101 protein-coding genes and 1 pseudogene (1 of these 102 running past the window's edge) are annotated in these 115,343 nt (G+C 67.1%); 41 read left to right on the forward strand and 61 right to left on the reverse strand.

The annotated features are described in order from the left end of the window. The first annotated feature begins 306 nt into the window (after positions 1-306). Both BMW87_RS15125 and BMW87_RS35095 read left to right on the forward strand, forming a co-directional pair. Positions 307-816: a DUF1993 domain-containing protein gene (locus BMW87_RS15125; protein ID WP_093058073.1), complete on the forward strand. Its 510-nt coding sequence runs from the start codon at positions 307-309 to the stop codon at positions 814-816. Between the two features lie 54 nt (positions 817-870). After that, positions 871-1,044: pseudogene (locus tag BMW87_RS35095) on the forward strand (hypothetical protein); the annotation flags it as partial. A gap of 57 nt (positions 1,045-1,101) precedes the next feature. Here the strand turns inward: BMW87_RS35095 and BMW87_RS15130 are convergent. Both BMW87_RS15130 and BMW87_RS15135 read right to left on the reverse strand, forming a co-directional pair. Continuing rightward, positions 1,102-1,665: a hypothetical protein gene (locus BMW87_RS15130; protein ID WP_093058072.1), complete on the reverse strand. Its 564-nt coding sequence runs from the start codon at positions 1,663-1,665 to the stop codon at positions 1,102-1,104. 230 nt (positions 1,666-1,895) lie between these two features. Then, positions 1,896-3,056 (reverse strand): IS30 family transposase, encoded by a 1,161-nt coding sequence (locus tag BMW87_RS15135; protein WP_093077193.1) that lies wholly within the window; start codon positions 3,054-3,056, stop codon positions 1,896-1,898. A 566-nt stretch (positions 3,057-3,622) separates the two neighbouring features. Here BMW87_RS15135 and BMW87_RS35480 point away from each other — a divergent pair. Continuing rightward, the gene (locus BMW87_RS35480; protein ID WP_256216779.1) at positions 3,623-4,093 is read left to right on the forward strand and encodes a toll/interleukin-1 receptor domain-containing protein; all 471 of its coding nucleotides are present in this window, start codon (positions 3,623-3,625) and stop codon (positions 4,091-4,093) included. A gap of 481 nt (positions 4,094-4,574) precedes the next feature. Further along, positions 4,575-6,416 carry a hypothetical protein gene (locus BMW87_RS15145; protein WP_177192779.1) on the forward strand — a complete coding sequence of 614 codons (1,842 nt, stop codon included), beginning with the start codon at positions 4,575-4,577 and terminating at the stop codon, positions 6,414-6,416. 147 nt (positions 6,417-6,563) lie between these two features. Here the strand turns inward: BMW87_RS15145 and BMW87_RS15150 are convergent, their stop codons facing one another. The 13 genes from BMW87_RS15150 to BMW87_RS15210 all read right to left on the reverse strand — a co-directional run bounded on the left by BMW87_RS15150 (position 6,564) and on the right by BMW87_RS15210 (position 23,126). Next, on the reverse strand, positions 6,564-6,812 hold the full coding sequence (locus BMW87_RS15150) for a hypothetical protein (protein ID WP_093077197.1): 249 nt from the start codon (positions 6,810-6,812) through the stop codon (positions 6,564-6,566). 346 nt (positions 6,813-7,158) lie between these two features. Next, entirely contained in the window at positions 7,159-7,800 is a 642-nt protein-coding gene (locus BMW87_RS15155) for a response regulator transcription factor (RefSeq protein WP_093077199.1), read from the reverse strand. Continuing rightward, positions 7,797-9,188, reverse strand: coding sequence for a cache domain-containing protein (locus BMW87_RS15160; RefSeq protein ID WP_093077200.1), 1,392 nt, complete (start codon positions 9,186-9,188; stop codon positions 7,797-7,799). The genes BMW87_RS15155 and BMW87_RS15160 overlap by 4 nt, the downstream gene beginning before the upstream one ends. 59 nt (positions 9,189-9,247) lie before the next feature. Next, positions 9,248-10,234 (reverse strand): hypothetical protein, encoded by a 987-nt coding sequence (locus BMW87_RS15165; RefSeq protein ID WP_093077202.1) that lies wholly within the window; start codon positions 10,232-10,234, stop codon positions 9,248-9,250. 44 nt (positions 10,235-10,278) lie between these two features. Next, the gene (locus tag BMW87_RS15170) at positions 10,279-11,508 is read right to left on the reverse strand and encodes an MFS transporter (protein WP_093077203.1); all 1,230 of its coding nucleotides are present in this window, start codon (positions 11,506-11,508) and stop codon (positions 10,279-10,281) included. Between the two features lie 99 nt (positions 11,509-11,607). Beyond that, positions 11,608-12,534: a VTT domain-containing protein gene (locus BMW87_RS15175; protein WP_256216780.1), complete on the reverse strand. Its 927-nt coding sequence runs from the start codon at positions 12,532-12,534 to the stop codon at positions 11,608-11,610. Positions 12,535-12,662: 128 nt separating this feature from the next. Further along, positions 12,663-14,060 carry a heavy metal sensor histidine kinase gene (locus BMW87_RS15180; protein ID WP_093077206.1) on the reverse strand — a complete coding sequence of 466 codons (1,398 nt, stop codon included), beginning with the start codon at positions 14,058-14,060 and terminating at the stop codon, positions 12,663-12,665. Then, on the reverse strand, positions 14,057-14,779 hold the full coding sequence (locus BMW87_RS15185) for a heavy metal response regulator transcription factor (protein ID WP_093077208.1): 723 nt from the start codon (positions 14,777-14,779) through the stop codon (positions 14,057-14,059). The genes BMW87_RS15180 and BMW87_RS15185 overlap by 4 nt, the downstream gene beginning before the upstream one ends. Positions 14,780-14,830: 51 nt before the next feature. Further along, positions 14,831-18,001 carry an efflux RND transporter permease subunit gene (locus BMW87_RS15190; protein ID WP_093077209.1) on the reverse strand — a complete coding sequence of 1,057 codons (3,171 nt, stop codon included), beginning with the start codon at positions 17,999-18,001 and terminating at the stop codon, positions 14,831-14,833. Then, the gene (locus BMW87_RS15195; RefSeq protein WP_093077211.1) at positions 17,998-19,224 is read right to left on the reverse strand and encodes an efflux RND transporter periplasmic adaptor subunit; all 1,227 of its coding nucleotides are present in this window, start codon (positions 19,222-19,224) and stop codon (positions 17,998-18,000) included. Before BMW87_RS15195 ends, BMW87_RS15190 begins: the two co-directional genes overlap by 4 nt. A 4-nt stretch (positions 19,225-19,228) precedes the next feature. Beyond that, positions 19,229-20,713: an efflux transporter outer membrane subunit gene (locus BMW87_RS15200; RefSeq protein ID WP_093077213.1), complete on the reverse strand. Its 1,485-nt coding sequence runs from the start codon at positions 20,711-20,713 to the stop codon at positions 19,229-19,231. A gap of 72 nt (positions 20,714-20,785) precedes the next feature. Beyond that, a complete protein-coding gene (locus BMW87_RS15205; protein ID WP_093077214.1) occupies positions 20,786-21,796 on the reverse strand; it encodes an aldo/keto reductase in 1,011 nt (336 codons plus the stop codon). Positions 21,797-21,881: 85 nt separating this feature from the next. Then, positions 21,882-23,126, reverse strand: coding sequence for a YVTN family beta-propeller repeat protein (locus BMW87_RS15210; RefSeq protein WP_093077216.1), 1,245 nt, complete (start codon positions 23,124-23,126; stop codon positions 21,882-21,884). A gap of 166 nt (positions 23,127-23,292) precedes the next feature. Here BMW87_RS15210 and BMW87_RS15215 point away from each other — a divergent pair, with 166 nt between their 5' ends. Further along, entirely contained in the window at positions 23,293-23,865 is a 573-nt protein-coding gene (locus tag BMW87_RS15215) for a sigma-70 family RNA polymerase sigma factor (protein WP_093077598.1), read from the forward strand. Further along, on the forward strand, positions 23,852-24,532 hold the full coding sequence (locus tag BMW87_RS15220) for an anti-sigma factor family protein (protein WP_093077217.1): 681 nt from the start codon (positions 23,852-23,854) through the stop codon (positions 24,530-24,532). Before BMW87_RS15215 ends, BMW87_RS15220 begins: the two co-directional genes overlap by 14 nt. Here BMW87_RS15220 and BMW87_RS15225 read toward each other — a convergent pair. The 9 genes from BMW87_RS15225 to BMW87_RS15265 all read right to left on the reverse strand — a co-directional run bounded on the left by BMW87_RS15225 (position 24,522) and on the right by BMW87_RS15265 (position 34,010). After that, positions 24,522-25,769: an MFS transporter gene (locus BMW87_RS15225; protein ID WP_093077219.1), complete on the reverse strand. Its 1,248-nt coding sequence runs from the start codon at positions 25,767-25,769 to the stop codon at positions 24,522-24,524. The two genes, BMW87_RS15220 and BMW87_RS15225, sit on opposite strands and share 11 nt — an antisense overlap. A gap of 132 nt (positions 25,770-25,901) precedes the next feature. After that, positions 25,902-26,594 (reverse strand): urea ABC transporter ATP-binding subunit UrtE, encoded by a 693-nt coding sequence (urtE, locus tag BMW87_RS15230; RefSeq protein WP_093077220.1) that lies wholly within the window; start codon positions 26,592-26,594, stop codon positions 25,902-25,904. Positions 26,595-26,606: 12 nt separating this feature from the next. Continuing rightward, complete coding sequence (urtD, locus tag BMW87_RS15235; protein WP_093058619.1) at positions 26,607-27,485, reverse strand: urea ABC transporter ATP-binding protein UrtD; 879 nt, start codon at positions 27,483-27,485, stop codon at positions 26,607-26,609. Continuing rightward, positions 27,482-28,702 (reverse strand): urea ABC transporter permease subunit UrtC, encoded by a 1,221-nt coding sequence (urtC, locus tag BMW87_RS15240; RefSeq protein ID WP_093077222.1) that lies wholly within the window; start codon positions 28,700-28,702, stop codon positions 27,482-27,484. Before urtC ends, urtD begins: the two co-directional genes overlap by 4 nt. Continuing rightward, positions 28,699-30,246, reverse strand: a complete 1,548-nt coding sequence (gene urtB, locus BMW87_RS15245; RefSeq protein ID WP_093077223.1) for an urea ABC transporter permease subunit UrtB — start codon at positions 30,244-30,246, stop codon at positions 28,699-28,701. The genes urtC and urtB overlap by 4 nt, the downstream gene beginning before the upstream one ends. A gap of 92 nt (positions 30,247-30,338) precedes the next feature. Further along, on the reverse strand, positions 30,339-31,607 hold the full coding sequence (gene urtA / locus BMW87_RS15250) for an urea ABC transporter substrate-binding protein (RefSeq protein WP_093058616.1): 1,269 nt from the start codon (positions 31,605-31,607) through the stop codon (positions 30,339-30,341). Positions 31,608-31,724: 117 nt separating this feature from the next. After that, entirely contained in the window at positions 31,725-32,051 is a 327-nt protein-coding gene (locus BMW87_RS15255) for a nucleotide pyrophosphohydrolase (RefSeq protein ID WP_093077225.1), read from the reverse strand. Positions 32,052-32,095: 44 nt separating this feature from the next. Continuing rightward, on the reverse strand, positions 32,096-33,559 hold the full coding sequence (locus BMW87_RS15260) for an MFS transporter (RefSeq protein WP_093077226.1): 1,464 nt from the start codon (positions 33,557-33,559) through the stop codon (positions 32,096-32,098). Positions 33,560-33,623: 64 nt separating this feature from the next. Continuing rightward, on the reverse strand, positions 33,624-34,010 hold the full coding sequence (locus tag BMW87_RS15265) for a nuclear transport factor 2 family protein (RefSeq protein ID WP_093077228.1): 387 nt from the start codon (positions 34,008-34,010) through the stop codon (positions 33,624-33,626). Between the two features lie 124 nt (positions 34,011-34,134). Between BMW87_RS15265 and BMW87_RS15270 the strand changes: the two genes are divergently transcribed. Beyond that, positions 34,135-35,064 carry an AraC family transcriptional regulator gene (locus BMW87_RS15270; RefSeq protein WP_093058612.1) on the forward strand — a complete coding sequence of 310 codons (930 nt, stop codon included), beginning with the start codon at positions 34,135-34,137 and terminating at the stop codon, positions 35,062-35,064. A 12-nt stretch (positions 35,065-35,076) separates the two neighbouring features. On the opposite strand, the gene BMW87_RS15275 is transcribed toward BMW87_RS15270, so the two are convergent. Both BMW87_RS15275 and ppk2 read right to left on the reverse strand, forming a co-directional pair. After that, complete coding sequence (locus BMW87_RS15275) at positions 35,077-36,120, reverse strand: extracellular catalytic domain type 1 short-chain-length polyhydroxyalkanoate depolymerase (protein ID WP_093077229.1); 1,044 nt, start codon at positions 36,118-36,120, stop codon at positions 35,077-35,079. A 77-nt stretch (positions 36,121-36,197) separates the two neighbouring features. Next, a complete protein-coding gene (ppk2, locus tag BMW87_RS15280; protein WP_093077231.1) occupies positions 36,198-37,124 on the reverse strand; it encodes a polyphosphate kinase 2 in 927 nt (308 codons plus the stop codon). Between the two features lie 146 nt (positions 37,125-37,270). Here ppk2 and BMW87_RS15285 point away from each other — a divergent pair, with 146 nt between their 5' ends. The 8 genes from BMW87_RS15285 to BMW87_RS15320 all read left to right on the forward strand — a co-directional run bounded on the left by BMW87_RS15285 (position 37,271) and on the right by BMW87_RS15320 (position 45,284). After that, entirely contained in the window at positions 37,271-38,902 is a 1,632-nt protein-coding gene (locus BMW87_RS15285; RefSeq protein WP_093077232.1) for an inorganic phosphate transporter, read from the forward strand. A gap of 9 nt (positions 38,903-38,911) precedes the next feature. After that, the gene (locus tag BMW87_RS15290; RefSeq protein ID WP_093077234.1) at positions 38,912-39,964 is read left to right on the forward strand and encodes a transporter; all 1,053 of its coding nucleotides are present in this window, start codon (positions 38,912-38,914) and stop codon (positions 39,962-39,964) included. Between the two features lie 97 nt (positions 39,965-40,061). Then, positions 40,062-40,919, forward strand: coding sequence for a 3',5'-nucleoside bisphosphate phosphatase (locus BMW87_RS15295; RefSeq protein ID WP_093058607.1), 858 nt, complete (start codon positions 40,062-40,064; stop codon positions 40,917-40,919). Further along, positions 40,916-41,893 carry a DMT family transporter gene (locus BMW87_RS15300; protein ID WP_093077235.1) on the forward strand — a complete coding sequence of 326 codons (978 nt, stop codon included), beginning with the start codon at positions 40,916-40,918 and terminating at the stop codon, positions 41,891-41,893. Before BMW87_RS15295 ends, BMW87_RS15300 begins: the two co-directional genes overlap by 4 nt. A gap of 15 nt (positions 41,894-41,908) precedes the next feature. Next, positions 41,909-42,544, forward strand: a complete 636-nt coding sequence (locus BMW87_RS15305; protein ID WP_093077237.1) for an L-threonylcarbamoyladenylate synthase — start codon at positions 41,909-41,911, stop codon at positions 42,542-42,544. 41 nt (positions 42,545-42,585) lie between these two features. After that, on the forward strand, positions 42,586-43,257 hold the full coding sequence (locus BMW87_RS15310; RefSeq protein WP_093077238.1) for a site-2 protease family protein: 672 nt from the start codon (positions 42,586-42,588) through the stop codon (positions 43,255-43,257). An 18-nt stretch (positions 43,258-43,275) separates the two neighbouring features. Then, positions 43,276-44,607, forward strand: coding sequence for a tryptophan--tRNA ligase (locus tag BMW87_RS15315; protein WP_093077240.1), 1,332 nt, complete (start codon positions 43,276-43,278; stop codon positions 44,605-44,607). A 74-nt stretch (positions 44,608-44,681) separates the two neighbouring features. Further along, complete coding sequence (locus BMW87_RS15320; RefSeq protein WP_093058637.1) at positions 44,682-45,284, forward strand: LuxR C-terminal-related transcriptional regulator; 603 nt, start codon at positions 44,682-44,684, stop codon at positions 45,282-45,284. A 147-nt stretch (positions 45,285-45,431) separates the two neighbouring features. Here BMW87_RS15320 and BMW87_RS15325 read toward each other — a convergent pair whose 3' ends face one another. Beyond that, the gene (locus BMW87_RS15325; RefSeq protein ID WP_256216781.1) at positions 45,432-46,823 is read right to left on the reverse strand and encodes a surface-behavior sensor histidine kinase ShkS; all 1,392 of its coding nucleotides are present in this window, start codon (positions 46,821-46,823) and stop codon (positions 45,432-45,434) included. A 125-nt stretch (positions 46,824-46,948) separates the two neighbouring features. On the opposite strand from BMW87_RS15325, the gene BMW87_RS15330 reads away from it, so the two are divergent. From BMW87_RS15330 to BMW87_RS15340, 3 genes are all read left to right on the forward strand, one after another. Then, positions 46,949-47,347, forward strand: a complete 399-nt coding sequence (locus BMW87_RS15330) for a VOC family protein (RefSeq protein ID WP_093077241.1) — start codon at positions 46,949-46,951, stop codon at positions 47,345-47,347. Next, positions 47,341-47,742 carry a phage holin family protein gene (locus tag BMW87_RS15335; protein ID WP_093058600.1) on the forward strand — a complete coding sequence of 134 codons (402 nt, stop codon included), beginning with the start codon at positions 47,341-47,343 and terminating at the stop codon, positions 47,740-47,742. Before BMW87_RS15330 ends, BMW87_RS15335 begins: the two co-directional genes overlap by 7 nt. A 117-nt stretch (positions 47,743-47,859) precedes the next feature. After that, the gene (locus BMW87_RS15340) at positions 47,860-48,804 is read left to right on the forward strand and encodes an alkaline phosphatase D family protein (RefSeq protein ID WP_093077243.1); all 945 of its coding nucleotides are present in this window, start codon (positions 47,860-47,862) and stop codon (positions 48,802-48,804) included. Positions 48,805-48,840: 36 nt separating this feature from the next. On the opposite strand, the gene BMW87_RS15345 is transcribed toward BMW87_RS15340, so the two are convergent. The 4 genes from BMW87_RS15345 to BMW87_RS15360 are packed head-to-tail and all read right to left on the reverse strand — an operon-like array spanning position 48,841 to position 53,516. Continuing rightward, positions 48,841-49,956 carry an ABC transporter substrate-binding protein gene (locus BMW87_RS15345; RefSeq protein ID WP_093077244.1) on the reverse strand — a complete coding sequence of 372 codons (1,116 nt, stop codon included), beginning with the start codon at positions 49,954-49,956 and terminating at the stop codon, positions 48,841-48,843. 28 nt (positions 49,957-49,984) lie between these two features. After that, a complete protein-coding gene (locus BMW87_RS15350; RefSeq protein ID WP_093058597.1) occupies positions 49,985-51,073 on the reverse strand; it encodes an ABC transporter permease in 1,089 nt (362 codons plus the stop codon). Then, a complete protein-coding gene (locus BMW87_RS15355; RefSeq protein ID WP_093058596.1) occupies positions 51,070-52,596 on the reverse strand; it encodes a sugar ABC transporter ATP-binding protein in 1,527 nt (508 codons plus the stop codon). Before BMW87_RS15355 ends, BMW87_RS15350 begins: the two co-directional genes overlap by 4 nt. Continuing rightward, positions 52,593-53,516 carry an SMP-30/gluconolactonase/LRE family protein gene (locus BMW87_RS15360; RefSeq protein ID WP_093077246.1) on the reverse strand — a complete coding sequence of 308 codons (924 nt, stop codon included), beginning with the start codon at positions 53,514-53,516 and terminating at the stop codon, positions 52,593-52,595. The genes BMW87_RS15355 and BMW87_RS15360 overlap by 4 nt, the downstream gene beginning before the upstream one ends. A gap of 278 nt (positions 53,517-53,794) precedes the next feature. Between BMW87_RS15360 and BMW87_RS15365 the strand changes: the two genes are divergently transcribed. Then, complete coding sequence (locus BMW87_RS15365; RefSeq protein ID WP_093077247.1) at positions 53,795-54,805, forward strand: LacI family DNA-binding transcriptional regulator; 1,011 nt, start codon at positions 53,795-53,797, stop codon at positions 54,803-54,805. Between the two features lie 19 nt (positions 54,806-54,824). On the opposite strand, the gene BMW87_RS15370 is transcribed toward BMW87_RS15365, so the two are convergent. From BMW87_RS15370 to BMW87_RS15380, 3 genes are read right to left on the reverse strand one after another with little or no spacing between them, the layout of a single operon-like run. Then, positions 54,825-55,109, reverse strand: a complete 285-nt coding sequence (locus tag BMW87_RS15370) for a hypothetical protein (protein ID WP_143042651.1) — start codon at positions 55,107-55,109, stop codon at positions 54,825-54,827. Positions 55,110-55,140: 31 nt separating this feature from the next. Then, positions 55,141-59,415 carry an OmpA family protein gene (locus BMW87_RS15375; protein ID WP_093077249.1) on the reverse strand — a complete coding sequence of 1,425 codons (4,275 nt, stop codon included), beginning with the start codon at positions 59,413-59,415 and terminating at the stop codon, positions 55,141-55,143. Further along, on the reverse strand, positions 59,412-67,463 hold the full coding sequence (locus BMW87_RS15380; protein ID WP_093077251.1) for an SdrD B-like domain-containing protein: 8,052 nt from the start codon (positions 67,461-67,463) through the stop codon (positions 59,412-59,414). Before BMW87_RS15380 ends, BMW87_RS15375 begins: the two co-directional genes overlap by 4 nt. A gap of 224 nt (positions 67,464-67,687) precedes the next feature. Between BMW87_RS15380 and BMW87_RS15385 the strand changes: the two genes are divergently transcribed. Both BMW87_RS15385 and BMW87_RS15390 read left to right on the forward strand, forming a co-directional pair. Next, the gene (locus BMW87_RS15385) at positions 67,688-68,542 is read left to right on the forward strand and encodes a response regulator transcription factor (RefSeq protein WP_093077252.1); all 855 of its coding nucleotides are present in this window, start codon (positions 67,688-67,690) and stop codon (positions 68,540-68,542) included. Between the two features lie 18 nt (positions 68,543-68,560). After that, the gene (locus BMW87_RS15390; protein WP_093077254.1) at positions 68,561-70,888 is read left to right on the forward strand and encodes a sensor histidine kinase; all 2,328 of its coding nucleotides are present in this window, start codon (positions 68,561-68,563) and stop codon (positions 70,886-70,888) included. Between the two features lie 26 nt (positions 70,889-70,914). Here the strand turns inward: BMW87_RS15390 and BMW87_RS15395 are convergent, their stop codons facing one another. Together BMW87_RS15395 and BMW87_RS15400 are read right to left on the reverse strand one after the other, a co-directional pair. Next, positions 70,915-71,988, reverse strand: a complete 1,074-nt coding sequence (locus tag BMW87_RS15395; RefSeq protein ID WP_093058588.1) for an L-idonate 5-dehydrogenase — start codon at positions 71,986-71,988, stop codon at positions 70,915-70,917. 19 nt (positions 71,989-72,007) lie between these two features. After that, positions 72,008-72,961 carry a 2-hydroxyacid dehydrogenase gene (locus BMW87_RS15400; RefSeq protein WP_093077255.1) on the reverse strand — a complete coding sequence of 318 codons (954 nt, stop codon included), beginning with the start codon at positions 72,959-72,961 and terminating at the stop codon, positions 72,008-72,010. A 133-nt stretch (positions 72,962-73,094) separates the two neighbouring features. Between BMW87_RS15400 and BMW87_RS15405 the strand changes: the two genes are divergently transcribed. From BMW87_RS15405 to BMW87_RS15420, 4 genes are read left to right on the forward strand one after another with little or no spacing between them, the layout of a single operon-like run. Continuing rightward, positions 73,095-73,874 (forward strand): SDR family oxidoreductase, encoded by a 780-nt coding sequence (locus tag BMW87_RS15405; protein ID WP_177192792.1) that lies wholly within the window; start codon positions 73,095-73,097, stop codon positions 73,872-73,874. A gap of 4 nt (positions 73,875-73,878) precedes the next feature. After that, a complete protein-coding gene (locus tag BMW87_RS15410; protein WP_256216783.1) occupies positions 73,879-74,436 on the forward strand; it encodes a gluconokinase in 558 nt (185 codons plus the stop codon). Then, positions 74,433-75,332 (forward strand): NAD(P)-dependent oxidoreductase, encoded by a 900-nt coding sequence (locus BMW87_RS15415; protein WP_093077260.1) that lies wholly within the window; start codon positions 74,433-74,435, stop codon positions 75,330-75,332. The genes BMW87_RS15410 and BMW87_RS15415 overlap by 4 nt, the downstream gene beginning before the upstream one ends. Before the next feature lie 47 nt (positions 75,333-75,379). Further along, the gene (locus BMW87_RS15420) at positions 75,380-75,718 is read left to right on the forward strand and encodes a putative antibiotic biosynthesis monooxygenase (RefSeq protein ID WP_093058583.1); all 339 of its coding nucleotides are present in this window, start codon (positions 75,380-75,382) and stop codon (positions 75,716-75,718) included. Here the strand turns inward: BMW87_RS15420 and BMW87_RS15425 are convergent. Next, positions 75,684-77,633 carry a glycoside hydrolase family 15 protein gene (locus BMW87_RS15425; protein WP_093077262.1) on the reverse strand — a complete coding sequence of 650 codons (1,950 nt, stop codon included), beginning with the start codon at positions 77,631-77,633 and terminating at the stop codon, positions 75,684-75,686. The two genes, BMW87_RS15420 and BMW87_RS15425, sit on opposite strands and share 35 nt — an antisense overlap. A gap of 265 nt (positions 77,634-77,898) precedes the next feature. Between BMW87_RS15425 and BMW87_RS15430 the strand changes: the two genes are divergently transcribed. Then, positions 77,899-78,555, forward strand: coding sequence for a hypothetical protein (locus BMW87_RS15430; RefSeq protein WP_093077263.1), 657 nt, complete (start codon positions 77,899-77,901; stop codon positions 78,553-78,555). A 30-nt stretch (positions 78,556-78,585) separates the two neighbouring features. On the opposite strand, the gene BMW87_RS15435 is transcribed toward BMW87_RS15430, so the two are convergent. From BMW87_RS15435 to fliE, 24 genes are all read right to left on the reverse strand, one after another. Next, positions 78,586-79,320 carry an RNA polymerase sigma factor FliA gene (locus tag BMW87_RS15435; RefSeq protein WP_093058580.1) on the reverse strand — a complete coding sequence of 245 codons (735 nt, stop codon included), beginning with the start codon at positions 79,318-79,320 and terminating at the stop codon, positions 78,586-78,588. Positions 79,321-79,354: 34 nt separating this feature from the next. Continuing rightward, positions 79,355-80,161: a MinD/ParA family ATP-binding protein gene (locus tag BMW87_RS15440; protein WP_093077265.1), complete on the reverse strand. Its 807-nt coding sequence runs from the start codon at positions 80,159-80,161 to the stop codon at positions 79,355-79,357. A gap of 10 nt (positions 80,162-80,171) precedes the next feature. Further along, the gene (gene flhF, locus BMW87_RS15445; protein WP_093077266.1) at positions 80,172-82,607 is read right to left on the reverse strand and encodes a flagellar biosynthesis GTPase FlhF; all 2,436 of its coding nucleotides are present in this window, start codon (positions 82,605-82,607) and stop codon (positions 80,172-80,174) included. Beyond that, complete coding sequence (gene flhA / locus BMW87_RS15450) at positions 82,604-84,703, reverse strand: flagellar biosynthesis protein FlhA (RefSeq protein ID WP_093077268.1); 2,100 nt, start codon at positions 84,701-84,703, stop codon at positions 82,604-82,606. Before flhA ends, flhF begins: the two co-directional genes overlap by 4 nt. After that, positions 84,700-85,842 (reverse strand): flagellar biosynthesis protein FlhB, encoded by a 1,143-nt coding sequence (gene flhB / locus BMW87_RS15455; RefSeq protein WP_093077269.1) that lies wholly within the window; start codon positions 85,840-85,842, stop codon positions 84,700-84,702. Before flhB ends, flhA begins: the two co-directional genes overlap by 4 nt. A 143-nt stretch (positions 85,843-85,985) precedes the next feature. Beyond that, entirely contained in the window at positions 85,986-86,627 is a 642-nt protein-coding gene (cheZ, locus tag BMW87_RS15460; RefSeq protein WP_093058575.1) for a protein phosphatase CheZ, read from the reverse strand. 1 nt (position 86,628) lies between these two features. After that, positions 86,629-87,024, reverse strand: coding sequence for a chemotaxis response regulator CheY (cheY, locus tag BMW87_RS15465; RefSeq protein ID WP_172839779.1), 396 nt, complete (start codon positions 87,022-87,024; stop codon positions 86,629-86,631). Between the two features lie 31 nt (positions 87,025-87,055). Beyond that, positions 87,056-88,081 carry a protein-glutamate methylesterase/protein-glutamine glutaminase gene (locus BMW87_RS15470; RefSeq protein WP_371127412.1) on the reverse strand — a complete coding sequence of 342 codons (1,026 nt, stop codon included), beginning with the start codon at positions 88,079-88,081 and terminating at the stop codon, positions 87,056-87,058. 56 nt (positions 88,082-88,137) lie between these two features. Further along, positions 88,138-88,776, reverse strand: coding sequence for a chemoreceptor glutamine deamidase CheD (gene cheD, locus BMW87_RS15475; RefSeq protein WP_093077271.1), 639 nt, complete (start codon positions 88,774-88,776; stop codon positions 88,138-88,140). Further along, a complete protein-coding gene (locus BMW87_RS15480; RefSeq protein ID WP_371127411.1) occupies positions 88,773-89,612 on the reverse strand; it encodes a CheR family methyltransferase in 840 nt (279 codons plus the stop codon). The genes cheD and BMW87_RS15480 overlap by 4 nt, the downstream gene beginning before the upstream one ends. A gap of 94 nt (positions 89,613-89,706) precedes the next feature. Further along, positions 89,707-91,026 (reverse strand): EAL and HDOD domain-containing protein, encoded by a 1,320-nt coding sequence (locus BMW87_RS15485; protein WP_093077272.1) that lies wholly within the window; start codon positions 91,024-91,026, stop codon positions 89,707-89,709. Between the two features lie 29 nt (positions 91,027-91,055). Then, complete coding sequence (gene cheA, locus BMW87_RS15490; protein WP_093077274.1) at positions 91,056-93,119, reverse strand: chemotaxis protein CheA; 2,064 nt, start codon at positions 93,117-93,119, stop codon at positions 91,056-91,058. Positions 93,120-93,144: 25 nt separating this feature from the next. Beyond that, entirely contained in the window at positions 93,145-94,023 is an 879-nt protein-coding gene (gene motB, locus BMW87_RS15495; protein ID WP_093077275.1) for a flagellar motor protein MotB, read from the reverse strand. 13 nt (positions 94,024-94,036) lie between these two features. Next, the gene (gene motA / locus BMW87_RS15500) at positions 94,037-94,897 is read right to left on the reverse strand and encodes a flagellar motor stator protein MotA (RefSeq protein WP_093058568.1); all 861 of its coding nucleotides are present in this window, start codon (positions 94,895-94,897) and stop codon (positions 94,037-94,039) included. 78 nt (positions 94,898-94,975) lie between these two features. Then, on the reverse strand, positions 94,976-95,563 hold the full coding sequence (gene flhC, locus BMW87_RS15505) for a flagellar transcriptional regulator FlhC (RefSeq protein ID WP_093058567.1): 588 nt from the start codon (positions 95,561-95,563) through the stop codon (positions 94,976-94,978). Beyond that, a complete protein-coding gene (gene flhD, locus BMW87_RS15510) occupies positions 95,560-95,952 on the reverse strand; it encodes a flagellar transcriptional regulator FlhD (RefSeq protein WP_371127410.1) in 393 nt (130 codons plus the stop codon). Before flhD ends, flhC begins: the two co-directional genes overlap by 4 nt. A gap of 304 nt (positions 95,953-96,256) precedes the next feature. Next, on the reverse strand, positions 96,257-96,532 hold the full coding sequence (locus tag BMW87_RS15515; RefSeq protein ID WP_093077277.1) for an EscU/YscU/HrcU family type III secretion system export apparatus switch protein: 276 nt from the start codon (positions 96,530-96,532) through the stop codon (positions 96,257-96,259). After that, entirely contained in the window at positions 96,529-97,824 is a 1,296-nt protein-coding gene (locus BMW87_RS15520; RefSeq protein ID WP_093077278.1) for a flagellar hook-length control protein FliK, read from the reverse strand. Before BMW87_RS15520 ends, BMW87_RS15515 begins: the two co-directional genes overlap by 4 nt. Positions 97,825-97,858: 34 nt before the next feature. Next, positions 97,859-98,191, reverse strand: coding sequence for a flagellar protein FliT (locus BMW87_RS15525; protein WP_256216787.1), 333 nt, complete (start codon positions 98,189-98,191; stop codon positions 97,859-97,861). A 30-nt stretch (positions 98,192-98,221) separates the two neighbouring features. After that, on the reverse strand, positions 98,222-98,641 hold the full coding sequence (fliS, locus tag BMW87_RS15530) for a flagellar export chaperone FliS (protein ID WP_093058563.1): 420 nt from the start codon (positions 98,639-98,641) through the stop codon (positions 98,222-98,224). 19 nt (positions 98,642-98,660) lie between these two features. After that, positions 98,661-100,103 (reverse strand): flagellar filament capping protein FliD, encoded by a 1,443-nt coding sequence (gene fliD, locus BMW87_RS15535; protein WP_093058562.1) that lies wholly within the window; start codon positions 100,101-100,103, stop codon positions 98,661-98,663. Between the two features lie 55 nt (positions 100,104-100,158). Further along, positions 100,159-100,521, reverse strand: a complete 363-nt coding sequence (locus tag BMW87_RS15540; protein WP_093058561.1) for a flagellar protein FlaG — start codon at positions 100,519-100,521, stop codon at positions 100,159-100,161. A gap of 171 nt (positions 100,522-100,692) precedes the next feature. Continuing rightward, a complete protein-coding gene (locus tag BMW87_RS15545) occupies positions 100,693-102,351 on the reverse strand; it encodes a FliC/FljB family flagellin (RefSeq protein WP_093058560.1) in 1,659 nt (552 codons plus the stop codon). Between the two features lie 178 nt (positions 102,352-102,529). Then, complete coding sequence (gene fliE / locus BMW87_RS15550; protein WP_093077280.1) at positions 102,530-102,853, reverse strand: flagellar hook-basal body complex protein FliE; 324 nt, start codon at positions 102,851-102,853, stop codon at positions 102,530-102,532. A gap of 285 nt (positions 102,854-103,138) precedes the next feature. Between fliE and fliF the strand changes: the two genes are divergently transcribed. From fliF to BMW87_RS15625, 15 genes are all read left to right on the forward strand, one after another. Continuing rightward, positions 103,139-104,875 (forward strand): flagellar basal-body MS-ring/collar protein FliF, encoded by a 1,737-nt coding sequence (fliF, locus tag BMW87_RS15555; RefSeq protein WP_093077281.1) that lies wholly within the window; start codon positions 103,139-103,141, stop codon positions 104,873-104,875. Beyond that, a complete protein-coding gene (gene fliG / locus BMW87_RS15560) occupies positions 104,868-105,866 on the forward strand; it encodes a flagellar motor switch protein FliG (RefSeq protein WP_093058557.1) in 999 nt (332 codons plus the stop codon). The genes fliF and fliG overlap by 8 nt, the downstream gene beginning before the upstream one ends. After that, positions 105,853-106,641, forward strand: a complete 789-nt coding sequence (fliH, locus tag BMW87_RS15565; RefSeq protein ID WP_093077283.1) for a flagellar assembly protein FliH — start codon at positions 105,853-105,855, stop codon at positions 106,639-106,641. The genes fliG and fliH overlap by 14 nt, the downstream gene beginning before the upstream one ends. A 5-nt stretch (positions 106,642-106,646) precedes the next feature. Continuing rightward, positions 106,647-108,110, forward strand: a complete 1,464-nt coding sequence (fliI, locus tag BMW87_RS15570; protein ID WP_093058555.1) for a flagellar protein export ATPase FliI — start codon at positions 106,647-106,649, stop codon at positions 108,108-108,110. Then, complete coding sequence (gene fliJ, locus BMW87_RS15575) at positions 108,107-108,562, forward strand: flagellar export protein FliJ (RefSeq protein WP_093058554.1); 456 nt, start codon at positions 108,107-108,109, stop codon at positions 108,560-108,562. The genes fliI and fliJ overlap by 4 nt, the downstream gene beginning before the upstream one ends. Positions 108,563-108,604: 42 nt before the next feature. Beyond that, a complete protein-coding gene (locus BMW87_RS15580) occupies positions 108,605-110,029 on the forward strand; it encodes a flagellar hook-length control protein FliK (protein ID WP_177192780.1) in 1,425 nt (474 codons plus the stop codon). Positions 110,030-110,180: 151 nt separating this feature from the next. Further along, on the forward strand, positions 110,181-110,693 hold the full coding sequence (fliL, locus tag BMW87_RS15585) for a flagellar basal body-associated protein FliL (RefSeq protein WP_093077286.1): 513 nt from the start codon (positions 110,181-110,183) through the stop codon (positions 110,691-110,693). A gap of 27 nt (positions 110,694-110,720) precedes the next feature. Then, on the forward strand, positions 110,721-111,722 hold the full coding sequence (gene fliM / locus BMW87_RS15590; RefSeq protein ID WP_093058551.1) for a flagellar motor switch protein FliM: 1,002 nt from the start codon (positions 110,721-110,723) through the stop codon (positions 111,720-111,722). Further along, positions 111,715-112,167: a flagellar motor switch protein FliN gene (gene fliN / locus BMW87_RS15595; protein ID WP_093077287.1), complete on the forward strand. Its 453-nt coding sequence runs from the start codon at positions 111,715-111,717 to the stop codon at positions 112,165-112,167. Before fliM ends, fliN begins: the two co-directional genes overlap by 8 nt. Further along, on the forward strand, positions 112,164-112,580 hold the full coding sequence (fliO, locus tag BMW87_RS15600) for a flagellar biosynthetic protein FliO (RefSeq protein WP_093077289.1): 417 nt from the start codon (positions 112,164-112,166) through the stop codon (positions 112,578-112,580). Before fliN ends, fliO begins: the two co-directional genes overlap by 4 nt. Then, positions 112,577-113,338 (forward strand): flagellar type III secretion system pore protein FliP, encoded by a 762-nt coding sequence (gene fliP / locus BMW87_RS15605; RefSeq protein ID WP_093077291.1) that lies wholly within the window; start codon positions 112,577-112,579, stop codon positions 113,336-113,338. The genes fliO and fliP overlap by 4 nt, the downstream gene beginning before the upstream one ends. Positions 113,339-113,348: 10 nt before the next feature. Then, positions 113,349-113,618, forward strand: coding sequence for a flagellar biosynthesis protein FliQ (gene fliQ, locus BMW87_RS15610; RefSeq protein WP_093058547.1), 270 nt, complete (start codon positions 113,349-113,351; stop codon positions 113,616-113,618). 28 nt (positions 113,619-113,646) lie between these two features. Next, entirely contained in the window at positions 113,647-114,432 is a 786-nt protein-coding gene (fliR, locus tag BMW87_RS15615; RefSeq protein WP_177192793.1) for a flagellar biosynthetic protein FliR, read from the forward strand. Positions 114,433-114,528: 96 nt separating this feature from the next. Further along, a complete protein-coding gene (locus BMW87_RS15620) occupies positions 114,529-115,212 on the forward strand; it encodes a GntR family transcriptional regulator (RefSeq protein WP_093077292.1) in 684 nt (227 codons plus the stop codon). A 77-nt stretch (positions 115,213-115,289) separates the two neighbouring features. Next, positions 115,290-115,343 carry the start of a transporter substrate-binding domain-containing protein gene (locus BMW87_RS15625; RefSeq protein ID WP_093077294.1) on the forward strand. Its footprint extends 738 nt past the window's final position, so the window shows 54 of its 792 coding nt (coding positions 1-54); its start codon is at positions 115,290-115,292; its stop codon lies off the right edge, out of view.

The following is a 115,343-nucleotide window of genomic DNA, read 5'->3' on the forward strand; positions in this document are numbered from 1 at the left end:
GGGGCGTAGACGCGACCAATCCGAAACTTCCATCAGGTTGCGAGCTGTATCCGCGTCGCGCGACCTTCTTGCGCGTTATCACACGGCCTCCAGCGATCGCGGTCTGTCGTGCGTCTGCAATTGACGTCCGCTTCTTGCCAGTGAACTGCCCTTCAACGCGGCTGCTCCGACTACCAGCGGGAAGAAAAGCTAGCCACAAAAGCCGGGGCGATTCAGTTCGCCCTGTGCTGTTAGCCTTACATGGTCGGCAGGGCCCCTGCCACGCCAACTCCGGCCATCGTGCCCAATTTTTGAAGTGAACTCACCATGACTAGCCCGCTGTACAACGCCTCCGTTCCCGTCATGCAGCAGATGCTGCGCGCCCTGTCCGACGTGCTCAAGAAGGCCGAAGACCAGGCGACGCAAAGAAATATCGATCCAAATGCGCTGCTGCAGGCGCGGCTGTTCCCTGACATGTTTCCGCTGGTACGTCAGGTACAGATCGCCGCAGACTTCTCCAAGGGCATTGCCTCCCGCCTGGCTGGTGCCGAGGTGCCGTCCTGGCCCGACACCGAGGTCAGCTTCGCCGACCTGCAAGCGTTGATCGCCAAAGCTTTGGCCCATATCGGCTCCTTCAAGCCTGAGCAATTTGATTCCAGCGAAAGCCGCGAGATCGTATTGCGCCCCGGCACCCCCAAGGAAAAGAAGCTGACCGCAAGCGCATATCTTTTGCACTATGGACTGCCGCAGTTTTTCTTCCACGTGACCACCACCTATGCCATCTTGCGTCACAACGGTATGGAGATCGGCAAGCGCGACTACATGGGTGCCTACTGACCCAAGACAGACAGGCGTTCGGCCACTCTGGCCACTGCCGCTCGAAGTGCAAACGTGCACGGCAACCCCAATGTGTTGACGCGCGACATCGGCACCTCATCACTGGCGCAGGGTTGCGTGGGGCAATTCACCACGGTGCAGGTCGAGCGCTACGATGTCGTGCTGCCACCGATTCGCGCCTTTGAGCCACCAATGACGGTCCTCCGAGGGGCCTTCATCACCCGATGAAGGCCCCTTGAAGGCGCCGCCCTAGAGCCTGGGCCTGCCGGCACTCGAACGCGGTGTTCAACGGCCAGCGTACGGCAGCGACGAGTGATGCACGACGATGCGCAGCTTGCCGGCACCGTCCTTCACGAAAGTCCAGGTCTTGTCGACCGTGGTGACCTTGCCGTCCGGGTCAGTGAACAGCACGTTACCCAGCGTGCTGGCCACGTCGCCGTGGATGAGTACGGCAGTGTTGGCAATCTCGCATTTAGTCCAGCCCTTCAGGGCGAAGCCGGTGTCGTTGGGAAAGGCAGGGTTGCCGCCCACGAAGTACGCCAGCGCGCCGTCGCGAGCGGTGCGGAAGGTCTGCGGCGATGTCGTGAGCGTCGGCTTGAACAGCACTGCGCCCAGTTGGTAGGCGTAAGCGCTGTCGATGACCTTCTCGGCCAGCGCCCTGGCGGCCGGCTGCCCTCCGCTGGAATTCGCAGCGCTGATGTCGACCAGCGCCTTGCACCAGGCCTGCTGGGCCCCCAGGACTTCCGCTTCCGTGATGCTCCGGTCGACGACTTTCTCCTTGGCGGCGGCCGTCAAGATTGCCCCTGCGATCAGGAGGCTGGCGATGGCGCTGGGAATGAATTTTTTCATTTGGATCTCCAATTGAAGTAGTTGGATACCGGAGCGGCCGGGTGGGTCGAGCCGAGACCCAAAGTGCATCAATACGACATGCACAAGGCATGATGCGCCGGCTGATTTGCTCTGAGTAAAAGATGCAAATGAAATGAATGGTTGTGCATTCGCGAGATAGCCAGGCGTGCAGGCCGGTCTCGCAACAGTCTGAAGCGGGCGCACACGAAGGACGGCTATGCAGGGCGGATTCAACCGGTCGATGCAACACATTCGCTGAACATCTCAGCGGGTGTCTGGAAACCGAGCGTCTTGCGCGGCCTCTCGTTCAATTGTCTCGCGATCGCGTTGAGCTGGCGCTGTGAGAAGCCTGCGAGGCTCACGCCCTTGGGCATGTACTGCCTAAGCAAGCCATTGGTGTTCTCGTTGCTTCCGCGTTGCCATGGGCTTTGCGGATCGCAGAAGTAGACCCGGATGTCGGTGGCCATCGTGAATTTCTTGTGCGCGTGCATCTCCGTGCCTCGATCCCAAGTCAGTGACTTGTAGAGCTCCTGCGGCAGTTTGCGGGCGTTCTTGATGAGTGCATTGACGACCGTCTGCGAGTCCTTTCCATCCAGCTTCACCAACATCACGTATCGCGTTTGACGTTCAACCAATGTCGCGATCTGGCTGTTGCCACTGCCAAAGACCAGGTCGCCCTCCCAGTGACCAGGCACTGCTCGGTCTTCAACGCAGGCGGGCCGCTCACTGATCGAAACAGCATCGACGATCTTCCCGTGAATTGCCGTCTTCTGCGTGTAGTGGCGTGACCGGCGCATTCCACGGGTGCGCCGCAGGTGCTCCAACAACTCTTTCTTCAAGGCGCCACGCGCTTGAATGAACAGACTGCGGTAGATGGTCTCGTGTGACACGTGGTGGCTCTCGTCGCACGGATAAGTATGCCGGAGCCAACCTGCGATCTGTTCCGGCGACCAAAGCACGCGCAGCTTGTCCATCACGATGCGAGCCAATGTGCGGTTCTCACTCAGCTTGCAACGCTTGGGACGTCGCGCTCGATCCCAAGTCGCTTCATCGGCCAGGCTGGCACGGTAGCCATCGCTACCACCGTTGCGCTTGATCTCTCGACTGATCGTCGATGGTGCTCGCCCCAGTCGCGCTGCAGTGGATCGAATCGACTCGCCTGCCATCATCGCCCGCGAGATCTCCTCGCGCTCGGCCAACGTCAATGCAGTCGATGCGCGCGATCGCTGAGGCGGCCGGAATCCGCCCGTTTCCGCAAGTATTCGATGGATCGACGTGTGAGGCCGATCGAAGAGTTTGCCGATCTCATGCAACGTCCAGCCTTGCTTCCAGCGCTCCCACATCAGTGCCTTCTGACTGCCTGAATAGTAGATTCTTGGTCGCCGCTTCATCTGCAACACTCCTTCCGCCTATGCGGTGGTTAGTGTGTTGCATCGACCGGTTGAATCCGCCAGCGGTAGCGGTCGCTCGGCTCGATAGATGCGAATGACCGCAAGCTGCCGCTCTGAGGCCACTCCCAGCGAGGCTGGATCTTGTACCTTTAGCTCCGCTTATCGCGTGCACGAATCGCGGCTCCACAAAATGAGCGGCACGAGAGGCGCCGGAACTGTCCGCGCATTTTTACAGAGAGATCTAGTGCAGATTCCCCAAAACATGTGATTCCAGGACAGCGGTCGCCAGCGCTAACATCACTCACATGTCTAGATGCACAGCACCAGTCGAGGGCCATCGCTCAGCGAGCGCTGCAGCGGCTTGCCCTGCATGCCGTGGCCGGTATGGCCGCTCCAGCGGCTACAGCAGCTACGGTTCGTACTCGTCCCCGTCCTACTCGTCGTCGGGCAGCAGCGGGGGAGGCTATAGCAGCGGCGGTGGAGGTAGCAGGTCCAGCGGCGGAGCAAAGCCACGTTGGTCGCGAGCCGGTTCGTCCGTCTCGTACACGCCTGCCCAAGTACAGTCGTTGACGCCAGTCCGTAATGCCGTTGAGACGAAAGCAGCGGAGCAGCCTGACCTTCGCGACGTCTTCCTGTGCCATGCGTGGGACGACCGACAGGGCGCCGCCAAGCAGCTGCACGATTTGCTCGAGGCGGCGGGTGTCAAAGTCTGGTTCAGTGAGAAGGACCTTGGCCTAGGCGTGCCGATGATGCGCGCCATTGACAAGGGCTTGGCGGCCTCGCGCATCGGGCTCGTCCTAGTGACCCCTGCGCTCCTGGCCCGCCTCCCTAAAGAGAGCGTCGCCGACAAAGAGCTTTCGGCCCTCCTTGCGGGTAACCGGCTCGTCCCCATCGTGCACAACACGACGTATGAGGCTCTCCGCAATCTCAGTCCCTTGCTTGCCTCTCGAAGCGGCCTAGACACTGCAGAAGACTCAATGGCAGTAATTGCCACCAAAATTGCCGAGCTGGTCGCCGTTGAACCGGTCGCGAGCTAAATACGGCTGGTTTCAACCGCCTGTGGCCCCCTCAACTTGAAGCTGGGTCACACGATCCGTCGGCCCATCGGCCCATCGGCCCATCGGCCCATCGGCCCATCGGGGTCGAGTCTGGGCATGGCGGCGCCTATGCTAATGGGCCGGCGGTGCTACTAGCGCAGGTAGCATCCCTGTGTACTTAGCCGACCTGGGCAATGCTGTGACCCTGCCGAGAAACCTAACTGTTGAACTGCCATTGGCAGATCGTTTCGCCGAGCTCTATCGAGAGGCCGGGCGGTACCCGCTAGCGGCAGTGCCCCACCACCGCTACCAATGGCTTTTTGGGATAGTTCGATCGATCTTGGTGCCGCACACGATGCCAACTGGGCCAGACGACGACGGCCTCCAGGGTTGGCCGAGAGCGTCAGTGTTGCGGCGTGACTTGCTGACGCAGCTAGTCTTCGCGGAAGTACTGCGCACTGAGGATACGGCTCCGCTGCGCTTGGCTGCACCGCTGCTCTTCGATGCGCTGCGAGACACCCGCCACTTCGTAGATGCGTTGGTCCCGATGGAAGAGGGGCAGGTGCCTTGGATCGAGGCGATTCGGTATATCCGGGCCTATGAAACGCAGACGTCACCGCACTGGTCCCCACGGCACGTCAGCAGAGCGAACGCCGCTAGGTTTTTCGCGAACAAGGGCATCCCAATCCAAGTTAGCGGAACGGAAATAGGAACGCCGGACGTCCAGGGGAGCCGAAGCATCGCTCAGACCGTACGTGTGCCTTTTGGTCGCCTCGGCTCCCTGGCGATGGAGTTTCTGCAGCAGACGTTCGAGCGACGCTACGATCCTGTGCGGAAGCATGTCAATCTCCACCCCGAGCTCTCAATGATGAGCGAGAGGATCGAGCCGTCGATCCCGCTCGGCTATCTATATCGCATAGCGCTCCAACACCTTCACGTGCCGCCTGCGCGCATGGGGCGAAAGCAATTGCTCGATAGCGCGCTCACCGCGTCTCGCCACTTGGGCGCCCTGGTCGACGCGGAGCCGTGGTCAGCCTTCGAATCTCTGGGTGACCACTATCCCGCCGACGTCATCCGTTCGCTTGGACGGGTCGTACTCTATGACCAAGTTTTCGCGTTGCCTCAGATGCGTCAGCCAGTGGTCGAGGCATTGCTTCGCGACGTGGTCGTGCCGGTAGCAGACCAACTCCCTGGCGGGCCAGTTTGGAGACCGGACCATATCCTGGCCTTGTTATTGGTGCTGCGAGGCATGGCAGAAAACCCCTGCCAAGGCACCGTTGTGCAACGCAGTGAGGTCGAAGCGCGACTCGCCGCGCGGCTGTTCGACCGACACGCGGCAGAGATGCTGGTGCATACCTTTTCCCTGGACCGACCTTGTCGGAACTACTACTCGCCAGGCCATGGCAGCGACGCCGAGGCCTTGGAAGCGGCGCTAGTCCAGCTCGACGGCAGCAGGCTGTGGATTCCTCCGGCGGCTTTCCTGGGGGCCGCGTTCTACCAGCGGGCCTTTCGCCTACTGGCCAACGGCAGGTCCAACTTCAACACCGAAGTCGGCAGGAGGTTCGAACTGCACATGGCGGAGCGCCTCGCGCAGCGAGGCATTCTGTGCCTGTGGGGTGTTATGAAGCGCGGCCGCCAAGTCACCGGCGACGTAGACCTTGCTATCGAGACAGACCGCCACATCGTGCTGTTCGAGATGAAGGCCAAAGCCTTGCGCACCGAGTCAAGGGCGAATGACACAGCCACCTTTTTCATCGACATCGCTGAAACACTGGTGCATGGTGTGACGCAGCTCTCGAAATGTGAACTACGCCTCCTTCAGGAAGACTCGATAACGCTTCCCAACGGCGTCCTTGAGTTGCGCGGGCGCGAAGTGCTCAAAGTGGTCCTTACCATCGCGGATTTCGGTGGTCTCCACGACACGATGACGATGCGTCGCGGGCTTGAGGCACTAGCGGGCGTGGAGATTGCCCTGACGAATGCATCAAGTTCCAGTCAAACGCGTCGTGTTGGAGCAGGCAATCGGGACCTCGTTGGCCTACGGTCGGTTCTGTCAAAACTGGTCGCGGTTGCCCACAATCCGTACCGCGAACACCCCTACGACAATATCTTTTTTCACAACCTTGGCTTCATCGAAGAACTGCTACAGCATTCCGCCACGGGCGAGGAGTTGGTCGAGAATCTACGATCCGTCAGCCGCATCAACTTCTCGACTCGCAACCCGGGGTTCGAATTTGAGCAACTGCGCAGGATCCGTGCCCAGGCCACCGCAGAGCAGCAGCTAAGTACGATGCCGACTTATCCGGTATCACCGACGGTGTAGCCGGGCATCCTGGCAGCAGTCATTCATCGCTGAAGGGGTGACTGGCCGCTTCCAGCACCAGCGGTCGTTCGCGAACCAAACTCGAGAGACCGCAACCAGTCTGAAGCAGCCCTGGACACCCTGCAAAGCATCTAGCACCGAGCCCCGTCACCCACCCCCACTCTCCTGAAACAACTCCACCGCCTCCCGCGCCAAATCAGAAGCAATCCAAAGCAGATTCTCCCGATGCGCCTCTCCCGCGTCCTGGAACCATCCGTCCCCTGCGCCGTAGAAGCACCACAGCAGTGAGTTCAACTGCTCCAGCTTGTTCTCAAGAAGATCGGACGGATCCCGTGTCGTGGCGGTCGCGTCCGCAGATGCCGGCCTCGCAGGCCCGGCCATAATTCGTTCAGCCATTTGGTGTGCTCTCTTTCCAAAGTTAATGCACGTCACTTGGTTAGACGGTCAAGGTGTTCGCGCACCTTGGCCGTCGCCTTTTGTGCCTCACGTTCGCATCGATGCATGTCGCACCAATGGCCCGCCGTGAAGCGAAGCGGTTCATTCATTCATCCGGTTGTTGGTGTTGGTTGTGTATGCCGCCTTCCTCACCCACATAGCGGGTCGTTCAATCACAGGGGCATTCACTGTAGAGAAAACCAGCCCGGCGCAGGAAGAAACTTCTGCCGAGAATTTCTCGAATAGCTCAGGTATTCGCCGTGCCGCAGCGCCAATACACAAAGCTCTGACAGTCAGTCGCTGAAGCTCACGAGCGCTGCCCGAACTCCCGCGCATGCTCCACCGCGTACTTGATGAGTTCCGCCTGCCCCTCGATGCCCAGCCGCCGCTTGATGCTCTGCCGGTGCGCCTCCACCGTGCGCACGCTCAGCCCCAGGTCGCGGGCAATCTGTTTGCTCGACTCCCCTCGCCCCAGCGCCGAAAGAATCTCGCTCTCGCGCGGCGTTAGCAGGGGCCGGGGCTCCTGCGTGCGAAACAGCTTCTTCGACACGGCCGGGCTCAGGAATGTGCCGCCGCCCGACACGGCCTCGATGGCCGCGACTATCTCCGCCGCGGGCGCGTCTTTCAGCACGTAGCCGCGCGCGCCCACCTGCAGGGCCTTCTGCACGTACTCGGGGTTGTCGTACATGCTGAGCATCACGATGTGCGTCGCGGGCTGGCGTTGCAGCAGCAGGGCCGCGAGCTCGATGCCGTTCATATCCTTCATGCCGACGTCCATCAGCATCAGGTCGGGCTGCACGCTGTCTACCTGCGCCAGCGCTTCAGCCGCGCTGCCGGCTTCGCCGACGATCTCCAGGTTGGGCATGGAGCCGAGCCGGGCGCGCAGGCCATCTCGCACCAGCGGATGGTCGTCGACAAGAAAAAGCCTGATGGTCTTCGTCGTCGTCATGTTATGGATGCGGGCGCTTCTTCGGCTGCCCTCGCGCTGCGGGTCGGCACTTCGGCCTCGATGGATGTGCGCCCGGCGTTGCTGCACATGATGAGCCGCCCGCCAATGGCTTCCATGCGCTCGCGCATGTTGCGCAGGCCAATGCCGCGCCGGGGGTCGAGCTGCACGGCCTGTATGTCAAAGCCGGTTCCGTCGTCGCTCACTTCGAGCCGCACGCCTTCTTCTTCGTCGAAGTGCAGCGCAATGTTCACGTGCTGTGCATTCGCGTGCTTGCGCACGTTGGTCAGCGCCTCTTGCGTCAGGCGGAAGAGCGCGGTCTTCACTTCGGGCTGCAGCTCGAAAGATTCGCCGCCCATCATCATCGATGCGTCGACGCCGCCCTCTTCCCTGAACTCGTCGACCAGCCGTTCCAGCGCGGCGGGCAGGCCCAGGGTGTCGAGCAAGGCGGGGCGCAGCCGGTGCGATATGCGGCGCACTTCAATCAGCGAATCGTTGAGCCGCTGCAGCGCCTTGGCCAGCGCGGGCGGCGTGGGCTGCCGCTGGCGGTCGAGCGATTCGACGGCCGATTCGATCAGCAGCTTGGCCGACACCAGCGTCTGGCTGGTGCCGTCGTGCAACTCGCGCGCGAGGTGGCCGCGCTCTTCTTCCTGCGACTGCACCACGCGCCGCGCGAGCAGGCGCAGCTTGGCTTCTGCGGTGCGGTGCTCGCTAAGGTTCAGCAGCAGGCCGGCGGCGCTGACCACGCCGAGGCACAGCGCGGCAATGCCGGCTATCCACAGCAGGGTGGCGGTAACGTTGGCGTTCATCTGCCGGTCGAGGGTGTCCATGGTCGACTGGATGTCGTCGAGGTACAGGCCGGTGCCTACCATCCAGTTCCAGCGCGGCATGGCGGTCACGTAGCCGAGCTTGGGCGCCATCTGCGCGCTCGACGGCTTGCGCCATTCGTATTCGATGTAGCCGCCGCCGTTTTCTTTCGCGCCCTTTATCAGCTCCTGAATGGTGTAGCGGCCGCGCGAGTCGCGCAGCTCCCACAGGTTCTGGCCGACCAGCTCGGGCTGGCGCGAGTGCATGAGGGAGTTGCCCTCCAGGTCGTACACGAAGAAGTAGCCGTCGTCGCCGTAGTTGAGCGAGGCCAGGCGGCGCAGGGCCTCGTTGCGGGTGGCTTCGTCGTCCTGGCCCGATTCGTACAGCGGCAGCAGGTTGCTCACGGCCAGTTCGACATAGCTGCGCAGCTCGCTACGGCGCTGGTCCATGTAGCTACGCTCGATGAGGGCTCGCTCGCGCTGGGCGAGGTCATGCTCCTGGTGGCGCACCGCGAGGGCCACCAGCACCAGTGCGATGAGCAAAGGTGCAACGGCCAGCGCAACGATCTTGGTGCGGAGATTCATCGGGTGGCAAGGCTACCACTGAGCACTTTCGCCCTGGCTCCCCCGTGGGGCCCGGGCGTTCAGCCTTGCGGGTTCATCGCAGGCAGCAAGCCTCGATCGCTCAAGGCGTCCAGCAACGCCTCCTGATCGGCTCCGCCTTCCAGTATCAGATCGAGCCTCTTTCCAGACTCCGGGCGAACGGTCAGGAAAGTGAATTCGTAGCCGATACCGCTCGCACGGCGACGGCTGACGCGCGCTCGCAGCAGGTCGAATTGCCAAGCACCGTCGATGCTGCGCAGCCGCGTGCCGTCGAGTTCGAAGGCTCGCACTCGCGAATGCGAAAAGGTGCTGATCTGCGAGACAGGAATGGCCCAGACCAGCCACGCGATCAGTGGCATGAGCACGCAGAGGCCCACCATGGTTTTCATGAATCCTGCATCTGACACGTTGAGGAGCAACGCGATGCCTGCGGCGCCAGCCAACGCATACCCCGCCCAGATCCAGGCGAGAAAGCATCGCCAGCAAAAAACCATGGCGCGGCTTTGCAGAGTGCCCGTGCGCGTTGCCTTGACGCTGCTTCTCAGCGCGAGATAGTGGTTGATGACCGGCGCCAGTTCATCGACAGGTGCCGTCAGCATCAGCTTCTTGAATGGCCGTGTGTGAACGATCAGATAGTTGTCGCTGTCGGGAATCCCTTCGAGGGTCAGCACGTCGATCCAATCGACATGGCCAAGCCCTTGCACGGAGAAACCGCCTTCGCCGACGTCGACGTGGGTGCATTCGTTGAACGGCTTTGCCCGGCCTTTGGCCGATTGCAGCCAATGCGTCTCGACCCAGATCCATGCACGCACGACGAACACCAGGCCCACCAGCCACAGCGCGATGAACGCAAGCATGATCACCATGCCAAGCGCGATGTACCACCCCTTCGCATCCGGGTCGATAGCCCACGACGCCGCACCGACGATCAATACGGAGTACGCCGTGCAGAGCAGCAAGATGGGCCAGATACCGCTCGCGTCGGTTTGGGTTACCTGAATGGACCGCGAAAAAATCGGCGAGCTCATTGAATGCAACGCAAAGCGAACGAGTCTACGGTCGTTTGCGTCTGCTACCTGCCGACGGGCACGGCCGAAGGTTGCTGGCGGAACTCGGTCGCGTAGTAGAGCAGCGCCAGCAGCGCATAGCCGCCGCCCAGCAGGCACAGGCCGCTCCATCCGTGGAAGGCATACACCGCCGCTGCAATGCCCGAGGCCACTGCCGCGCAGATGAAGATGAAGGTCATGAACAGCCCGTTGAGCCGGCCGCGCAACTCCGGCGCCAGCATGAACAGGCTGCGGAAGTTGAGCACCTGGCACAGCTGCACCGCCCCGTCGAGCAGGATGCCCGCCGCGACCAGCCCGGCCAGCGAGTGGTAGTGCATGGCGATTGCGCCGAGCACGAAGGAAAGCAGTGCGACGACGATGGCGGCTCCTGTGGCGGGCCGCGTCAGCCCCTTGTCGGCCAGCCGGCCCGCCAGCGGTGCCATCAGCGCGCCGGCAGCACCGGCCAGCGCGAACAGCGCAATGCCGCGCTGCCCCATGCCGAACTCATGCACCAGCGCCAGCGGCACGGCCGTCCAGAAGGCCTGGAAGCCGGAGAACATCATTCCCTGGTAGAAGCCGCGCCGGCGCAGCAGCGGTGTGTTCCACACGATGCCGGGCAGCGAGGCCATGGTGCGCGCGTAGCCCACCGAGGCATGCGGCTGCCGCTGCGGCAGCACGCGCCACAGCACGGCGATGAGGGTGGCCATCAGAACGGCCGACAACCAGAACACCGCGCGCCAGCCTAGCGCCGAAGCCACCACGCTGGCAAAGGGCCGCGCCAGCATGATCCCGCCCAGCAGCCCGGCCATGATGTTGCCGACCACCTTGCCGCGCGTGGCCTCCGGCGCGAGGTGCGAGGCGAAGGGCAACAGCACCTGCGCCGCGACCGCGCATGTGCCAACCACGAAGGAGGCAGCCAGGAAGGTAACGGCCGAGTCCGAGAGCGCAATGCCCACCAGCCCGATAACCGCGCCGAACAGCGCACCGACGATGAGCCTGCGGTTCTCGACCACGTCGGCCAGCGGCACCAGCAGCAGCAGGCCGGCGCCGTAGCCGAGCTGGGTAAGCGTCATGATCAGGCCGGCCAGCCCGGCGTGCAGCTGCAGCGTGTCGGAGATGGGGCCGATCAGCGGCTGGGCGTAGTAGATGTTGGCCACGCACAGGCCGCAGGCGATGGCGAAGACCAGCGTGAGCGCGGGCGTGAGGCCTGTTGCGGTCGAAGCGGCCGGAGAGGCTGTGGGAGCGGAAGAAGACACGAGGAGTCCCGGTTGCCAGTTGCGAAGGGGGGTGGGCTTAGGGGTTAACCCGAAGCCCGGGCACCTTAGCACGCAGGGCCGATTTCTGCAGGCGCGAGGTCAGTCCACGCTGGTGGGCCGGCCCGAGGCCACCCATGCGTCGAGCCCACCGGTCAGCGGCAGGGCCCGCCGCGCACCGCGCGCCAGCAGCACGCGTGCAGCCTGCGCGGCCGACACCTCGTTGGGGCAGTTGCAGTACAGCACCACGACGCGCCCGGATGCATGCGACAGGTCGAGGCTGCGCTGCTGCAGCGCCTTGAGCGTGTACGCCTCTGCACCCGGAATGCGGCGCGGGTCGACCTGCATGCCGGCCTGGCCGCGCACGTCGATCACCAGCGGTGGCTCTTCCCCGTTCAGCAAGTCGTGCAGCTCTTCCACCGAGATGCGCGGCATGCCCGTGAGCCGCATGAAGGCGCGCCGGCGCCAGTAGCGCACCGCGAGGATCACCAGCAGCAGCACGCCCAGCGCAGCAGTGGCGATGCCGCCGGCCTGCGCCATGACGGCCAGCACTTCCTGGATCTGGTTGCGGAACACCCAGCCCAGCCCGAGGAAGAGGCCCGTCCAGACCAGCGCTGCGCCAACGTCGAAGCCGATGAAGCGCCGCACCGACATGCCCAGCGCCCCCGCCATGGGCGGCGCCACCACCGACACGCCCGGCACGAACTTGGCGGCCACGAGCGACATGCCGCCCCAGTCGGTAATGAGCGATTCGCCGCGCCGCACGCAGGTGTCGGGCGACAGCGAGATGCGGCACAGCAGGCGCATGAAGCGGTAGCCGAAGCGCCGTCCGGCATAGAACCACGCACCATCGCCCAGCAGGTTGGCGACGACCGCGGCCGCCACCACGCCAGGCACCGAGACGTCGCCCGCCGCGAGCAGTGCGCCCGTCACCACCAGCACCGCGGCCGCCGGCACCGGCAGCCCGAGGCGTGCGGCAAAACTGGCGGCAAACACCACCAGGATCGCGTTCTGCACGAGCAGGGACATCAGCTGCGCCATGGCTGCCCTTGTCCGGATGCTGGATGAATTTGCGGTGGTTGCGTGCGGTTCATGCGAACCGCGATTCTCGGGCATGGCCCAAGAACGTACTGGGCACAGGCCATTGGTGGGCGGCTTCAGCCAGCGAGTTTTTCAGGGGGGCGCGCCACGCTGAAACCAAAGGTGTTCAGGCCGCCTTCGCTCGATGCGCTCACCTGGCCCCCGTGCATGCTCGCCACCGCCTTCACGATGGCCAGCCCCAGCCCGTGGCCGTGATGCTCGCCGCCGTCGTTGCGTGCGGCATCGACGCGGTAGAACCGGTCGAACAGGTGCTGCAGATGCTGCTCGTCGATGGGTGCGCCCGGGTTCGACACGGTGATCCACGTCGAGGCGGCTTCTTCGCGCAGCGTCACGGCAATCTGCGCCCCCGGCTTCGAATGCTCTATGGCGTTCTGCAGCAGGTTCGACATGGCGCGGCGGAACAGCGCGCTTTCCAGCCGCGCCTCGGCCAGCACGTCGCCCTCGATGGCGACCTGCGTGCGCGTCTCGTCGAGCACGAACTCGAAGAACTCGATGGTCTTGCGCACTTCCTGCGCCACGGGCGTGAGCACCAGCCCGGTCGCCACTTCGCCGCGGTCGGCGCGCGCGAGGAACAGCATGTCGTTGACGATGGAGCGTACGCGCTCCAGGTCTTCGAGGTTGGCCTGCAGCACCTCCTGGAACTCGCCCGCGCTGCGCTGGCGCGACAGTGCCACCTGCGTGCTGCCGATGAGGTTGGCCAGCGGCGTGCGCAGTTCGTGCGCCACGTCGGCGTTGAACGATTCGAGCTGTCCGTAGGCCTCTTCGAGCCGGTTCAGCGCACCGTTGAAGGCCTCGGCCAGCGCCGAGAGTTCGACCGGCAAGGCCCCCGACTGAAGTCGCTGCGACAAGGTCTTGGGCCGCAACGCCTGCGCCTCGGCCGAAAGCCGCTCCAGCGGCCGCAACCCCACGCGCGCGATCCAGTAGCCGGCAATGGCCACCACCAGCGCCGACCCCAGCCCGAGCGCGGCCAGCGCGGTCAGAAAGGTCTGGCGCGTGCGCGCATAAGGCTCGGTGTTACGCCCGACGATCAGCCGTACGGCCGGCCGCTGCGCATGGGGCTCGATGTGCACGGACAGCGTGCGAAACGGCCTCTCCTGCCCCGGCAGCACGACGCTGCTGGTGTGGCCGTTGGCCTCGCGCGTGAGGCCGTCGATTTCGGCCAAGCCCTTGCCGTACTGGAAGCGCGGATCGTCGCTGAGCACCCAGAAGCGCACGCTGCCGTCCTCCGGCGTGAGCGCATCCATGCGCGCCTGCACGCGGGTCCAGCGCTCGGGGGTGTCGATGGCCTTGATCCAGAACTGCAGGCTCTTGAGCGTGGTGTCGAGCTCTTCGTACTGGTGCCGGTCCAGCTCGCGAATCAGCACCCTGTGCAGCGCGAAGCCGGTCAGCGCAAAGGTCGCGAGCGCCGCCGCGGCGAACATGATGACCAGCCGCGCGGTGATCGAGCGCTTCACGGTGCGGCGCCCTCCCCCTCGGCGGTGTTGCTGTCGCCGTCGCGCACTTCCATCACGTAGCCCATGCCGCGGATGGTATGCAGCAGCTTCGGGCTGAAGGGCACGTCGATCTTGTCGCGCAGCCGCTTGATGGCCACCTCGACCACGTTGGTGTTGCTGTCGAAATTCATGTCCCACACCAGCTCGGCGATGGCGGTCTTCGACAAAATTTCGCCCTGGCGCCTTGCCAGCACGGCGAGCAGCGCAAACTCCTTGGCTGTGAGGTCGATGCGCGTGTTGCCGCCGCCACTGCCACGAAAAGCCTTGCGCGCCAGCAGGTCGATCTGCAGGTCGGCAATGCGCAGCTGCATCGGCTCCTGCTTGCGCCCGCGCCGGTTCAGCGCCTGCAGCCGCGCCAGCAGCTCGAGAAACGAAAAGGGCTTGACGAGGTAGTCGTCCGCGCCTTCGTGCAGGCCCTTGATGCGGTCTTCCACGCTGTCGCGCGCGGTGAGCATGATGACCGGCGTCTGCTTGACGGCACGCAGCGCGCGCAGCACCGAGAAGCCGTCCTGCCCGGGCAGCATCACGTCGAGCACGATCACGTCGTAGTCGTGCGTGAGCGCCAGGTGCTGGCCGTCGATGCCGTTGTGCGCCATGTCGACGGCGCAGCCCTGCTCGGTCAACCCCTTGGAGAGGTAGTCCGCGGTTCTCAGCTCGTCTTCGACTATCAGGATCTTCATGGCGTTTTTGTCTCTGTCTCCGTCCCCGTCCGTAGTGTCAGCCGGCGCTCATCAGTGCGCCTCGGCCGGCACCGGGGCCTTGCCTTCCTTCGCTGCCTTGCGGGCCTTGCGCGCTTCCTTGCGATTCATGTACCAGTAGTGGGCACGGTCGAGGTACAGGTAGACCACCGGCGTGGTAAACAGGGTGAGTGCCTGCGAGAGTATCAGCCCGCCGACCATCGCGTAGCCCAGCGGCCGGCGCAGCTCCGAGCCCGAGCCGTGGCCCAACATCAGCGGCAGGCCCGAGAGCAGCGCGCACATGGTGGTCATCATGATCGGGCGGAAGCGCAGCAGGCAGGCCTGGTAGATGGCGTCGTGCGGCGACATGCCCTGCTCGCGCTCGGCCTTGAGCGCGAAGTCGATCATCATGATGCCGTTCTTCTTCACGATGCCGATCAGCAGGATGATGCCGATCAGCGCGATCACGCTCAGGTCGTAGCCGCCCGCCATCAATATCAGCAGGGCTCCCACGCCGGCCGAGGGCAGCGTCGACAGAATCGTCAGCGGGTGGATGTAGCTCTCATACAGCAGGCCCAGCACGATGTACACCGCCACCAGCGCCGCCGCAATCAGGTAGGGCTGCGAGGCGAGCGAATCCTGGAAGGCCTGCGCCGTGCCCTGGAACGAACCAGTGAGCGACTGCGGCAGGCCCATCTCGGCCTGCGCCTTGTTGATGGCGTTCACCGCGTCGCCCAGCGCATGGCCCGGCGCGAGGTTGAACGAGATGGTCACCGCCGGGAACTGGCCCTGGTGGCTGATCGACAGGTAGGCCGTCTTGCTGGTGTCCACCTTCACGAAGGTCGACAGCGGCACCTGCTGGCCGGTGAGCGGCGAGTTGAGGTACAGCTTGCTGAAGAGCGACGGGTCTTGCTGCAGCTCGGGCGTTACCTCCAACACCACGTGGTAGCTGTTGAGCTGCGTGAAGTACTGCGCCACCTGGCGCTGGCCGATGGCGTCGTACAGCGTGGCGTCGATGGTGGCGGGAGAAATGCCGAAGCTCGACGCGCGGTCGCGGTCGATGGTGAGCACGGCGGACGCCGCGGCGTTCTGCTGGTCAGAGGCCAGGTCGGTGATTTCGGGCAGCTGCTTGAAGCGCGCGAGCAACTGGGGTGCCCAGGTGTTGAGCTCGTCGAGGTTGGCGTCGGTCACCGTGTACTGGTACTGCGTGCGCGAGGCGCGTCCGCCCACGCGAATATCTTGCCCGGCCTGCAGGAACAGGTTCACGCCCTGCACCTTGGCGAGCTGTGGGCGCAGGCGCGTGATGATCTCGTCGGCGGTGGCGGTGCGGCCTTCGTCCTTGGGCTTCAGGCTGATGAAGAAGTTGCCGGTGTTGTAGGTGGACGAACTGCCGTTCATGCCGAAGCCGGTCACGTCAGGGTCCTTGCGCACCACGTCGGCCAGCTCGAGCATGCGGGCGTTCATCGACGCGAAGGATGCGTCTTGAGCCGACTCGGCAAAGCCCGAGATGAAGCCGGTGTCCTGCTGCGGGAAGAAGCCCTTCGGGATGATCGCAAACAGCACGCCGGTAGCAGCCACCGTGGCAATGAACACCATCAGCGTGATGAACTGGTGGTCGAGCACCACATGCAGCCCGCGCTTGTAGCCGTTGAGCATGGCGTCGAAGCCGCGCTCGAACAGCTGGTACAGGCGCCCGTGCTTGTTGCCGTGCTCGTTCTTCAGGAAGCGCGAGCACAGCATGGGCGTGAGCGTGAGCGAGATCACCACGCTCACCACGATGGTGAGCGTGACCGTTACCGCAAACTCGCGGAAGAGGCGCCCAACGATGCCGCCCATGAGCAGCAGCGGAATGAACACCGCCACCAGCGACACCGAGATCGAGATGATGGTGAAGCCGATTTCGCTCGCGCCCTTGTAGGCGGCCTCGACGGCCGACATGCCCTCTTCGACGTAGCGGTAGATGTTCTCGAGCATCACGATGGCGTCGTCCACCACGAAGCCGACCGCGATGGTCAGCGCCATGAGCGAGAGGTTGTCGAGGCTGTAGCCCAGCAGGTACATCACCGCCACCGTGCCCAGCAGCGCGAGCGGCACGGTCACGCTGGGAATGAGCGTGGCGGGCACATTGCGCAGGAACACGAAGATCACGGCCACCACGAGTGCGATGGTCAGCAGCAGCGTGAACTCCACGTCTTTCACCGAGGCGCGAATGGTCTGCGTGCGGTCGATGATGGCGTTGACGTCCACCGTCGGCGGAATCGACGCCTTCAGCCGCGGCAGCGCGGCGTTGATGCGGTCTACCGTTTCGATGACGTTGGCGCCGGGCTGCTTGGTGATGGCGAGCACGATGGAGCGGCCGTTCCGCACGTTGCTGCCTTCGGGCGCGGCGGCGCCTGCGTAGGCCCAGCCGGCGATCTTGGCGTTCTCGGGGCCATCGACCGCCACGCCCAGGTCGCGCACGCGAATGGGCGCGCCGTTGCGGTAGGCCAGCACCACGTCGTTCCACGGTTGGGCCTTCAGCAACTGGTCGTTGGTGTAGACGGTGAAGCTCTGGTTAGGCCCGTCGATGGTGCCCTTGGGCGCGTTGACGGTGGCCGAGGCAAGCACGGTGCGCACGTCTTCCAGGCTCAGGCCCAGCGCTGCGAGCTTGGCGGGGTCGACCTGGATGCGCACGGCCGGCTTCTGCACGCCGCCGATGTTGACCAGGCCCACGCCGGAGATCTGCGAGATCTGCTGCGCGAGGATGTTGTCGGCGTAGTCGTTCACCTCGGTGAGCGGCAGCGTCTTCGACTGCACCGAGAGAATCAGGATGGGCGCGTCGGCCGGGTTCACCTTGCGGAAGGTGGGCGGGCTCGGCAGGTTGGCGGGCAGCTGGCCGGTTGATGCGTTGATGGCGGCCTGCACGTCGAGCGCGGCGGCGTCGATGCTGCGGTCGAGGTCGAACTGCAGCGTGATCTGCGTGGAGCCCAGGCCGCTGGTGGACGTCATCTGCGACAGCCCCGCGATCAGCGAGAACTGCCGCTCCAGCGGCTGAGCGACGTTGGAGGCCATGGTTTCCGGGCTCGCGCCCGGCAGGTTGGCCGAAACCTGGATGGTCGGAAAGTCGACCTGCGGCAGCGGCGCCACCGGCAGCAGCGGAAACACCGCCGCGCCGACCAGCAGGATGGCCAGCGCCAGCAGCGTGGTGCCGATGGGGCGCTTGATGAATGCGGCAGAGATGCTCAATTGCTGCTCCCGCTGGCGGCCTTCTTGCCATCTTTGCCATCTGCATTCTTGGCGGCGGGCGGCGGCTCGACGATGGTGGCGCCGGGCTTGAGCTTGTACTGGCCGTCGACCACCACGCGCTGGCCGGCCGTCAGGCCCTTGTCGACAACTGCCGTGCCGTCGGCGATCTGCACCACGTGCACGGGCACGTTCTCGGCCTTGTTCTCTGCATCGACGGCCCAGACGTAGGTGTTGTCCTGTCCGCGCTGGATGGCGGCGGCGGGCACGGTGAGCGAATCGGGCCGGCGGTCGAGCTGCAGCCGCACGTTGACGTACTGGCCGGGCCACAGCGTGTGCTGCGGGTTGGCGAAGCTGCCCTTGAGCTGCACCGTGCCGCTGGTGGTGTCGATCTGGTTGTTCAGCAGGATCAGCTTGCCGGTGCCCAGCATCTGCGCGCCGCTGCGGTCAAAGGCCACCACCGAGAGCGGCTGCGCGCTTTGCTGCTGCACGCGGTTGATGTCCTGCACCGCGTCTTCGGGCAGCGTGAACTGCACGGCGATGGGGTCGATCTGGTTGATGACGACGAGGCCGCTGGTGTCGGTCGCGTGAACGATGTTGCCCGGGTCCACCAGCCGCGCGCCGACGCGGCCGTTCATGGGCGAGGAGATGCGCGTGAAGCTCAGTTGCACCTCGGCGAATTGCACCTGCGCGGCGTCGTTCTGCACGGTGGCTTCGAGCTGGTTAACCAGGGCCTTCTGCGTATCGACCTGCTGCTGCGTGGCGGCGTCTTGCGAGAGCAGCGTGGTGTAGCGCTTGAGGTCGGCGCGCGCATTGACGAGCGTGGCCTGGTCCTTCGCCTTGGTGGCCTGCGCCTGCGCGAGCTGGGCTTGCAGCGTGCGCGGGTCGAGCTGCGCGAGCAGCTGGCCGGCCTTCACGTCCTGCCCTTCGACGAAGCCGACCTTGTCGAGCTGGCCATCGATGCGCGCCTTGACGGTAACGGTGGCCATCGAGGCGACGGTGCCGATGCCCGAGCGATAGACCTGCACGGTCTGCGGCGTGACGCGTGCGGTGGTCACCTGCACCGGCGGAGTCTTGGGCGCATCGGGCTTGGCTGCGTTGGCCGCGTGGTGGGTGAGCGCCCAGGCGCCGCCGCCCAGCACGACCACGAGCGTGGCGGCCGCGAGCCAGGTGGAGCGGCGTTGGAACAGGGGGTGCGTTGTGGTGGTGTCTGCGGTCGTCGTCATGGCGTCAATTTCCGGAAGTCTTTTGTGCGGCATCGGCGGCGTTCCAGCCGCCGCCCGTGGCCGCGATCAGCGAGACGCTGGCTGCCAGCTGGCGGCCGAGCACCTGCGCGGCCGTGCGCTGGTTGGTGAGCGAGAGCGTCTGCGCCGTCACCACACTGAGGTAGGTGGCGGTGCCGGCGCGGTACTGGCTCAGGGCCAGGCGCTCGGCGAGTTGCGCGGCGCGCACGGCATCGGCCTGCAGGGCGGATTCGTTCTCGAGCACGCGCAGGGTGGCGAGGTTGTCTTCCACCTGCTGGAAGCCGCCGAGCACGGTCTGCTTGTATTGCGCGACCGAGGCGTCGTAGGTGGCCACGGCCTGGTCGGTGTGCGCCTTGCGCAAGCCGCCGTCGAACACGGTCTGCGCCAGCGCCGCGCCGAGCGACCACACGCGGCTGGGCGTGTTGAACAGCGTGCCCAGCGTGGCCGCGCTGAAGCCGCCGCTGGCGCTGAGCACGATCTGCGGGAAGTACGCGGCCTTGGCCACGCCGATGTTGGCGTTCGCTGCCTGCACGCGGCGCTCGGCGCCGGCGATGTCGGGGCGGCGTTCGAGCAGCTCCGAAGGCAGGCCCGTTGGCGTGACCGGGAGCTGCACGCGCAGCGCGGTGGCCGAAGAAAGCGTTTCGGCCGTGGGCGGCTGCGACGACGATTCGAGCGCCGGCAGCGAGAACGACGCGGGCGCCTGCCCCGTCAGCACCGCGATGGCGTGTTCGAGCAGGGCGCGCTGGGCGTCGAGGTCCACGGCCTGTGCCTGCGCCGTCTTGAGCTGGCTTTCTGCCAGCGCCACGTCGGAGCGCAGCACGGTGCCGGCCGCGTACTGGTGCTGCGTGAGCTCGAGCGCCTTGGCGTAGGCGGTGGTGGTGCTGGCGTACAGGTCGCGTTGCAGGTCGATCACGCGGATCTGCAAATAGTCTTGCGCGAGCGTGGTCTGGATGCTGAGCCGCGCGCCGGCGAGGTCGTCGGCGCTGGCCTGCTCGCTCGCGCTGCCGGCCTCGACCGAGCGGCGCACCGCGCCCCAGATGTCGGGCTCCCAGCTGGCGGCGAAGCCGAGGGTGTCGGTGGTGCCTAGCTTGACGGTGCCGGTGCTGTTGCTTTGTGCACGGGTGGCACCGGCGTTGATGCCGACGGTCGGGAAGAAGTTGGCGCGCGCTGCCGCGGTGATGGCCTGCGCCTCGCGGTACTGCGCCTCGGCGACGCGGATGTTCTGGTTGGCCGCGTTGGCCTGCACGATCAGCGCGCTGAGTGTGCTGTCGCCGTAGGCGTCCCACCAGGGGTGGCTGGCGTCGATGGTCTGCGGGGCAGCGGTTTTCCAGGGGCCGCCGGTTTCCTTGTAGGCGACCGGCACGTCCATCTGCGGGCGGACGTAGTCGGGGCCGACAGCGCAGCCTGCGAGGACCAAAACGGCCAGCGCGAGGGCCGCGCGCGAGAGAGGAGGTACGTCGGAAAGAACCATGATGAGGGCACTCTAGGCACCCTCATCAAACCCCTCGCTGTCGACTAACTGACAGTTCTGACAGTTTCAGCGTCAGCGCGGGGCATCGCCCTTGCGGTACTCGGCGGTCAGCTCGTCGAGCTTCTGCTTCAGCGCCGGATCGAGCTTGTATTCGGCGGCGGCCAGCGTCGCGTCGAGCTGGTCGGGCCGGCTCGCGCCGAGCAGCGGCGCGGTGATCAGCGGATTCGCCATCACCCACGCCACGGCCAGCGTTGCCAGCGGCACGCCCGCCTCGTCGGCCAGCTTGTGCAGTTGCGTCACGGTGTTGAAGCTGCGCTCGTTCCAGTAGCGGTCCTGGTACATGTTGCCCGCGGTGCCGAGCGTGAAGCGGGTGTTTTCCTCGGGCTTGGCACCGGGCTTGTACTTGCCGGTCAGCAGGCCACCCGCCAGGGGGTTGTAGGGAATCACGCCCAGCCCCTCTTCGCCAACCAGCGGCAGCAGCTCGCGCTCGATCTCGCGGAACAGCAGGCTGTAGCGCGGCTGCACCGACACATAGCGCGTGAGCTTGTGCAGCTCGGCCTTGCCCAGCGCGCGCGCCAGGCGGTAGGCCAGGAAGTTCGACACGCCGATGTAGCGTGCGCGCCCCGACTTCACGATGATGTCGAGCGCCTCCAGGCTTTCTTCGAGCGGCGTCTCGCGGTCGTCGCTGTGCAGCTGGTACAGGTCGACGTGGTCGGTCTGCAGCCGCTTGAGCGAGGCGTCGATGGCGTCCAGCAGGTGCTTGCGCGACGCGCCCTGGTCCCAGCTGTTGGGGCCGACCTTGCCGACCGCCTTGGTGGCGACGACGAAACGGCGGCGGCCCGTGGGGCCCTGCTTCTGCAGCCAGCGGCCGATGATCTCTTCGGTACGGCCGGTGGTTTCGACGGTGCCGCCGAGCGGGTACACGTCGGCGGTGTCGAGGAAGTTGATGCCGCCTTCGGCAGCCTTGTCGAGGATCTGGTGCGACACCGTCTCGTCGGTCTGCAGGCCGAAGGTCATGGTGCCGAGGGCAAGGCGGGACACGGTAAGGCCGGTGCGGCCGAGCCGCGTGGTGGGAATGCTCATGGGGGTTGGCTCCTTGGAAGCGAAGGGGCCGTGCACATGCCTGGCCCGCTCAACCATCATAGGCACCGCATCGCCTGCGCGCAGCTCAGGGGGAAATGACCGTCACGCGCGCCGTCATGTAAGGGTGCACCGAGCACACGTAGTCGTAGGTGCCCGGCTTGTCGAAGGTGCGGGCGAAGGTCTTGCCGGGCAGCAGCAGGTCGATGCCGGTGCCGCCGTCCTTGAAGACAACGCCGTGCGGCGCGCCGTCGTCGTTCTGCCAGCTCACGCGCTGACCGGCCTTGACCGTGATCTGCGCGGGCTCGAAGGCGAAGTTGCGGATAGTCACGTGGCTGGAGCTACCGGCATGCGCGGCTTCGGCGGCCACGACGCGCTGCACCGCGACCTTGCGCGGCGCGTTGCCCACCGCCACCGTGTGCACCGGCCCCCCCGCAAGATCGACCACGCTGACGTCATTCGAGCCTTCGTTGCTCACCCACAGCTTCTTGCCGTCCGCCGACAGGTCGAGCCAATGCGGCTGCTTGCCCACGCCGATGCTGCGCACCGCCGCACGCGTGGCCGGGTCGAACAGCATGACTTCGCCCGGGCCCTGCACCACCACCACCCCGCTGGCCATGCCCGCGAAGTGCTGTGCGATGTGCGGCGACACGCCCGTGGGCACCGGCGCGCTCCACTGGTTGGTGGCAGGGTCGAGCACCTGCACTGCAGGCACGCCAGCCAGCGTGAGGTACAGCGCCTTGCCGTCGTGGCCGAACTCCAGGTCGCGCGGCGGCTTGTCGAGCGGGATCTCGGTGACCACGCTGCGGGTGGCCATGTCGATCACGACCAGCGCGAAATGGCCGGGCTCCTGCGACGCAACGTAGGCCTGACGCCCGTCGGGTCGGATGGCGATGGTGTGCGGCTTGGGCACCGGCACGGTGGCGCTCACGCCGTGGGCCGTGGTGTCGACGAAGGCCACGCGGTCGTCGCCGTTGACGGCCACCAGCAGCCACTTGCCGTCCGCCGTCATGGCCAGGCCCTGCGGGCCTTTGCCGACGTCGATGTTGCGCGCGACGTGGTCGGTGGCGGCATCGATCTCGCTCACAGTCGAAGCACTGGAGCCGCTGACGAACACACTGCGCCCGCCCGGCGCGACGATGATGCCGTCCGGCCCGGCCGCCACCGGCACGGTGGCGACGACGCGCTCGGTGCCGGTGTCGATCACGCTGACGGTGCTGTCCTTGAAGTTGCCGACGTAGGCCTTGGGCCCGGCGGCCAAGGCGGGGGCGGCCGAGGCGGCCAGGGCCGAGAGCAGTACGAGGATGCGTGCGAAACCGGGAATGGCGAGCATGGTGAAGACCTCCTGGGGAATTGAACGGAAGCAAGCAGAATCCGCACAGGGCATGACGCATGGCGTGCCCTGCTTATTCCACGCGGGTCGGTAAAAAAAGATGGAGAAGATGGAATAAGGCGCCAGGCCACTCCGTCATGCAGGAAGAAGGAGCCCATTGAGCCTGTTGACGACCGATCGCACACGCCAGTTCGAAGCCGCAGCGTTGCCGCATCTCGATGCGGCGTGGAATCTTGCGCGCTGGTTGTTGCGCGACGACCAGCTGGCCGACGATGCGGTGCAGGAGGCGTACCTGCGTGCGTTCCGTTTTTTCGACGGGCTGCGCGGCGAGAGCGCGCGGCCTTGGCTTCTGGGCATCGTGCGCAATGCCTGCTACGACTGGATGCGGCAGAACCGGCAGTTGGCCGACCAGGTCGAGTTCGACGAACTGCGCGACAGCGAGGCGGCTGATGGTCACTCTTCAGCGCAGGCCGGCGATCCGGCCCGGCAATGGGAGCAGCGTGCACAGGGCGAGCGCATCAATGCCGCCATCGACGCGCTGCCGCCGGTGTACCGCGAAGTGATCGTGCTGCGCGAGCTCGAAGAGATGCGCTACGAGGACATCGCGCGCATTGCCGGCGTGCCGCTGGGCACGGTGATGTCGCGGCTGTCGCGCGCGCGGGCCTTGCTGCGCGACAGCCTGCGCGACGAACGGCCCGCTGGCGACGCTGGAGGAAAGATCCACCATGTCAATGTCTGAAGAAGAACTGGGAACGCTGATCCGGCGTCACGCCGTGCGGCACACGCCGCCGGATGGGCTGGCCGAGCGCATCGGGCAGGCGGTGCGCGCCGAGGCAGTGACCGCACCCACGCCGGTGCAGCAGCCTCGTCGCGGCTTGTGGCAAGGCCTGGCGTGGTTCGGCACGGGCGCGGCGACGGCATGGGGCCTTGCGCTGATGCTGCTCGCGACGCCGGTGCCGCCGCAGGACGCGCTCGCCGAAGCCGTCACCGCAAACCACGTGCGCTCGCTGATGGCCTCGCACCTGGCCGACGTGGCCTCGTCCGACCAGCACACGGTGAAGCCGTGGTTCGCCGGCAAGCTCGACTTTTCACCGCCGGTGATCGACCTGGCTGCGGAAGGCTTTTCGTTGACTGGCGGGCGGCTCGACTACCTCGATGGGCGCACAGTTGCTGCGCTGGTCTATCGCTCAGGGCCGCATGTGATCAATGTGTTCGTCTGGCCGGCGGCCGATGCGAAGGCACAGGGCCCGGTGTTCTCCACGCGCCAGGGCTACCAGCTGGCGCGATGGGCCCAGGGCGGCATGCAGGCGTGGGCGGTGTCGGACCTGAACGCAGCGGAGCTTCGCCGCTTCGCCACGCTGCTGCGCGAACGCGGCGCGCCCGAGGGCACGGCCCTCAGCAAGTAACCGTTTCGGGCCGGCGCGCTTCGGCACGCGCGCTCGCAATCGCCCAACCGAACACGCCCATGCCCGCCAGCGCCAGCAAGGCACCGACCCAGCCGGTCGAGGTCCAGCCCAGGCCCGCGGCAATGGCCACGCCGCCGAGCCACGCGCCGAGCGCGTTGGCCATGTTGAAGGCCGAGTGGTTGAGCGCGGCGGCGAGCGTCTGCGCATCGCCGGCCACGTCCATCAGGCGGATCTGCAGCGCCGGGCCGATGGCCACGGTGGTGCCGATGAGGAACACGTTGAACGCCGCGGTAAAGACGTTGTGCGCCGCGAAGGTGAACATCGCGAGCACCAGCGCCGCATAGACCAGCAGGCCGCCGATGGTGCGCATGAGCGACTTGTCGGCCAGGCGCGAGCCCACGAGGTTGCCGGTGACCATGCCCAGGCCGAACAGCGCCAGCACGAAGGGCACGCCGCCCAGCGGCATGCCAGCCACTTCGATGAGCGTGGGCTTGATGTAGCTGAACACCGAGAACATGCCGCCGAAGCCGATGGCGCCGATGCCGAGCGTGAACCACACCTGCTTGCGCTTGAGCGCGCCGAGTTCGCGCCACGGGCTGGCGCCTGCGGGCGCCGCGAGGTCGGGGATGTCGCGGCGCAGCAGCGCGATGGCTACCAGCGCGATCACGCCGACGAACACGAAGGCGGCGCGCCAACCGAAGATCTGGCCCAGCCAGGCGGCGATGGGCACGCCGACCAGCGTGGCGCCGGTGAGCCCCAGCATGACGAGCCCCACGGCCCGCGCGCGGCGCCCCGGTGGCGCGAGCGTGGCGGCCACGAGCGCGGCCACGCCGAAGTAGGTGCCGTGCGGCAGGCCGGTGGCAAAGCGCAGCAGGTTCAGCAGCAAATAGTTGGGGGCCGCGGCGCTGGCGAAGTTGCCGGCCGCGAACACGGCCATGAGCGCGATCAGCAGCGCGCGGCGGCGCCAGCCTGCGGCGAGCACCGCGAGCACGGGCGCGCCGATGACCACGCCGAGCGCGTAGGCGCTGATGACGTGGCCTGCCTGCGGGATGCTGACGTCGATGTCCTTCGCCACTTCGGGCAACAGGCCCATGATGACGAATTCGCCGGTGCCGATGGCAAAGCCGCCGACGCCAAGTGCGAGCACCGCGCGCAGGAAGTTGACGGGCGCGGCGGGAGAGGAAGAAACGGAAATATCGGTGTCCGCGCTGTCCAGCGCGGGTGGGGAGGCGTTCAAGGCCAGGCTCCTGGGAAGGTGCCCGGCGGCCGCGGGCAGAAGCCGGATTTTAGGGTAAACCCTGAATTTCTGCCGATACGCAGTTGCCCAAGGCCTTGTACTGGCAGGGCTTCGAAGCCCTGCCCAAGGGGTTCAGATGGCGACGAGCTGGCGCACGCCCTGCGCCTCCATGTCCTTGCCAAGGCCGCGGGCAATGACTTCGCCCCGCTCCATCACGAGGTAGTCGTCGGCCAGTTCCTGGGCGAAGTCGTAGTACTGCTCGCACAGCACGATGGCCATGTCGCCGCGGTCGGCCAGCATGCGGATGACGCGGCCGATGTCCTTGATGATGCTGGGCTGGATGCCTTCGGTAGGCTCGTCGAGGATCAGCAGCTTGGGCTTGGGCGCGAGGGCCCGGGCGATCGCAAGCTGCTGCTGCTGCCCGCCGGAGAGGTCGCCGCCTCTTCTGCTGATCATCTGCTTGAGCACGGGGAACAGGTCGAACAGCTCCGACGGAATGGGCGTGCTGCCGCTCTTGTAGGCCAGGCCCATGCGCAGGTTTTCCTCGACCGTGAGCCGCGCAAAGATCTCGCGGCCCTGCGGGACGAAGCCGATGCCGGCTCTTGCCCTGTCGTAAGGCGTGGCCTTGTGGATGGGCCTGCCTTCGAGTTCGATGCTGCCGCTCTTGATGGGCACCAGGCCCATGAGCGACTTCAGCAGCGTGGTCTTGCCTACGCCGTTGCGGCCCAGCAATACCGTGACCTTGCCGAGCGTTGCCTCGAAGCTCACGTCCCGGAGGATGTGGGAGCCGCCGTAGTACTGGTGGATGTTCTTGACTGTCAGCATGGGTTCAGTTCCTCAGCGGCCCAGATAGACCTCGATCACCCGCTCGTCGGCCTGCACTTCGTCCAGCGTGCCTTGCGCCAGCACGGAGCCGTCGCACAGCACGGTGACGATCTCGGAGATGGTGCGGATGAAGCTCATGTCGTGCTCCACCACCATCAGCGAATGCTTGCCCTTGAGGGTGAGGAACAGCTCGGCGGTGCGCGCCGTCTCTTCATCGGTCATGCCTGCGACGGGCTCGTCGAGCAGCAGCAGCTTCGGGTCCTGCATCAGCAGCATGCCGATTTCGAGCCACTGCTTCTGGCCGTGGCTCAGGTTGCCGGCCAGGCGCGACACGCTGTCGGCGAGGTGGATGGTTTCCAGCACCTCGGCCAGGCGGTCGCTTTGTGCCGAGTCGAGCCTGAAGAGCATCGAGGCACGCACGCCCTTGTTGGTCTTCAGCGCGAGCTCGAGGTTCTCGAACACGGTCAGGTGCTCGAACACTGTCGGCTTCTGGAACTTGCGGCCGATGCCCAATTGCGCGATGTCCGCTTCGCGGTGGCGCAGCAGGTCGATGGTGCTGCCGAAGAACACGGTGCCCGAATCGGGCCGCGTCTTGCCGGTGATGATGTCCATCATCGTGGTCTTGCCCGCGCCGTTGGGGCCGATGATGCAGCGCAGCTCGCCTGGCGCGATGTCGAGCGACAGCTTGTTGATGGCCTTGAAGCCGTCGAAGCTCACGCTGACGTCTTCGAGGTAGAGGATGCGGCCATGCGTGACGTCGACTTCGCCCGGCGTGACATGGCGGCCGAAATCTGCGGCGCGGCCGCCCGATTCGGTGCTGCCGCTCGCGTAGTGAATGCCGCTGGCGCGTGCCGCGCGCTCGGCGCCGGCTTCCATCAGGTCGGGCGTCATGCGCGTGCTCCCTTCGCGTCCACGGGCAGCGAGGCCAGCGCATCGGGCTCGACGCCCTGCTCCGCCGCAACCGAGCGCCGTGCAGCATCCTGCACGGGCTCGGGCGACACCGGCTTCTTCTCCCTCGACACCCACTTGCGCACCAACCCCACGATGCCGTTCGGCAGGAACAGCGTGACAGCAATGAACAAGGCACCCAGGAAGTACAGCCAGTACTCGGGGTAGGCCACGGTGAGCCAGCTCTTCGCGCCGTTGACGATGAAGGCGCCGATGATGGGGCCGATCAGCGTCGCGCGTCCGCCCACGGCGGCCCAGATGGCGATCTCGATGGAGTTGGCCGCGCTCATCTCGCCCGGGTTGATGATGCCGACCTGCGGCACGTACAGCGCGCCGGCCACGCCGCACATGATGGCGGAGATGACCCAGATCGTGAGCTTGTACGGCAGCGGGTTGTAGCCCGAGAACATCACGCGCGTTTCGGCGTCGCGAATGGCCTGCAGCACGCGGCCGAACTTGCTGCCGATGAGCCACTTTGCGAACAGGAAGAAGCCCAGCAGCGTGGCGCCGGTGAGCGCGAACAGCGTCATTCGCATTTCCTGCGTGGCAATCGGAATATTCAGGATGCGCTTGAAGTCGGTGAAGCCGTTGTTGCCGCCGAAGCCCGTCTCGTTGCGGAAGAACAGCAGCATGGCCGCGAATGTCATGGCCTGCGTGATGATCGAGAAGTACACGCCCTTGATGCGCGAGCGGAAGGCGAAGAAGCCGAACACGAAGGCGATGAGGCCCGGCACCGCGACGATCAAAATCAGCGTGGCGATGAAGCTGTCGCTGAAGGTCCAGTGCCAGGGCAGCGTCTTCCAGTCGAGGAACACCATGAAGTCGGGCAGGTCGCTCTTGTAATTGCCGTCGCGGCCGATCTGGCGCATGAGGTACATGCCCATCATGTAGCCGCCGAGCGCGAAGAACAGGCCATGGCCCAGCGAGAGGATGCCGGTGTAGCCCCAGATCAGGTCCATGGCCAGCGCGCAGATGGCGTAGCACATGATCTTGCCGACCAGCGCCACCGCGTAGTCGCTCATGTGCAGCGGGCTGTCGACCGGCACCCAGATGTTGAGCACCGGTGCCACCGCGCACACCACGATCAGCGCGACGAAGAAGGCCGTCCAGCCCTTGCCGCTCAGCAGCGGCCCCTTGGTTGGAAGTACGACCTTGCTCATGCCTCAGCGCTCCGGCCTTTCATAGCGAAGATGCCTTGCGGCCGCTTCTGGATGAAGATGATGATGAAGACAAGCACCGCGATCTTCGCGAGCACCGCGCCCGCCCAGCCTTCGATGAACTTGTTGAGAATGCCCAGCCCCAGCGCCGCATACACGGTGCCCGCAAGCTGGCCGACGCCGCCCATCACGACCACCATGAAGCTGTCGACGATGTAGCTCTGGCCCAGGTCGGGGCCGACGTTGCCGATCTGGCTCAGCGCACAGCCGGCAAGGCCCGCGATGCCGGAGCCGAGCGCGAAGGCGTAGGTGTCGATGCGCGCGGTGTTCACACCCATGCACGAGGCGATCGGACGGTTCTGCGTAACGCCGCGCACGAAGAGGCCCAGGCGCGTCTTGCCGATGAGCCAGCCCATCGCAAGCAATACCAGAGCGGCGAAGATGATGATGCAGATGCGGTTCCACGGCAGCGTGACGTTGCTCAGCATGGTGAAGCCGCCGCTCATCCAGCCGGGGTTTTCGACGCCGACGTTCTGCGCACCGAACAGCGTGCGCACGAGCTGCTGCAGCATCAGGCTGATGCCCCAGGTGGCGAGCAGCGTTTCGAGAGGTCGGCCGTAGAGGAAACGGATCACGCCGCGCTCCAACACCGCGCCCACGAGCGCCGACGCGAGGAACGAGACCGGAATGGCCGCGACCAGGTACAAGCCGAAGGCCGCCTCGGGCACGTACTTCTGGAAGATGCCCTGCATCACGTAGGTGGCGTAGGCGCCGATCATCATCAGCTCGCCGTGCGCCATGTTGATCACGCCCATCAGCCCGTAGGTGATGGCCAGGCCGAGCGCGGCCAGCAGCAGCACCGAGCCCAGGCTGATGCCGCTGAACACGGCGTTGATGCGGTCTCCCCAGACCAGCGCGCCGTCGATGCTGGCAATGGAAGCGACGATGGCGGCCTTGACGTCCGCCTCGGTTTCGTCGGCCAGGCGCTGGTTGAGCAGCAGCTTGGTGTCGGGGTTGCGGTTGTTGCCGAGCTCCTTGGCGGCGATGAGGCGCTTGGCCTTGTCGGCGCTGGTGAGCATGCTGGCGGCGCGCACCAGTTCGAGCTGCGCCTTGATCTTCGGATTGGTCTCGGCGGCCAGCGCCTTCTCGACCATGGGCACGCGCGATTCGTCGGGCTCCTTGAAGAGCGCCTGCGCGGCTTCGGCGCGCACCGCGTCGTCCTTGCTCGTGAGCTTGAGCGCGGCCTGAGCGGCATCGAGCGCGCCGCGCATGAGGTTGTTGTTGACGACGTCTTCGGCGGTGTCGGGCACCTTCAGCTCGGCGCCGGTGACGGGGTCGTAGCCCTTGTCGTCCTTCATCACGAAGACCTTGTCTTCGGTGTACTTGACCGCGTCGTCGGACATGGCCTGGATGAAGGCGGTGGTCTTGTCGTCGGCCGTGAGCACGGCCTTGTTGAGCGCGGCGATGCGGGCTTCGGATTCGCCGGAGGCGATGGCCCGGGCTTCGTCGGCGGTCAGCGCGTGGGCGGCCGATGCCATGAGCAGCATGGCGGCGAGTGCGCAGTGAAGGGTTCGTCGAAGCATCATGAGAATGGAAGTTGGGTTGGCTCCCTCCCCCCACTGGGGAGGGAGAAACACACTTACATCGACTTGCCAGCCGGATAGTCAGGCTTCTTGTCGTTGCCTTCGATGTACGGGCTCCACGGCTTGGCCTTCACAGGACCCGGCGTCTTCCACACCACGTTGAACTGGCCATCGGCCTTGATTTCGCCGATGAACACGCTCTTGTGCAGGTGGTGGTTCTTCTCGTCCATCTTCGACACGATGCCCGAGGGAGCCGTGAAGGTCTGGCCGGCCATGGCTGCGATCACCTTGTCGGTGTCGGTCGACTTGGCCTTCTCGACCGCCTGCTTCCACATGTGGATGCCGATCCAGGTGGCTTCCATCGGGTCGTTGGTGAGCGGCTTGTCCTTGTGGCCGGCGATGTTCTTGGCCTTGGCGTAGTCGCTCCACTGCTTGATGAACGCCGTGTTGGTCGGATTCTTGATCGACATGAAGTAGTTCCATGCGGCCAGGTGACCGACCAACGGCTTGGTGTCCACGCCGCGCAGCTCTTCTTCGCCCACCGAGAAGGCAACCACGGGCACGTCCTTGGCCTTCAGGCCGGCGTTGCCGAGTTCCTTGTAGAAGGGCACGTTGGAGTCGCCGTTGATGGTCGACACCACTGCAGTCTTGCCGCCGGCCGAGAACTTCTTGATGTCGGCAACGATGGTCTGGTAGTCGCTGTGGCCGAAGGGGGTGTACTTCTCGTCGATGTCGGTGTCCTTCACGCCCTTGCTCTTGAGGTAGGCGCGCAGGATCTTGTTGGTGGTGCGGGGGTACACGTAGTCGGTGCCCAGCAGCACCCAGCGCTTGGCGCCGCCACCTTCCTTGCTCATCAGGTAGTCGACGGCCGGAATGGCTTGCTGGTTGGGCGCGGCGCCCGTGTAGAACACGTTCTTCGAGAGCTCTTCACCCTCGTATTGCACCGGGTAGAACAGCAGGCCGTTCATTTCCTCGACCACCGGCAGCACCGACTTGCGCGACACCGAGGTCCAGCAGCCGAAGATCACCGAGACCTTGTCCTGGCCGAGCAACTGCTTGGTCTTTTCAGCGAACAGGGGCCAGTTGGAGGCCGGGTCGACCACCACGGGCTCGAGCTGCTTGCCCAGCACGCCGCCCTTCTTGTTGATGTCGTCGATGGCCATCAGCACCGTGTCTTTCAACACGGTTTCAGAGATGGCCATCGTGCCCGACAGCGAGTGCAGCACGCCGACCTTGATGGTGTCGGCAGCGAAAGCGGGCGCAGCAGAAATGCTGGCCAGCGCGACGGCGGCGGTGAGCGCCTTGAGTGTGAAACGACGTTGCATGTGGACTCCTGCTCCGGGTTGGTTGAACCTTGTCGCCAGCGCTTTGCTGGCGTGGGAGGGAGTCTGCGGAATGCACCAGGAAGGGGAAATACGCCGGGTGGCGTACACGGAAGGTATTCAGGCGGGTGGTGATGGCGCGGGGTACTTCTGCGCGTTGACCAGCATCTTGCTTCTAGCCGCCTCGATCACGTCGATGCCAAGCTTGTCGGCGAGCTGCAGCAGATAGAGAAAGACATCGGCGATCTCGGTGCCGATCTCGGCGCGCTTGTCTGCCGGCAGAGAGCGGCTCTGCGCTTCGGTGAGCCACTGGAAGTGTTCGAGCAGTTCGGCGGCTTCGACCGAGAGGGCCGAAGCGAGGTTCTTGGGGGAGTGGAACTGCTCCCAGTTGCGGGCTTGTGCGAAGTCGCGCAGCGCCTGAATCAGTTGTTGCAGATCGGTGACCATGTCGCTCCTGTTGTGCGGTCAGGAGTTTGGCACGCCCCCACAGCTCAGGTCTGTCGGCTTCCGCGCCAATGCAGCACAGCCACCACCAGGGCCGACACCATCAGGTACAGCAGCGCCACACCGAACGCCCCCGAATAGCCGGCCATGTCCGTCGCCTCGCCCAGCCGCCCGTAGAAGAGGATGCCGATCAACGCCACCCCCAGCGCATTGCTCGCCTGCTGCACCATCGACAGCACGCCCGAGGCCACGCCCGCATGTTGCGGCGGCAGCCCTGCCAGCACGGTGGACACCAGCGGCGCCATCACCATGCCGAGCCCCGCGCCCTGCAACAGCAGCAGCGGCACCATCCACGCCACGACGTGCGAATGCCCCGCCCAGCCGGCCACATTGACGAACTGCAATGCGTGCCCTGCAGCAAGCACCAGTGCACCGAGCGCGATGGGCGGCTTGCCTCCGAAGCGCCGCGCGAGGCGCGCACCCGCCATTGACGTCGCGAAGAAGCCGACCGCCAGCGAAGTGAAGACGACGCCCGAGGTGAGCGCATCGAGCGCCAGGCCTTGCTGCAGGTACAGCGCGAGCACAAAGTACAGCGAGGCATTGCCCACATAGAAGGCCAGCGTGGTGAGCAGGCCCGTGACGAAGCGACCGTTGGCCAGCAGCGCCGGTGCCACGAGCGGCGCACCGCCGCGTGCAGCGAGCCGGCGCTGTTGATATGCAAAGGCTGCGAGCAGCGGCAGCGCCGCCGCAAGGCACACCCAGCTCCACAGTGGCCAGCCCTGTTCGCGGCCTTCCACCAGCGGCAGCACCACGGCCACCGAACCCGCGGCCACCAGCAGCATGCCGAGGAGGTCGAGCTTGCTGCTGCCGTTGTTCGCCAGCGGCGGAATGACGCGCGGTGCAAGCATCAGCGCCAGCAGGCCGATCGGCACGTTGATGAGGAAGCAACTGCGCCAGCCCAGACCAGCCACATCGGCATGGATCAGCAAGCCGCCGACGAGCTGCCCGAGCGTGGCTCCCAGCCCCAGCGTGAGCCCATAGGCCGCGAAGGCACGCGCCCGGTCTTCGCCGGTGTATGCAAGGCCGATCATCGCCAGCACCTGCGGCTGCAGCAGCGCGCCGGCCAGCCCCTGCAGCACGCGCGCCGCCACCAGCAGTTCGGCGTTTGGCGCAAAGCCGCAGGCGGCTGACGCCAGCGTGAACAACAGCAGGCCCAGCATGAACATGCGGCGGCGACCGAACAGGTCGCCGAGCCGGCCGCCGGTGATCAGGCCCGCTGCGGTGGCCAGGCCGTAGCCGGCCACCACCAGTTGCAAGGTGCCCGCGCTCGCCAGCAGCTCGCGCTGCATCGACGGCAGCGCGACGTTGACGATGAAGAAGTCCAGCACCACCAGGAAGGTGCCGCTGAGCATGACCCACAAGCCCAGCCGCCCGGGCTTCGTCGCGCCCGTGCTCTGGCTTCCTGTGGAAGAAAGCGATGCTGCCGAAGCAGCGATGTTTGACTGCGTCATGATGGGCTCGAGTGTTGGGAGGAAGCGATACGGCGGCAATGACCCCGGAGGTCATCGCCGGGATTCAGACAGCGGGCGTCGGCAGGATGAACTGGTAGTCCGTGGCGATGCGGCCGTCCTCGGCCAGCACCAGTAACTCCAGCCCGACTGCGGCCACCGGGCCCCCGGCAGCCGGGATCATGTGCCAATGGAACATCACCGCGTCGTGCAGGAACTGGGCATCGCCTGCGGAGATGAAGCGGAAGCCGGCGTCACGCACGTTCTTCTCGTGCGAGCCGGTAACGCGCTGCTGCAGCGCCTCGTAGCCCTTGGCCTTCAGCGTACGCACGTAGTGCTCGCCGTCGGGCACCCAGAGGCCGGCGATGGCGGCGCGGCGCGCGTCGGCGTCGGGTTCGTTCCAGACGGCGACGTAGCGGTCGGCGAGCTCGGCAAATTCTGTTCTGGCGTTCATGTTCTGCTCCTGTTGTTTCTGTGTCTGGGAAGAGTGAGGCTGCAGTTTCTGCCTCCGCCGGTGGACAGTGAATGCCTAGGAAGCCGACAATCTTGTCCATTCGTCCACCGCCACAGGAGTCTTCATGGATCCGCTCGACGACGTCTTCGCCGCCATGCGCGTGCGCAGCGCCCTGTATGCCCGCCTCGAAGCCGGCGCGCCCTGGGGTGTGAGCCTGGCGGGCGGCGAGAGTGCGCGCTTCGGGCTGGTGGTGCGCGGCGGCTGCCTGCTGGAGATCGAGGGCATGGCGCAGCCGGTGGCGCTGGCGACGGGCGACTGCTATGTGCTGGCGCATGGCACGCCCTACATCCTGCGCGACCATCCGAACACGCCGACGGTAAGCTGTGCCTCCGTCGTGCGTGACCGCATCGGCGGGCTGGTGGAACTCGGCGGCACGGGTACGGCGGCATCGGTGATCTGCGGCTGGTTCCACTTCGACCAGCGCGCCGCGCGGCCGCTGCTCGATCTGCTGCCGGTGCTGCTGCACGTGAAGATGGAGCAGGCCCGCGCCCTTGCGCTGCAAGGCACGCTGCAACTGCTGGCCATGGAAACCGGCGAGCCGGGCCTGGGCTCCAGCCTGCTCGTGAGCCGGCTGGCCGACATCGTGTTCGTGCAGGCCGTGCGCGCGCATGTCGCGGCCAACGGCGAATCTCAGACGGGCTGGCTCGCCGCACTGGCCGACGCGCGCATTGGCCCGGCCCTGCGTGCGATGCACAAGGACATCGCGCGCGACTGGACGGTGGAGGCTCTTGCTTCCGTCGCGAGCCTGTCGCGCTCGGCCTTCGCGCAGCGTTTTCGCGAGCGGGTGGGACAGGCGCCGCTGGAGTACCTCACGCAGTGGCGCATGTTCAAGGCCGGCAACATGCTGGGGCAAGGCCACGCTGCCCTGGGCGCGATCGCAGGGGCGGTGGGCTACGAGTCGGAGGCGGCGTTCAGCAAAGCCTTCAAGCGAGAGAAAGGGATGGCGCCCGGTGCCTGGCGGGCAGCGGCGCGCGAAGGCGCTGTCGCTGCATAGTCGCCCTTCTCTTCAGGCCTTCGCTGCGGCCTTGAACTGCGCGGCCGCAAAGGCCCATGTCATGCGCGTGGCGTCAGGCCCCTCGGGGTCGCTGAACAGCAGCTTCGATGCGCCGCCGCTCCACGAATGGCCCAGCCCCGCGATCTCGCACAGCGTGACGAGCGTGCGGCCCTTGCGCTTGAAGTCGGTCACGCGCATCGAACGGCGCTTGCCGCGCTGCATGTTGCGCGACAGCCCGGGCTTCGCGCCCAGCGCGGTGGCCCACACCGCGGCGCTGTTGACTGCATTGCTCGGCGCAACGACTGCGTCGGCATCGCCGTGCAGCACCAGCATCGGCGGCAAGGTGGCGAAGACAGCCGCGGCGCCCATCGCCTTGCCGACTGCCGTGGAGGGCATCGGCGGCACGTTCTGTCCGCGCATTGCGCCAAGGGCCGTGGCCGGCGATTTCGCCGCGCCGGGCGCCACGCCCGAATGCATGACGACGGCGCGGAAGCGATTCGGGTAGCGCGTGGCCAGCAAGGCTGCCATGCTCGCGCCGGCCGAGAGCCCCGCCAGCGCCACGCGATCGCGGTCCACGGGGTACAGCATGCAGGCCTGGTCGATGGCGGCCATCAGCGTCGCGGCTTCGGCGTCGGCCTTGCCGGAGCGACGCTCGTACCAGTTCCAGCAGCCCTGCGGATGGGCGAGCCGGTCTTGCTCGAGATAGAGCACCAGGAAGCGCTGGCGCACGGCCAGCGCGTTCATGCGCGTGCTCGCGGCAAAGTCGCGCCCGGTCTGGCCGCAGCCGTGCAGCATGACCATGAGCGGCAGCCGCTCGCCCGGCTTCAGCTGCAAGCCGGCCGGCCGGAACAGGTGATAGCCGCGTGCACCGCCCGGGCCCATCGCCATGCCGCTGAGCCAGTCGCCTTTGCCGGGCGGCGGCTTGAGCCGCTTGGCCGCGGCGCGCTGGACCTGTCCCGCGATGCGCTTGCTGTTGCTCAGCGTGGCCTTGGTGAGCGCGCGCAGGTTGCGCTCGTAGGCGCGGGCAAAGACGGAAGCGGTGGAAGAACGGGCCATGGCGCGCAGTGTGAACGCAAAGCGCCGGCCGGCCTAACAACACCCGACAAGGGGCGGCCTTACCGCCCCGGCACACATCAGTAGATTTCCGGAACGATCATGTTGGCCGGAACAGGCTGGCGCAGATAGTCGTCGTGCCGCACGCGCGCGGGCAGCTCGACCGGCGGATGCGCCACTTCCTGGTACGGCATCTGGCCCAGCAGATGGCTGATGCAGTTCAGCCGCGCCTTCTTCTTGTCGACCGCCTGCACCACCCACCACGGCGCCTCGGGGATGTGGGTGCGCTCCAGCATGATTTCCTTCGCCTTGGTGTATTCTTCCCAGCGGCGGCGGCTTTCGAGGTCCATCGGGCTGAGCTTCCACTGCTTGAGCGGATCGTGGATGCGGCCGAGGAAGCGCATGTGCTGCTCGTCGTCGGTGATGGAGAACCAGTATTTGATGAGCTTGATGCCCGAGCGCACGAGCATCTTCTCGAACTCGGGCACGGTCCGGAAGAACTCTTCGTACTCTTCGTCGGTGCAGAAGCCCATCACGCGCTCAACGCCGGCGCGGTTGTACCAGCTGCGGTCGAACAGCACCATTTCGCCCGCTGCCGGCAAGTGCGCGGCATAGCGCTGGAAGTACCACTGCGTGCGTTCGCGGTCGTTGGGCGCCGGCAGCGCGGCCACGCGGGCCACGCGCGGGTTCAGGCGCTGTGTGATGCGCTTGATGACGCCGCCCTTGCCCGCCGCGTCGCGGCCTTCGAACAGGATGACAACTTTTTGCTTGCTGTGCTGCACCCAGTCCTGCAGCTTGACGAGCTCGCCCTGCAGGCGGAACAGCTCCTTGAAGTAGGCCTGGCGGGCGGCCTTGTCGGCGGAGGTCGGCGTTGCCAAGGCCGGGTCGAGGCCGTCGATGTTGCGGTCTTCGATCTCCAGCTCGAGCTCTTCGTCGTAGCTGTCGATCAGGTCGCGGGCGATGCGTTGCATCAGGTCTTCGTGGTCGGGAAGTGCGCTGGTCGGCATGGTGGGGCGGAAAGAGTGAAAGGGGCAGGAAAAAGCATGCTGCTCGCCGTATATGACGGCTGCGTGACGGTTTTGGGCCCGTTGACACGGAGTTGTCACACGCCGCGAACACCATCTGCAGCTATTCCAACACCCCAGAAACGCCCATGAACACGCTTGCAGCCCCGCATGCCGAGTTGCCGTCCGCGCCCGCCGCGCAACGGCCCAAGCTCGACTCCAAGCCCGGTCCGCTCACGCTGATCACCTTCGTGGGGCTGCTGGCCGCCGGCCTGCTCTTCACGGCCTGGAGCCTGGTGGGCGACGTGACGTCCTCCGGGGCGCCCGTCACCACCTGGGTGCCCTACATGCTTCTTGGCGTGGCGCTGCTGATTGCGCTGGGCTTCGAGTTCGTCAACGGCTTCCATGACACGGCCAACGCCGTGGCGACCGTCATCTATACCCATTCGCTGCCGCCCAACTTCGCTGTGGTGTGGTCGGGCTTCTTCAACTTCCTGGGCGTGCTGGTGTCCAGCGGCGCGGTGGCCTTCGGCATCATCGCGCTGCTGCCGGTGGAGCTCATTCTTCAGGTGGGTTCGGGCGCAGGCTTCGCGATGGTGTTCGCGCTGCTGATCGCCGCCATCATCTGGAACTTGGGCACATGGTGGCTGGGGCTGCCGGCTTCGTCGTCGCACACGCTGATCGGCTCGATCATCGGCGTGGGCGTGGCCAATGCGCTGATGCACGGGCGCGACGGCACCAGCGGCGTCGACTGGGCGCAGGCCACCAAGGTAGGCTACTCGCTGCTGCTGTCGCCGATGGTCGGCTTCGGCTGCGCCGCGCTGCTGCTGCTGGCGCTGCGGGCCTTCGTGAAGAACCGCGCACTGTATGAAGAACCCAAGGGCGCCGAGCCGCCGCCGTGGTGGATCCGCGGCCTGTTGATCCTGACCTGCACGGGCGTGTCGTTCGCGCATGGTTCCAACGACGGTCAGAAGGGCATGGGGCTGATCATGCTGATCCTCGTGGGCACGGTGCCTATGGCCTACGCGCTGAACCGCGCGATGCCCGCCAACGAGACCGTGAAGTTCGCGGCCGTGGCCGAGATGGCGCAGACCGCATTGACCCGCAGCGCGCCGACCTCGCTGCCCGCGCTGGAGCCCGCCGCGGCGCGCGACACGCTCTCCACCTATGTGCGCACCCGCGAGTTCAGTCCCTCGGTGGTGCCCGCGCTGGCAGCGACCGCCGGCAGCATCGGACGGCAGGTGCGCGAGCACGGCTCGCTGGCCGGCGTCCCCGCGGATGCCGTCGCCAACGTGCGCAATGACATGTACCTGGCCTCCGAAGCTATCCGCCACCTCGACAAGAGCGGCGCGGCCAAGTTCGACGACGAGACAAAACTGCGCGTCAATACGTTCCGCCAGGAACTGGACAGCGCCACGCGCTTCATCCCGCTGTGGGTCAAGGTCGCGGTGGCCATCGCACTGGGCCTGGGCACGATGATCGGCTGGAAGCGCATCGTGGTCACCGTGGGCGAGAAGATCGGCAAGACGCACCTGAGCTACGCGCAGGGCGCCTCGGCCGAAGTGGTGGCAATGATCACCATCGGCGCAGCAGACATGTATGGGCTGCCTGTGTCGACCACGCACGTGCTGTCGTCCGGCGTGGCCGGCACCATGACGGCCAGCGGCTCGGGCCTGCAGATGTCCACGCTGCGCAACCTCGCGCTGGCCTGGGTGCTGACGCTGCCGGTGGCGATGCTGCTGTCGGGGTCGCTCTACTGGTTGTTCACCCGTATTTTCTGATCACGCATCTTGTCGGCATTCCATGACCTCGCCTCCCAGTCTTACGGAGGCGACGAAGCCGGACTGATCTCCGGCTACCTGTTCGACGCCTCCGCACCCGAGCCCGCGCGGGTCATCGACTCCGCGCAGGCGGCGGCATGGCTGGTCGAACAACGCGACAAAGGCGATGAAGGGAGCGGCGAAGAGAACCCCTCCTACGTCTGGCTGCACTTCAACCTGAGCCATGCGCATGCCGAGCGCTGGCTGGTGCGGCACGCGAACCTCCCGGACACCTTCTACGAGACGCTGCACGAAGGCCTGCCCTCCACGCGCATCGAACGCGCCGACGATTCGCTGATCGCCGTCATCAACGACGTGCACTTCGAATTCAGCTTCGAGCCCTCCGACATCTCCACGCTGTGGATCAGCGTGGGCCCGCGCCTCGTGGTCACGGCGCGCACCAAGCCGCTGCGCTCGGTCGACACGCTGCGCACGGCCGTGAAGGCGGGCGACGCGCCGCGTTCGAGCACCGAGCTGCTCGAACACCTGCTGCGCGCGCAGGCCGACGTGCTGGTGAAGATCGTGCGCGGCGTCACCTCGCGCATCGACCGCATCGAAGACGAACTGCTCGCCGGCCGCCTCGACCACAAGCGCGCTCGGCTGGGCGTGCTGCGGCGGCTGCTGGTGCGGCTGCAGCGACTGCTCGCGCCCGAACCTGCCGCCCTGTTCCGCCTGCTGCAAGGGCCTCCCGCCTGGATGGCCGAGCCCGACGCGCAGGCGCTGCGCGGCTCGACCGAGGAGTTCTCGGTGGTGCTGCGCGACATGCAGGCGCTGCAGGAGCGCATCAAGCTGCTGCAGGAAGAAATAGCCGCCAACGTGAACGAGGACAACAACCGCAGCCTGTTCGTGCTGACGGTGGTCACGGTGCTGGCACTGCCGATCAACATCCTGGCCGGCCTGTTCGGCATGAACGTCGGCGGCATTCCGCTGGCCGACCACAAGCACGGCTTCTGGATCGTGGTGGCAATCGTCGCAAGCTTCACCGCGGTGGCGGCCTGGGCGGCTTTTCGCAAGAAGCGCTGAGCCGCATGCAGCGGCACAGTAATGCTATTTATTTAATAGCAACTTGCACAGCATCCATGCGCCCGCATCGATGTTCCAGACCCCATAGAATGCGAGGGTGTCCTCCATTCTCAATGCCGATCTTCACTGCCACTCCGTGGTCTCCGACGGCACACTGACGCCCGAAGAACTGGCCGCGCGCGCGGCTGCCAACGGGGTCGAGCTCTGGGCCCTCACCGACCACGACGAGGTCGGCGGCCAACACCGCGCAGCAGCAGCAGCCCGTGCAAACGGCATGCGCTACCTCACCGGCACCGAGATCTCGGTGACCTTCGCGGGCGAAACGGTGCACATCGTCGGCCTGGGCTTCGATGCCAACGACGCAGCGATGTCGCAAGGCCTCTACGACACACGCGGCGGCCGCGGCAAGCGCGCGCAGGAAATGTCCGAAGGTCTGGCCAAGGTCGGCATCCACGGTGCATACGAAGGCGCGCTCAGGTTCGTCGGCAACCCCGAACTCATTTCGCGCACGCACTTCGCGCGCTTTCTCGTCGAGCAGGGCCACTGCCGCGACACGCCCGAGGTGTTCCGCAAGTTCCTCACCGAAGGCAAGCCCGGCTACGTGCCGCACCGCTGGGCCTCGCTGAAGGACGCCGTGCACTGGATCACCGCAGCCAAGGGCATGGCCGTGATCGCTCACCCTGGCCGCTACAAGTTCACGGCCAACGAGGAATACGCGCTGTTCCTCGAATTCAAGGCGCATGGCGGCAAGGCGATCGAGGTCGTCACCGGCAGCCACACGCCGGCCGAATATGTCGAGTACGCCGACAAGGCGCTCGAATTCGATTTCGCCGCCTCGCGCGGCAGCGATTTCCACAGCCCCGACGAGAGTCATTGCGATCTCGGCAAGCTGCCGCCGTTGCCTGGCGCGCTCACTCCTGTGTGGGAACTGCTCGGCGACCGCATCCAGCAGTGAGCCAGAACCCCGGGACCGGCATCGACAACGCGGCAACCGTTGCGCTGGCGAATGCGCGCCTTGCGGCGCAAAAGACGCGCGACACCGAATCGGGCCGCATCCTCGCGGGTATCGGCCTTGTGCTGGTGGCCGTGGCCTGCTTCGCCACGCTCGACACCGCAACCAAGGCATCCACCGCAGGCGTGCCCATCCTCATGGGCGTGTGGTTCCGCTACGCATTCCAGGCCGTGGCCACCACGGCCGTGCTCCTGCCGCTGCATGGCACGGCGCTGCTGCGCACGCGGCACCCGCGCTACCAGTTGCTGCGCGGTGCGCTGCTGCTGGTGTCGAGCACGCTGGCCTTCCTCAGCCTGCGCTACATGCCGCTGGCCGAGTTCACGTCGATCGTGCTGATTGCGCCGCTGGTGATCACGCTGCTGGCCGCCACCACGCTCAAGGAATATGTGTCGCCGCTGCGCTGGGTGCTGGTGGCGGGTGGCTTCATCGGCACGCTGGTCATCCTGCGACCGGGCGGCGAGGCCTTCAGCTGGGCCATCCTGCTGCCGATCGGGCTGGTGCTGACCAATGCGTGGTTCCAGGTGCTCACGAGCAAGCTCGCGCAAACCGAGAACCCGCTCACGATGCATTTCTATACCGGCTGGGTCGGCGCGCTGATTGCATCGCTCGCAGTGCCCTTCGTGTGGACCGAGCTGGAGTCGTGGCATTGGTGGGCGCTGCTGTGCCTGATGGGCTTCATGGGCACGGTGGGTCACTTCATCCTGATCCTGGCCTACCAGCGCGCGCCGGCATCCACGCTCACGCCTTATCTTTATGCCCAGATCGCTTTTGCCATGCTCGGCGGCTGGCTCATCTTTTCCCAACTGCCCGACCGTTACTCGCTCATCGGCATGGCGATGATCGCGGTCTGCGGTGCGGCCGGTGCGTGGCTTACGGTGCGCGAGCGCCGCGTGCCTATCGAGCCCGCCGAATCCTGATCCGGAGTTTTTTTCATGGCCCAGTACTTCGAAGTCCACCCCGAGAACCCGCAGCAGCGGCTGCTGAAGCAGGCCGTCGCGCTGCTCGAGCGCGGCGAGATCATTGCGGTGCCCACCGACTCCAGCTATGCGCTGGCCTGCCATCTCGACGACAAGGACGCGGTAGACCAGTTGCGCCGCATTCGCCAGGTCGACGAGAAGCACCACCTCACGCTGCTGTGCCGCGACTTGAGCGAGCTGGCCAACTACGCACGCGTCGACAACAAGCAATACCGCCTGCTGAAGGCGGCCACGCCAGGCCCCTACACATTCCTGCTCGAAGCCACCAAGGAAGTGCCGCGCCGCGTGAGCCATCCGCAGCGCAAGACCATCGGCCTGCGCGTGCCTGATCACAAGGTGCTGCTGGAGCTGCTGTCGCTGCACGGCGCACCGCTGCTGGCCACCACGCTGATCGCACCGGGCGAGACCGAGGCGCTGAACGACGCGCAGATCATCCGCGAGCGCTTCGAGAAGCAGATCGCCGGCGTCATCGACGCAGGCGCCTGCCCGTCGCAGCCGACCACGGTGGTCGACCTCACGCCCATGGGCACTGGCGACGAGCCGGTCGTGGTGCGCCAGGGACGCGGTGCATTGGCTGTGCTCGGCCTCTGAAATCGGGGCTGAGAACCACTCCCGTCTGACACAATCGCCCAGTGGATATTTCCAACCTGATACAGACCGTACTGATCTACGCGCTGCCCGTGATCTTCGCGATCACCGTGCACGAGGCAGCGCACGGCTATGTGGCTCGCCATTTCGGCGACAACACGGCCGAGGTCATGGGGCGCGTCACCCTCAACCCGATGAAGCACATCGACCCCATCGGGACCATCCTGATGCCGCTGATGCTGTACTTCGCGACCTCGGGTGCGTTCCTGTTCGGCTATGCCAAGCCGGTGCCGGTCAACTTTGGGCGGCTGCGTCATCCGAAGCGCGACATGGTGTGGGTCGCGCTGGCCGGGCCGGCCTCCAATTTCGTGCAGGCGATCTTGTGGGCGCTGGTGCTGGTGGCGCTTGTTGCCGCTGGCGTGAGTGAATCCTTTTTCATCAAGATGGCGCAGGGCGGCATCCTCGTCAACCTCGTGATGTGGGCCTTCAACCTGTTCCCGCTGCCCCCGCTCGACGGCGGCCGCGTACTGGCTGGCCTGCTGCCCAACGGACAGGCGCAGATGTTCCTGGCACGCATCGAACCGTACGGCTTCTTCATCGTGATGGGCCTCGTCATTGCGGGCGTCGTCAGCACATACTGGCTGCGACCGCTGATGGACGTGGGCTACTTCGTCATCAACCTGATCATCACCCCGCTCAAGGCGTTGCTGCTCTAAGTCTTCTTTCTTCGTCCCATGGCTCCGTCTCCTCAAGCTCCCCTGCGCGTCCTGACCGGCATCACGCCGTCGGGCACGCCTCACCTCGGCAACTACGTCGGTTCGATCCGCCATTCGGTGCGGCAAAGCGTCGCGCCCGGTGTGCGGAGCTTCTTCTTCCTGGCCGACTACCACGCGCTCATCAAGGTGCAGGAGCCGGCACTCATCCAGCGCTCCACGCTCGAGATTGCCGCCAGCTGGCTGGCCTGCGGGCTCGACCCCGAGCGCGTCACCTTCTACCGCCAGTCGGACATCGTCGAGATCCCCGAGCTGACCTGGTTCCTCACCTGCGTCACCGGCAAGGGCGTGCTCAACCGCGCACATGCATACAAGGCACAGCTCGACAAGAACGTGGCCAAGGGCGAGGACCCTGATGCCGACGTGACGGCCGGCCTCTTCATGTACCCGGTGCTCATGGGCGCGGACATCCTGATGTTCAACGCCCACAAGGTGCCCGTGGGCCGCGACCAGGTGCAGCACATCGAGATGGCGCGCGACATGGCGCAGCGCTTCAACCACCTGTACGGCGATCACTTCACGCTGCCCGAAGCCGAGATCGACGACGCCGTGGCCACCCTGCCCGGCCTCGACGGCCGCAAGATGAGCAAGAGCTACGGCAACACGATCCCGCTGTTCGCGCCGCGCGCGCAGCTGCAAAAGCAGATCTCCAGCATCGTGACCGACTCGCGCGCGCCCGGCGAGCCCAAGGACACCGAGGGCTCGGCCCTGTTCCAGATCTACCAGGCCTTTGCCAGCGCCGAAGAAACCGAGTCGCTGCGCAAGGAGTACGCCAATGGCATTAGTTGGGGCGACGCCAAGCAGTTGCTGTTCGAGCGCATCGACCATGAAGTGGCGCCGCTGCGCGCGCGCTACGACGCGCTGATGAACGACCCGGCAGAGATCGAGCGCATCCTGCTCATCGGCGCCGAGAAGGCGCAAGCCCTGTCGAAGCCGTTCATGGCCAGCCTGCGCCACGCGGTCGGCCTGCGCAATCTCGCGGCCGGCAAGGACAAGGGCGCAGCCAAGGCTGCCAAGGTCGCGAAGCCAAGTTTCAAGCAGTACCGCGAAAAGGCGGACGGGCTTTTCTATTTCAAGCTGTTGGATGCGCGCGGCGAAACCCTGCTGCAAAGCCGTGGATTCACGTCGCCGCAGGAAGCGGGCCGTACCATCGCGGTCTTGCAGGCGCAGCGCGGCGAAGCATTGACCACGCTGGCCAGCCAGCTGGAACCCATCGACACAGAAGGAACACGCGCCGTCACCGAGGCGCTGGAGGCCCTGACGGAGGCAACACCCACAACGAGCGGGAGTTGATCCGGCAAAGCCCATCGGCTTATCCGCCGATGAGCAGGAAGAGAGAAGACGGTGCGATCACAAAGGAAGAAAACATGAGCATTTATGTCATCGACGACCACCCCCTGATGCGCGACGCGATCGTGATGGTCTTGCGGCGATTGCGTCCGGCCGAGAACATCGTCGAGCTCGAGCGCCTCGACAAGCTCGCGAGCTCGGTGCAGCAGCGTGGTGCGCCCACCCTCTTCTGCCTGGACCTGAAGCTCCCGGACACCAATGGCGTGTCGGGCGTGATCGCGGTCAAGCAGGTCTATCCGAACGTGCCCATTGCCGTGTATTCGGCGGCACCTTCCGCGGACATGGAGGACGCCTGCATCGAAGCCGGCGCAGACACCTATATCGAGAAGTCGGCCAGTTCCAACGAGCTGGCGGCTGCCTTGCGAGGCCTGCTGATGGCAGGCTCGGAAGATGAAGCCGACGAGATGCCAGCCGCCAACAGCGGCAAGCTGTCGAAGCGGCAGACGCAGCTGATCGCCATGCTCGACAAGGGCATGAGCAACCGCGACATCGCCACCGACCTGGAGATCAGCGAGCACACGGTGAAGGTGCACCTGTGGCGCCTGTTCCGCAGGCTCGGCGTGAAGAGCCGTACCCAAGCTCTGCACTACGCACGCACCAACGGTTTGCTGTCGGGATAACTCTGGCTAACCCCCAGGCTTCGCGCACTTCGTGTCGCTTCGCCTCCCCCTTGCAGGGGGCAACACCTGAGGCCCGGCAAAGCCGGCTCCTCGGTGTTTCTGGAATTTAAAAAACCGCGCATGAGCGCGGTTTTTTTATGAGGGCTCTCAGCCGCCCGAGGCGCTCACGCGGGCTTGCGCCACTGCCTCATCGGCGTCGTGCAGCGCCACGCGGAACACGCTGCCGCTGCCCAGGCGCGAACGCACGCTGACGGGATGGCCCAGCACGTGCGACAGCCGCGCGACGATGGCAAGGCCCAGGCCGAAGCCGTCGGAGGTGCCGGCATGGTCCGCCACCTTGTAGAACTCCAGGAACACGTCGCGCAGATGCTCGGGCGCGATGCCGATGCCGGTGTCCCACACTTCCACGCGCAGGCCGTCGCGTGTCTGCCGCGCCGCCAGCAGCACGCCGCCTTCGGCCGTGTACTTGATGGCGTTGGCCAGCAGGTTGCCGATCATGCGGCGCACGCGGATCGGGTCGGTCAGGAACGAGCCCTCGCACACGTGCACACGGAAGTCGAGGCCGCGGCTCTCTGCCACCGGGCGGTACTGCAGTTCGAGGTCGTGCAGCAGCTCGGGCACGTCGACGCGCTCCACATGCAGGCGCACCTGGCCCGAGTCGATGCGCGCCAGGTCGAACATGGAGTCGAACAGCGCATTCACCGCATGCGTGGCGCGCACGATCTTCGGCGCGAGCTCCAGCACCAGCTCAGGCTCGTTGCGCAGCCAATCGGCGTACAACGAAAGTGCCAGCACCGGCTGGCGCATGTCGTGCGCTGCACTGGCCAGGAAGCGATTCTTCATGGCCACGGCCGACACCGCCGCCTGACGCTGCTGGGTCAGCGACTTGATCAGGATGTGGTTGTGGAACAGCAGCTCCAGGCTGTTGCGCGCCGTCTCGTGAATGTGCCGCCCCGCCCGCAGCAGCAGGAACCAGTGAAGGATCGGCAGGATCGGCATCAGGTAGCCGTACTGGAACTGCGGATGGTGCAGCGCGATCGACGCCAGGCGTATCACCACCGCGCCCAGCATCGTGATGAACAGCGTGTTGACGTAGCGCTTGAGCAGCGGCGGATGCAGCGCCAGCCCGTTGAGCGGGAAGGTGCCCACACCGGCCACGATGAGCCAGCTCATGAACTGATTGACCTGCGGCGTGCGCTCGAAGAACAGCAGCACCGACAAGCCCCACACCACCGCGCTGGTGCTCCAGACGAAGCCGTAGCGCTCGGTGAACTGCTGCTGCGCCGCCGCGCTGCGCCCCGCATAGCGCACCGCATAGACCCGCGCGCCCCATGCGCGGCACGCGGTGGCAATAAGACCGGCTACGAGCCACGTGAGCAGCTCCCAGCGGGGCACGTAGGCCCAGTTCAGGCCGACCATCGCGGGCATCAGCGCGGCCGAGACAAAATACGAGCCCCGCGCGGAGCGCATCAGGCTGCGGATGAGTTCGCCGCGCACCCACGATTCGGCCTCGTCGGCCGAAGCCGGGGCGGGGGTCATGCTGGCGATAGACGCGTTGGCCATAAGAGCGGCGATCTTAACGGCGTCCTCGCCATTGTTTCCTAGGGTAACAATCGAAAACAGCGTTCAACAATTCAAACGCTAACCAGGAAGAATTCACTCGCATGCTTTCCCATGTCTACATCGGCGCGAACGATTTCGAACGCGCCTTTTCTTTCTATTCGGCGCTCATGGGCGAGCTCGGCCTCAAGCTGAGGTTTCGCGACGACGGCAAGCCCTGGGCCGGCTGGCAAAGCCCTGATGCGCCCCGCCCGCTCTTCCTGGTGGGTACCCCGTACGACGACCAGGCCGCCTCGCCCGGCAACGGACAGATGGTGGCGCTGATGGCCGCCGACCGGGCCACGGTGGACCGCGCCCATGCCACCGCCCTCGCGCACGGCGGCGTGTGCGAAGGCCCGCCCGGCCTCAGGCCGCACTACCACCCGGACTACTATGGCGCCTACTTCCGCGATCCGGACGGAAACAAACTCTGCGTCTGCTGCCACACACCAAACCCATGCTGAACAACCTGACTCCCTTCCTCATCCACTGGGCCATCACCGCCATCTCGCTGTGGGTGGCCAGCCACCTGTTTCGCGGACTCAAGTTCGACAGCACCGGCGCGCTGGTGGTCTCGGCGCTGCTGCTGGGCCTGGCCAACGCCGTCGTCAAGCCGCTGCTGATCGTGCTCACGCTGCCGCTGACGCTGGTGACCTTCGGGCTGTTCCTGCTGGTCATCAACGCGCTGATGATCCTGCTGGTGGCGGCGCTGGTGAAAGGCTTCAAGGTGTCGGGCTTCTGGACCGCGCTGTTCGCGAGCATCTTCATCTCGCTGCTGAGCATCGCCATCGGCTCGTTCGTGACGAGCGACGACCCGGCCGAGAAGGTGCAGATGCCGCAGAGCGGCAACTGGCTCTGAACTGAGCGCGCACGCCTGGGCACACGGCGCCATCCCATGTTTTGCGGAGAGACAACGCGCAAGGGCTGCCTATGATCCGCCTCACCCGGCATACAGACCGGTGAATGAGGAGCCCCCATGAAGATCGCCTTCACGTCGTGCATGAACTTCAAGTCCGGCCCCGACGGCTACCAGCACGTCTGGGACCGCATCGCGCAGGAGCAGCCGGACTACCTGTTCCTGCTGGGCGACCAGATCTACATGGATTTCTTTCCCGACCTGGGCGAACCGTCCAAGTGGGACGCCGCCAAGTTCGCCGACGTGATGCAGGGAAAGTACGAAGCGCAATGGAACGTGCCGAATTTCAAGGCGCTGCGAACCGCGCTGCGCCAGCGGCAGGACAACGGCGGCGGCGTGTACGGCACCTGGGACGACCACGACTTCGCCTGGAACAACGCGCACGGCTCGGACGTCAAGGCGCCGGTGAAGCAGGAGACCCGCCGGCTGTTCACCAAATACATGGAGATCGAGCAGCTGCGCAACCCCGCGCACCTCGACCCCAAGATCGACGGCATCTATTACTCGGTGCCCCTGATGCACCAGCAGCAGCGCATCGGCAAGGCGATTTTTCTCGACACCCGCTGGTACAGCAAAGACCCCGGCGACGCGAGCCCGCTGCTCGGGCAGAAGCAGCTCGACTACCTCAAGCAGGAGCTGGCCAACGAGCAAGGCTACGTGCTGATCTGCGCCGGCATGCCGATCCGCGCAACCGGCAACGGCTGGATGCGCTACCGCGACGACTACGCGAAGTTCCGCGAGATCATCTACAAGCGCAACGTGATCTTCCTGACCGGCGACATCCACGAGAACGCGTTCCTGCCGCCGGCCGGCGAGACGAAGATGTTCGAGGTCGTCTCCTCGGGCGCCTTCGTCACCAAGTACTACTACACCGGCGAGCGCGAGAACTTCGGCATCCTCGAATACTCGCCAGCGAGCACCGACATCAAGCTGTTCGACAAGCGCGGGCTCGGAAGGCACAACGTCATCGACAACGCCACCTTCGTGCACAAGGAGATCCGGTGAAGGCACCTGGGGTGCCTCTCGGCACCCTTGCGGCAGTCACTTGCCCCACACGGTCTTGTACTGCGTGCGATAGCCGTTGTCCGGGTCGAACACGTTCTTCGGCCCGCCGTCCTTGCCTACGTTGCCCACCGTCACCAGATGCACCTTGGGCACGTAGCCCGACCACTTCTCCTTGGCGAAGGCGCGGTTGAGTTCGTCCACGATCTGCCAGCCCTGCATGTTCAGCGGCTCCGGCACCGTGCCGGCCTGGAAGCGCTGCGTGCGGATGCGCTGGTAGGCCGCCTCGGAGCCGTCGCCGGCCGACACGGCCTTGGGCGAGCCATCGCCCTTCTTGCCTGCCGCCGTGAGCGAGGGGCCCATGAAGTCGAAGTACAGGTCGTTGATGGCCAGCGAGTGCGTCCACTTGTCGCCGAAGCGCTGCAGCAGCGAGGTGGTGAGCTGCGGCATGCGGGTGGAGCTTTCGGCGATGGGGCTGTCCTCGAAGCTCAGCACGGTGCAGCCGCCGCACTTCTTGATGACGGCCTCCATGGCGCGCGCCTTGTACAGCGCAATGGCGTACTGCGAGTCGGTGAAGATCACCACGCCGGCCTTGCCGCCCGAATCGGCCACCACCCACGAGGCGGCGACGTCGGCCACGTCGTCGGTCACGGTGGTCACGTTGGCGTACAGGCCCGCCTTGTCGTTCGGGCCCGGCTGCTCGCCCGAGTGCCAGCCGACCAGCGGAATGCCCGACTTCGCGGCGCCCGCGAACGCAGCCTTCTGCTCGGTGGTGTCGAAGCCGCCGACCACGATGCCCGCCGGCTTGACGGCCAACGCCTGGTTGAGCGCGGCGGTGCGCCCGCTCACGGTGCCCTGCCCGTCGATGACGCGCACCGTCCAGCCGATGGCGCGGGCTGCTTCTTCCACGCCCTTGCTGACGCCGACGATGCCGCCGTTTTTCATGTCGCCCGCGACGAAGACGATGGTCTTTCCGGCGCTGGCCTTGGGGCCGGTGGTGGGGCCGTCCCACTTTTCCTTGGTCATGGTCGCGATCTCGACCTTCTTCTTCGCAACATCGAGAAAGTCATCGGCCATGGCCTTGGGTGCCAGCGTGGCGGCGCACAGGGCCAGCACGGCAGCGGCGACGGTGCGTGCGGGAACACTCTTCTTCATGCTTGTCTCCAGTCGTTGTGATGAGCCGTCATTCCGACGGCGTTGAGGGAACGGGTTGCGCGTGATCGAGCTGCCGCTCGGCAATGCGCCGCTTGATCGAACGGTTGCGCCGCTGTTGCGCCCAGCCCGCGATGCCGATGGACACCAGCAGCGTCAGGCCGTTGAAAAGCGGCTCCACATAGAAGGCGCCGCCGAACTGCTGGATGCCCGAGATGCCGATGGCAAGAATCGCCACGCCAACCAGCGTGCCCCACACGTTCACTCGGCCGGGCCGGATGGTGGTCGAACCAAGGAACGCACCCACCAGCGCAGGCAGCAGGAATTCGAGCCCCACGCTCGCCTGCCCGATCTGCAGCCGCGAAGCCAGCAGCACGCCCGCAAAGCCCGACAGCAGCCCCGACGCGACGAACGCGCCCATCACATGCCTGCGCACCGAAATGCCGTTGAGCTGCGCCGCCTTCGGGTTCGCGCCAATGACATACAGCGCGCGGCCCAGCGGCGTGAACTCGGTGACGACCCACAGCGTGACGCTCACCGCAAGCACATAGAACGCGCCCACCGGCAGCCCCAGCAGGTTGCCGCCCGCGATGCCGACAAAACCGTCGGGCAACTCGCCCACCACCTGCCGCCCGCCGCTGTGCCACATGGCCACCGCGTAGATCACGGTGCCCGTACCCAGCGTGGCGATGAACGAATCGATCTGCGCCAGTTCGACCAGCAGTCCGTTGAGCACGCCGAACAGCGCCGCGCACGCCAGTACCACCAGCACTGCCGCCGGCCACGGCAGGCCGAGCTGCGTCTGCAGGCTGATCGCGAGGATGTGCCACAGCACAATGCCGTAGCCCACCGTGAGATCGATCTTGCCGGTGATCATCGGGATGGTCGCGGCCAGTGCCAGCAGTGCAATCACCGACTTGTCGGCCAGGATCGCGCGCAGGTTGAACAGCGTCGGAAAGGTGTCGGGCAGCAGCAGCGAGAACAGCAGCGCCAGCGCCGCCATCAGCACCACGAGCCCGTAGACCGGCATTGCGCGGCCGATGCTCTGCGCCAGGGAAATGGCCTCGCCGTCGAGGGACTTGTCGGGCTCCAGCGCCGTGGACCGGATGGAACTGCTCATGCGTGAATCTCCTCGCGCGTTGCCGCGCCTGCTGCCAATGCCAATAGCTTTTCGACCGTGATCGCGTCGCCCGTGAGTTCGGCCGCGATCAGGCCGTCGCGGAACACGAGCACGCGGGTACACACGGTCGCGATTTCCTCGAAGTCGGTGGAGACCACGACCAGCGCCGTGCCAGCCTCGGCGCGCTCACGCAGCACGCCGTAGATCTGCCGCTTGGCGCCAACGTCAACGCCTGCGGTGGGCTCTTCGAGCACTACCAGCGGCTTGTCCAGGTGGAACCAGCGCGCCAGCACCACCTTCTGCTGGTTGCCGCCGGAGAGCTGCTGCACTTCGGCGGACGGCGCGGGCGGATTGACGTCGAAGCGCCGGATGAGCGCGAGTGCCTGGTCGTTCTCCCGGCGCGGGCGGTCGAAGGCAAGGCCGCGGTCGCCATGCAATGCGGCGTTGGGAAAGAGGTTCTCCAGCACGGTCATCGAACCGGCAAGGTTTTCTTCAAGGCGCTCGCCGGCAACGTAGGCCACGCCGGCGCGGATGGCGTCGGCGGAACACGTGAAGGCGCATGCGTTGCCGAGCAGTCGCATGCGGCCGGCCGACAGCGGCTCGCGGCCGAAGATCGCGCGGCTGATGGCCTCGTGGCCCGCACCGCGCAGGCCGACGAGACCCAGCACTTCGCCGCGGTGCACGGCGAGGCTCAACGGGCCGGCGTTGCCGCTGGCCGCGCCGTCGAGCTGCAGCACAGGCTCGCTGCTCCCGGGTTCAGGTGCCTTCGCCTTCTGCACCGAAGCCGACAGCGCCTTGCCCACGATCAGCCCGACGAGTTCGCCCTCGTTCGTCTGCGCCGTGTCCTTCACCGCCACCAGCTTGCCGTCGCGCATCACGGCCGCGCGGTCGGAAATGGCCAGCACCTCGTCGAGCCGGTGCGACACGTACAGCATTGCCATGCCCTGCCGGCGCAATTCGCGCAGCACGCCGAACATGCGCTCCACGTCGCTCATCGGAAGGCTGGCCGAGGGCTCGTCGAGCACCAGCAGCCGCGCCTTCACTTCAAGCGCACGGCCGATGGCCAGCAGCGACTTCTCGGCGCGCGTGAGCGAGAACACGCGGCGGCCTGGATCGATGTCGCAGCCCACGCGCGCCATCACGCGGCGCGCCGTGTCGTTCGCGGCGGACCAGTCGATGAGGCCGAAGCGGCGCGGATAACCGGTGCCCAGACCCACGTTCTCGGCAACCGTCATCCATTCGACAAGGCCCAGGTCCTGGTGGATGAACGCAACCGGCTGCTCGCGCCGGTCGCTGCGCCGCCAGTCGGCTTGCGGTCGGCCGTCGAAAAGAATCTCTCCCTGGTCCGCGGGATAGATACCCGCGAGCAGCTTGATGAGCGTGGACTTGCCCGCACCGTTCTCGCCAAGCAGCGCGAGGATTTCTCCGGCGCGCACGTCGAGCGTGACGTTGTCGACCGCCTGCGTGCCGCCGAAGCGTTTGCTGATGCCCTGGAACTGCAGCAAGGCAGAAGCGGCGTTCATGCGCGCACCGCCCCGCGGGTGTTCAGGCGAATGCGGTAGAGCGATGTCGAGGCGCACACGAACAGCTCGTTGCCGTCATTGCCACCGAAGGTCAGGTTGCCCACCTTCTCCGGCACCGCGATGCGCGCCATGCGCGTGCCGTCAGGGTGATAGACCTGCACGCTGTCGGCGCTGCTTGTGTAGACGAAGCCGTGCACGTCGATGCTAAAGCCATCTGCAAGCCCCGGGTTCACGACCGCGAACACGCGCGGGCTGGCAAGGTCCTGCCCGCCGATCACCTCGAAGGCGACGATATGGTGATGCCCCGAGCCGTCGGTGCGCAAGGCGGCCGATGTGTCGCTCACATAGAGGACGCTTTCGTCGGGTGAGAAGGCCAGCCCGTTGGGCTCTTCGACGAAATCGCTCACCGAGCGCAACGCGCCGCTTGCGGGGTCGAAGCGGAACACATGGTTGCGGCCCAGTTCGCTCTGGGCCTTGTGCCCTTCATGGTCGGACACGATGCCGTACGGCGGATCGGTGAACCAGATGCTGCCGTCGCGCTTCACGACGATGTCGTTGGGCGAGTTGAGCCGGCGGCCCTGATAGCGGTCGACCACCACCTCGTCGGCCAGCGGCAGCAGGCCCGGGCCGAAGCGCGTGCGCACGATGGCGCGCTGGCCGTGCGAGCAATGCAGCAAAGCGCCGTCGGCCTCGCGGGTGTGGCCGTTGGTGAACTCCACGCCCTCGCGCCACACGCTCATGCCGCCTTCGGCATGCCAGCGCAGCATGCGGTTGTTGGGAATGTCGCTCCACAGCACCGCGCCGTCTTCGCGCATCCACACCGGGCCTTCGCTCCAGGCGGCGCCGGTGCACAGGCGCTCGAGCGGACCGGCATCGCGGGCGACGGGGGCGAAACGGGAATCGAAGACTTCGATGGTCATGGCCACGGCGCTGGTTTCCCTGAACTTGGGGTTTGCAGTGTGGCACTGGAAAAGATACCGGTAACTTAGGCTTTTCCCGTACGCTGATTGCGCTATTTTTCATTCTTGTAAAAGAATCAATCGCTGTATTCTTTACATACCTAAATCGGCGATTTACAGGTTATCGGTATCTGACCCCGCGTCGCATATCCTCGAACCCGCATTTCCGAGAGAGAAAGAAGCCCTTGCCTCCAAACAAAGCCACCGCTGCTGCCGCCCCCCTCACCCGCCCCGCGACGATGGCCGACGTGGCCGCGCGCGTCGGCGTGTCGAAGATGACGGTGTCGCGCGCGCTCAACCGCGGCGCGAGCAGCGACCGCGTGACCTCCGAGGCGCTGCGCCAGCGCATCCTGCAGGCCTGCGAGGAGATGGGCTACGTCATCGACCAGACGGCACGCACCTTCTCCAGCAAGCGTTCGGGCTTCATCGCGGTGCTGATTCCGTCGCTCAACAACTCCAACTTCTCGGAAACCGCGCAGGGCATCACCGCGGCGGTGGAAGCGCGCGGCCTGCAGCTGCTGCTGGGCTACACCGACTACCGCGTGGAAACCGAAGAGCGCCTGCTGCGCGCCATGCTCGCGCGCCGGCCCGAAGGCGTGATCCTCACGGGCGGCTCGCACACACCCGCCGCGCGCTCGATGCTGCAGGCCGCCGGCGTGCCGGTGGTCGAGACCTGGGACCTGCCCGCCACGCCCATCGAACACACCGTCGGCTTCTCGAACGCGGAGGCCGCGGCCGCGATGGTGCGGCACCTGCACGGCAAGGGCTACCGGCGCATCGCCTTCATCGGCGGCACCTCGAACCGCGACACGCGCGGCGCGGACCGCCAGCGCGGCTATGCGGAGGCGATCCGCGAACTGGGCCTGCCCGACGGCCGCGTCATCAGCTTCGGCCAGCCGCCGATCTCTATGGCGCAAGGCGGCGAAGCAGTGGTGCAACTCGTGCGGCAGTGGCCCGACGTGGATGCGGTGATCTGCGTGTCCGACCTCTCGGCCTTCGGCGCGCTGATGGAATGCCAGCGCCGCGGCTGGAACGTGCCGGGCCGCATCGCGATCGCCGGCTTCGGCGACTTCGAAGTGGCGCGTGCCTGCCACCCGCGCATCACCACCGTGGCGGTGGATTGCGTGGGCATCGGCAAGGCGGCGGGCGAACTGCTGCTGCGTGTGATCGACGGTGCGCGCGAAGGGCACCGGCCGCCTGCGGAGACGGTGATGATCCCGTTCCGCATCGAGCAGCGCGAAAGCTCCTAGGTACCGGGCTTTTCCAGGGTCAGCGAACGCCGGCAACCAGCCGCGCCTCGCTGCACAGCCGCGCGCCGAAGTCTTCGCAGCGCACGTCGAACCCGTAGGCCGCCGCCCGGCGCAGCGCGAAGGCCGTCACGTCGTGCAGGTAGGTGCGCCCTGGCTTGCGCCCTGCCGCGGCGCGGGCCTCGAAGTCGGCCTGGAAATCGCGTGCCCACTCCTCGTAGAGCCGGTAGCGGTCGCAACGGTTGCCGGGGCAGCCCGCCCGCGCCAGCGCCTGCGCGATGTCGACCAGCGGAACCGTGATGGGCATGTCGTGTCCTTCGCGCATGGCACGGGCTTCGTCAGAACTTGCCGAGCACGTTCAGGAACCACCCCTTGCTGCGGTAGCTCATGTCGGTGAGGTTGTCTGAGTAGTCGGTGAAGTTGTAGCCCACGCCCACCTTCAGGTTCTCGTTGACGTGGTAGTACGCGGCGGTGACCCAGCCGCTCTTGCGGTCCTTGAGTTCCTTGGCGCGCAGCGTGCGCCACTCGAGCATCCAGTCCCAGTTGCGCACCAGCTTCCAGTCGACGCGCAGCACGGCAAGCTCGGCCGAGCTCTTGAACCACGGCGACGAGTTGTCGCGGCTCGCGCGCAGTTCGCCGCGGCGCCAGGCGTACTTGCCGCCGAGGGTCCAGCGCGGGTCGATGTCGTAGGTGGCGTCGATCGCGAACACGTGGCTGCGCTGCTGGTAGTCGATGCCGGTGGTCGACACGGTGCCCAGGCTCGAGTCGACCCCGCCCGACACCACCTGGCCCGGAGATGACAGGTCGTACAGGTAGGTGTACTTGAAGAGCAGGTTGAGCCGGTCGTTCAGCGCCGGGCGCAGTGCGTAGCCGAGCATGGCTTCGGTGTACTTGGCGGCGGCCAGTGTGCCGGTGGTGCTGTCGCTGTCGGCCCAGTTGAACTTGCCGACCCAGCGCGCGTCGTCGTCCACCTTCCAGCTGAAGGAGTTCTTCACCAGCCAGCTGGTGCGCGTCTCGGCCGTGGTGCGGTCCTTGCGGTATTCGAGGCCGCCGCTGTACTTCATGCGCTCGCTCGAATAGCCGGTGGTGAAGGCCACGGCCTCGCGGCGCGTGGCGCCCAGGGTCTCGGCGCCGATCCAGCCGTTCTCGAAGTTGACGCCGAAGGTCCAGCGCGTGTCGGGCGCGTACTGCACGCCGTAGGCATGCGTGAGGCCCGGCTGCGTGCCGGTGGCCTGGCGATGCTCGGTGAACATGGTCAGGCCGTCGCCCACCCGGGAGCGCACGCCGGTCACGAGGCTGCCGCCGCGGCCGATGAGGTTCTCGTCGGTGCGGCCGGTGTCGGCCACGTAGGTCATGTAGAGGTTGGAGCGGTCGTCGTACTGGTAGTCGACGCCGGCCTTGCCGGCCAGTCCGCCGTCGCCGGTGGAGACCTCGCCGCGCAGCGCGAGCTTGTCGTTGACGCGGTAGCGCCCGCCGAAGCCCAGCCGGTCGTTCTCCAGCCGCGTGCCGGTGCGCCGCAGCGTCTTCTGCGCGAAGCCGTAGGCGCTCCAGCGGTCGCTGCCGGTGTATTCGAGCTGCACGGCCGCGTCGGCGCGCTCACCCGACACCGCCTGTGTGGTGGGCAGCGACGGGCTGGTGATGAGCGCGTCGCCGGTCTTGTCGTCGTAGCGCAGGCCGAGGCCGAGCTTCCACTCGGGCGACAGGGTCAGGGCGTACTGCGCGTCGAGCACGCTGCTGTTGTAGCCGTCGCGCTCGTCGCGGCGGTCGGCCTTCAGGCGCAGCTCGCCTGCGCCGCTCTGGCCCTTCTCGCCGAAGGGCACGGTGGCCTGCACGCCGGTCTGGCGCGTGGCGTTGCTCGCGTACTGGCCCGGCGCCGAGAAGCCCGCGTCGCGCGACTGCGCGTAGGCGCTCACGCGCCCACCGCCGCGGATGTCGAAGTCGCCCAGGTCGGCCTGGCCTTCGAGGCGCCATGCGTTTGCGTTGCCGGTGGGTCCGTTGCCCAGCGTGTTGCCGATGGCACCGTTGCGCCCCGTGAAGCTGAAGCCGCCGTCCAGCGAGTCGAGCTGGCTGGTGCCCGGGCCCTTGCTGCGCGCGAACTCGCCCTTGAAGTAGGTGTTCTCGGTCTTGCGCAGCGTGATGTCGGTGCCGGCCAGGCGCTGGTCGCCGCCGATCTGGTCCTGCCGCGACGCCGTCACGCCCACGCCCACGTGGTCGTTGGCCCACCACGACACGCGGCCGCCCACGGCGAGCGTGTCGAGCGAGGAAGTCAGCGGCGTGTATTCGTAGTCCACCACCAGGTAGGTCGGCATGCCGGTGAAACCGCCGGCGCGCACCAGCGAGCCGTCGTCCGACAGGCTGGGCAGCGGCGCCGACAGCAGCACGCGGCCCTGCAGGTAGTCGATCTCGTAGTCGGAACTCGGCACGAGCTGCGTGCGCTTGAGCACGAAGCCGGAGTCCTTGTCGCGGATTTCCAGCGTCACGCGCTCGGCGCCGCGCGTGATGTCCTGGTTGCGCAGGTAGTAGAGCGATCCGCCGGTGCCGCGGAATTCCTCGCGCGCGGCCAGCGTGCCGGGCTCGGCCGCGAAGGCGTCGACCTTCAGGCGCGCCTCGCCGAAGGCGGTCGACTCCTCGCCCAGGTAGCGGCCATGAAAGCCGTAGAGGCCGCGGCTCACGCGGGTGAGTTCGGTGTCGCCGAAGTTGAGCTTGAAGTTGCCCCACATGGCCTGCGAGCGGCCGTCGTCCACGCGCAGGTAGAAGCGGCCCTGCGTGGGCGCGTCCTCGATGGTGGTGGAGTCGTCGCCGAAGGTGCTCCACGAATCCTCGGGGTCGAAGCGGCGGAACAGCGAGGTCGGGTCCTTGCGGTCGAGGTTGCGGAACAGCTCCTTCAGCGGGCGCTCTTCGGTGTCGACGCTGGCCGTGAGCGTCCAGCGGTCGTTGAGCTGGCCCTTCGCATAGCCGGCAATGCGACCTTCGCTCCAGCCGCCACCGCCGTAGCGGTTCTTGTCGTTGGTCATGATCGCGGCCGGGCCGCTCACGCTGTTGCTGCCCACGGTGAGGTCGGCCTGGCCCACGAAGAACCAGTCGCTCGCGGGCAGTTCGAAGTCGCGGCGGTAGGCACGCGTGGCGCCCTGAGCGTCGGTAACGGCGATCTCGCCGGTCTGCACGCGGCGCGGCACCAGCTGCTGGAACACGAAGCGGCCGCTCTCGTCCACCGGCACCGCAAAGCCGAGCGCGCGCACGCTCTCGCCGGGGCGAATGGCCGCGCCGCTGGCGGTAACGGTGCCGGCGCTCAACGGAATGTTGGCGATGGCGATGTTGTTCTGGCCATAGCCGCGCAGCAGCTCGCGCACCGGGTCGGGCGGCGTGCCGGTCTCGGGCTTGTGGCGCTGGGCCAGCGTGAGCGAGAGGTCGTCGGTTTCGTCGAAGCGGCCCTGGCGGTCGTACACGCGCACGCGGTAGTACAGCTTGCCGCTCGCGCCTTCGGCGAGGCGGTTCAGCAGCCCTTCGGGCACCTGCCATTCGCCGCGCAATGCGGCGTCCAGCGGCACGGTTGCGACCAGGCGGCGCTGCATCACGTCGTTGGCGGTGAACACGCGCAGTTCTGCCTTGCTGGTGAACAGCAGGTAGTTGCTGTAGCCGGCGAAGCGCACGGTGTCGCCCGCCACCACGGTGGTGGGCCATGCGCTGGCGCTCAGGCGGCGCGGCTGCGAGAGGTTGTCGTACTGCAGGCGCAGTTGGTTGCGCTCCAGCTGCACGTCGACGCAACGCTGGCGGTCGGCACTCGTCGTGCCTTCGGCGGACGGGAGCTTGCCGTCTGCGGACAGCAGCTGGCCGTCCACGCTCAGGCGCAGCGGTGCGTCGTCGGTGCCGAAGGCGGTGAAGGTGCGGCACACGCCGGGGTCGGCCGGTGCGGGTGCCGGCGCAACGACAGCATCGCGCCAGTACACGCGCACTTCCACGCGCCTGTTGGCGGCCCAGTTGGCGGGGTCAGTTGCAGGCGTGGCCACGGGTGCATCGGGGCCGCGCGACGTGGCGGAGGCCGCGGCCTCCGGCAGGCCCAGGCGCTGCGTGAGGTAGCGACCGGCCTGCTGCGCGCGGGCCAGGCCCAGCGCGTGGTTGTCGGCAAAGCGCTCGCGCGACTTCGCACTCAGGGGCTGCGTGTCGGTGTGGCCGACGATCTCGAAGCGCAGGCCGTCGCGGCCTTTCACCTGGTCGGCGATGCGGTCGAGCTGCGCGCGGTCGGCGGGCAGCAGGCCGTCTGCGCCGGAATCGAAATGCGGCGTGCTGGCATTGCTGCGTTCGACGGGCGATGCGGCCACGGCGGCCGTCGCCGCGCGGGGCTCGACCGCATCGCCGAGCACGAAGGTGGCCTTGGGCAGCTCGCGCTCGCTGCTGCGCGGCAGGCGGCGTGCGCCGTCGATATCCACGGCGCGCGGGTCGGCCGTGGCCTGGTCGAGCATGCGGCCGCGCACGGCGGTCTCCTGCGCGGCGGCCAGCCCCATGCTCAGGCAGGCGGCGGTCACGGCGCCTGCAAGGGCCATGCGCTTCGGAAGCGTCTTTCTTCTTCTCATGTCGGCTCGCTGGATCGGGTTCGGTGTCTGTGGGCGGGTCATGGCTTCGCCTCGTCCGAGGCGGCGGTGGCAGGCACCAGCTCAACCTCGATGTCCAGGTTGAAAAGCGGCGGCTCGTTGCGCCCGGCGCGTTGTTCGCCGAGCTGTTTCCAGCGCGCGAGCACCGCAGCCTTCACCGCGTCGGTGCGCTGGCGGCCCAGCGATGCGGGCTCGCCCTGCGCGGCCTTGTAGGCCAGCCGCAGCACTGCCGTCTTTTCGGCGAGCACGTTCACCGTGCGGTCTAGCTCGCCCGCGAAGCCGGCGCGCAGCGCGCTGTTGCCGTCTTCGAAGGCCGCGCCCTGCAGCGCGAGGCGCACCACGCGGTGCACGGTGGCGCCGAAGTTGATCTTCAGCACCTTGCCGCGCGTGGCGCGCTCGGCCGCCGGGTTCTCGCTGGTGGTGCGATAGCCCGAGGGCAGCGTGCGCTCGTCGAGCTTGAGCACCAGGTTGCTGCCGGTGCCTTCCTTCGGAATGGCGGCGCAGGCGATGTGGTAGCGGCCTTCGGCGTCGGTGGTGGCCAGCACGCCGTTGACCGTTGCGATGCGCACGTTGGCAAGGCCCGGTTCGCCATCGTCCTGGTAGCCGTTGGCGTTCTTGTCGTCGTAGACCTTGCCGATCACGTCGGTGCAGTCGAACAGCGCATCGGGCACCACGCGCACGGTGGCCGTGGCAAGGTTCGACAGCGTGCGGCCGCCCACGCCCTGCAGGGCGACGACCTGGTTGACGAACTCGCCCTCGCCCACGCCGACCCCCACGCCCGCGACCATCAGGTATTCCTTGGTCTCGTTGGGTGCGAAGTTCTGGCCGGGCACCACGACCTGGCGGCCGTTGATCTGCGGCACCACCGGCAGCGCCACGCCGCCGGGCATGGTGCGCACGGTGAGCGAGCCCTGGATGTAGCGGAAGCCCGGCGGCAGCGTGTCGACCACGGCCACGCCCGGCACGGGGTTGCCGCGCGTGTTGCGCGCCGTGATGCGGTAAGGCAGCAGCTCGCCCTTCTTCACGGTGAGCTTCGATGTCGTCTTGCGCAGCTCGATGAGCGTGGCGTCCGACGGGTCGAGCGGGATGTTGTTGGCCACCACGTGCTGGCCGCCGCCGCCCGGCATCTTGAACATCAGGTAGTAGCCCGCGCCGGTGACCAGCGCTGCGCCGGGGCTCACCACGCAGGGGTTGGTCTGCGCGGGTGCCGGGCCGTTGGCGGGCGCCGCGCACGACTGCGTGCCCAGCGCGCCGGCCGCGGCCGGGTACATCGACGACGGCAGGTAGGCGCCCGGCGGCGTGATGGCCAGGCGGTAGTCGCCGGCCGGTGCGCCCGGCAGCAGGAAGAAGTCGTAGTAGCCGTTGGGGCCGGTCGTGTAGGTGTCGCGCCCGTCCAGCAGGTGCTGCGCGGGGTCGAAGCCGGGCGGGCCGACCAGGCGCACCACGGCGCCCGGCACCGGCGTGCCGCTGACGCTGTCGTACACCACGCCGCCCGGGTCGTACGGCAGGTCCTGCTTCTGCACGTTGGCGCCCGCGTTCACGCGCACCTTGATGGTGAAGCGCGGATCGCTCGCGGCGGGCGTGGGATACGGGCCGCCCGCGCCGTTCTGCGACGCATCGGTCGGCCATACGCCGCCCACGACGCGGCCGTCGGGCGCGCGGAAGCGCACGCGGTATTCGCCGGGCACGAGGTCGCCGAAGCGGTAGCTGCCGTTGGCGCTCGTGGTCACGGTGTAGAGCACGGTGGCCGCGGTTTCCGCGCAGGCGTTGCCGCCGTCGGCGCAGCGCAGCAGCTCGACCGTCCAGCCTTCGCCCTGGCCTTCGCCCGACTCGCGGGTGCGGTTGTGGTTCTGGTCGAACCACACGGTGCCGGTGAGCGAGGCGGGCTGGTTGCTGTGCTCGTTGAAGTCGTAGCCGGTGCCGTGGGCGTCCAGGCCGGTGAAGTTCACGCGGATCTGGTTCGGTCCCTGCGCGGTGCCGCCCAGCGTGCCGGGCACGGCAATGCCTTCGTCGTAGCCCGTGGGCTGCGTCTCGGTGACGGTGTAGCCGCCGCTGCCGGGCAACGGCAGGCCGGGCAGTTCGTAGCGGCCGTTGGCGTCGGTGACGGCGGTGCGCGTCACCGGCTGGCCCGCGGCATCGGTGCCGGTGAGCGTGATGGTCACGCCCGGGATCGGCAAGTCTTGCGGCTCGCGCGTGCCGTTGCGGTTGGCGTCGTTGTAGACGGTGCCCGCCAGCGATGCGCCGCGTTCGCCGAAGTTGTAGTTGTCGCCGTTGCCGCCGCGGTACGCGATGGCGCCGATGACGTCGTTGCCCAGCGTGCCGCTGGCCGTGCCCTCGAGCGTGCCCACGGCGTCGAGGCCGTCGGCATACGTCACGGGCTGCGTCTCGCGGATGGTGTAGCCCGCGGCGTCGGCCGGCAGCAGGCCGGTGAAGACGTAGCGGCCGCTGGCGTCGGTGACCACGGTGGCGTTCACCACCAGGCCGCTGGCCGAGCGGCCGGTGAGCGTGAGCGTCACGCCCGGAATGCCGGCCTCGGTGGGCTGGCGAACGCCGTCGTTGTTGGTGTCGACGTACACCCAGCCGGCAATCTGGCCGCCGCGCTCGCCGAAGTTGTAGTCGATGCCCACGTCTTCCGAGACCAGTGCGAGGCCGCCGAAGCGGTCGTTGGTGCCGCCGGGGTTGACGGTGCCGCGCGCGGCGCCGCCAACAGTGCCGAGCGACTCGGGGCCGTCGGCCACGCCGGCGGGTTGCGTCTCGTCGATCTGGTAGGTGCCAGGCGTCAGCGCGTCGACCAGGTAGCGGCCGTCGGCAGCGGTCTGCACCGTGCGATCGACGGCGTTGCCCTGGAAGTCGGTGCCGGTGACGCGCACGGTGGTGCCGGCGATGCCGGGCTCGCCGCTGTCCTTGGTGCCGTTGGACGGCGCCACGTCGGCGTACACATAGCCCGAGAGGCTCGCGGGCTTCACCGCCGAGAAGTTGTTGCCGGCCGAGCCCGAGCCCGCGGCGCCAAGCACGATGTTCTGGATGACGTTGGCCGTCGAGCCGTTGGGGCCGTTGGTCACGCCGGTGCCGCCGGTCGGCACGGCGCCGGGCGTGCTGCCCGCGCCGCTGACGTTGCCGGCGCGCGTGATGCCGGGCAGGTAGCCCGTGGGCCGCGTCTCGGTCACGGTGTAGCTGCCGGGCGCGAGGTTCGGAAAGCTGTAGTCGCCGCTGGCGTCGGTGGTGGTGGTGCGCGACACCGTCTGGCCGTTGACGTCGGTGCCCGTGAGCGTGATCGTCACGCCCGCCAGGCCCGGCTCGGTGGCCGGCGCGCCCTGCGCGCCGCTGCCGTCGCGGTCGTAGTACACGCGGCCCGAGATGCCGCCGGGCAGCAGCTCGCCGAACCAGTATTCGCCCTGCGTGGTCGGCACGCTGGTGCCCGAGACGGTCACGCCGCTGATGACGTTGCCACCGCCTTGCGGCGTGCCGGGTTGGCCGTTGTTGTTGGCCTTGCCCGGCGCGTAGTTGGCCGGCTGCGTCTCGGTGATGGTGTAGCCGCCCGCGCCCGACGGGGGCACGTTGCGGAACTCGTAGCTGCCGACCGTGCCGGTGGGCACGGCCAGGATGTTCACCGCGTTGCCCGCGGCGTCGGTGCCCGTGAGGCGCAGCTCGACGTTCGGGATGCCGGTGTCGCCGGCCTGCGGCACGCCGTCGTTGTTGGCGTCGACGAACACGCGCGTCGTGATGCGGGTGAGCAGCTCGCCGAAGTCATAGCCGGTGCCCGTGACGTTGGAGCGCAGCGCGATCGCGCTCACCACGTCGTTGCCTGCGGTGCCGCCGGCGGTGCCGGCCGCGTCGCTGCCGTCGGCGAAGGCCGCGGGCTGTGTTTCAGTCAGCGTGTAGCTGCCGGGCGTGAGGTTGTTGAAGGCATAGTTGCCGGTGGTCGCGGCCGTGGTGGTTGTCAGCGACACCGGGTTGCCGAACATGTCGGTGCCGGTGAGCGTGACGGTCACGCCGGCGATGCCGGGGTCGCCCGCGCTGGCGGCGTTGTTGTAGTCGGCGTCCTGGTAGACGCGGCCGGCCAGGCTGGATGCGCGTACCTCGCCGAAGTTGTTGGCCGTGGAAGCGCCGCCCGTGCCGAGCACGATGTTGTCGATGCGGTTGGCATTGGAGCCGTTCGGGCCGTTGCTGGTGCCGGGCGGGACCGTGCCTACCGTGCTGCCCACGCCGCTGACGGTGCCCGCGCGCGTGATGCCGGGCTGGTAGGCCGCTGGCTGGTCTTCCACCACGCTGTAGGTGCCCGCGGGCACGGTGAAGCCCCAGTTGCCGTTGGCGTCGGTGGTGGTGGTCATGACGACCGCGTTGCCCGAGCTGTCGGTGCCGCTCAACCGCATGGTCACGCCGGCGATGCCGGGCTCGCCGCTGTCGATCAGGCCGTTGCCGTTCAGGTCTTCGTACACGCGGCCGGACAGCGCGCTGTTCTGCACCGTGATCTGGCCGTCGTTGAAGTTGTTGCCGGCGTCCGGATCGGCACCGCCGTTGGTGTCGCCCGAGCCGGTAGTGACGATGTGCGCGCGGTTCGTGAGCACGGTGCCGTTGGCTGGCGCGGCGCCGCTGAAGCGCACCGGAATGCGCACGGTGGCCGTGCCGTTGGCCGGCATCGAGGTGATGGCGCAACTCACGGCCGTGCCGCCGGCAACGCCGGTGCAGGTGGGCGCGGCGGGCGTGAAGGCGCCGCTCGTGACGGTGAACACCGGCGTGCCCGTCAGCACCAGCGGCGCGGGCAGCGTGTCGGTGAAGCTGGTGGTCTCTGCGCTGTCGGGGCCGTTGTTGCGCAGCTGCACGAGCCAGTCGAAGGTCTGGGCCGACGACACGGTGGCCAGCGGCGTGGCGGTGCCGGTCGTGACGGCGGCCTTGGAGACCACCTGTACGTCGGCCTTGAAGCGGAAGGTGGTGTTCTCTGCCACCGAATTGTTGTCCTGCCGCGTGTCGTAGGCGTTCTGCGCGGCCAGGACGAAGTCGACCTTGGCGTTGTTCCGAAAGGTGCCGCGGGAGACGCCGCGCAGCACCACGCGGAACTGCAGCGTGTCGGGCTCCCCGGTCGCCCCGTTCTCGCTTTGCTTGCCGCCCAGCGCAGGAATGGTGAATGTGACCTGCCCGCCTGACGTACCAACCGCCGGGCTGGTGATGAGGATCCCCGCCGGCGCGCTCGCGGACACGAAAGTGGGTGCGGCTTCTCCGGAGGGCAGGGCCTGCGGCAGGGTGTCGACCAGACGCACGCCTTCCGCCGTCGATGCGGCGTTGTTCGATACGGTGATGGTGTAGCCGACGTCGTCGCCCACGTTCACCGGGTCGGCATCGTCGTGCTTGGTCACCGCCAGGTCGTACGTCGGTGCGGAGACCGAGGTCGAGGCGCTGGCGGCGTTGTTAGTCATGTCGAGTTCGGGCGTTTCCGTCTTCACGACCACGTTGTTGGTCACGGGCGGCGGCTCTCCCAGCAGCGCGTACAGCGGCCGCACGCGCACCGTGACGGTCTGCTGCACGTTGCGGTTGAGCGAGTTCCAGGTGCACACGAGCTGGTTGTTCGTGGCGCCGGTGGGACTCGTCGTCGTCGGTGTCGTGCCACAGGTGCCGCCGCCGGACGGGATTGCATCAATGAACATCAGGTTCGCTGGCAGCGTGTCCGTCAGGCTCACGGCATAGGCGCGGCTCAGGCTCTGCGGCACGTTCCGGTTGACGGCGGTCAACGTGTAGGTGAGCACCTGGCCAACCGGTGCCAAAGTGGGGCTGGCCGACTTGGTGACCGTCACGTCGGTGCGCGCGAGCAGGAAGGCGGAGGCGCTGCCGTTGTTGTTGGCCAGGTCCGGATCTGCCGGCGTGGTCGCCAGTGCATTGGCGGTGTTGTTGATCTGGAAGCCGTGGTCGGTGGCCGAGGCGCCGTCGCCGTAGTGCTTGGCGACGACCTGGATGACCGGGCACAGCGGCAGGGCGCTGGCGGGGTCGGTGCTCGCGCGGCAGACCGGCAGGGTCGACAGCGTGCAGTTCGACAGCGACGCCTGCCCGAAGCCGCCGCCGTTGGCCGGCAGCGCGCAGGTGCCCGCGAAGGTGCCGCCGTTGGGCGTCTGCGAAACGCTGCCTGCGCCGATCACCTGAGCGAAGCTGTCGGTGACGACCACGTTCTGCGCCTCGGAGGGGCCGGCGTTGACCACCTCGATCTGCCACGTGACGTCCTGGCCCGCGATCTGGCGGTTGCCGACGCTGTCGCCGATGCCCACCACGCGCTTGAGCACTTTCACGTCAGCGGCGGTGGCGACGTCGTCCACGCCGGTGCCGAGGTTCACGCAGTCGTTGCCGGTGTTGGCGTCCGGGTCGGTGCCGAGCGTGGGCGCGCTCGCGGGCAACGCCACGTTCACGCACATCCTGTTGACGATCTGGCCGCCGCCCGACGGCAGCGCCGGGATGGTGGCGTTCACGATGATGTAGCCGCCGTTGCGCGCGCTGGCACCGTTCGACAGGTCGACATCGATGTCGGCGGCGAGCGTGCGCGTGCAGGTCACGGTCGCGGGGCCGGGCACCGGCGTGGCGGGCGTCGGGACGACGGTGGCGCCGCCCTGGGTCACCGTGCAGGTGTAGCCGTCGCGCTGCGTGACGCTGTTGATCTGCACGCCGGCCGGCAGGTCGTCCACCAGCTGGATGGTGCTGCCCGCCAGCAGGCGCGTGCTGCCGAGGTTGGTGCTGCCGACCTGGTAGTCGAAGGCCTGGCCCAGCGGCACGTTGTTCTGCGGCCAGCCGCGTCGCTTGTCGGCGCGGAAGTCGGTGGCGGAGACCGCCACGTCGGCGGGCACGCTGCCCGTGGCGGAGTTGGCGATGGGCCCGGTCGCGCTCACGGTGGCCTGGTTGACGACGCCGGTGCCGGCAGACGAGGCGATCACAGGGATGAGGATGTCGCCGAGCGCCACGTTGGCGCCGCCGGTGCCGCCGATGTCGGTGCGCGTGCAGCTGACCGTCTGGCCGGCGACCGAGCAGGTCCAGCCGCCGCCCGCGGAGAACGGCTGGATCGTGAAGTTGGCCGGCAGCGTGTCGCTCAGCGTGACGCCCGTGGGAGCGGTGCCGCTGAAGCTCGGGCTCAGCCGGAAGTTGAAGCGCTGCCCCACCAGCAGCTGGCCGCCGTCATGGCTCTTGGCGAGCGCGAGCACGTAGCCCGCCGTCACGGTGGTGTTGGCGGTGGCGCTGTTGTTGGTGGAAACGCCATCGCCGATCGAACCCGCCGACACCACGGCCGGCTGGTGCGTGATGGTGGAGCCCGCGCCCGCGGTGACCACGCCGTTGACGGTGAAGGTGCGCGTGTTGCTGCCCGGGGTGGCCGGCGTGGCCGGCACGTTGCAGGTCAGCAGGCTGCCGCTGATCGAGCAGCCTGAGGGCAGGCCGGAGCCCGAGACCGACAACCCCGTGGGAATGGAATAGGTCAGCGTCGAGCCCGAGCTGGTGTCGGGGCCGTTGTTGGTGAGCGTGAAGACGATCGGCACCGTGCTGCCGCTCGGCGCGGTGGCCGGTGCGCTGATGGCCACCGACACGTCGGCGCCCTGGTTCACCGTGATGATCTTGGTTTCGCTCGAGCTGCCCCCGCTGATCGCGGCGGTGACGCTCAGCGTGCCCTGGACGGTGGTGCGCAGCAGTACCTGGAAATCGCGCAACTGGTTCGCACCCAACGTGATGCCCGAGCAGGTCAGCGTGCCCGGGCCGGCTGCGCCCACCGCGACGCCGGACGAGCAGCTGCCCACAGGAACCGCGCCGGTGCCCATGTAGATGGTGTTCGCGGGGATCGTGTAGGTGAAGGAGGCGCCCGGCGCGCCGATCGGCAGGCTGTCGGTCTCGGCGATGGTGATGGTGCTGGTCACCGTGCCGCCAGCGGGAAGGATGTCGGGCGAATGAACAAGGCTCGACACCTGCGGCACGGCATGCGCGGCCGCGGCGAACAGCAGCCCCGCCAGAGGCGCTGCCACGCGCGTCAGGCAGCGGCGCAAGCGCGCTGCGTTGGAAGGCACGTCGCGACGCGCCGACGCGTGCGACAGATTCGTTGGGGTCCTGAACATCCCGTCCCTCGTGATTGCTCTGATGGACCGGGCACCGTTTCTTTTGTCGCCGCTCGATGCGGCGGGGTGCTCCGGAAAGGGCGCGATTCTTGGACCCCACTCGCCGGTGCACTTTTGGCATTCAGGACAAAAGCTTTGCCGTTAATGACATTTGTTTACGAATGCAACATAATGTGAACTAAATCACACAGCGTTTCGGCGACGCACTCCTACGCTCGACGTCCATGTCTTACTGGTCGACCACGCCACCCCGGCGCGCGCACATCCTCGTCATCGACGACAACGTCGAAGAACTGCAGTTGCTGCTGGGAGTACTGCGCGAAGCCGGGCACCGCATCAGCCTGGCGTTCAACGCGCTGGAGGGCTACCGCAGGGCCACGGCGCTGCAGCCCGACCTGATACTGCTGGACGTGCGCATGGGCGCCACCGACGGCTTCGCGACCTGCCGGCTGCTGAAGGCCGACCGCGCGACGACACGCATCCCGGTGATCTTCGTGACCTCGTCGAGCTCGGTGCAAGAGCGGCTCACCGGCCTGCGCGAAGGCGCGGTCGACTACATCCTGAAGCCCTTCGAGCCTGCGGAAGTGCTGGCGCGCGTGGCCGTACACCTTGCGCTGTCAAGCAGCCGGCAGCAGGCGCAGGCCTGCATCGCGCAGGCCGAAAGCGCAGTGGAAAACGCGAAACGGGAACGCGGCGCCAGCACCACCCCGGGCGCCGACCACACCGACCGCGTGCTCGCGCAGGCCGTCGAGCGCCTGGTGCGCGCCGACCTGGCGAACGTGCCCACCCTGCCCGAGCTGGCGGCGCGCGTGGGCACGCACGAAAAGCGGTTGTCGCGCGTGTTCCGCGAACAGACGGGCCGCACGGTGTTCGAGTTCGCACGCGAGGCGCGCCTCGCCGAGGCGCAGCGACTGCTCGCGGAGTCGGCGCTCAGCGTGGAAGAAGTCGCGCTGGCCGTGGGCTTCTCCAGCGCGGCCAACTTCTCGACCGCGTTCCGCGAGCGCTTCGGCCGCACGCCCACGGCGTTTCGCCAGGCGCCTGCCGCCTCGACCTCTCCGCCATCGGTGCCGTCGGCCTGATGCGGCGTTGAGAAGGCGGTGACCACCCCGGCCCTGCGCGGCATCCGCACGTTGCTGCTGTGCTGCGCCTTCTGGCTGGCGGGGTCGTCCGCGGCGCATGCAGGCGTGCTTCACGTCGACGACGCGACCCGCTGGCCGGTGGCGCTCGACACGCGCGCCGAGGTGTTCGAGGACACCAGCACGCGGCTGTCGCTCGACGAAATCGATGCCCTGGAAAGCGGCGTGCCCGGCGGCTTCCAGCCCGGCAACGCAGCGCGCATGCGGCCGGGCTTTTCGCGTTCGGCCTTCTGGCTGCGGCTCACGCTGGTGAACGACACCGGCGCGATCCAGCCGCTTCGGCTGGTGCTCGACGCCACGTGGCTGCAGCACGTTGATTTCCATGCGCGCCGCGAGCTGGCGGGCTGGGCCACGTGGACACATGAGCAAACCGGCGTGTCGGTGCGATCACGCACCGGACGGGACCGCGAGCGCGTACCGACGCTGGCCCTCGACCTGCAGCCCGGCGAGCAGGCTCGCGTGCTGGTGCGGGTTCAGACGAACAGCAGCGTCAAGCTCGCGCCGGCGCTGTATTCGGCCGACGCCTGGCGCGAAGCAGAAAGCGGCCATGCACTGCTCGACGGCCTGCTGATCGGCGGGCTGCTGGTGCTCTCCGTGTATTCGCTGGCGCTGTGGTTCATCTCGCGCGACCTGGCAACGGCGCTGCAGAGCCTGGGCTTCGCGCTCGTGGCGCTCTACGAGGGCGCCTACCGCGGCCATGCACGGCTGGCGCTGTGGCCCGACAGCCTCGAATGGAGCTACCGCGCGGCCGGCGTCACCGCGGGTTGCTGCGTGCTCTCGCTGATGTTCTACCTGTACGCGGTGTCGCGGCGCAGCCCGGTGCGCGCGCCCGGACTGTCGCTCTTCGCGGTGCTCGCGGCAGGGCAATGCGTCGTGGTGCTGGGCACGCTGCTGGGGCCGTACGCGCCTTTCGCGCTGGCCGGCACGCTGAGCGCGCCGGTGGTGGTTCTCGCATTGACCGTCGGCACCTTCATCTACATGCGGCGCGCGGGACCTGGCGGGCGGCTGGCCTTTCCGGTGATGAGCATCGTCACCGTCGGGGTGTGCCTGCGGCTCACCGAACTCGCGATGCCGGCGCACACGATCCCCGGCTTCGACGCCTATGCGCTGGGCTTCCCGGGCATGCTGGTCGGCCTGGTGGCGCTGGCGGCGTGGGCGCACCACCTGTCGCGGCAGCAGCGCGTCGCGCAGCGCACGCTGGTGCACTGGCAGGCCGAGGAACAGCAACGGCTGCAGGAAGAAGTGAAGCGCAAGACGCACGCGCTGAACGCCGCGCTTGAGCAGGCCGAGCACCAGGCGCGCGAGCAGACGCAGCTGCTGGCCTACATCAGCCACGACCTGCGCGCACCGCTGTCGACCATCATCGGCAACGCGCGCCTGCTGCATGGCGACAGCTCGCCGCCGCCCGAGCGGCTGCAGGCCATCGAGCGCAGCGTGGCCTACCAGCTCGCGCTGATCGACGATCTGCTCGACTACGCGAAGAGCGAGCTGCTGCCCTTCGCCTTCGAGCCCCGACCGGTGCACCTGCGCGCGCTGATCGACGACATCGCGCAGTACGCAGACACGCTCGCGCAGCGGCAGCACAACCGGTTCGAGCTGGAGGTGCTGGGCGCACTGCCGGTCGCGGTGTACATCGACAGCAAGCGCTTCCAGCAACTGCTGCTGAACTTGCTGTCGAACGCCGCGAAGTTCACGCGCGACGGCAAGATCGGCCTGCGCGTGCAGGCCCGGCCGCGCGCGGACTCGTGGCGGCTCAGGTTCGACGTGTGGGACAGCGGCATCGGCATCGACAAGGAAGACCAGGCGCGCATCGTCCAGGCCATCGCGCAGGGCGCGCCCAGCGCCAACGGCCACGGACTGGGGCTGGCGATCGCGCGGCGCATCGTGCAGCACATGGGCGGGCGCCTGCTGCTGGAGAGCCACCGCAACCTGGGAACGCGTGTGCACTTCTCGGTGATCGTGAAGGACGCGCCGAAAGAATTGCTGCCCCTAGCCACCAAGTCACAGCAGCCGCAGCAGCCGCGCCATGCACCGCCCGTGCCCGTACCGGGCCACAGGGTGAGACGTCCACCGGTGCCCGCGATCGCGCCGCTTCCCGCATCGGTGCGCGACGAACTCGAAACGCTCGCGCGCGACGGCCGTTGGAGCGACCTGCACGAATGGGCCGACCGGCTTGCGGCCGACGCGCGCCACTCGGCGCTGGTCGACGCGGTGCGGCATGCGCTGGACATGCTGGACTTCGAACACATCCGCCTGCTGGCGCGCGCAACGCCTAACGCGAGCCAATGACGCTGCGGGCGTCTGCGGAAAACCCGTCATGCCGCGACGGCCTCCGCGCCCACGTCCGCGAAGTCGATCAGCACCTTCATCGCCTTCTGACGGTCGCTCGCCAGCTCGAAGGCCTGCCGCGCCTGCAGCATCGGGAAGGTGTGCGTCACCACGGGCGACAGGTCCACGCGCCCTTCGTTGATGAGCCGCACCGCGAGCGCGAACTCCGCGTGGAAGCGGAACGAGCCGCAGATGCTGAGCTCTTTCGCCACCACCATGTTCTGCGGAATGCTCACGTCGCCGCCCAGGCCCAGTTGCACGACCACGCCGCGCGGGCGCATCACTTCGAGGCCGTCGCGCAGTGCGCGCTCGTTGCCGGAGCATTCGAGCATCACGTCGAAGGTGCCCTTGTCGGCTGAATAGCGCGACACCCAGGTCTTGTCCTGCGCGACGTTGATGACGTTGTCGGCGCCCATGGCACGCGCGATGGCCAGCGGCTCGTCGACCACATCGGTGGCGGTGATCTCGGCTGCGCCATGCGCGCGCGCCGCCGCGATGGCCAGCACGCCGATGGGTCCGCAGCCCGACACCAGCACGCGCTTGCCCAGCAGCGGACCGGCGCGCGACACGCCGTGCAGCCCCACCGAGAACGGCTCGGCCAGCGCGGCCAGGCGCAGCGGCACGTGCTCGGCCACCTTCACGCACTGCGTGGCCTCGCACAGCAGCATGTTGCGGAACGCGCCCTGCACGTGCGGCGTGCGCATGGCGCTGCCGTAGAAGCGCATGTCGAGGCACTGGTTGGGCAGGCCTTCGAGGCAGAACTTGCAGGCGCCGCAGGGGCGGCTCGGGTTGATGGCCACCTTGTCGCCGATGCGCACGCTCTCGACGCCGGGCGCCACCGCCACCACGGTGCCGGCCACTTCATGGCCCAGCACCATCGGCTCCTTGATGCGCACGGTGCCGAAGCCGCCGTTGTGAAAGTAATGCAGGTCGGAGCCGCAGATGCCGCCCATGCCGACCTTCACCAGCACCTGGCCGGGGCCGATCTCGCCGGCGTCCTGTTCGTCCAGACGCAGGTCGTCGGGGGCGTGGATCACGAGGCACATACAACGCAAACGCATGATTCTTTCCTTCGGCCAGTCAGGGCACGGGAGTAATGAGAGGCTGGCCCGTGAAGTGGGCCTCGAGGTTGCGGCGCACCAGTTCGCCCATGGCGCGGCGCGTCTGTTCGGTGCCGCTGCCATGGTGCGGATGCAGCACCACGTTGTCGAGCGCGGCAAAGCGCGGGTCGATGCGCGGCTCGTTGAGGAACACGTCCAGCGCCGCGCCGGCAATGCCGCGCGCCTCCAGCGCCTGCAGCAGCGCGCCTTCGTCGACGGTGGTGCCGCGCGACACGTTCACGAGCCAGCCCCTGGGGCCCAGCGCCTGCAGCACCTCGGCATTGACGATGCCGCGCGTGGCCTCTCCGCCGGGCAGGATGACGATGAGCACGTCGCACCAGTCGGCCATGGCGCTCAGGCTGGCGAAGTGGCGGTGCGGGCTGTCGGCCTTCGGCGTGCGGCTGAAGTAACCCAGCTCCACGTCGAAGCCCGAGAGCCGCCGCGCGATGGTGCTGCCGATGCGGCCGAAGCCCGCGATGCCGATGCGCTGGCCGAAGACTCGGGTGGTCAGCGGCATGCCGCCACCGGCCCACGCGCCGCTGCGCACGAAAGCATCGCCCGCCGGAATGCGCCGCTGCACCGCCAGCGTGAGCCCCACGGCGAGGTCGGCCACGTCGCCGTTGAGCACGTCGGGTGTGTTGGTCACGCGGATGCCGCGCGCGCGGCAGGCGGCAAGGTCGATGCCGTCGGTGCCCACGCCGTAGCAGGCGATCAGCTCCAGCGCAGGCAGCGCGGCGATCAGTTCGGCGTTGGCACCCAGCTCGCCGCGCGTTGCGACCGCGCGAATGTTCGGCGCGTGCTCGGCAATGAAGGCCTGCCGGTCCGGCGCTTCCCAGAGGCGATGCAGCGTGTAGGCCGCCCGCATCGGCGCCATGTCCCATTCCGGGTAGGTGCCTGGCATCAGCACGTGCGGGGATGTAGCGGTAGCGGTCAAGCGGGTGTCTCCTCGGATAGCGGTTGCGACTCAATAAGATACCGGTAACTTTAATTGATGAAAGAAAATAATGCCAGCGGAGGTTTTACCAGTTGACGATCTCAAAAGATACCGGTAACTTATGCCGTCAGCCATGTACTCGGAGCCTCCTTTGAAACTCTTCGATCTTTCCGGGCGCACCGCCCTCGTCACCGGCTCCAGCAAGGGCATCGGCTTTGCGCTGGCGGCTGCGCTCGGCAACGCCGGCGCGCGCGTGGTGCTCAATGCACGCGATGCCGCGTCGCTCAACGCCGCCCGCGACGCCTTGCGCGCCAAGGGCATCGCGGCCGAGGCCATGGCCTTCGACGTGACCGACGCCGCAGCGGTGGAAGCCGGCGTGGCCGCCATCGAGGCCGACATCGGCGCCATCGACATCCTCGTGAACAACGCCGGCATGCAGCACCGCGGCGCGTTCGCCGAATTCCCGATCGACGCGTGGCACAAGATCACCACCACCAACATCGACAGCGTTTTCCTGGTCGGCCGCTTCGTCGCGCAACGCATGATCGAACGCAAGCGCGGCAAGATCATCAACGTGTGCTCGGTGCAAAGCGAGCTGGGCCGCCCGGGCATCGCGCCCTACGCCGCCACCAAGGGCGCGGTGAAGATGCTCACCAAGGGCATGGCGATCGACCTCGGCAAGTACGGCATCCAGGTCAACGGCCTCGGGCCGGGCTACTTCAAGACCGAACTCACTCAGGCACTGGTGGCCGACGAAGCCTTCACGGCGTGGCTCTCGGGCCGCACGCCCGCCGGCCGCTGGGGCGACGTGGAAGAACTCGGCGGCGCGGCCATCTTCCTGGCCTCGGATGCGTCGAGCTTCGTCAACGGCCACATCCTGTATGTGGATGGCGGCATCACCTCGAGCCTGTAGCACCGTGCAGCATCCAGAGCAGCCGCAGCGCCTGAGCGTGGTGGTAATGGGCGTGTCGGGCACCGGCAAGAGCAGCGTGGCCGCCGGGTTGGCGCAGACGCTGGGCGTGCCGTGGGTCGATGCCGATGACCTGCACGTGCCCGAGGCCGTGGCGCGCATGCGCGCCGGCCTGCCGCTCTCCGACGAAGACCGCTGGCCCTGGCTCGACCGCGTGGGCGCCAGCCTCGCCGACCGCACGGCCGCGCCGCGTGGCGTGGTGGTGGCCTGCTCCGCCCTGCGGCGCGCCTACCGCGACCGGCTGCGCGCCGCGTCGCCCGAGCTGCAATTCGTGTTTCTCGACGGGTCGCCCGCGCTGGTGCGGCAGCGAATGGAACAACGCACCGGGCACTACATGCCGCCGGCGCTGCTCGACAGCCAGCTGAAGACGCTGGAGAGGCCCGACGCGAGCGAACCCGACGTGCTGCACGCCGACATCGCCGTGCCCGTGCAGCAGATCGTGGCCGACATCGGCGCACGGCTCGTTCAACGCTCGAAGGATGCTTCCATGAAAGTCTCTGCATGACAGCAGCATCCAGCCAGCGCGTGGCCGTGATCGGCGTGGGCATCATGGGCTCGGCCATCGCGCGCCGGCTGCTCGAATGCGGCCACCGGGTGAACGTGTTCGACCTCGATGCGGCCAAGGTGGCCGCGCTGGCAGCGCAAGGCGCACAAGCGGCCGACACCGCGCAAGCGGCAGCGGCAGCCAGCGACTTCGTCATCACCAGCCTCAACTCTGCGGCGGTGGTGGAGCGCGCAATCTTCGGCGAGGCCGGCATTGCCGCCGCCGCACCTGCCGATGCGAAGCGGCTGCTGATCGACATGTCGTCCATCGACCCACCTTCCACGCGCCGGCTCGCACAGTCGCTGCGCGAGCGCACGGGCATGGGCTTCGTCGATGCGCCGCTTTCCGGCGGCGCGCCCAAGGCCCTGCTCGGGCAACTCACGGTGATGGCAGGCGGCAGCGCCGACGACGTGCTGCGCGCACGCGCCGTGATGGACAGCCTGTGCGCCAACTACACCCACATGGGCGACAGCGGCGCGGGCCAGACCACCAAGCTCGTCAACCAGCTGCTCTGCGCCATCGGCTTTCAGGCCGTGGCCGAGGCGGTGCGGCTGGCCGAAGCCGGTGGCGTCGATGCATCGAAGCTGCCCGCCGCACTGGCCGGCGGCCGCGCCGACAGCCAGATCCTGCGCGAGTTCGGCCCCAAGATGGCCGCGCGCGACTACACGCCTACCGGCCGCATCGACAACATGCTCAAGGACCTCGAAGCGGTGCAGGCCTTCTCGCAAGGCCAGCGCCTGCCGATGCCGCTGGCGGGCGCCGTCTCGGAGCTGCACCGAGCCTTCGTCGCGGCCGGGCTCGGCGCCGAAGACACGGCGGCCATGATGCGGCAGTTCGACGGCTACGGGCGCGGCTGAAGCGCCTCCCGCCACACACAGCTTTCACCCAGGAAAGAAGAGACACCATGTTCATCCGCTGCGCGTTTTTCAGGGGCCGGGTCAAGGCCGGCATGGAAGAAGCCTTCGACCGCCACGTGCACGAAAAACTCGTGCCGCTGTGGACCCGCTTCCCCGGTGCGCTCGAAGTGCGCGTGCTGCGCCAGATCGAAAGCGATGTGAGCGACCCCGAACTGGCGATGGTGCTGTCGATCCGCTATGCGAGTCGCGAGGACATCGCCCGCGCACTCGACTCACCCGTTCGCCATGAAAGCCGCGAGGTCTCGAAGAAGCTGTTCGAGATGTTCGACGGCACGGTCTTCCACACGGTGTTCAGCGCCGAGGAGTTCGCGCTGCCGGCCGCCTGAGCGGCGTCTTTCTTGCCGTCCTCTTCGGTGCCGCTCTCTTCGGCGCCGTCTTCTTCGATGCCGCCTTGCCATCGAGGTCCGCCAGCTCCCACACGCCACCGGCCGCCGACACCAGCGCATGCGCGCTGTTGATCAGCCCGATGTGCGAAAACGCCTGCGGAAAATTGCCGAGCTGCCGCTGCGCCACCGGGTCGTATTCCTCGGCGAACAGGCCCAGGTCGTTGCCCAGCGCCAGCAGGCGCTTGAAGAGGGCTCGCGCCTTGCGCAGCTTGCCCATGGCCACGTACACGTTCGACAGCCAGAAGCTGCACGCGAGAAACGCGCCCTCCCCGCCTTCGAGGCCGTCCACGCCTTTCTCTGTGCGATAGCGGTACACCAGCCCGTTGAAGATCAGCTCCTTCTCGATGCGCGCGATGGTGCCCTGCACCCGCGCATCATGAATCGGCAGAAAGCCGATCAGCGGCATCCACAGCAGCGCCGCATCCACCGTGTCTGCGCCGTAGTACTGCACGAATGAATTGCTCGCGGCGTCGTAGCCGCGGGCGCAGACCTCGGCGTGGATCTCGTCGCGCACCTCGCGCCAGCGCTCGACAGGGCCTTCGAGCCCATACTCCGTCGCGCTCGCGATCACCCGGTCGAAGGCCAGCCAGCACATGATCTTGGAATGCACGAAGTGGCGCGGCTCGCCGCGCACTTCCCACAGGCTGCAGTCGGGCTCCTTCCACAGCACCATCAGGTGCTTCGCGATGGCGCGCTCCAGCGGCCACACCTTTTCCATGTCCGCCAGCCCGGCCTTGCGCGCCGCATGAAAGGCCGCGATGACCGAGCCGTACACATCGAGCTGGCGCTGCCCGTGCGCGCCGTTGCCGATGCGCACCGGGCGGCTGTCTTCGTAGCCCGGCAGCCAGCCGAGCTCGAGCTCGGTGAGCGAGCGTTCGCCGTGCAGGCCGTACATCACCTGCAGCTCTTCGGGCGAGCCGCCCACCGCTCGCATCAGCCACCAGCGCCAGGCGCTGGCTTCCTCGACATAGCCCGAACCGATCAGCGCGTAGAGCGTGAGCGCCGCGTCGCGCAGCCAGCAGAAGCGGTAGTCCCAATTGCGTTCGCCGCCCGGCAGTTCGGGCAGCGAGGTGCTCGGCGCGGCGACGATGCCGCCGGTGGGCTCGTAGGTGAGCGCCTTGAGCGTGAGCAGCGAGCGCATCACCGGCTCGCGAAACTCGCCGTGGTAGCCGCAGCGGCCGGTCCACGCGCTCCATTCGGCGACGGTGCGCGCCAGCAGCGCACTGGCATCGCGCGTCACCGGTGGCTTCAGGTGCGAAGGAAACCAGTCGAGGCTGAACGCGATGGCCTGCCCCGCGGACACGGTGAAGTCGGCAAAGCTTGCGAAGTTCTCGTTGGTCAGCGGCACGCCGGAGCTGATGCGCACCGAGTCCGGTCCGGCCGTGGCAAACACCGCGCCGTCGCGCCGCTCCATCCACGGGCACCACCCGCCGTAGTTGAAGCGGATACGGAACTCGGTGTGCATGGCGACCGTGCCGCGCACGCCCTGCACGATGCGCACCACCTCATGCGTGCCGTCGAGCGCCGGGCGCGGCATGAAGTCGGTGACGATGGCCGTCCCCTTGGCCGTGCGGATCGTGGTTTCGAGCACCACGGTGCCGGGCAGGTAGCGCCGCGTGACACGCGCCTTGCGGTCTTTGGCGCGCATCGTCCAATGGCCGTTGCGCTCGTCGCCGAGCAAGCTGGCGAACATCGCGGCCGAATCGAAGCGCGGCAGGCACAGCCACTCGATATCGCCACCGCAATGCACCAGGGCCGCGCTGTGGGTCGAGCCGATGAGCGCGTAGTCGCCAATGGGGCGGTTCGGGCGGTCGGCGTGAAGCCGTGCGGAGGGTTGCTTGGGAGTCTTTGGCAAGAGGCTGAGCTTTGCCGTGCGCGCGGGCGTGGCACGCCAGCGGCGGGCGCGGATTGCTGACGGACAACGCCTAATGGCGCATGACAAATAAGGCACCCATCTACTTGTTCCTGGGGATGGCCTTCGCACCGTCGCGCTCCTACCATCAGCCGCGCACGAAATGACAAGAGGCTCGTGAAGATGAAACGGCACAGGTCGCCGCTTGGGCCCCATGGTGCAGCGCTCTACTTTGCCCCTCCCATTCCAACGCAAATAGACATCACACGTGAACGGACACAACCAACTCTTCCGAGCCGATCCCGTTGCGTACGCGCAGCTTCGCGCGATCAACGGCGTTTCGTGGTTCATGCAGAACGCGCAGGCGCAGCAGAATCCAGCTTTCGTCATGCAGGTCCTGGTACTCAACACGGCCAAGATGGGCTCGTTCGATCTGCAGGGCACCGCGCAAGCCCTCCAGGTCACCTTGAGGCCGGTGGGAAATGTCCTCCATCAGGATCAGCCGATCTCGGCGTATTGGTGTCCTTTCATCCAGGGCAACGTGATGCCCGGATTCGTCGACGTACCTCGACACAACCCGCAGCACAGGTTCGTCTTCACCGCCGCCATGAATGGCTGCGCCCTGATGGTGACGAACTCGCCGCTCGGTGCGCATCTGATCAGGGTGTATCACCACCAGCACCCCGGGCAAGCCAACATCAATCAGATGATCCAGACGCAAGGGCAGGAAGTGATCTCGTACATCGGCTTCGACGACTACGGCCACGCCAACCAGCATATTCCGCTGCCGAACGCCTTCAACTTCCTGTACTACAGGAATGGCGCCTGGAAGTACGTTCTGCAACCGCAACTGTTCGATCCACTCACGAACAATGTGACGCTCAACGGCCTCATCCCCTCGCAGGTGCTCGATGCGACTTTCTGATTCAGGCGGCGGCCCTGGCCCCGGAGTCGGCTACAGCACATCCTTCAGCTTGGCCCGCAGCCTGCTGATCGCCTGGCTGTGCAGCTGGCACACCCGCGACTGGCTCACCTCCAGGATCGCGCCGATCTCGCGCAGGTTCAGCTCTTCCTCGTAGTAGAGGTTCAGCAGCAGCTGGTCGCGCTCCGGCAGCGCACCGATGGCGTCCACCAGCTGATGCCGGAAGCCGCTTTCCAGCAGCTGCTCCAGCGGATCGTCGCTGCCGCGCCGGTCCTTGCGCGCGTCCTGCGAGTGGCTGTCGAGAAACGGGCTGTCCGGGTCGTCCTTGGAGAAATCTTCGACATACACCAGCTGGCAGCCCTGGATCTCCTGCAGCAGCGACTGATACGCCTCCAGGTCCATCTTCAGCTCCTTGGCGATCTCCCCTTCGGTGGGAGAGCGCCCGAGCTTGTGGCCCAGCGCCTGGATCGCCTTCTCGACGCCGCGCGCCGACTGGCGCAGGCCGCGCGAGCCCCAGTCGCTGGCGCGCAGTTCGTCGAGCATGGCGCCGCGGATGCGCTGGCTGACGAAGGTCTCGAACTGCGCGCCGCGGTTGTCCTGGTAGCGGCTGGAGGCGTCCAGCAGGCCCAGCATGCCGGCCTGGATCAGGTCGTCCAGCTCCACGCTGGCCGGCAGCTTGGCCATCATCTGCAACGCGATGCGGCGCACCAGCGGCTGGTGCTGCGCCAGCAGATGTGATTTTTCGATGGTTCCCTGTGCGGTGTACACGGCCGTCCTTCTTGGGTTGTCCGGGTCGGCGGGCTCAGGCCACGGCCTGCAGCGGCTCGGCCGCGCGCCATGGCCAGCGGTCGACCTCGCCAGCAATGCGCCGGAAGTCGACAGCGGCATGGCTCGCGGGAAAGGCCTCGACGATGGTCTTCTTCAGGCGCCACGCGTCGGCAACGAGCGGGTCGAAGCGCACCCAGCCCGCGGGCTGAAGCAGCAGCGCGAGATAGCGGCTGGCGGCATGCGCGAGGTTGCTCATGATCTGGCGCGCGGCCACGACGTCGGCCGCGCCGTTGACCAGGAAGCGCATCTGCTTGAGGCCGTGCGCATGGTGCAGCCGCTTGATGCCCGCATAGGCCGCGGTGATCGACGCGGGGTGCGGCTGCAGCACCAGCAGCAGGTCGTCCGCGCCCTGCGCGAGCGCCGACAGCCGGCCTTCGGCGTCGAAAGCCGCATCGACGATGACGACGCCGTCGTGCCAGAACTTGCGCGGGTCGATTTCGCCATCCGCACCATTCACCGCGCGGTGCGGCGCGGGTAGCACGTGCACGCCGCAGGCTGCCTTGACCTCTGCACCATCCAGCGTCAGGCGCTGGCTTGCTACATCGGCCAGGTTCCCCAGCGGATCGATGTCCCACACCTCGCAGGCCGAACCCACAGTCGGGCAGTGCTCGTCCAGCAGCAGCACGTTGCGACCCTGCAGGGTCAGTGCCACACCGAGATTCATCGCGGCCGTGGTACTCCCCGCGCCCTGCCCCAGGCCTGCGACGGCCACCACGCGCGCATGCGTCGGTGCGAGCATGCGCCGCAGTCCGTCGGCCTGATCCGCAACCAGCTTGTTCATTCCTGATTCCTCAACCCAACTTCTCCAGCGCACGCGGCGCCTGCGTGGGAGCGGTCGACTCGGTGCCCAGCGCCTCCAGCAGCAGAAAGAGCTTGCCCACGCCCGCATACAGCGCACTGCCGCTCATGGCCCGTCCGTTGCGCGCCGGGCGCCCCGTGAGCTGGCCCAGCAGCGCGCGCGTGCGGTCGGCCCATTCGCCTTCGGCGTGCAACAGGCGCCACACGGTGGTGGTCATCTGGCCGGCGATCAGCAGCCGCTTCATGATGTCGGGGTCGCCCAGCTCGCCGATACCGCCGACCATCTGCACACCGTCGCGCAGCAGGCGGAAGCAGGGCTCGGCGTCGCTGGCCCAGCCCTGCCATTGCGCGAGCTGCTGCGTGGAAACGTCCGCGCCGATGTTGGTCAACGCATGGCCCTGCGCCAGCACGTTGCCGGTGCGCGCATCGACCACCCGCGTGGCAACGCAGCGCAGCGCGGGCATCGCATCGCGCCCGATGCCCGCCGCCATGGCGGCCGCGTTGAAGCGCAGCACCACGTCGGCATGCGCCTCGCTGCGCAACGCCGCCTTGCCGCGAAAGCGCACGGGCCGCCCCTCGCCGAATTCGAAGTCCATGCGCGCGAGCGTGTCGGGTGCGCCGGTGCGCACGTCGATCACCGCGGTGGAGCCCGGCGCGCGCGCAAGCCAGCGCTGGCCCGCGGCCTGCCACTGCACCATGGCCTCGATGCCGGGCAGCCTCGTCAACAGATACACCAGCGGCTTGTGGCCGAAGTCCTGCTGGCGCAGCCATGGCACCTGGCGTGCGCCGGGCTTGCGCGCGGCGTCCTTCATGCCGCGCGTGGCGGCGGTCGAGAGCCACTGGTTCGGCGCCACCAACGGCAGGCCCGTGCGGTCCGACAGCAGCAGGCTGCCGTGGCATTCATAGGCGTCGCCGCCTTCGTTCGAGCGCAGCCCGACCTGCCCGCACAGCGCGAGCACATGGGTCTCGCAGCCAGCGGCCACTTCGCTGCGCGCATGCACCATCAGGTCGTGCAGCACGGCCTTCTGGCCGGTGCCTTCGTCACCGGCCTGGCGCCAGAGTGCGCGCGAACGCTCGAAGCCGATCTGCGCGCCGGCCAATGCGCTGGCGGCAGTGGCGAGTTCTTGCGCGTCGTGCGCCATGGCGCGAATCAGGTTCTGGTACTTCAGCCGCAGGCGGTCGGTCTCGCCTTGCGCCTGCACCACCTGCGCCGAGGGGCCCGCGCCCGCCGGCTCCTCGTGCAGATCGCTTTCCGCGGGCACGAACAGCGGGCTGTGCTGGCGCGGCTGGAACACGCTGTCCACCAGCTGCGCGCGGTCGGCCTGCATCAGGTTCTCAGGCACCTTCTGGCCGCTGGAGATGTAGTGCACCGGCAGGCGGTGGCGGATCACGGTGTCGATCAGTGCGCCCGGATGCGTGGCCTCGTCGACCTTGGTGAAGATGCAGCCGGTGAGCTCGTTGCCATGGCGGTAGGCGTGCACCACCTCGTTGAGCGTGTCGCCGTGGCTGGTGGCGTTGAGCAGCAGCAGCCGCTTCACGGGCCGCTGGCTCTGGCCGAGCATCGCGATCTGCTCGGACACGGCGCGGTCGCGCTGGCTCATGCCGACGGTGTCGATCAGCACCATGTGCTTGTCGCGCAGGTCCTGCAGCACCAGGTGCAGGTCGGCCGCATCCTTCACGGCGTACACCGGCACATTGAGGATCTGGCCGTAGATGCGCAGCTGCTCGTAGGCGCCGATGCGGTAGCTGTCGGTGGTCACCAGCGCGAGCTTGTCAGCGCCGAAGCGCATCACGCAGCGCGCAGCCAGCTTGGCGGTGGTGGTGGTCTTGCCGACACCGGTCGGGCCCATCAGGGCATACACGCCGCCCTGCGCGAACAGCGCGTCTTCGTCTTCATGCACTGGCACGGCGCGGATCAGCTCCGAGCGCACGTAGGCCATGCCTTCGGCGTATGTCTGGCCGGTGGGCATCTTCTCCAGCATGGCCTTCGACAGGCCCGCGCTGAAGCCGGCGCCAAGCAGCGTGCGCAGCAGGCGGCCGCGCACCGGGTCGCGGCGCTGCTTGTCGTTCCACACGACGCTGGCGAGCTGCTCTTCGATCATGCCGCGCATGGAATGCAGTTCGGTGAGCACGGTGTCAGCGGGTGCGGGTGCAGGAGCGGGCACAGGGGCCGCCACAGGCACGGGGACCGATGCCACGGGCGCCGCGATCACCACGGGCTTCGCAGGCACAGGCGCGGTGTCTTTCAACACCCCCTGCACTTCGCCCTCGACCATTGCGACGATCTCGACGCCCTCGGCCATTGCGCGATGCGTCAGCACGATGGCGTCAGCGCCCAGCGCCTCCCTCACCATCCTCAGGGCTTCGCGGCTGGTGGCCGCGACGAATTTGCGCGCGGTGGTGCGCACGTCGGTCTGCTTGGAATTCAACCTCGTCCTCCGATGGCGGTGGTGATCTTGATGGTGCGGGAGTCAGGAATCTCCGCATGCGAAAGCACTTTCAGCTGCGGCAGGCTGCGCCGCAGGAATCTGGACAGCAGCACGCGCAGCGCGTGCTGCACCACGAGCACCGGCGCCAGGCCCATCTGCTCCTGGCGCAGGATCGCGGCCTGCGCCTGCCTGAGCAGGTTGTCGGCAATGCCCGGCTCGATGCCGCTGCTGTTGGTCAAGGCCTGCTGCAGCACGCCGTCGAGCGAGCCGTCGAGGCCGATCACCTGCATTTCGGTGTCGCCCGGGAACAGCTGCTGCGTGATGGCGCGGCCCAGCGCCAGGCGCGTGAGCGTGGTGAGTTCGGTCGGGTCCTTGATGGTCGGCGCATGCTCGGCCATCACGTCGAGGATGGTGCGCATGTCGCGGATGGGCACTTCTTCGTCGAGCAGGTTCTGCAGCACCTTATGCAGCGTGCTGAGCGACAGCACCTTCGGCACCAGGTCTTCCGTGAGCTTGGGTGCGGTCTTGGCGATCTGGTCGAGCAGCTGCTGCACTTCCTGGCGGCCCAGCAGTTCGGCGGCATGCGTCTGGATCAGGTGGTTCAGGTGCGTGGCCATCACCGTGCAGGCATCGACCACCGTGTAGCCCTGCACCTGTGCCTGTTGCCGCAGGCTGGCGTCGATCCACACCGCCGCCAGGCCGAAGGCCGGGTCGCGCGTGGGCGTGCCGGGCAGCGTGCCCGTCACCTGCCCGGGGTTGATGGCCATCCACTGGTTGGGGAAGGCTTCGCCGCGCCCGATCTCCACGTCCTTCAGGCTGATGACGTAGGTGTTGGGCTTGATCTCCAGGTTGTCGCGAATGTGCACCACCGGCACCAGGAAGCCGACCTCCTGCGCAATCTTCTTGCGGATGCTCTTGATGCGGCCCAGCAGCTCGCCCTGCTGCGACTGGTCCACCAGCGGAATGAGCCGGTAGCCGACCTGCATGCCCAGCGGGTCGACCATTGCAACGTCGTCCCACGTCGCTTCTTCCATCTCGGCCGAGGGCGCGGGGTTCGCGGCCTGCGCGGCGGCGGCTGCCTTCTGCGCGGCTTCCTGCGGCTTGCGCATCACAAGCCGGCGGCCCAGCCACACCAGGCCGCCCGCGATCAGCAGGAAGGCCAGGTTCGGCATGCCCGGGATCATGCCCAGCAGGCCGACGATGCCGGCCGTGAGAAACAGCACCTGCGGGTTGGAAAAGAGCTGGCCCGTGAGCTGGCTGCCCACGTCTTCGTCGGTGGTCACGCGCGACACGATCACGCCGGCAGCGGTGGAGATGACGAGCGCCGGAATCTGCGCCACCAGGCCGTCGCCGATGGCCAGCAGCGTGTAGGTCTTGCCGGCAGTGGAAAAGTCGAGCCCGTGTTGCAGCATGCCGACCACCAGCCCGCCGATGATGTTGATCACCATGATGAGCAGGCCCGCGATCGCATCGCCGCGCACGAACTTGCTGGCACCGTCCATCGAGCCGTAGAAGTCGGCCTCCTGCGCAACCTCGGTGCGGCGCTTGCGGGCCACGTCCTCGCCGATCAGGCCGGCGTTGAGGTCGGCGTCGATGGCCATCTGCTTGCCCGGCATCGCGTCGAGCATGAAGCGCGCGCCCACCTCGGCGATGCGCCCTGCGCCCTTGGTGATCACCATGAAGTTGATGAGCACGAGGATGATGAAGACCATCACACCCACCGCGAAGTTGCCACCGACCAGAAAGTGCCCGAAGGCCTCGATCACCTTGCCAGCTGCGTCGGGCCCGGTGTGGCCGTGCATCAGCACCACGCGCGTGGACGCCACGTTCAGCGACAGGCGCAGCAGCGTCGAGAACAGCAGCACGGCCGGGAAGGCCGCGAAGTCCAGCGCCTTCATCGTGTACATGCTCACCAGCAGCACCATCACCGACATGGCGATGTTGAAGGTGAACAGCAGGTCGAGCAGGAAGGGCGGCAGCGGCAGCACCATCATGCTCAGGATGAGGATGATGAGAATCGGCCCGGCCAGTCCCTTGAACTGCGAGCCGGAGAACAGACGCGTCGGCAGACGCATCAGGTTTGTCATCGCGTTCATGCGGCTTCCACTGTGTATTGAAGGTCTGCGGGCACCGGCAGGTCGGTCGGCGTGCGCGGGGCGTCGCCGCCCTCGGTCTTCCAGCGCCTGAGCTGGTACACCCAGGCCAGCACCTCGGCCACCGCGGTGTACAGGCCTGCCGGAATCTCATCGCCCAGCTTCGTGTGCTTGTAGAGAGCGCGCGCGAGCGGCGGCGCTTCGAGAATCGCGACCTTGTGCTCCAGCGCCATCTCGCGGATGCGCGCGGCCACCAGCTCGGTGCCCTTGGCCACCACGCGCGGTGCGCGCATGCCGCTGTCGGTGTACTTCAGCGCCACCGCAAAGTGCGTGGGATTGGTCAGCACGATGTCTGCCTTGGGCACCTCGGCCATCATCCGGCGGCGCGCCATCTGCTGTTGCTGGCGGCGGATCGCGGCCTTGATGTGCGGATCGCCTTCGCTTTCCTTGTGCTCCTGGCGCAGGTCTTCGCGCGACATGCGCAGCTTGCGGTAGTAGCTCCAGAGCTGGAAGGGCACGTCGATCAGCGCCACGAGAAACAGCGTGGCCGCGATCAGCGCGCAATGCTTGGCCACCAGCACCATTGCGTGCGGCAGCGCGTAGTGCGCGGGCTGCGCCATCAGGTCCATCAGCGCGCCGATGTCGCGCGACACCACCCACCACGCCACGCCGCCGATCAGCGCCGACTTGGCCAGCGCCTTGAAAAGCTCGGCCAGCGACTGCGCGGAAAACATGCGGCCGATGCCGGCCAGCGGATTGAGCTTGCTGAAGTTCGGCCCCACCGATTTGGTGGAGAACAGCCAGCCGCCGAGCATCAGCGGCGCGACCACGGCAGCGACGATCATCATCGCGAACAGCGGGCCGATGGCCGTGAGCGTGTGCATCGCCATCAACCCGGTCTGGGCCAGCATATGCGAGGGATCGAAGGCGCTGGCGCGGTCGAACTGCAGGCCGCGGTGCAGCGCACCGCTCATGCTCGTGCCCAGCGAGTCCCCTGCGAACCACAGCCCCGCGCATGCGGTGCCCAGCATGACGAAGGTGGTGAGCTCGCGCGAACGGGCTACGTTGCCTTCCTCGCGCGCCTTCTCCAGGCGTCGCTCGGAGGCGGGTTCCGTTTTTTCGAGATCGCTTTCCTCAGCCATTCATGCTCCGAACCAGCAGTGGCGAAGTACGCCTTGCTCATGACCAAATTATTGAATTCGGTCGTCCGGAACAATCTGCCGATAAGGGCCCTTATCGCCCTGCTATTCGGACAATAGGCAGGGCCTGGAGCCCGGCCTCGGGCTCAGAAGCCGAGGCTCTCCAGCAGGTCGTCGACCTGTGCCTGGTCGGTCACCGCATCGGGGTTGCCGGGCTTGACCTGCGGGCCGTTCTGCAGGCTGTGCGCGGCCTCCTGGCGCTTCTCGGGCGCGGAGTTGTCGATCAGCACTTGCAGCAGCTGCGTCTCCACGTCGTTGACCACTTCCATCATCTTCTTGATGACCTGGCCGGTCAGATCCTGGAAGTCTTGCGCCATCAGGATTTCCATGAGCTGCGAGTTGATCGCGCCGGCGCGCTCCGGCACCTCGTTGAGGTAGCTGCGCGTGTCGAGCACGAGTTCGCGCGCGTGGTCGAGCTCGATGGGGTTTTCGAACCACAGGTCCCAGCGCTTGCTGAGGCCCTTGGCATCGCTGGCCAGTGCTTCCTGCAACGGCTGTGCAACGTCGATGGCGTTGAGCGCGCGGTGCGCGGCACGCTCGGTGGTGGCAGCCACGTAGCTCAGGCGGTCGCGCGCATCCGGAATGGCCTGCGCGGCCTTGGCCACCTGCTTGTCGAGGCCCAGCTCGCGCAGGCCTTCGCGCAGCTGGCGCGTGAGCTGGCCGATGCGGCCCAGCAGTTCTTCGGCGGTGTTGGTGGGGTCCGCGGCCCCGGCAGCGTTCTGGCTCATGTCAGGCCGCTTCCTTCGCAAGCTTCTCGAAGATCTTGGTGATCTTCTCTTCGAGCGTGGCGGCGGTAAATGGCTTCACCACGTAGCCGTTGGCGCCAGCTTGAGCGGCCGCCACGATGTTCTCTTTCTTCGCCTCTGCGGTGACCATCAGCACCGGCAGCTTCTTCAGCTCGGGGTCGGCGCGAATGGTCTGCAGCATGGTCAGGCCGTCCATGTTCGGCATGTTCCAGTCGGACACCACGAAACCGAAATTGCCGCCGCGCAGCTTCTCGATACCGGCCGCGCCGTCTTCCGCCTCGTCGACGTTGAGGAACTCCAGTTCCTTCAGCAGGTTGCGCACGATGCGGCGCATGGTCGGGAAGTCGTCCACAACCAGGATTTTGATGCTCTTGTCGATCACGATATTTCCAACTCCAACAGGTCGTTTTTCAAACTCGGTTCGCACGTTCGCCGAACGTGCGAAGGTGCGCCATCACCCGGCGGCTCACTTCGCTCAATGGGGACACGTCGTCCACCGCGCCCAGTGCGATGGCTTCGCGCGGCATGCCGAAGACAACGCAGCTGGCCTCGTCCTGTGCCAGCGTGTGCGCGCCCGCGCGCTTCATGCGCAGCAGGCCCTCGGCGCCGTCCCTGCCCATGCCGGTCAGGATGATTCCGATGGCGTTCTTGCCCGCGTGCTTGGCCGCCGAATCGAACAGCACGTCGATCGACGGCCGGTGGCGGTTCACCGGTGGCTCCTGGTCGAGGTGGGCCACGTAGTTGGCGCCGCTGCGCGCGAGCGACAGGTGAAAGCCGCCGGGCGCGATGTAGGCATAGCCGGGCAGCACGCGCTCGCCATGCTCGGCCTCTTTCACGTTGATGCGGCACAGGCCGTCGAGCCGCTGCGCGAACGAGCGGGTGAAGCCGGCCGGCATGTGCTGCGCGATCATCACCGCGGGCGAATCGGGCGGCAGCGGCTGCAGCACTTCGCGGATGGCCTCGGTGCCGCCGGTGGAGGCGCCGATGATGATGAGTTTTTCGGTGCTCAGCAGCGGGCTGCGCAGCAGCGATTCGTGCGGCGCGTCGCCGCCGGGGCGCGGGGCCGCGGCATGCCGGCCGGGCAGCAGCCGCGCGCTCGCGGCCGTGCGGATCTTGCCGGCGATCAGTTCGGTGTAGTTGAGCAGGCCGTCGCGCACGCCCAGGCGCGGCTTGGTCACGAAGTCGATGGCGCCCAGCTCGAGCGCGCGCAGCGCGATCTCCGAGCCGCGCTCGGTCAGCGACGACACCATGACCACAGGCATGGGCCGCAACCGCATGAGCTTTTCGAGAAACTCCAGCCCGTCCATGCGCGGCATCTCGACGTCGAGCGTGAGCACGTCGGGGTTCGTGACCTTGATGAGGTCGCGCGCCACCAGCGGATCTGCCGCCGTGCCCACCACGGTCATGTCGCTCTGGCTGTTGATGATCTCCGTCATCACGCTGCGGATCAGTGCCGAGTCGTCAACGCACAGCACCTTGATTTTTTTATTGCTCACGGGTTTCCCTTGGTTGAGGCAGCCGGCGCCGCGCGAAGGCCGGACAGCCTGCGCAGCAACTCGCCCTCTTCGTTCTGCACCTGCGCCACTTCTGTATGCGCACGCAGCTTGCGCACGATGGCCTTGCCGGTCGCCGGCACGAAGCACACGCGGCGCGCATGCGGCCCGCGCAGGTCTTGCGCGGCGACTTCGATGCGTTCGTTGCGCAAGTAGCGCAGCACGAAGTCGGCGTTACGGTCGCCGATGTTGAGCGTGGTCATGTTGGCCAGCACCGCGCCGCCGCCGAACACCTTGGCGCGCAACCGGTCGCGGCGCGCGCCCGCGCGTACCAGCTCGCGGATCAGGGTGTCCATGGCGTAGGCGCCGTAACGCATCGACTCGGAGGCATCCCGCGTGCCGGTGCCGGCTGCTTCGCCGTCGTCGGGCAGCATGAAATGGTTCATGCCGGCCACGCCGGCTTCCCTGTCGTGCAGGCAGGCGGCCACGCACGAGCCGAGCACTGTGCTCAGCACGGTGTTGCTCGAAGTCACGTAGTACTCGGAAGGCAACAGCTTCACGGCCATGAGGCCGACGTCGCGGTCGAAGTAGTGGTGGCTGGCCACCGAGTCCGGTGCGGCAGGGTTCGAAGCCATCATGGAACGCCCGTGGCACGCGCGCGCGCCAGCTCGTACACGGTCTGGCCCAGCGGCCGGAAGGCCTGGTTGACGAGCGACGCGTTCTCCGAATGCCCCGCGAACAGCAGGCCGTTCGGCTTGAGCAGCGGCGCGAAGCGGTCGAGCACCTTCTTCTGCGTGGGCTTGTCGAAATAGATCATCACGTTGCGGCAGAAGATCGCGTCCACCGGCTCCTTCACCGCCCACGCGCTGTCGAGCAGGTTGAGCCGCGAGAACTTCACCAGCGCCGCCACCTCCGGGCGGATGCGCGCCTTGCCCGCATTCGCGCCGGTGCCCTTGTTGAAGAAGCGCCGCAGCCGCTCGGGCGCGAGCCTGCGCACCTGCTCGGCGGTGAACACGCCGGTAGCCGCCTTGGCCAGCACCGAGGTGTCGATGTCGGTGGCGATCACACGCGACGAGCCCGCCTTGTCACCCAGCGCCTCCATCAGTGTGATGGCAATCGAATAGGGTTCCTCACCCGTCGAGGCCGCCGCGCACCACACGGTGACGGGCTGCTTCGCCTTGCGCACGTGCTCGGCCAGCGTCGGGAAGTGATGGGCCTCGCGGAAGAACGAGGTCAGGTTGGTGGTGAGCGAGTTGATGAACAACTGCCACTCCTCGCCATCCTGCCGCCCTTCGAGCCAGTCGAGGTAGGTGGCGAAGTCGGGTACCTGGAGCTCTCTCAGCCGGCGCGAGAGCCGGCTGTACACCATCTGCCGCTTCTGCTCGCCCAGGGCGATGCCGGCGCGGCGGTGAATGAGGGTGCGGATCCGGGAAAAGTCGCTGTCGGTAAAAAGGAACTCGGTAGTCACGGCCATCCTGGAAGCTTGGCTTTCAATGTACATAGCGTCCGCCGTTTCCAATGGCCCGATCAAACGAACAAATGCCCTGCACTTCCGGCCTCGCGCGCGTTCAGGGCCCGGCCGCGGCCGGGCTCGCGTCCTGCGCCCACACCAGCGCGGACAGCTGCGCCGCATTGACTTGGTCCGCGCTCAGGAACAGCGCTTCCGACAGGCGCGAAGCCTGTCCGTCGTCAAGCTCGCAGCTTTCGGCCAGCGCCACGAAGGGGCCGTACAGGCCGCCGCGCGAAAGAATGGCCTGCTGCACCGACTCGGTGAGCTGCACCTTGCGCAGCACGCCCTCCATCGACACGCCCAGCAACTGGTCGAGCAGAGAGAACATGCCGGCCACGAACAGGTTGTCGGCCTCGCTGGCCGGCAGCATGCCCTGCCCCATCAGTTCGACGAAGCGTCCGCGCAGGATCGCCTTCTTCATCATGAAGGGCGAGCCGCCCTTGTTGCTGGTGGCCAGCAGCAGCGACAGCCAGCGGTACAGCGGCGAGTAGCCGAGCATGGCCACCGCATGGCGCAGCGAATGGATTTCCACCGCCATGCCGACCGAGGGCGAGTTGATGTAGCGCAGCAGCCGGTAGGTGAGCGCAGCGTCGTGCTTGAGCGCGGCCTCGATGACGCGCACGTCTTCGTTGCGCTGGAGCATCTGCATCAGCTGCACGATCAGCAGCGACTCGGGCTGCAGCGCGTCCTCGGTCTCGCGCACCGGCGGATTGCGGAACGCGCCTTCGATGAACACATTCACGCGGCGCCCGGCGCAGGCGTCGAATTCGTCCCAGTTTTCCACGCGCGAGGCGATCGGCTCGACCGGCGGGTGGCCCAGCTCCGCGTCCCGGCGCAGCCGAGCCACGGTGTCGGCGTCGCGCGCATCCACCTCGAAGTGAGTGACGATGGCGCGCAGCTCGGGATCTTCGGGCAGCGCAGTGGCGCCGCACAGCATGAAGCCGAAGCCCTGCTCGCGCAGGAACAGCAGGATGGAGCGCATGTCCGCGTCCAGCAGCTCGTCCACGCCCATGCACAGCACCATGTGCTGTGGCGGCAGCGATTGCAGCTCGCTCTGGAACAGCGCATCTACCGTCACGTCGACGAACACCAGCTGCGGCCCCAGCAGCCAGCCCGCGGGCGTGGGGTTGAGGTGCATGGCGAGCGTGTCCATCAGCGCCTTGACGCCGGCAGCGCCGGACACACCGGAGCCCTCGCCGCCCGCCGCGCGCCAGGCCATGCGATAGCCCATGACGCGCCGCTGCGCGTCGAGCAGCATGGCATAGGCCACGTGGCCGTCGGGCCCCGCGTCGGGCTGCGCCGACGCGTCGGTGCCGGCGCCAAGATCGGGGTTGGCCCCTCTGTCGCCGGAGGAACGCCGGAAGAAATCAAACCGCATTCAGCTGTCTCCGTGGGGTGTCAGAGCGATCAAAGCGCGATGGCGTCGGTGGCAGTCCTCCGGGCAGCGCCCGCCAGCGCGGCCGTGCTCGCGGCCTGCGCGCGCTGGATGCGCGGCATGGCGCCCACGTCGATGATGAAAGCCACGCTGCCGTCGCCGAGGATGGTCGCGGCGGAAATGCCGGGCACCTTGCGGTAGTTGGTTTCCAGGTTCTTCACCACCACCTGGTGCTGTCCGAGCAGTTCGTCCACCAGCAGCGCGAAGCGGCTGTCGTCGGCCTGCACGATCACCAGGATGCCCTGCGTGGGATGCGTCTGCGCACCCGACACGTCGAACACGCGGTGCAGTTCGATCAGCGGCAGGTATTCGCCGCGCACGCGGATCACGTGGCCGTCGGCGGTAATGGAATGCAGGTGCTCCGGCAGCGGCTGCAGCGACTCGATGACGTAGCTCAGCGGAAGGATGTAGGCCTCGCTGCCCACCTTCACCGACATGCCGTTGAGGATGGCCAGCGTGAGCGGCAGCACGATGCGGGTGGTGGTGCCCTGCCCGCCGCGCGAGTGGATCTCCACGTGGCCGCCCATCTCCTGGATGTTGCGCTTGACCACGTCCATGCCCACGCCACGGCCCGAGATGTCGGTGACCTGTTCGGCTGTGGAGAAGCCGGGCGCGAAGATGAGCTGCCACACCTCTTCGTCGGGCATCGACTCGCTGACCGGCATGCCCTGCTGCATGGCCTTGGCCAGGATGCGCTCTCGGTTGAGGCCGCCGCCGTCGTCGCTCACCTCGATCACGATGTTGCCGCCGTGGTGCTGCGCCGACAGCAACAGCTGGCCGGTGGCGTCCTTGCCCTTGGCCAGGCGCACTTCCGGCGTTTCGATGCCGTGGTCGAGGCTGTTGCGCACCAGGTGCGTGAGCGGGTCGACGATGCGCTCGATGAGGCCCTTGTCGAGCTCGGTTTCCTTGCCGTAGGTGTCCAGGCGAACCTGCTTGCCGAGCTTGGCGCTGACGTCGCGGATCACGCGCGGGAAGCGGCTGAACACATAGTCCATCGGCATCATGCGGATGGACATGACCGACTCCTGCAGGTCGCGCGCATTGCGCTCCAGGTGGCCGAGGCCGCTCAGGAAGCGCTCGTAGGCCACCGGGTCGAGCATGGTCGCGGCCTGCGTGAGCATCGACTGCGTGATGACGAGCTCGCCCACGAGGTTGATGAGCTGGTCGACCTTCTCGACATCGACGCGAATGGAGCTCGATTCCTTGGCGGCAGGTGCGGCGACCGATGCCGCTGCCTGCGGCTTCGATGCCTCGGCGACTACAGCCGGTTCGGGCACTGGCGCAGCCACGGGTGCCGGGGCTTCGGCCACGGCCGGAGCCTCTACGGCAGCAGCAGCGGCTTCATGCGTGATGTCGATCTGCGACTCGTCGATGACGAAACAACAGACCGCGACGATGTCGTCGGGCGCGCAGGTGGTTTCCAGCAGCACGGTCAGCTGGTCGTTGCTGCGCGTGCGCGACAACACCTTGCCGAGGTTGGCCAGCTCGCCCGCGAGCAGGTCGCATTCGCTGTCGGACAGGCGCGCGAAGCGGATGCGCAGTGCGCCGCTGCTCGATGCGGACGATGCGACCGGCGCTGCAGGCGCAGCCACTGGCGCTGGAGCAGGAGCAGGCGCCGGTGCGGACACCTGCGCCACCGCGCTGTCGTCGCCGCTTTCCAGCGCGAGTTGCTGAAGCACGCCACAGATGTGCGCGACCATGTCCGGGTCCGGCTCCTTGCCGGCCTGGTAGGCAGTGAGTTGTTCTTGCAAGGCGTCCTTCGTTTCCAGGAATGCATCGATCATTCGGCCGTTCAGGCGCAGCTGCCCGTGGCGGGCGCGGTCCAGAAGCGACTCGAGAACGTGCGTGGTGTTGGTCAGGGCGACGAAACCGAAAGTCGCGGCGCCGCCCTTGATCGAGTGCGCCGCGCGGAAGATGGCGTTGAGCTGTTCGCTGTCGGGTGCCTCGACGTCGAGCTCCAGCAGCAGCTGCTCCATCTCCGCGAGCAGTTCGACGGCTTCGACAAAAAAGGCCTGGGTGAATTGACTGAGGTCCATCTCTTGAGCTCTTGTTGTTTTGTTGTTACGACGCCTTCGCGGCCGCCTTGCCGATGCGCGTGCCAGCGGGCTCGCTGCTGTTCTCGCGCTCGATGCGCTCCTGCGTGCGGTGGTTGAGCAGGATGATGCTGATGCGCCGGTTGATCGGGTTGCGCGGGTCGGCCTTGTCCAGGTGCATGCTGTCGGCCAGGCCGATCACGCGCAGCACCTTGTCCTCGGTCATGCCGCCGGCCACGAGCTCGCGCCGCGAGGCGTTGGCGCGGTCGGACGAGAGCTCCCAGTTGCCGTACGAGCGGTCGTTGGTGTAGACGATGGCGTCGGTGTGGCCCGACAGCGTGATCTTGTTGGGCAGGCCGTTGAGCGCAGGCGCCAGCTCGCGCAGGATGGCGCGCATGTGCGGCACCACGCGGGCGCTGGCCAGCTCGAACATCGGGCGGTTCTCGGTGTCGACGATCTGCAGGCGCAGGCCCTCGGTGGTGATGTCGATCAGGATCTGCGAGCGGAACTGCTGGAACACCGGGCTCTTCTCGATCAGCTGGTCGAGCTTCCTCTTCATCTCGGCCAGGCGGGCGGCGTCGGCCTCGTCCTCGCTGGCCGTTTCGGTGAGCTTGACCTCGCCCTCGACGTGCATCGGATCGGCGCCGCCGCCGGGAATCATGCTGGTGCTGAGGCTGGACTTCTCGCCGCCGGCCAGCGCCACGCGCAGCGGCATGCGGAAGTGCTCGGCAATGCCTTCGCGCTGCTTCGGGCTCGAAATGGAGAGCAGCCACATCACGAGGAAGAAGGCCATCATGGCGGTCATGAAGTCGGCATAGGCGATCTTCCAGCCGCCGCCCGCATGGCCGCCGCCGCGCGCGCCCGCGTGCACGCGCTTGACGATGATCTGGGGCTTCGAGTCGCTCATGGCCGTGTGTGCGTCAGCGCGCCTTGACTTCGCGGACGTGGTTGTCCAGCTCGGTGAAAGACGGGCGCTCGGTAGAGAACAGCACCTTGCGGCCGAACTCCACCGCAAGCTGCGGCGCGTAGCCGTTGAGGTTGGCCAGCAACGTGACCTTGGCGCACTGGTAGATCTTCATGCCCTCTTCCACCTTCTGCTCGATCAGCGAGGCCAGCGGCGACACGAAGCCGTAGGCCAGCAGCACGCCGAGGAAGGTGCCCACCATCGCGTGGGCAATGAGCGCGCCCATCTCCGAAGGCGGCAGGTTGGCCGAGCCAAGCGCGTGCACAACGCCCATCACGGCCGCGACGATGCCCAGCGCGGGCAGTGCGTCGCCCACGCGCGAGAGGCTGTGGCCGGGCACCGCGGCTTCGTGGCGGATGGTTTCGATCTCGTGGTCCATCAGCGCCTCGATCTCGTGCGCGTCGGTGTTGCCGCTGATGACCAGGCGCAGGTAGTCGCACAGGAAGACGGTGATGCCCTCGTGCGCCATGATGCTCGGGTAGCGCATGAAGATCTCGCTCTGGGTCGGGTCTTCGACGTCGGACTCCAGCTTCATCATCCCTTCCTTGCGGGCCTTGGCGAGCAGCTCGTACAGCAGCGCCATCAGGTCCATGTAGAGCTGGCGGTTGTGCTTGGAGGTGCGCAGCAGCAGCGGCAGCTCCTTGATGGTGGCCTTGATGGTCTTGCCGTTGTTGCCGGCAATGAACGCGCCCAGTGCGGAGCCGCCGATCATGAGCAACTCCACCGGCTGGAACAGGACGCCGAAGTGCCCGCCCATGAGGCCGTAGCCACCGAACACGGCACCTATCACCACGAGATATCCAGCCAGAACCAGCACGCGCTTCCCCTATCGCCCTGCGGCGTCGAATCAACAAACCCCAGGCCTCCGGACACCGGAGGCGGGGGCACTTTTTTCCTAGACGGCGCCGCCGATGTCGAGCACCGGCGCCACGGCGACGAGCCCACCCCGGCGCACCTCGGACAGCTTGGGCTTGCGCGCCTTGCCTGCGCGCGAAGGCGGACGGCACAGCACGCACACGTAGCCGTTCTTGTTGTCATGTGCATGGGCCACGAAGTGGCCGCCGCAGCGGCTGCAGGTGCTCAGCTGCAGCATGTCGCTGTCGAAGAAGCGCACCATGGTCTCGGCGCGGGTGAAGTCGAGCACCACCTCGCCGCCTTGCGACTCGACCTGCTCGGTGTAGAGGCGATAGGCCTTGATGAGCGCGGGCAATTCGTTCTCGTCGGCTTCGTCGAGCATGAAGCGGTAGATGTTGTAGAACATCGACGAGTGGATGTTGGCCAGCCACGTCATGTACCAGTCGGTAGAGAACGGCAACAGGCCCTTGGGCGGAGAAACGCCCTTGAGTTCCTTGTAGAGGCGTATCAGGCGCTCCCGGCTCAGCTTGACTGCCGCCTCCAGGAACTGCAGCCGGGCGCCGAGACCGATCAGCTCGATCGCGAGCTGGACCTGCCGGACCTCGCCCAGAACGCTCTTGCTGCTCACGCCGCGCTCGCTCCGCGCATCGGCGCCTGGGCTTGAGCCTGGGCCTGTCGCGCAGCCATCAGGATCGACATATGCGCCTGCTGCAGCGCCGGCTCCTTGCCCTCGCCGACCACCGCGAACATCGGTCGGTCGTCCAGGCGGAAGCTGCACAGCAGGAAGTTGGAAGCAGCCAGCTTCACGATCTGGCTGAGCGACATGTTCGCCAGCAGATCGGCAAGCTCGCGCCCCACCCCCAGGCGGAACATGGCCTCGGCCCGATCCTGCTTGACCAGCTTCTGCGCCAGCAGCATATAGGCCAGATTTATCTCGCCGATTTCTCTCGAAATCACGCCGTTTGCGGTGATGTTGCAATTTTCCACGTCTGATCCCATTTCCGATTCAAAGCTCACTTCGTGCTCCTATCAATCGTGTATACATTATATACACAAAGTTTTACATGTTGAAGTGTTTTGTATGACAGGAGACCAAAAAAGGTAGGAGTCGTCTGACAGAAACGCCACTTGTCCCCATGGAGAGTTAGGGTCATAAGCGTTACACAATCACGTAACAAGTTGTTCCAATCGCGAGTTTTTGGGCAGGAATTTATTCATCAGAGGCATTGAATTAATAAATACTATGGCCTTGTTTTGATTCACTGATAAATCTCTTGCATGAATATCCGTATTCATGATTTGCCATTGATTCGTTGTTCAATTAGTCGCCTGCGCGACCTTCGAGGCCGTAGATCCACGCCATGACCTCGGCCACCGCGAGGTACAGCTGCGGCGGTATCTGCTGATCGAGGTCGACCTGCATCAGCAGCTTCACGAGGTCGGCCGACGAGTGCACGTAAAGCCCGTTCTCGCGCGCCTCGCGCATGATCGATTCGGCCACCACGCCATAGCCCTTGGCCACGACAACCGGGGCCCGTGTCTTGTCCGCATACGAAAGCGCGACGGCGCTGTTGCGGTTGTCGAGCACTTCGTTCATGCCGCCGCCTTCGCCATGACCTGCACCTGCTGCAGCCGCAGGCCCGCCGCGTCGAAGCGCTTCGCGAGCCGGCCCGTGTCGCCGCGCAGGCGCGCCATGGTGGCGGTCTCGCGCGCAAAGAGATGCGCCTGCACGGCGGGGCCTTCGAGGCTCAGGCGCAGATCGACTTCGCCGAGCCGCGGCAGCGCCAGCGACACCGTGGTCGACCAGCGGCGCGTGCCCTCTTCTTCCGCCGCGGCGCCATCTCGCTGCTGCGCCTGCTCTTCCTCGATGGACCAGCTCATCGGCACATCGGGCCAGGCCTGCCCGCTCCAGCGGAAGACTGCGCTGGCCAGCAGGTCGAGCTGCTGGTGCACGATCGTGACGGCCTGTGGATGAATCACTTCGGCGCCGCGCGATGCCGATACGGCAGCAGCGCCGTCGGCCTGGCGTGCGGAATCGCCGGCACGATGCGCGGGCATCGAATCGAGCATGCCGCCGACCTGCGCGCTCTCGGGTTGGCGATAGGCCGCCTGCACGCGCGCGGCATCGTTCGATACGGCTTGCCCGGGAGCCTGTTCGGGGTCTTGTGCGGAGCGTGCGGCTTCCTGTGGCTGCGCATCGGTAGCGGGCGCCTGCGGCACGGGCGCATTCTCAACAGTGCGGAATGCATCGCCCTGTGGTACCGATACCACCATGGCTTGCACCAAGAGCGCCGGCGACACACCGGACACCCCCACGGAGGTCGCGGAGGCCGGCGCCTGCGCAACCGCAGCCACGGCTGCAGCCAATGCCGCCACATCGGGCCTCGCAGCCACCGGCGTCGACCAGCGCGCCTGCGGCTCCTGCGCCATCTGCGCGAGCGTGCGGCTGCCGGCCGCGAACTCCGCCAGGTGCGATTCATAGAAGAGGCCGCTGTCCGACACCGTCTGCGCCAGCGCGCCGGCCAACGCCGCAGCGCTCGCAGGCTGCCCGCGCGACGACAGCAGCGGCGCCGCGCCGCGCACCGGCCCCGGCTGCGCCTGCAGGTCGGCCAGCACCGCGCCGATGACGCGCGCCGCCACCGACAGCCGCATGGCCACCGACGGCGTCGCACCCGCGCCTGCATGTGCCGTGCCGCCGGCCATCGCGCCCGGCAGTTGCCGGTCGAGCGCGGCATTGGAAGGCAGCCGCACGTCGTTGTCGACCTTGCCGACAGGCACGGCCGGCCCCGGCGCGCCGATGACGGCCTCGGCCTTGATGCCCAGCACGTCGAGCCGCGGCGCCAGCCTTGCGGCCAGCAGCGCATCGAGTAGTCCGGCGAGTGCAGTCATGGTGCGGCTTCTTCGGCGTTTCTTCGGGCCGCGCTCAGTGCGGTGGCCCGTAGGCTCTGCCGAGGTTCTTCTGCTGGGTGAGATACCCCATGCGGCCGATCAGGTCCTCGATCTGCGGCTTGATGAGGCCCGACACCTCGGCCTGGTCCGAGCGGATGCGTTCGAGCAAATCGAGCACATGCTCGACCTGCATCGAATCCAGCGTCTCGAACGGTTCAATGGCGCGCAATCGCTCGACCATGGCCGCGCAACGCTCTTCGAGCGCGGGGAGCCGGCCCCATTCCTTGGCGCGTGCCAGCACCAGCATCGATGCAATGCTGGTTGCCAGCTCCTCGTAGCAATGAACGACCTCACTCCGGAATGCCATGTTGTCCTGTCTCATTTTTGCGGTTGCATTTCAGCTGCGAGCCCGGTCGTCGATCTCCCGCCAGGCGGAAGCGACGTTCTCGAGCAGCCGGTCAGCCTCGTCCAGGGCCTGCACGTCGTTGTGCAGGTTGGCGCGGAACAGCCGCTGCACGATGTAGTCGTACAGCGCCGACAGGTTGCGCACGAGTTCGGCACCGGCATCGCCGGCGGCCTGGGCGTCGAGCGCGGCCTTCAGGCCGTTGTCGACGATGCCGATGGCCTTGGAGATCGCGTTGCCCTTGGCTTCGATATCGCCGGCCGCCATGTGGTGGCGGGCCATGCCGATGGCGGTCTTCGCGCCATCGAAGAGCATCACGATGAGCTGGTGCGGCGACGCGCTCATCGCGCTCGTTTCCACACCGACGCGCGCATAAGCGCCGGCGCCGGTGCGCATGTTGTGGGAGGTGTACATCGGCTGGTGCCCCGCTTGCTTACTTGCTGCTGTTCGACATCGCTTCGAACTGCTGCGTGAGATAGGACTTCGTGTTGTTCATGCTGTTTATCAGCACGTCGAGCTGGTTGAACTGCTTGCGATAGCGGTCGACCGTGGCGTCCACGCGCAGCTGCATCGCGTCGTACTGGTCGTCGAGCTGCTTGATGGTGGAGGTCACGCCGTCGCTGGCCACCTTCAGGGCGCCGGTGTTGAGGTCGGTCACCAGAGCATCGATCTGCTTGCCGTAGCCGGCCGTGCTGCCGGTGGCGCTCGAGAAGAGGTTCGCCACACCCTTCAGGTTGTTGGCGAGGGCCTTGTCGAGCTTGTCGGAATCCACGGCCAGCGTGCCGTCCTTCTGGAAGGCCACGCCGATCTCGGTGAGCACCTTCATGTCGTTGGTGCCGCCGGCCTGCGGCGTGGTGAGCGCCTGGCGGATGCGCGTCTGCAGGTTGCGCAGCGTGCTGTCGCCCACCAGCGCGGCAGCGGTGTTGGTGTCGGCGTCGTACGTGGTCAGCGACGCGGCGGTGCTCTGGAGGCTGTTGTAGGCCTTCACGAAATCGTTGATCGCCGTCTTCACGCCGGCCGTGTTTTCCTTCATCGACAGGCCGGTCTTGCCGGTGTTCACCAGCGTCAGCGTGGCGCCCTGAATGGCTTCCTTCACGGTGTTGCTCGCGCTGGTGACGTCGATGCCGTTGACGTTCAGCTTGGCGTTCTGCGCCGCTGCCGTCTGCTTCAGGTTCTGCGTGCCGGCCGGGTCGTTGTTCAGCAGGTTCTGCAGCGTCGCATCGCCGTCGACAGAGATGCGCATGCTCGATTTCTCACCGGTCTGCGTGGAGGTCAGCACCAGCCGGTTGGGCGAGCCGCTGCCGTCGTTCACGATGGTGGCCGTCACGCCCGCATTGGCGCCGTTGATCGCGTTGCGGATGCCTTCCAGCGTGTTGTTGGTCGGGTCGATGGTGATCGACTTCGCGGTCTGGCTCGCATCCGCGGTGAACGTGGCGCCGGTGTACTGGCCGGTCGTGGCGTTGAGCGTGCCGCCCGTGATCGCGCCGAAGTCGATGGTGATCTTGCCGTTGCCGATCGCGGTCTTGGTGTCGACCTGGCCCGCGGTGATGACGGTCTGCGCCTGCGCGAGCTGCGACACGTCGATGGTGTAGTTGCCGGCGGCGCTCACGTCCGTGGCGGATGCCGACAGGATGCCGCTGACGGTCGGCGTGCCGGTCACGCTCTGGAACAGCGTCGGGTCGCCCAGCTTCTTGGCGGCCGTCTGCAGTGTGCTGAGCGCGCTCTGGATCGTGCCGTAGGCGGACAGCTTGCTCGTGTAGCTCTTGGCCTTCGCCTGCAGTGCCACCAGGGGCTGGCTCTCGGCGGTCTGGAGTTGCGTGAGCAAGCTGGCAAGGTCGAGATTGGCGCCGACGCCGAGGCTGCTGATGGTTGCCATGTGAAAGCTTTCCTGAATTGGGTGTTCTGCTACGAATGAAGAATCTGGTTCGGCCTCAGGCCGCGTGGTCCACCAGCAAGCCGTTGCCGTCGCTCATCAGCTTCGCGATGCGCACGACGTCTTCATTGGGAATCTGGCGGATGACCTCGCCGCTGGCGCGGTCCACCACCTTGACGATGACTTTGTCTGTGTCCTTGTCGACCTCGAACTGCAGGCCGACCTCGCGCAGCGCGAAGGCTTCGTTCACCTGGTGCACCGCCTGCTCGACCTGCACCGGCGTGGCGTCGTCCTTCGCGTCGGCCGCAGCGTCGCCCTTCGCACCGGCCACCAGGCCCCGCACGGCCGCGGCGCCGCCGACGAGCAGCTGCGTCCACTGGTTCTCCATCACGGGGGTAGCCGGCACGGGGTTCAACATCATTTCCACCTTGTCTTGCTGGTTCGCTGTCCTCTGGGGCCTCACCCTTGGGGCATGGCCGCAGAGGGCAGCGCAAGTGGTCCCGGCTTGCTCCGGGGACCTGCGCCAGCCGGACTCCACCCTTGCGGGAGGGGCCCGGCATTCCTTTGCTTCTGACTAACTAGACCTTGTCGATCAACGCAGGAGCGACAGCACGCCTTGCGTGGTCTGGTTGGCTTGCGACAGCACCGAGGTACCTGCCTGTTGCAGGATCTGGGCGCGCGTCATGTTCGACACTTCAACGGCGTAGTCAGCGTCTTCGATGCGCGAACGCGACGAGGACAGGTTCGTCACCGTGGTGCCGAGGTTGGCGATCACCGAGTCGAAACGGTTCTGCACCGCACCCAGCGAGCTGCGCAGCTTGTCGACCTTCGACAGGGCGGCGTCCAGTGCCTTCAGCGGGTCGACCGTCGACTTGGCATCGCTCACTGCGTTGGTCGTCACCTTGCCGGGCTTGGTGGAATCGGCATACACGGTGCTGCCTTGCGAATCGGTCGCCACGCCGTTGGCGTTCAGGTTGATCGATTCGGCGGCGGTCGTCGTCAGGCCGCTCACGCCCATGTAGGCACCGGTCACGGCACCGCCGGCTGCTGCCACTGCGTAGGCCGCGGTAGCGCCAGCGCCGTCGATGTCGATGGAACCTGCGCCAGCGTTGATCTTGGCTGCGACCTGGTCGGCCGTGGCGCGCTCGCCGGCAACCGCGAAGGTGCTGGCGCCGGCAGCTGCCGTCACCACCGTGTACGAAGCGCCGGTTGCGCCGATGGTGATCGAGTCGCCAGTGGCGGACATGCCGGTGGCTTGCTCGAGCACTGCCGACAGCGTGGCGGCGGAAGTCGCGCCAGCGCCCGTCTTGGTCAGGTTCTTCGACGCGTCGAGATACAGGGCCGAGCCGTCGGCAGCGTCGGTCATTGCACCGTTGCTGTCGATCTTGACGTCCATCGAACGGTTGCCGAGCTTGACCGTGGCGGTCACGCTGGTGCCGGCCGGCGGGGTCAGCGAAGCGAGCGTGTTGGCCTGGCTGCGGGTAGCTTCCGTGGCGGTGTAGCTCTTGGTCGCTGCGCTGTAGGTGTAGGTTGCGCCGCCGGTCATGGTGACCGTGCCGCCGTCCTGCATCTTGGCCAGCACGTCGTTGGCCGTGGCGCCGTTGGCGGCCGTGGTCAGCGTGCGGCTGTAGGCCGTGATGCCGTTCGTGGTGGCACCCGCGGTGAAGCCGGCGACCAGCAGGTCGGAAGCCGTGGCGGTCTTGTTCTTCGAGCCGGTGTTGTTGACGTTGAAGCCGTCCAGACCGAGGGTCTTGGCGCTGATTTCTTGCAGGTCGATGTCGATGGTTTCGCCATCGTTCGCGCCGACTTGAACGGTCAGCTTGCCGGCGTCAGCCGACAGGACCTTCACGCCGTTGAACTGGGTCTGTTCCGAGACGCGGTTGATTTCGTCCAGGCGCTGGCCGATTTCCGACTGGATCGAGTCCAGGTCGCTTGCCGAGTTCGTGCCCGTGGCGGCTTGCACCGACAGTTCGCGGATGCGTTGCAGGTTGTTGTTGACTTCGGTCAGCGCGCCTTCGGTCGTCTGGGCGATCGAGATGCCGTCGTTGGCGTTGCGCGTTGCTTGCGTCAGGCCCTTGATGTTGGCCGTGAAGCGGTTGGCAATGGCTTGGCCGGCAGCGTCATCCTTGGCGCTGTTGATGCGCATGCCCGAAGACAGGCGCTCGATGGCGCTGTTCAACGCCGACTGCGACTTGTTGAGATTGTTCTGCGTGATGAGAGAGAGGCTGTTCGTGTTGATGACTTGCGCCATGTTCGACTCCTGATTGATGAAAAAAGGTTGTGGACTCCGGCCTTCGGCCGTAACGCTGGACCCGCTTCCACTGTGAGACTCAAGCCATCGTTGACTTGGTTATCGGCGGGGTCTCACGAACCTTTAGGGCAACGTACAAAAAAGTTGCACAGGCTGCCCATGCCACCAACCCGCACCCTCAGGCCTGCAGGTTCATCACTTCCTGATAGGCGGTCACCAGGCGGTTGCGCACCTGCAGCCCGGTCTGGAACGCGACGTTGGCCTTCTGCAGGTCGACCATCACGTCATTGAGCGCGACACCGGGCTTGCCCAGTTCGAACGACTCGGCCTGCGCATAGGCCTGTTGCTGCGCGCCGCTGATGTTGGAAAGCGAGCGCTGGAGCTCGGCTGCGAAACCGCCGGCTTCGACCGGCGTACCGGCAGCGGCCGCGGGCGCAATGCCCGTGTGCAGCGCGGTGGCGCGCATCTGCTGCAGTACGGATTCGATGGCACTGATCGACATGGGAGATCCCTCTTCCTTTGTTTGAACACTTCTGCGTGACTTGACATGGAGGGGCAAAAGCCCTCCTGCCTGCTTGCAGCGTATCAAGGGAAGACCCCGATTCAAGCGCGCAACTGAGGGCAAAAACCCCGGCTGTTCGGGCATTCGAATTCCGGGTGACTGTTGACAATCGTCGGCGAAACGAACAGGCCGCGGACGACATCACGGGCCATCCGGAATGAAATCTCTACACCGAATCTCCACTCCCACCATGGCAACGGCAACCGCCACGACGAAGGTGCACCCATGAGCACGGCGGCGCCCGCGGGTGCTTTGCCTGCGGCCGGCAACGGCCAGCCTGCGCTACTGGACCGCATGCGCGCGCAGCCCCGGCTGCCGCTGATCATCGGAGGCGCGGCCCTGGTGGCCGCCGCGGCCGCGTTCATGCTCTGGAGCCGCGGGCCCGACTACAAGGTGCTCTACACCAACGTGTCGGACCGCGACGGCGGCGCGATCATCGCGTCGCTGCAGCAGATGAACGTGCCCTACAAGTTCGCCGACGGCGGCGGCGCGATCCTGATCGCGGGCGACAAGGTGGCCGAGACGCGCCTGAAGCTCGCGGCGCAGGGCCTGCCCAAGGCCGGCGGCGTCGGCTTCGAACTGATGGACAACCAGAAGTTCGGCACCAGCCAGTTCGCCGAGCAGGTCAACTACCAGCGCGGGCTCGAAGGCGAGCTGGCGCGCTCCATCGAATCCATCGGCGCCATCGAGTCGGCCCGCGTGCACCTGGCACTGCCCAAGCCCTCGCTCTTCGTGCGCGACCAGAAGAAGCCATCGGCCTCGGTGGTGCTCGCGCTCGCACGCGGGCGCAGCATCGACGAAGGCCAGGTCAGCGCCATCGTGCACATGGTGTCCAGCAGCGTGCCCGACCTCGACGCCAAGAGCGTGACCGTGGTCGACCAGCGCGGCAACCTGCTGTCCTCGGCGCGCGGCGGCGACCGCGGGCTGGACGTGAGCCAGCTCAAGTACGCGCAGGAGATCGAGCAGGGCTACATCCGCCGCATCGAGGCGATCCTGCAGCCCATCGTGGGCGCGAACAATGTGCGCGCGCAGGTGGCGGCCGACATCGACTTCTCGGTGGTCGAGCACACCGACGAGAAATACAAGCCCAACCAGGACCCGACGCAGGTCGCCATCCGCAGCCAGCAGAGCAGCGAATCGGCGCAGCACGGCGGCGGGCAACCCGGCGGCGTGCCGGGCGCGCTGTCGAACCAGCCGCCGGTGAACCCGACCGCGCCCATCACCGGCCCGCGTGCACCGAACGCACCGGGCACGCCGCCCGCGCCAGGAACACCCGGCGCTCCGGGTGCACCGGGCGTGGCAGGCTCCACGGCCAGCACCGCCCCCACCGGCCCGAGCAGCACGCGCAAGGACACCACCACCAACTACGAGCTCGACCGCACCATCCGCCACGTGCAGCAGGCCGCCGGTGGCGTGAAGCGCCTGTCGGTCGCCGTGGTGGTGAACAACCGCGATGCGGTGGACGCGAGCGGCAAGAGCAGCAACCGTGCGCTGACTCCGGCCGAGCTGGAGCAGATCCGCAACCTCGCGAAGGAAGCCATGGGCTTCAGCCAGGATCGCGGCGACTCGCTCAACGTGGTGAACAGCGCCTTCGCCCGCGACGCCGACAGTGCCCCCGCGCCCGAGGTGCCGTTCTGGCGCGACCGCGAGAACATCGAGCTCGGCAAGACGCTGGGCCAGTACCTGCTGTACGGGCTGCTCGCGCTCTTCGCCTGGTTCGCCGTGCTGCGTCCGCTGATGCGCCGGCACCTGGCTCCCGCGCCTGCACCCGCGGCGTCCTCCGGCCCCGCCTTCGCGCCTGCCGCGGAGCCGGACCCGAACGCGCCCTCCCCCGACGAAAGCCTGCGCGAGCGCGAGGCCAACCGCCGCAAGGCCGACATGGAATACGCCCACCAGGCCGCCGACAAGGATCCGAAGCTGGTGGCCACCCTGATCCAGCACTGGATGCACAACGATGAATAGCGAAATGGGAACCCGCAAGAGCGCCATTCTTCTGATGGCGCTGGGCGAAGACCGCGCCGCCGCCGCGCTGCACCAGCTGCCCACCTCCGAGGTGCAGGCGCTGGGCCTTGCGATGTCGAAGCTCAGCTCCGTCTCCAAGGACGAGCTGGCCGCCGTGCTCTCCGAATTCCGCCACGAGACCGAGCAGCTGTCGGCCCTGCACCTGGGCTCGACCAGCTACATCCGCGCCGTGCTGAAGAAGGCGCTGGGCGACGACCGCGCCAGCAACCTGCTCGAGGACATCCTGCAGCCCGACGAGCCGCACGGCGGCATCGAGCGGCTCAACGAACTCGAGGCCGGCGAAGTGGCCGAACTCATCCGCGACGAGCATCCGCAGATCCTTGCAACGCTGCTCGTGCACCTGGACCGCATGAAGGCATCGGAAGTGCTGGAGAAGCTGCCGGCGCGGCTGCGCCACGACGTGATCATGCGCGTGGCCACCTTCGGCGGCGTGCAGCCATCGGCACTGAACGAGCTGACCGACGTGCTCACCGAGATGCTCGCGGGTCAGGGCGTGCGCCGCAGCCGCCTGGGCGGCGTGCGCACCGCGGCCGAGATCGTCAACCTGATGAGCACCGGTGTGGAAGAAGAAGCCATCGCCCATGTGCGCGAACAGGACGAGGCGCTGGCCCAGCGCATCGTCGACGAGATGTTCGTGTTCGAGAACCTGCTGGGCCTCGAAGACCGCAGCATCCAGCGCCTGCTCAAGGACATCGAGTCCGACTCGCTCATCATCGCGCTCAAGGGCGCGCCGATGGAGCTGCGCGACAAGTTCCTCAACAACATGTCGCAGCGCGCCGCCGAGACGCTGCGCGAAGACATGGAGCTGCGCGGCCCCGTGCGCGTGTCGCAGGTCGAGACCGAGCAGAAGGCCATCCTGCAAGTCGCCCGCCGTCTGGCGGAGGCTGGCGAAATCGTGATCGCGGCGCCTGGTACCGATGACTTCGTCTGACACCAACGGCGCCTTCGGCGAGTCGCGCGAACGGCTTGCCGCCATCCACGCCGCCGCGCGCCATGCAGCGGCCGGACCGAAGCCTGCACCCTCTCCTTCACTCTCGGCCTGGGAGCGCTGGGAGATGGGCACCATCGACGGCAAGGCGCCCGCCAGCCGCAAGGGCGCGGAGCGCAACGGCCCGCCGCCTGCACCGCCCGCCCCCAGGGTCGACCTTGCCGACATCGCGCGCATCCGCAGGGAAGCCCGCATCGACGGCGAGGCCGAGGGCCGCGCCGCCGGGCTTGCCGAAGGCCGCAAGGTCGGGCACACCGAAGGGCTGGCCACCGGCCTCGCGGCCGCCAGCGTGCATGCCGAACGCCTGCGCGCGCTGGCCCAGTCGCTGCCCGATGCCTTGCGCCGCGCAGAAGAAGAACTCTCCCACACCGTGCTTGCGCTCGCGCTCGACGTGGCCCGCCAGGTGGTGCACCGCACGCTGAAGGCCGAGCCCGAATGGGTGCTGCCCGTGGTGCGCGACCTGCTCAACACCGAGCCCGCGCTGCGCGGTGAGCCGCGCCTGCTGCTGAACCCCGACGACGTGGCACTGGTGAAGAACAGCCTCGGCAACGAGATCGAAGCCGCCGGCTGGCAGGTGCGCGCCGACGACACCATCGCGCGCGGCGGCTGCCGCGTGCAGTCCGCCACCGGCGAACTCGACGGCACGCTCGGCACGCGCTGGAAGCGCGTGACCGCCTCGCTGCACGGCGATGCCGACGGGCAGGCCGACTCGCTCTGACGCCCATGCAGACTACCGCTGCCCCCAACGCCCATCTGCAATCGGTGCGCGCCGCGCTGGAGAAAGCGCGCGCCAACGTCGCGCATTGCGAGACCACCATCGCCTCGGGCCGCCTCACCCGCGCCGTCGGGCTGGTGCTCGAAGCCGTGGGCCTGCAACTGCCCGTGGGCAGCGACTGCCTGATCGAACTGCCGCCCGGCCATCCGCAGCGTCACGCCGAAGCCGAGGTCGTTGGCTTCGCCGGCGACCGCCTGTTCCTGATGTCGCAGACCGAAGTGGCGGGCCTGGTGCCCGGAGCGCGCGTGTTCGCGCGGCCCGGCTCGCCGGAGCCCGATGCAGCCGGCATGATCGGCAACGCCCACACCAAGCGCCTGCCCGTGGGCGAAGGCATGCTCGGCCGCGTGGTCGATGCGGCCGGCCGGCCGCTCGACGGGCTCGGTCCGCTCGACATCGCGCGCAAGGTGCCGCTGAGCACGCCGCCCGTCAACCCGCTGTCGCGCGCACCCATCGATTCGGTGCTCGACGTGGGCGTGCGGGCCATCAACGCGATGCTCACCGTCGGCCGCGGCCAGCGCATGGGCCTGTTCGCCGGCTCCGGCGTAGGCAAGAGCGTGCTGCTGGGCATGATGGCGCGCTACACCAGCGCCGAGGTCATCGTCGTCGGCCTGATCGGCGAACGCGGCCGCGAGGTGAAAGACTTCATCGAGAACACGCTGGGTGAAGAGGGCCTGGCCCGCGCGGTGGTGGTGGCCGCGCCTGCCGACAACTCCCCGCTGCTGCGCCTGCAGGGCGCGGCGTATGCAACCTGCCTGGCCGAATACTTCCGCGACCGCGGCAAGGACGTGCTGCTCATCATGGACTCGCTCACCCGCTACGCGATGGCGCAGCGCGAGATTGCGCTGGCCGTGGGCGAGCCGCCTGCCACCAAGGGCTATCCGCCTTCGGTGTTCGCCAAGCTGCCGGCGCTGGTGGAGCGCGCGGGCAACGGCGCACGCGATGCGCAGGGGCGCGGCGGCTCGATCACCGCCTTCTACACAGTGCTTTCCGAGGGCGACGACCAGCAGGACCCGATTGCCGACTCGGCGCGCGCGATTCTCGACGGCCACGTGGTGCTCTCGCGCACGCTGGCCGAGGCCGGGCACTACCCTGCCATCGACATCGAGGCTTCCATCAGCCGCGCCATGACCGCGCTGATTCCGTCTTCGCAGTACGACTCGGTGCGCCGCTTCAAGCAGATGCTCTCGCGCTACCAGCGCAACCGCGACCTGATCAGCGTGGGCGCCTATGCGCCCGGGCACGACCTGCAGCTCGACCAGGCCATCGCGATGTACCCGCGCATCGAAGGCTTCCTGCAGCAGTCGATGGACGAACGCGCGGGCTACGCCGAGTCGATCGGGCACCTCGAAGGCCTGTTCGCGACCGAGCAGCGCGCATCCACGACAACAACACCGCAGAGATTCACGAAATGACACGCAAGCTCCCTCTCGGCATGCTGATCGACCTGGCGCACACGCAGACCGACGACGCCGCGCGGCGCCTGGGTGCGCTGCAGAACGCGCACCTCAACGCCAGCCAGAAGCTCGAACTGCTGCTGCAGTACCGGCAGGACTATCACGACCAGCTCGACGCGTTGATGCGCGACGGCCTGCCTTCTTCGCAGTGGCGCAACTACCGCAACTTCCTGGGCACGCTGGACGGCGCCATCGAGCAGCAGCGCGCCATCGCGGCGCAGACCGAGACCCGGCTCGACACCGGCCGCACCGACTGGCAGCAGCAGAAGCGCCGCCTGAGCTCCTTCGACACGCTGGCCGAGCGCGTGCGCATGCAGGAAATGATGGCCGAGGCCAAGCGCGAGCAGCGCGACAGCGACGAGCGCGCGGCGCGCAAGTTCTTCGACCGCGCCTCGCACCCGACTCTTTGAGTCCACTGATTGAATCTCCACGCAGGAACCGACATGACTCCCATGATCACGCCCCCCGTCATGACGAACGCCACCAGCCAGCCTGCCGCGCAGACCGGCGTGCGCAACCGCGGCGCGGACGAAGACCAGGGCCGCAGCTTTGGCGCGGCGCTGGAGCGTTCGCGCGCAAACAACGGCAGCCACGGCGACGCGGCGCCGAAAGACAGCGCACAGGATGTCGCCGCCATCGACCGCAAGCCGGTGCGCAAGCCCGGCGCGGATGAAGACACGAAGAAAGAAGACGCGCTGCCCGCCGATCCGAACCTCGCCTTTCTCGGGACGGCGCACACGCCGCTGCATGCGCTGACGCTCGCGGGGCGCTCTGCTCAACAGCAACAGGGTGAAGGCGCGGCCGACGCCACCGCCGCAACGTCGCCCGCCGGTGCGGCGGCAGACATTCCGCTGGACCCGGCCCTGCAGGCCGCTGCCGCGAAGACGCTTGGCGCCGATGCAGCCGTCGCCGATGCATCGGCCGCACCCGAAGCCGCTGTGGTCTCGAAAGATGCCGCCACGAAACCCGCGACGGCCGCACTGCCCGCCACCCAGGCGGCGCAACTCCAGGCCGACACCGCGCCAGCCGCCTCGCTGCACGAACTCGCCCGCGCCGCCATCGCGGCACAGACCATGTCCGTCGGCATCGCGAAGCCCGCATCCGCTCCCGCCGGTTCGCCGGTCGGCACCGCCGCGACCGGCCGCGGCGCCGCATCGCGCGCCCCCGTGAGCGCCACCACCGCAGAGCAACTGGCCAGCGCCGCGCAGCAACCCGAAGCGGCCGACGATGCACAAGCCAAGGCCGCGCCCATTGCAGCAGTGGCAGCCGCGACCGCCAGCGACACGGACGCCCAGCCACCCGTGGCACCCATCGCGCTCCAGCAGCCCGCCGCTGTAGCAACCGCTTCATCAGGCAGCGCGAACGACACGGCCGCCACACGCGCCCCCGTGCACACCATCGCCCCCGAAGTCGGCAGCGACAAATGGGCGCCGGCCCTTGGCCAGCAGCTGGCGCGCATGAGCACCAGCGGTAATCACACGGCCGAACTCAACCTGAACCCAGCCGGCCTCGGCCCGCTCAAGGTGACGCTGTCGATGGGTGACAACCAGGCGCAGGCCATGTTCGTGTCGGCCCATGAGAGCGTGCGCAAGGCCATCGAGGCCGCGCTGCCGCAGCTGCGCACTTCGCTGTCGGAGCAGGGCATCACGCTGGGCCAGACCTCGGTCGGCGCGGAAACCCGCCAGCCCTTCGGCAACGACGCCGCCTTCGCACAGCAGCAAAGCCAGCAACAGCAGCAGAACGCCGCGCGGCAGCAGGCGGCCTCCCCGTACCCCGGCACAGGCCGCACCACGGCAAGCGCCCCGGCAATTGCGCCCCTCGCCGCCGTGCGCGCGGGTGCTTCCAACAACGCAGCCGGGGTGGACACCTTCGCCTGAGCCCCGGCAACACATTCGCCCCCCGCCCGCGACGGCGCCCTGTGCGGCGCCCCGCAATGAACGGATATGAAACGCCTTTGTGCGCTTGTTCGGCCGTTCGTTCGCGAGGGACTTCGCAAAGAATAGATCGGACAAGAAAAACCGCTTAACCATGGCTACCTCATCACCCGCCGCAACTGTCGCACCGGCCATCTCCGCAACGCTGGCCCCCCGCCGCTCCTCGAAGCTGCTGATCGGAATCGTGATCGCCGTCGGCCTGATCGCTGCCGGCGGCGCGGCCGCGTATGTCTTCCTGCCCCGCTTCATGGGCGCCGCCTCCACCGAAACGGCCAAGGCGCCGACGCCCGAGAAGCCCATCTTCCTGACGCTCGAGCCGCTCACCGTCAACCTGCAGTCGGAAGGCCGCGGCCGCTTCCTGCAGATCGGCATGGCGGTGCGCGTGCGCGACGAGCAGACCAAGGCGCAGCTCGTCGAGTTCATGCCCGAGGTGCGCAGCCGCCTGCTGCTCCTGCTGTCGAACCGCGCGCCCGAATCGGTGGTGGCGCCAGAAGACAAGGCCAAGCTGGCCGAGGAGATCCGCAAGGCGCTGAGCACCCCGCTGGCCCCGGACACGCCCGAACTGGGCATCTCCAGCGTCTCCTTCAACACGTTCGTCGTGCAGTGACCACCTCTTCCTTCGGACAAGCGATCCATGGCGTATGAACAGGTGCTCTCCCAGGACGAGGTCGATGCGCTTCTGCAAGGCGTCACCGGCGGAGACCTCGACCAGGCGGCCTCTCCCGCACCGCCGAAGGACGGCCTGCCGGCCTACGACCTCGGCGCGCCCGACCGTGTGGTGCGCAACCGCATGCACACGCTGGAGGTCATCAACGACCGCTTTGCGCGCGGCCTGCGCGGCGCGCTGCTGAACTTCATGCGCCGCAGCCCCGACATCTCGGTGGGGCCGGTGCAGATCCAGCAGTACGGCGAGTTCGTGCGGCACCTGCCGGTGCCCGCGAACATCAACATGATCCACATGAAGCCGCTGCGCGGCACCGCCCTCTTCGTGTTCGACCCGAAGCTGGTGTTTCTCGTGGTGGACAACCTGTTCGGCAGCGACGGCCGCTACCACGTGCGCGTGGAAGGCCGCGACTTCACGCGCACCGAGCAGCGCATCATCAAGCGCCTGCTCGACCTGTCGCTGCAGTGCTATGGCGACGCATGGCAGCCGGTGTTTCCGCTCGACTTCGACTACGTGCGCGCCGAGATGCACGGCAAGCTCGCCAACATCGTCGCGCCCAACGAGGTGGTGATCAACACCACGCTGCAGATCGAGTTCGGCCCCGTCGGCGGCTTCCTGCACGTGTGCATTCCCTACTCGATGATCGAGCCGATCCGCGACCTGCTGTCCAACCCGATCCAGGACGAGGTCGAGGTCGACAAGCGCTGGGTCAAGCAGATGTCGCGCCAGATGCAGGCCGCCGACGTCGAGCTGGTGGCCGACTTCGTGACCATGCCATCGACGCTGGGCGAAGTGATGAAGCTGCAGATCGGCGACGTGATTCCCATCGAGCTGCCCGAGACGGTCGTCGCCAAGGTCGGCGGCGTGCCGGTGATGGAGTGCGGCTACGGCACCTCCAACGAGCGCTATGCGCTGCGCGTGCAACACATGATCTCCCACCAAGACAGCGATTTGAAGAACGACCATGACTGACAACACCTCTTCCGGCAGCAGCGACGCGGACGACTGGGCCAGCGCCCTGGCGGAGCAGACGGCCGCCTCGGCCCCTGCCGCATCCGAACCCGCCCCCGCACCCACATTCGCGCCCGCCACCGCGCAGGTCTTCCAGCAGATCCAGGACGCGCCGGCTCCCGCGCACTCGTCCACCACGCCGGTAGATATCGCTCGCGTGCTCGACGTGCCGGTGCAGCTCACCGCCGAGATCGGCCGCACGCGCATCACCATCAAGAACCTGCTGCAGCTGTCGCAGGGCTCGGTGGTGGAGCTCGACGGCCTGGCCGGCCAACCGCTGGACGTGCTGATCAACGGCTACCTCATTGCGCAAGGCGAGGTGGTGGTGGTGAACGAGAAGTACGGCATTCGCCTGACCGACATCGTCACGCCCTCCGAGCGCATGCAGAAGCTCGCGCGCGCATGAGCCTTCCCACCGTGCCCACGCCCGTTCACGACGTGGCTCCGGCCGCCGTCGGCGCATCGGGCCTGCTGCAGGCCGGCTTCGGCATGGCGGCGGTGGTCGGCCTGATTTTTCTGTGCGCCTGGCTGGCGCGGCGCTTCGGCCTTCAGCGCCTGGGCAGCGGCCAACTGGTGAAGGTGGTGTCGAGCGCCGCAGTCGGCCAGCGCGAGCGCGTGGTCGTGGTGGAAGTGGGCGACACCTGGCTGGTGCTGGGCGTTACGCCGAGCCAGGTCAACACGCTGCACACACTGCCGGCGCAGGCCCATGCGGCCGCTGCAGCCTCCGCGTCGCCATCGGTCGCACCCACGCCCGTCGAACTCTTTGCCCGCAAGCTGCGTGAAGCCCTCTCGGGCAAGCCGCATCGTCCTGCCCCATGAAGAACCCCGCATTGCGCCGCGGCCTGCGCGCCGCGCTGCTGTTGCTCGCCGCCACGCTGCTGCCCGCCGTTGCATGGACGCAGGGCCTGCCCGGCATCACCAGCACGCCCGGCCCCGGCGGCAGCCAGACCTGGTCGCTGAGCGTGCAGACCATGGTGCTGCTGACCTCGCTCACCTTCCTGCCCGCGCTGCTGCTGTCGATGACCAGCTTCACGCGCATCCTCATCGTGCTGGGCCTGCTGCGCACCGCCATCGGCACGCAGACATCGCCGCCCAATCAGATATTGGTGGGGCTGTCGCTCTTCCTCACCTTCTTCGTGATGTCACCGGTGCTCGACAAGGCCTACAGCGAGGCCTACAAGCCCTTCTCCGAGAACAAGATCAGCGTCGACACCGCGCTGGAGCGCGGCATTGCGCCCTTCAAGACCTTCATGCTCAAGCAGACCCGCGAGAACGACCTGGCCCTGTTCGCCCGGCTCGCCAAGGTGCCCGAGATGCAGGGCCCCGAAGACGTGCCCTTGCGCATACTGCTGCCCTCCTTCGTCATCAGCGAGCTGAAGACCGCGTTCCAGATCGGCTTCACCATCTTCATACCATTTCTCATCATCGACCTCGTGGTGGCCAGCGTGCTGATGTCCATGGGCATGATGATGGTGCCGCCTGCTTCCATCGCGCTGCCCTTCAAGCTGATGCTCTTCGTTCTGGCCGACGGCTGGCAACTGCTCATCGGCGCGCTCGCGCAAAGCTTCTACCTCTAGGTACGCAGAGATGAACCCCGAATCCGTCATGACCATGGGCTACCGGGCCATGGAAATCTCGCTGCTCATCGGCGCGCCGCTGCTGCTGGTGGCGCTGATCATCGGCCTGATAGTGAGCATCTTCCAGGCGGCCACGCAGATCAATGAAGCCACGCTGTCCTTCATTCCCAAGCTGCTCGCCGTGTTCGCGACGCTGGTGATCGCAGGTCCATGGATGCTCGACCGCATGCTCGACTACATCCGCGCGCTGTTCGCCGGCATTCCGCAGATGCTGGCGTGACGTGATTTGAGGTGACGTGACCCCGTCGATCATCTCGGTCACCTCGGCCCAGCTCGAGGGCTGGATGGTGGCCTTCCTCTGGCCCTTTGTGCGCATGCTCGCACTGGTGAGCACCGCGCCGATCTTCGGCGAAGCGTGGGTGCCGCGGCCCGTGAAGGTGGCCATTGCCGCCATGCTGGCCTTCGTGATCTCGCCCACCATCGGGCCGCTGCCGGCCGTGCCGGTGGTGTCCGCAGGCGGCGTGTGGATCATCGTGCAGCAGGTGTTGATCGGCGTGGCCATGGGCTTCACCGTGCGGCTGGTGTTCACCGCCGTGCTGGCTGCGGGCGAGTACATCGGCCTGCAGATGGGCTTGTCGTTCGCATCGTTCTTCGACCCGATGAGCCACGGCAGCACCATGGTGGTGTCGCGCCTGCTGAACATGCTGGCGATGCTGATCTTCCTGGCGCTCGACGGGCATCTGCTGATGGTGAACGCGCTGGCTGAGAGCTTTCAAACACTGCCGATTGCCGATGCGCCGCTTGCGTCTGGTGGGTGGATGTTCCTGGTGCTGGCCGGGGGCGACATCTTTGCCAGCGGGCTGATGCTGGCGCTGCCGCTGATTACCGCGCTGCTTACGCTGAACCTGGCAATGGGCATCCTGAACCGGGCATCGCCGCAGTTCAGCATCTTCGCAGTGGGCTTTCCGCTGACGCTGCTGGCGGGGATTTTCATGATGCAGCTGTTGATGCCGAATCTGGGGGCGTTTCTGGAGCCTCGGTTTGGGGAGGCTGTGGGGAATATGTTGCGGGTTACGCAGGGGTTGCGGCCCTGATTCAAAGGTGATGCAAAGGACCCGGATCGCATGAAGATCCAAACTGGTGCATCAAACTGATTAATCAGATGGCATGAGATCTGCTTGATCAGATTCATGCCATCTTCCACCGACATCAGCGAGCGCATCGTCGAGGCCGTCCTCGCCAAGAAGCTCGCACCGGGTGCCCGCCTCGGCGAACAGCAACTGTGCGATCTCTTCGATGCACCGCGCGCGGTGGTGCGCGAGGCGCTCACCACCTTGTCGGTTCGCGGCATGGTGAAGGCCAGCGCGCGTCGCGGGTGGTACCTGGTCGAGCTGTCGCCGGAGGAAGCCCAGGCCGCTTTCGACGCACGCCTCGTGATCGAGACCGGCCTCATCCGGTGCAGCAAGCCTCCGGCCTCCAAGGCGCTGCAGCGGCTGCGCACGCACCTGAAGCGTCAGCGCGAAGCGGTCGAAAGCACCGATGTGGGAGCGCGCAGCTTCCTGCTGGGAGACTTTCACGTCTGCCTGGCCGAATGCCTGGGGAACAGCGTGCTCGCGGCCACGGTTCGCGACCTCACCGCACGCACGATGCTGATCGCCTTGCGCTACCAGTCGGAAGACGAGGCTGCGCACTCCTTCAGCGAGCACAGCGCCATCGTCGAGGCGCTGGAAGCCGGCGACATGGCCCTGGCCGAACAGCGCGTCTTCACCCACCTGTCGACCTGGCAACTCAAGCTGCGGGTGCCCGCTGACCAGACGCCCGACCCGTTGGCCGAGCTGCGGCTCGCGCTCACGCCGCTGTCTGCGCCCCGGTGAAGCACCCCCTGCCACGCGCCCCTGATTTCCCTGCCGACTTCTTCTCAACGCCCATCCCAACCCCGGAGCACGCCACCATGTTCAGCAAACGCCACCTTTCCCTCGGCCTCGCAGCCGCCCTCACCTTTCTC

The organism is Variovorax sp. OV084, assembly GCF_900111625.1.
Taxonomy (GTDB): domain Bacteria; phylum Pseudomonadota; class Gammaproteobacteria; order Burkholderiales; family Burkholderiaceae_C; genus Variovorax.

Coding starts and splice junctions, on each gene's coding strand:
- BMW87_RS15255 (WP_093077225.1), bottom strand. CDS start 32,051: ATGGTCACCGATCTGCAACAACTGATTCAGGCGCTGCGCGACTTCGCA.
- BMW87_RS15275 (WP_093077229.1), bottom strand. CDS start 36,120: ATGGCCCGTTCTTCCACCGCTTCCGTCTTTGCCCGCGCCTACGAGCGC.
- BMW87_RS15325 (WP_256216781.1), bottom strand. CDS start 46,823: ATGACCCCCGCCCCGGCTTCGGCCGACGAGGCCGAATCGTGGGTGCGC.
- BMW87_RS15195 (WP_093077211.1), bottom strand. CDS start 19,224: ATGACGACGACCGCAGACACCACCACAACGCACCCCCTGTTCCAACGC.
- BMW87_RS15305 (WP_093077237.1), top strand. CDS start 41,909: ATGGCCCAGTACTTCGAAGTCCACCCCGAGAACCCGCAGCAGCGGCTG.
- BMW87_RS15330 (WP_093077241.1), top strand. CDS start 46,949: ATGCTTTCCCATGTCTACATCGGCGCGAACGATTTCGAACGCGCCTTT.
- BMW87_RS15220 (WP_093077217.1), top strand. CDS start 23,852: ATGTCAATGTCTGAAGAAGAACTGGGAACGCTGATCCGGCGTCACGCC.
- BMW87_RS15175 (WP_256216780.1), bottom strand. CDS start 12,534: ATGTCCCTGCTCGTGCAGAACGCGATCCTGGTGGTGTTTGCCGCCAGT.
- BMW87_RS15320 (WP_093058637.1), top strand. CDS start 44,682: ATGAGCATTTATGTCATCGACGACCACCCCCTGATGCGCGACGCGATC.
- BMW87_RS15370 (WP_143042651.1), bottom strand. CDS start 55,109: ATGCCCATCACGGTTCCGCTGGTCGACATCGCGCAGGCGCTGGCGCGG.
- fliG (WP_093058557.1), top strand. CDS start 104,868: ATGAATAGCGAAATGGGAACCCGCAAGAGCGCCATTCTTCTGATGGCG.
- BMW87_RS15485 (WP_093077272.1), bottom strand. CDS start 91,026: ATGCGGTTTGATTTCTTCCGGCGTTCCTCCGGCGACAGAGGGGCCAAC.
- fliI (WP_093058555.1), top strand. CDS start 106,647: ATGCAGACTACCGCTGCCCCCAACGCCCATCTGCAATCGGTGCGCGCC.
- BMW87_RS15135 (WP_093077193.1), bottom strand. CDS start 3,056: ATGAAGCGGCGACCAAGAATCTACTATTCAGGCAGTCAGAAGGCACTG.
- BMW87_RS15315 (WP_093077240.1), top strand. CDS start 43,276: ATGGCTCCGTCTCCTCAAGCTCCCCTGCGCGTCCTGACCGGCATCACG.
- BMW87_RS15150 (WP_093077197.1), bottom strand. CDS start 6,812: ATGGCTGAACGAATTATGGCCGGGCCTGCGAGGCCGGCATCTGCGGAC.
- BMW87_RS15185 (WP_093077208.1), bottom strand. CDS start 14,779: ATGAAGATCCTGATAGTCGAAGACGAGCTGAGAACCGCGGACTACCTC.
- BMW87_RS15405 (WP_177192792.1), top strand. CDS start 73,095: ATGTACTCGGAGCCTCCTTTGAAACTCTTCGATCTTTCCGGGCGCACC.
- ppk2 (WP_093077231.1), bottom strand. CDS start 37,124: ATGCCGACCAGCGCACTTCCCGACCACGAAGACCTGATGCAACGCATC.
- cheD (WP_093077271.1), bottom strand. CDS start 88,776: ATGATGGCTTCGAACCCTGCCGCACCGGACTCGGTGGCCAGCCACCAC.
- BMW87_RS15210 (WP_093077216.1), bottom strand. CDS start 23,126: ATGCTCGCCATTCCCGGTTTCGCACGCATCCTCGTACTGCTCTCGGCC.
- BMW87_RS15355 (WP_093058596.1), bottom strand. CDS start 52,596: ATGAACGCCGCTTCTGCCTTGCTGCAGTTCCAGGGCATCAGCAAACGC.
- BMW87_RS15365 (WP_093077247.1), top strand. CDS start 53,795: ATGGCCGACGTGGCCGCGCGCGTCGGCGTGTCGAAGATGACGGTGTCG.
- BMW87_RS15205 (WP_093077214.1), bottom strand. CDS start 21,796: ATGAGCATTCCCACCACGCGGCTCGGCCGCACCGGCCTTACCGTGTCC.
- BMW87_RS15540 (WP_093058561.1), bottom strand. CDS start 100,521: ATGATGTTGAACCCCGTGCCGGCTACCCCCGTGATGGAGAACCAGTGG.
- fliH (WP_093077283.1), top strand. CDS start 105,853: ATGACTTCGTCTGACACCAACGGCGCCTTCGGCGAGTCGCGCGAACGG.
- fliQ (WP_093058547.1), top strand. CDS start 113,349: ATGAACCCCGAATCCGTCATGACCATGGGCTACCGGGCCATGGAAATC.
- urtB (WP_093077223.1), bottom strand. CDS start 30,246: ATGCTGCTCATGGCATCGGCCGCCCACGCGCTGACCGCCGACGAAGCC.
- fliP (WP_093077291.1), top strand. CDS start 112,577: ATGAAGAACCCCGCATTGCGCCGCGGCCTGCGCGCCGCGCTGCTGTTG.
- BMW87_RS15395 (WP_093058588.1), bottom strand. CDS start 71,988: ATGCGTTTGCGTTGTATGTGCCTCGTGATCCACGCCCCCGACGACCTG.
- BMW87_RS15160 (WP_093077200.1), bottom strand. CDS start 9,188: ATGAATCTCCGCACCAAGATCGTTGCGCTGGCCGTTGCACCTTTGCTC.
- motB (WP_093077275.1), bottom strand. CDS start 94,023: ATGAGCGACTCGAAGCCCCAGATCATCGTCAAGCGCGTGCACGCGGGC.
- BMW87_RS15125 (WP_093058073.1), top strand. CDS start 307: ATGACTAGCCCGCTGTACAACGCCTCCGTTCCCGTCATGCAGCAGATG.
- fliJ (WP_093058554.1), top strand. CDS start 108,107: ATGACACGCAAGCTCCCTCTCGGCATGCTGATCGACCTGGCGCACACG.
- BMW87_RS15480 (WP_371127411.1), bottom strand. CDS start 89,612: ATGGCCGTGACTACCGAGTTCCTTTTTACCGACAGCGACTTTTCCCGG.
- urtD (WP_093058619.1), bottom strand. CDS start 27,485: ATGACGCCCGACCTGATGGAAGCCGGCGCCGAGCGCGCGGCACGCGCC.
- fliD (WP_093058562.1), bottom strand. CDS start 100,103: ATGGCAACCATCAGCAGCCTCGGCGTCGGCGCCAATCTCGACCTTGCC.
- urtE (WP_093077220.1), bottom strand. CDS start 26,594: ATGCTGACAGTCAAGAACATCCACCAGTACTACGGCGGCTCCCACATC.
- BMW87_RS15385 (WP_093077252.1), top strand. CDS start 67,688: ATGTCTTACTGGTCGACCACGCCACCCCGGCGCGCGCACATCCTCGTC.
- BMW87_RS15415 (WP_093077260.1), top strand. CDS start 74,433: ATGACAGCAGCATCCAGCCAGCGCGTGGCCGTGATCGGCGTGGGCATC.
- BMW87_RS15155 (WP_093077199.1), bottom strand. CDS start 7,800: ATGACGACGACGAAGACCATCAGGCTTTTTCTTGTCGACGACCATCCG.
- BMW87_RS15260 (WP_093077226.1), bottom strand. CDS start 33,559: ATGACGCAGTCAAACATCGCTGCTTCGGCAGCATCGCTTTCTTCCACA.
- fliN (WP_093077287.1), top strand. CDS start 111,715: ATGACTGACAACACCTCTTCCGGCAGCAGCGACGCGGACGACTGGGCC.
- BMW87_RS15340 (WP_093077243.1), top strand. CDS start 47,860: ATGAAGATCGCCTTCACGTCGTGCATGAACTTCAAGTCCGGCCCCGAC.
- BMW87_RS15375 (WP_093077249.1), bottom strand. CDS start 59,415: ATGACCCGCCCACAGACACCGAACCCGATCCAGCGAGCCGACATGAGA.
- urtC (WP_093077222.1), bottom strand. CDS start 28,702: ATGAGCAAGGTCGTACTTCCAACCAAGGGGCCGCTGCTGAGCGGCAAG.
- fliS (WP_093058563.1), bottom strand. CDS start 98,641: ATGTACACCTCCCACAACATGCGCACCGGCGCCGGCGCTTATGCGCGC.
- fliM (WP_093058551.1), top strand. CDS start 110,721: ATGGCGTATGAACAGGTGCTCTCCCAGGACGAGGTCGATGCGCTTCTG.
- BMW87_RS15350 (WP_093058597.1), bottom strand. CDS start 51,073: ATGAGCAGTTCCATCCGGTCCACGGCGCTGGAGCCCGACAAGTCCCTC.
- BMW87_RS15200 (WP_093077213.1), bottom strand. CDS start 20,713: ATGGTTCTTTCCGACGTACCTCCTCTCTCGCGCGCGGCCCTCGCGCTG.
- BMW87_RS15265 (WP_093077228.1), bottom strand. CDS start 34,010: ATGAACGCCAGAACAGAATTTGCCGAGCTCGCCGACCGCTACGTCGCC.
- BMW87_RS15420 (WP_093058583.1), top strand. CDS start 75,380: ATGTTCATCCGCTGCGCGTTTTTCAGGGGCCGGGTCAAGGCCGGCATG.
- BMW87_RS15165 (WP_093077202.1), bottom strand. CDS start 10,234: ATGAGCTCGCCGATTTTTTCGCGGTCCATTCAGGTAACCCAAACCGAC.
- fliO (WP_093077289.1), top strand. CDS start 112,164: ATGAGCCTTCCCACCGTGCCCACGCCCGTTCACGACGTGGCTCCGGCC.
- cheA (WP_093077274.1), bottom strand. CDS start 93,119: ATGGACCTCAGTCAATTCACCCAGGCCTTTTTTGTCGAAGCCGTCGAA.
- BMW87_RS15345 (WP_093077244.1), bottom strand. CDS start 49,956: ATGAAGAAGAGTGTTCCCGCACGCACCGTCGCCGCTGCCGTGCTGGCC.
- flhA (WP_093077268.1), bottom strand. CDS start 84,703: ATGAACGCGATGACAAACCTGATGCGTCTGCCGACGCGTCTGTTCTCC.
- BMW87_RS15335 (WP_093058600.1), top strand. CDS start 47,341: ATGCTGAACAACCTGACTCCCTTCCTCATCCACTGGGCCATCACCGCC.
- BMW87_RS15520 (WP_093077278.1), bottom strand. CDS start 97,824: ATGACTGCACTCGCCGGACTACTCGATGCGCTGCTGGCCGCAAGGCTG.
- BMW87_RS15380 (WP_093077251.1), bottom strand. CDS start 67,463: ATGTTCAGGACCCCAACGAATCTGTCGCACGCGTCGGCGCGTCGCGAC.
- BMW87_RS15270 (WP_093058612.1), top strand. CDS start 34,135: ATGGATCCGCTCGACGACGTCTTCGCCGCCATGCGCGTGCGCAGCGCC.
- BMW87_RS15580 (WP_177192780.1), top strand. CDS start 108,605: ATGATCACGCCCCCCGTCATGACGAACGCCACCAGCCAGCCTGCCGCG.
- BMW87_RS15360 (WP_093077246.1), bottom strand. CDS start 53,516: ATGACCATCGAAGTCTTCGATTCCCGTTTCGCCCCCGTCGCCCGCGAT.
- BMW87_RS15440 (WP_093077265.1), bottom strand. CDS start 80,161: ATGAACAAGCTGGTTGCGGATCAGGCCGACGGACTGCGGCGCATGCTC.
- BMW87_RS15620 (WP_093077292.1), top strand. CDS start 114,529: ATGCCATCTTCCACCGACATCAGCGAGCGCATCGTCGAGGCCGTCCTC.
- BMW87_RS15545 (WP_093058560.1), bottom strand. CDS start 102,351: ATGGCGCAAGTCATCAACACGAACAGCCTCTCTCTCATCACGCAGAAC.
- BMW87_RS15130 (WP_093058072.1), bottom strand. CDS start 1,665: ATGAAAAAATTCATTCCCAGCGCCATCGCCAGCCTCCTGATCGCAGGG.
- BMW87_RS15285 (WP_093077232.1), top strand. CDS start 37,271: ATGAACACGCTTGCAGCCCCGCATGCCGAGTTGCCGTCCGCGCCCGCC.
- fliL (WP_093077286.1), top strand. CDS start 110,181: ATGGCTACCTCATCACCCGCCGCAACTGTCGCACCGGCCATCTCCGCA.
- flhB (WP_093077269.1), bottom strand. CDS start 85,842: ATGGCTGAGGAAAGCGATCTCGAAAAAACGGAACCCGCCTCCGAGCGA.
- urtA (WP_093058616.1), bottom strand. CDS start 31,607: ATGCAACGTCGTTTCACACTCAAGGCGCTCACCGCCGCCGTCGCGCTG.
- fliF (WP_093077281.1), top strand. CDS start 103,139: ATGAGCACGGCGGCGCCCGCGGGTGCTTTGCCTGCGGCCGGCAACGGC.
- fliE (WP_093077280.1), bottom strand. CDS start 102,853: ATGTCGATCAGTGCCATCGAATCCGTACTGCAGCAGATGCGCGCCACC.
- BMW87_RS15515 (WP_093077277.1), bottom strand. CDS start 96,532: ATGAACGAAGTGCTCGACAACCGCAACAGCGCCGTCGCGCTTTCGTAT.
- cheZ (WP_093058575.1), bottom strand. CDS start 86,627: ATGAGCCAGAACGCTGCCGGGGCCGCGGACCCCACCAACACCGCCGAA.
- BMW87_RS15525 (WP_256216787.1), bottom strand. CDS start 98,191: ATGGCATTCCGGAGTGAGGTCGTTCATTGCTACGAGGAGCTGGCAACC.
- BMW87_RS15470 (WP_371127412.1), bottom strand. CDS start 88,081: ATGACGGAGATCATCAACAGCCAGAGCGACATGACCGTGGTGGGCACG.